This window comes from Martinezella sp. CNPSo 3964, assembly GCF_057784375.1.
The window spans coordinates 57672-172240 of the sequence record NZ_JBXSOW010000004.1 but is presented as its reverse complement, the minus strand read 5'-3'; the positions used below and the strand labels follow the sequence as shown (position 1 = coordinate 172240).

The window sequence follows — 114569 nt, the reverse complement described above, 5'->3', positions numbered from 1 at the left end:
CGACTCTGGCGCCAGCCTTGGCCAGCTGCCGGGCCGCGGACAGTCCCGTGAAACCGGCTCCTATGACACAGGCGTCGTATCGCCCTTCGACCGGGCCTTGCCGGCCTCCGGCAAAGATCGGCGCTGTATCGTGCCAATAGGAGACGAATTTCATGAGGCCGTCCTTCTCTTATAGCCCAACGACGCCGGCCAGGCCGGATATGTCCGCAATCTCGACATAGCCGTAATAGGGATTTGCCGGTTCGTGGCCACGGTTGACCCAGACCTTGTTCTTGACGCCGAGATCATGCGCCGACATCAGATCGTAACGGAAAGAAGACGAGCAATGCAGGATGTCCTCCGGCCCGCAACCCAGCATGTCGAACATATATTCGAAGGCCTTGAAGCGCGGCTTATAGGCATTGGCCTGCTCTGCCGTATAGACGGCATGAAAAGGCGCGCCGAGCTTGTCGACATTCGACATGATCTGGCTGTTCATCGCGTTGGAGAGGATCACCAGCGGGATTTCCTTGGCAACCTTCGCCAGTCCGGCCGGCACATCGGGATGCGGCCCCCAACCGGGTACGCGCTCATAGATCGCCTTGGCGTCTTCCGCGCGAAACTTGACGCCATTCGCGCGGCAGGTCCGCTCGATAGCGTTGTGAACGACATCGGCATAGGGCTTCCAGTCACCGAGAATCTCGTCCAGCCGATAGGCGGCGAAGTTCTTTGTAAACTGCTGCATCCTCGCTTCATCGAGCCCGGAGCCATAAATGTCGCGCGCCGCTTCAGCCATCTCGAAATTGATGAGCGTGCCATAGCAATCGAAGGTGATGTATTTCGGCCGGAAAGGCGCCATGTCCGTTCGTCCTCTGTCTAAAGGGCATCTGCGTTTTCTACTGAAACGATCATAGGCTGAAGTCCTGCGACGGACATGATCGAATTGGCGTCTCCGCAAAGCATATTGTTTCGTATGCGCGGCATGCTTTGGCAGAGTGTTGCAGCAGACACCTGTCGCCTTGCTGTTTTCGGACCATTGGGGAGCCGTCGAAACAGTATCAACAGCATAAGATGCGGCCAATCGTATTCGCTACGGTGAAAGATATCACGACGACCGGCGGCTTCAGATGATCTGCCGTGCGGGGATCGCGGAGACTTGAGGCAAGGAAAGGATGCCTCATGCAAACCGACGACATCAATCTGGTCAGCTTCACGCCGGAGCATGTAGACGGCGCACTCGCCCTCTCGCGCCAGGCCAAGTGGCCCCATCGTGCCGAGGACTGGCATCTGGTCTTGCGCTTGAGCCACGGCGTGGCAGCCATGGACGAGATGGGTCATGTCGTAGGGACCATCCTGATGACCCCCTACGGGCAAGATTGCGCGACAATCAACATGGTGATCGTCGACGAGAACCTGCGCGGGCGCGGCCTTGGCCGCAAGCTCATGGACAGGGCAATGGCGCTTGCCGGCGATCGGCCCTTGCGGCTCATTGCTACGGCGGATGGTCTGCCGCTGTATCGCAAGCTCGGATTTGTCGCCGAAGGCGAGATCTTTCAGCACCAGGGACATCTTGCCGACCTTATCCCCGCCGGAGATGTCGAGGCTGCGACCGCCGATGACCTTTCCGCGATCAAGGCGCTCGATCAGGCAGCCTTCGGCGCCGACCGCAGCACGTTGATCGACGCTCTTGTAGGCGTCGCGCAACTGTTCGTCATTCGGCGGCATGGCCGCGTCGAGGCTTTTGGCGCGCTGCGCGCCTTTGGGCGCGGCGATGTGATCGGGCCTGTCGTCGCATCGAATGCGGAGGATGCGAAATCGCTAATAACGGCGCTCGCCCTTCGCAAGTCGAGCGACTTCCTGCGTGTCGATACGAACGAAGGTTCGGGCTTGACCGGTTGGCTGGCAGAAATCGGCCTCAACCACGTGGGTGGCGGCATCGCGATGCGGCGGTCGGCTGGCGCTGCAGCGGCCGGCAAGGACGCAAGAATATTTGCATTGGCCAATCAGGCCCTCGGATAATCTGGAGATCATCATGCTCGCCAACTCGCTCATCGAACTCGATCGCGCGCACCTCATCCATCCGGTTTCATCCTATCGCGGTCATGAAACGCTGGGCGTACGGGTGTTACGATCCGCAAAGGGCGCAACCGTCACCGATGCATCGGGCCATCAGCTTGTCGATGGATTTGCCGGGCTCTGGTGCGTCAATGCCGGCTACGGGCATGAGAGCATCGTCGAGGCGGCTGCCCGTCAGATGCGTGAACTGCCCTACGCGACAGGCTATTTCGATATCGGTTGCGAGGCCGCCATTCGTCTTGCCGCTGAACTCGCCGATCGGGCGCCCGGCGATCTCAATCATGTCTTCTTCACGCTCGGCGGATCGGACGCTGTCGACAGCACGGTGCGTTTCGTCCGCTACTACTGGCATGCTAGGGGCAAGCCGGAGCGCGATCAGTTCATCTCGATCGAGCAAGGCTACCACGGCTCCTCGACGGTCGGAGCCGGTTTGACGGCGCTGCCAGGATTTCACGCCGGCTTCGGTGTCCCCTTCGATTGGCAGCACAAGATCCCTTCGCCCTATCCCTATCGCAATCCGGTCGGCGAAGAGGCGGACGCGATCATTGCCGCGTCGATCGCCGATCTCAAATCAAAGATCGAGGCTATCGGCGCCGACCGTGTGGCGGCATTTTATGCCGAACCGATCCAGGGCTCGGGCGGCGTCATCGTGCCGCCGAAAGGCTGGCTCAAGGCGATCCGCGATCTCTGCAGCCAATATGAGATCCTCTTCATCGCCGATGAGGTCATCACCGGCTTTGGCAGAACCGGTCCGTTGTTTGCCTGTTCGTATGACGAAGTCGTTCCCGACTTCATGACGACGGCCAAGGGCCTGACCTCCGGCTATGTGCCGATGGGCGCGGTATTCATGTCCGATCGCGTCTATGATGTCATCGCCGATGCCGCCGGTAATGCGGCGGTCGGGCATGGCTACACCTATTCGGCCCATCCCGTCAGCGCTGCAGTCGGGCTCGAGGTGCTGAAGCTCTATGAAGGCGGTCTTCTCGAAAACGGCGTCAAGGCAGGCGCGCGCCTGATGGCGGGGCTGGAAAGCCTGCGTGATCATCCGCTGGTCGGCGATGTCCGCGGTCGCGGGATGCTGGCCGCTGTCGAGCTTGTCGTCGACAAGGTCAAGAAGAAACCGTTGCCAAGCGCTGCCGCGCCGGCCCGCAGGATTTTCGACCGCGCCTGGGATAATGGCCTCGTCATTCGGGCATTCGCCCATGGCGTGCTCGGATACGCGCCGCCGCTTTGCTGCACGGACGGCGACATAGACGCGATCCTGGAACGCACGCGAAAGACACTCGATCAGACTTTGGATGATCCGGACGTTCGGAACGCCATGCGTTGAAGCGGCATGGGCCGTTCTTCATTGGTGAAATGTCGGACGGAGCCGGAAATTCGGAATTTTGTGCCGCGACACACCATCGATTCGGCGACTCCGCCGCACAGGAACTGCCAAACTGCTTCCTAGAACGGCTGAAAACCGGCTTTTCCGGGCCTTGGCAGGAGAATTTCCGCCCCTTGGGCCAGAATTTTATGCTGCAGGCGGTTTCTCCGCAGCAGATCATGAAGGAGAGCATGACTTGGCCAGAGACTTTCAGGAATTCAAATATCTTACCTTCGATGTCGTCGGCACCCTTATCGATTTCGAAGGCGGCATAAAGACCTGCCTTGCGGAGATTGCAGCGGAAACCGGCACTTCCATCGACGGCGAGGAAGCATTGAGGCTCTATCGCCAGGCGCGCTACAGCGAGGATGCGGATCTCTTTCCGGACGATCTTTCACGCGTCTACATGATCATCGCGCCTGTACTCGGCCTGCCAGCGGAAGATCGGTATGCGCGGCGGCTGCGCGATTCCGTGGCCAACTGGAATGCCTTCGACGACAGCGCGGCGGCACTTGCCGAACTCGGGAAAACACATCGCCTTGTTGCGATGACAAATGCCCGCCGCTGGGCACTCGATCATTTCGAAAAGAAGCTGGGCTCGCCGTTCTTTGCGACCTTCACCGCCGATGATACCGGCACGGAAAAGCCAGATCCCGCCTTCTTCGAACAGGTATTCGAGTTCGTCGCCGGCAAAGGGGCAAGCAAGAACGATATCCTGCATGTCGCTCAAAGCCAGTACCACGATATCGGCATTTCGCGAAAGCTTGGTCTGACCAATTGCTGGATCGAGCGCCGTCATGCGCAGAATGGCTATGGCGGCACGATAGAGCCAGAAAACTTCACTCAACCCGACTACCACTTCACGTCGATGGCGGCTTTCGCCTCGGCGGTCAAGGAAAGGCTGACCGAAAGACAGTGACCCAACCGGGAGAGCTCGCGACCAAGACGGGCATCCCATCAATCAACAGAAAAAGGGGAATGAGATGACTGACAGAATTACAAACTGGACGACTGCCGACGACGCAATGGTGGAGAACGCCATCCGGCGCGGAGCAACGCGGCGCGATCTTCTGAAACTGATGCTAGCGGGAGGCGTCGCGGTATCATCAGCAGGCATCATTCTCGGCCGCGCCACGCAGGCCGTTGCAGCCACGCCGGTCTCGGGCGGCGCGTTCAAGGGGGCCGGCTGGTCGTCGTCCACCGCCGACACGCTGGATCCCGCCAAGGCGTCCCTGTCGACAGACTATGTGCGCTGCTGCTCGCTCTACAATCGCCTGACTTTCATCGACAAGGCCGGCGTAACGCAAATGGAGCTTGCCGAGAGCATCGAAAGCAAGGACGCCAAGACCTGGACGATCAAGCTGCGCAAGGGCGTGACGTTCCATGACGGCAAGGAACTGACGGCCGACGATGTCGTCTTTTCGCTGAAGCGCCATCTCGACCCGGGCGTCGGCTCCAAGGTTGCCAAGATTGCCGCCCAGATGACCGGCTTCAAGGCGGTCGACAAGTCGACGGTCGAACTTACGCTCGCCGACCCGAATGCCGACCTGCCGACCATTCTGGCGCTGCATCACTTCATGATCGTCGCCAACGGCACGACGGACTTTTCGAAGGGCAACGGTACCGGCGCTTTCGTGCTCGAAACCTTCGATCCAGGTAATCGCTCGGTCGTCGTCAAGAACAAGAACTACTGGAAGTCGGGCCAACCCTATCTCGACTCCTTCGAGTTCTTCGCCATCAGCGACGACAATGCCCGCGTCAATGCCCTGCTCTCGGGCGACATTCATCTTGCCGCCGCGATCAACCCCCGCGCCGTGAAGCTGGTCGATGGCCAGTCGGGCTTTGCACTGTCGAAAACGACAAGCGGCAATTACACCAACCTCAACATGCGTCTCGACATGACGCCGGGCAACAAGAAGGATTTCGTCGACGGGATGAAGTCCCTCGTCAATCGCGAGCAGATCGTCAAATCGGCATTGCGCGGTTTTGGTGAAGTGGCGAATGATCAGCCCGTCTCTCCGGCCAACATCTATCACAACAATGATTTGAAGCCGAAAGCCTTCGATCCGGACAAGGCCAAGTTCCATTTCCAGAAGGCGGGCGTGCTCGGCCAATCCATTCCGGTGATCGCCTCCGATGCGGCAGGCTCGTCGATCGACATGGCGATGATCATCCAGGCCGCGGGCGCAAACATCGGCATGAAGCTCGATGTCCAGCGCGTTCCGTCCGACGGCTACTGGGATAATTACTGGCTGAAGGCGCCGATCCATTTTGGCAACATCAATCCGCGCCCGACGCCCGACATCCTGTTCTCGCTCCTCTATGCCTCGAATGCCCCATGGAACGAGAGCCAGTACAAGTCGGAGAAATTCGACAAGATGCTGATCGAAGCCCGTGGCTTGCTCGATCAGACCAAGCGCAAGCAGATCTACGACGAAATGCAGGTGATGATCGCCGACGAGGCGGGCACCATCATCCCTGCCTATATCTCGAATGTGGATGCCATTTCGAGCAAGGTACACGGATTGGAAGCCAATCCGCTCGGTGGCATGATGGGTTACGCGATGGCGGAATATCTCTGGCTCCAGGCCTGACCGCCGCTGGACATCTCTTCCCCGGGACGGTTCAGGCCGTTCCGGGGTGGCTTTCGTCCCGCAAACGCATTCGTTCCTTAGAACGCTGCAGGAGCACTTTTGTTGAGATCCGAGGTTTCCGTCCTTGTCCTGAATCGGCTTTTCATCGCGATCATCTCGTTGCTGATCGTGTCGTTTGCCGTCTTTTTCGCAACCAGCATGCTGCCGGGAGACACCGCCTCCATCCTGCTTGGTCAGGCGGCCACGCCTGAGGCGGTTGCAGGCTTGCGCAAGGCCATGCATCTCGATGAGCCGGCAATCCTGCGGTTCATAGGATGGCTTTTGGGGTTGATGAAGGGCGACCTTGGGACGTCCTATGCGAATAACATGCCCGTCGCGCAGCTGATCGGCGGCCGTCTGGTGGCGACGCTGGAACTTGCGGCCATAACCACCCTCGTCTCCGTGCCGTTGGCCCTGCTGCTCGGCATTACATCCGCCATGCTTCGCGGCTCCTATTATGATCGCCTCGTAACCGTCATCTCGATCGGCGTCATCTCGGTGCCCGAATTCATGGTCGCGACGCTCGCGGTATTGCTGTTTGCCGTCTATCTGCGCTGGCTGCCGGCATTGTCGTCGACGAGCGAGGCCCATACGCTCTTCGACCTCATGAAAATCTATGCCATGCCGGTCATTACGCTCACCTTCGTCATCTCGGCGCAAATGATCCGCATGACCCGCGCGGCTCTGATCGAGACGCTGAAGACGCCCTATGTCGAAATGGCCCTTCTCAAGGGCGCCTCACGCAGCCGCATGGTGTTCAGACACGCATTGCCCAATGCTCTCGGGCCGATCGTCAATGCCATTGCGCTTTCGCTCTCCTATCTCGTCGGCGGCGTGATCATCGTCGAGACCATCTTCAACTATCCTGGCATTGCCAAGCTGATGGTGGACGCAGTCGCAACCCGCGATCTGCCGCTCATCCAGAGTTGCGCGATGATCTTTTGCCTTGGTTACCTCTTGCTGATCACCGCCGCCGACATCATTGCCATCCTGTCGAATCCGAGGTTGCGATGACCACGAAAAGCTTGGCTTCCCGTTCTCCATCCATGTTCGGTTACAACGTCAGCCTCGTTGGCATCGTAGCCTTTGCCGTTATCTTCGGCTGGACGATCATCGCCCTGTTCGCCCCCTATATCATTCCCTATTCCGTCGGTGACATCATCGATACCGATTATTTCGGCCCGGTGAGCCCGCAATTGTGGCTCGGGTCGGACTATCTCGGCCGAGACATGCTCTCGCGCGTCCTGATGGGCGCGCGCTATACGGTCGGTATTTCATTGGCTGCAGTGGCGCTCTGCTGTTTTTGCGGCGTGACACTCGGCATGACCGCGGCGGTCATCGGCGGATGGTTCGACACGATCCTGAGCCGGTTTCTTGACGCCCTGAATTCAATCCCGAGCAAGCTTTTCGGCCTGGTCGTCGTTGCCGCTGTCGGCTCGTCCATTCCGGTGCTGATCATCACGCTCGCCGTCATCTACACGCCCGGCGCCTATCGCTTTGCGCGCGCCCTTGCCGTCAACATCAACACGATGGATTTCATCACGGTTGCGCGCACTCGCGGCGAGAAGGTCGGATATATTATCGCCTCTGAAATTCTGCCGAACATTATCCGGCCGGTTCTGGCGGACTTCGGCCTGCGCTTCGTCTTCGTCGTGCTTCTGCTATCGGGCCTTTCCTTTCTTGGCCTCGGCCTGCAGCCGCCCTATGCCGATTGGGGGGCGCTGGTCCGCGAGAATATCGGCGGGCTGCCCTTCGCCGCGCCTGCCGTGATCGTGCCTTCCTTCGCCATCGCTAGCCTCACCATCAGCGTCAACCTGCTGATCGACAACCTGCCGCGCAGGATCAGGGACAGGAGCGCATGACGATGACCAACCTCGTTGAAATCAGGAATCTCAAAGTCGAGGCGAAGACAGACTCCGGTCGGATCATCGAGATCATCAAGGATGTCAGCTTCGACATCGCCAAGGGTGAAATTATCGCCCTCATCGGCGAAAGCGGCTCGGGCAAGACGACGATCGCGCTGACGCTCATGGGACATGCGCGGGAAGGCTGTCACATCTCCGGCGGTAAGATTTACGTTGACGGGCAGGACATGGCCGCGCTCTCCGAAAGCGCGCGCGCAAAGGTTCGCGGTACGACGGTCGCCTATATCCCGCAAAGTGCTGCGGCAGCCTTCAATCCCGCCACGAAGATCATGGAACAGGTGATCGAAGTCACGCGCATTCACCGGCTGATGCCGCCTGAGCAAGCTCGACTGCGCGCGATCGAGCTCTTCCGGGCTCTTTCCCTGCCGAATCCGGAAACGATCGGCGAGCGATATCCGCATCAGGTCTCCGGCGGCCAGTTGCAGCGGCTGGCGGCAGCCATGGCTCTGATCGGCGAACCCAAGCTGGTCATTTTCGACGAACCGACCACAGCGCTCGATGTGACGACGCAGATCGATGTGCTGAAAGCATTCAAATCGGTCATCCGTGCCGGCGACATTGCCGGCGTCTATGTGTCGCATGATCTTGCGGTCGTCGCCCAGATCGCCGATCGCATCGCCGTCCTCAAGGGCGGCGAAATCCAGGAACTGGCAAAGACCGAAGCGATCCTGATGCGGCCAAGCCATCCCTACACACGCGAGCTGCTGGCGGCTTTCGAACCGAAGCAGGCCGTGCGGAGCAACGGCGCGGGCGCGTCGATTGTACCTGTGTTGAGGATCGACAGCCTGGTAGCCGGTTATGGCGATCTTCAACCCAACGGCCTGCCAGCAGTCTGTGCGGTTCAATCCGTCAGCCTCGAGGTGGAGAAAGGCAGGAACCTCGGCATCATCGGCGAATCCGGATGCGGAAAGTCGACGCTGGCGCGGGCGATTGCCGGCATATTGCCGGCCGTATCAGGCACGATCGATTTCAATGGCAGCGAGATCAATCGCGCCGCCAAATCGCGCACGCGGGATCAATTGCGGGAGATGCAGATCGTCTTTCAATATGCCGATACCGCGCTCAATCCGGCAAAGTCGATCGCCGACATTCTCGAGCGGCCCTTGGCGTTCTATCACGGGATGGATCGCAAGGCGCGAGAGGCAAGGGTCGATCAATTGCTCGACATGGTGCGATTGCCGCGAGCGCTTCGCTATCGCTATCCATCGGAATTATCGGGCGGACAGAAGCAGCGCGTGAACTTCGCCCGCGCGCTTGCGGCCGAACCACGCCTGATCATCTGCGATGAAATCACCTCCGCCCTCGATACCGTCGTTGCTGCCGCGATCATCGACCTTCTCAAGGAGCTGCAGCGTGAGCTGCATCTCTCCTACATCTTCATCAGCCACGATCTGTCGGTCGTCGAGGCGATCTGCGATGAGATCGCCGTGATGTATGGCGGCAAGAAGGTGGAGCAGATCACGCGCGAGACCGCGAATACGCCGCGCCATCCCTATTCGCAACTGCTGTTCGGATCGGTTCCGAAACTCGATCCGGCCTGGCTCGACAATCTCGTTCAGGACCCTGAGCTGAAGCGCGAATATGGCCACGGCTAGCCGCCGACCGGACCTGTCAGCCCATCAGAGGGGAAACAGGCTGGTTAGCGGCATGTGCGACTTGACGATCGGTGATTTGAGCACGACGAAGCTGAAATACTTGTCGATGCCGATATCCATGTCGGTCAGCCGCTCCATGATGGTCTGGTACTCGCCGATCCCGGCGGTGACGAACTTGATGAGATAGTCGTAGCCGCCCGATACGAGATGGCACTCGATCACCTGGTCGATTTTCTCGACCACGTTGAGGAAGCGGGCAAAATCGATCTGCCTGTGGTTCTTCAGTGTGATTTCGGTAAAGACGGTCAGCGTCTGGCCGAGCTTGGCGAGGTTGATCTGGGCCGAATAGCCCTCGATATATCCTTCCGCCTGCAGCCGCTTGACGCGCATGAGGCATGGGCTGGGCGAAAGGGCCACCAGTTCCGCCAGCTCGACATTGGTAATGCGGCCGTTTCTCTGAAGCTCATAGAGGATTTTGATATCGATCCGATCCAGTTTCATGAGAAGGCCCGCCATTGAAAGAGTGCCGGCGAAGACGGCACAAAATGCTGTTATCACGCAAAGCAGAGCGTAGCATATCCCCCGGACATGTCTATCAGGAAGACAAATCTCCCTTGAAGCACAATAGTTTATAGACGGCATCAATCGCGGCATAAAATTTGGCAGGCTGACAATCTCCGGCAACGTCTGGCGAAGCAATGGAGTAGATTTGGGTGAACCGGGAGATCGCGCATGCCTGCACCGCTTTGCCTTATCGAAAGCTCGCCGATATTGCCGAAGTCCGCCGATGCCGTCGTGATCGGCGGGGGGATTGTCGGTGTCTTCGCCGCATATTATCTCGCACGGTCGGGCCTGCGCGTCGCGCTTGTCGAAAAAGGCCTGATCGGCGCGGAGCAATCCAGCCGTAATTGGGGATGGTGCCGGCAGCAGAATCGCGACGGGCGGGAGCTGCCGATCGCAACAAAGAGCCTTGATCTGTGGGAGCGTTTTGCCACTGAAAGCGGCGAAGACACGGGTTTCCGCCGCTGCGGCCTATTCTATCTCAGCAATGACGAACAGGAGATCGCCGGTTGGGCGCGCTGGCATGACTTTGCCAAAACGGTTGGTGTCACGACACATATGCTCGACGGCGCTGCTGCGACCGAGCGCGGCCGCGCCACGGGGCGCATCTGGAAAGGCGGCGTCTTCTCGCCGACCGATGGAATTGCCGATCCGGCCAATGCGGCCCCGGCGGTGGCCCGCGCGATCATGAAGCTCGGCAGCACTGTTCATCAGAATTGCGCTGCCCGCGGCCTGGAAACGGAAGCAGGGCGCGTCAGCGGTGTGATCACCGAGAGCGGCGTGATCCGCACCAGGACGGCGATCCTTGCCGGTGGCGCCTGGGCTTCCGCCTTCTGCCGGCAGTTGGGCATCCGCTTTCCTCAGGCTTCCGTTCGCTCGTCCATTCTGGCCGTTTCGGCCGGCGCCGAAGGATTGCCCGATGCCTTGCACACCAGCGGCGTGTCGGTCACGCGTCGCGGCGACGGCGGCTACACGCTGGCCATCAGCGGTCGCGGCCGGGTGGATGTGACACCGCAACAATTGCGGTTCTCATCGCAATTTATTCCCATGTTCCTCAAGCGGCGAAAGAGCCTTTCGCCCGGCGGGCTCGAAGGTTTTCGCTCTGGCCACGAATCCTTGAAGCGCTGGGGGCTCGACCGGGCAACGCCGATGGAGCGTATGCGCATTCTCGATCCGAAGCCGGATCAAGCTACGATCGAACTGACGCATGCAAGGGCGCTGGAACTCCTGCCGGAGCTTCAAAAGACCAGGATCACCGCCGCCTGGGCAGGCTATATCGACAGCACGCCGGACGGTGTTCCCGGCATCGGAGAGATCGCTACCCTTCCCGGCTTCATCCTCGCGGCGGGATTTTCCGGCCATGGCTTCGGAATCGGACCTGGTGCGGGCCATCTGATTGCCGACATCGTGACCGGCACTGCGCCGATCGTCGATCCGCTGCCCTATCACCCAAGCCGTTTTGCCTCATCCGTTTGGGGCAAGGTCGCTGATTTCTAAAACACAAAAGGCAACGCCGCTCTCCTGATCATTGACCAAGCTTCTGCGGACGGATGTTATCATCGACAAGGGGCAGCCGCCCCGGAAAGGCGATGGACATGCTTTTACGCATCAAACGAGTTTACGAACCCGCCGATGATGGCGACGGCAAGCGTATCCTGGTCGACCGCCTATGGCCTCGCGGCATCAGCAAGAACGACGCCCATATTGACGCCTGGCTGAAGGATATCGCTCCAAGCGCCGAGCTGCGACGCTGGTTCGGTCACGATCCCAAAAAATGGGATGAGTTTCGCCGGCGCTACCAGGATGAGCTGAAGAGGAACTCCAAGGCAGTGGATGAGCTTAGAGAGCAGATCGGACAATCGACTGCCACGCTTCTCTATGGCGCGAGAGACAGCGAGCACAATAACGCCGTCGCTCTCATGGACTTCATCGCCAAGCGTTAGATCGTCCCGCATTCGCCCTAGGGCTTGGTTCGACGAATGTCGGGAAATCGTGATAATCAGCAGTCGCGTCAGGGCACGGACGGCTGCGCTCAGACGCCGACATTTCATCCCTTACGTCGAAACACCTTACCGGCTTCCAGCGACTACTCGCGCCGGGGCATTCCTGGTCGGCAGAAGCCGTGCCATGGCGCTCAAAAGATCCGTCTGCGATATCAGCCCGAGGACGCGCCAGTCAGCATCAACGACGATGACTGCATGCGTGCGTCCGTCCGTCAGAACGGGCAATAGCGACAAGGCGGGATCGGCAGCATCGGCAACAGCCGGTTTCGATATGGCGTTCGCGATGGTATCGAGACTTCCCGAGAGTTCGCGCAAGCCGATCGTGCCGATCAGGCGACCCTCCCGATCCTTCACCGGCAATGTGCGAATATTGTGCTTCAGCAGAAGATGCCGTGCGTGGTCCGGCTCGGCATCCTCGCCGATGGCAATGACATCGCGCGACATGATGTCGGCGCAGCTTATGTCTCCATGCGAACGCACCGCTGCCTGCAATTCGACCTGCCGCAAGAGGCGGCTGAGGTCTGCGCGATCGATATCGAAGGTCTCGTCAAGCACGCCCAGCGCAGCATCGACGTCCTCCTCGCGAAAGCCTACCCGCAAGGGCGGCGGCAGATCGCGTGTCTGATGGGTATTCTCGGCAGGCTTTGCGACGACATGCGGATAATTGCGTCTGGAGAGCTTGTGAAACACAAGTCCGAGGCCGACGAGTATGCAGGAGTTCAAGGCAACCGGCACGAAGGGAAACAGGAAGCCCCAGCCCGCGACGACCGGGCCGCCGAGAACGGCGGTCAAGGCGGCGGCCCCCCCTGGCGGATGCAGGCATCGCGTAAATGACATCGCTCCGATTGCAAGCGAAACGCCGACCCCGATTGCGATGATCGGATCGTGAATGAGATAGGCGGCGATGATACCCATCAGGGCTGAAATGGTGTTGCCGCCGATAATCGACCACGGCTGGGCAAGCGGGCTTGCCGGAACCGCGAAAAGCAGCACCGCAGACGCCCCCATCGGCGCTACGATGAGCGGAAGATGCGGCCCCTGCCCGAATAGATAGCCGCTGATGACTCCGGTAAGGCCAATGCCGATCAAGGCGCCAAGGCACGCGATCAGCCGCTCGCGCAAGGTGGCTCCGGCGAGGATCGGGGAAAACAGGCGAAACCGGCTGGACCCCGCCTTGTGGGACTCTGGATGCTGCATGATGAAACCAGTTTGAGAGAAGGGTATTCCTTGGAGAACGACGGGACGCCGGCTAGTTCGGCACGAGCGACAGGCTCTTGCCCTTGGCGGCGCCGAGGACTTCATGAAACGCATCGAACGAACTCGGGCGATCATTCTTGCGGGAGATAAGGATCGTGTCGACGGTAGCGAGCCGGTGTGTCGCTGATGGCGTCGGCCAGTGCATGAGATCGAGAACCGACTTTGGCATGACACCAGCCGCGTTGCCGGTCGCCACACTGGCCAGGATGGCATGATAGGAGCCAAGCTCGGTCGTCGGCAAAGCGCTCGACTTGCGCGCCCAGCCTTCTGCAATCCTGCGATAAGTGCATCCAGGCTCCAGGGCAGCAATCGATCCCACGCGCAAATCGGCGGCCGACCGGATCGAGGGATGCCCGGATGGCAGCAGGAGCAACAAATCCTCGACAAATACCGGTTCGGCCTCGAGCCGCGTGAGTTCAGCCGCAAAACTTGGATCTTCATCCAGCATCGATTTTGGCGGCCGGGCGATCAACGCGCAGTCCAAAGCGTCGCGCAGAACACCTTGAGCAAGCTCGCGGGAAGCGCCAAGTGTCAGCTGGAGCGATACATCCGGCCACATATGATTGAACTGGCTAAGTGCGGCAGGCAGTCGGCTTGCCGCCGTGCTTTCCATCGTTCCCAAGCGCAATGTGCCCGACGGGCGCTGGGGCCTGACTGCCTGACGTGCCTCCAGCGCAAGCGCGGCAAGTCGATTGGCATAGACCTGAAAGGTCTCGCCTTCCTTCGTCAGCGTCATCTTCTTGCCGTCGCGGCTGAAGAGCAGGACGCCCAGATAGTCTTCCAGCTGCTGGATACGTGTCGTCACATTCGACGGCACGCGCCCCACGGCCTTCGCAGCCTTGGTCACGCTGCGGTCGCTAGCCACGGCAAGGAAGATCTCGATTGATGAAAGGTCCAACGAAAAGATCTCGATTCAGGAATTAAGTTATCTTATCATTCCCTATATTGAAATCATTGTCGCAGCTCAAGCATGTTTCGGTATCAAGCCATGGAATGGGAGCGCGAAAGAGCGGATGGCAAAATCAGATCGACATCAAGCGGACGAAGCGATCCGCGAATACGCGTCGCCTGCCTGCATGCTGCACGAGGTCGATCCAGCCTATAGCGGCATCTCACCCGAAGAGGGCCGGATCTCGGATATTTTCGCGTGGCGAAAGGCTGAACGGCAAAGACTGATCGGCGAACGAAAGGCGCTGCCGCTCGCAAAGCGCGAGGACTATACAGGCGTGATTACTGCTCATCTCGATCAGATTGTTACCGATATCGACGGCAGACACATCAGCCTGTTCTGGCCCTTCTCGGGAGAGCCGGACCTGAGAGGATGGATGGCGGCCTTGACGGCCCGTGGCGCGGACTGCCTATTGCCCGTCGTCGTTGCCAAGGCAAGGCCCTTGATATTCCGATCATGGAAAACGGGGGAGCGGCTTGAGCGCGGGGTATGGAACATTCCAGTGCCGGCAGAGGGCAAGGAAGCTGTCCCAGATATCGTCATCGCGCCTTTGGTCGGCTTCGATTCAGCTTGTTACCGTCTTGGTTATGGAGGCGGATTTTTCGACAGAACCCTCGCTGCCCTCGAGCACAAGCCTTTGGTCATCGGCGTCGGCTTCGAAGCGCAGAGTATCGACACCATCCATCCGCTTGCTCATGACATTCCGATGGACGTGATCATCACGCAAGCAGGACTGCGCTATCGATGATCTCAACGGCCTTTTTCTTGCCGCGCCTTGAGCCCGCCGTTCCAATGGGGTGCTGAACAGAGTGGCAGATCGCTGCACAAACGAGCAGAGATTTATGGCGGCACTCCGGTTTATCGCGCCAGATCACCACCTGCTCCTATTGGCACATGAATTGCGTCTCCACCATCAATCCATCGGAAGAGACGATATTCATGCTGTCCATTCTCCCGCCGCTACTTTTGAGCATTTCCCTCGGTTTGAGCTGGAATAGATTTCTGCTCACGTTCACAAGCCGCGGCGACTGTCTTCAATACCAGATGCCGGTTACGATGGTCGCAGCGACCGTCAGCCTGACCGCCCTTGCATTGTCGTTTGCCGACAAGGGGCCGTTGCTGGGAAGCGCCATCGTCGTGCTCGGTCTGCTGCTTGCGACCATCAGCAGGAACCTCTCCCAACCCGTTGCCATTGTGGCGCTTTCCGCCGTCAGCCTTGCGGCCTATCTCCAATTTACAGCGCATGCATTGAGCCACTGATACCCACCAAATCGCCATCGGACGCTGTGACGCCCTGTGCCACCGAAAGGATCACGGCAAATCCCGCTCGGCTTCGGCTGACCTGCCTTGAGCACAGAGAATTAGCGATGGGAACACGTGCGTGATTGCCAGATGGCAAGTCCGCACCGCGGTCACATCACTGCTCGCCCTTCACACGCCTCCGGTCGGTGAAATCCGAAGAGCCGGATCAATTCCCTCTGACATCCGATCCCTCTGACATCCGAGTGGCGATTTTCGCGAAAAGCCCCGCTGCTCCGCGCATTCGGCAGCAAAAACAGAATTGTATTTTTTCACAACATCTATTGTGTACGAAGATTATACAATTTTATTGACTCAATGATCGGCCTGTGCGACCTTTCTTCCATCAGCAGGAACCGACGGGTTCAATTCCCTGCAAAATCCCAAGGAGGAGGTCGCAATGAAGGGCGGGAAGAGCAGTCTTTACGACGATCTGAAACGTCAAATTCTGACGATGGAGCTCGATCCTGACCAGGATTTGGACGAAGTCAGTCTCAGCGAGCAATACGGCCTCTCGCGCACACCCGTCCGCGAAATCTTCCGGCGCCTCGAAGGCGAAGGCTATATCGACATCCGGGCTAACCGCGGCGCACGCGTCAGCCCAATGAACCATCAGACCCTCAGGCACTTCTTCCTGGTGGCGCCGATGATTTATGCCGCGATCGGCCGGCTCGCAGTGCAGAATTTCAAGCCAAAGCAACTCGTGGATTTGAAGGAAACACAGGATCGGTTCCGGACGGCCAGCACCTCGGGCGATGCTCTCGCCATGGTGCTCGAGAACAATCGCTTCCACGAAATCATCGGCGAAATGTCGTTCAACGCCTATCTGCAGCCGAGCCTGGGCCGCCTGCTGATCGACCATGCACGGATCGGCCACACCTTCTTCCGGCCGAAGAACGACGACATGCGCGAGCGACTTCAACTCGCCGTGGAGCATCATGACGGCTTCATCGAGGCGATCGCACGGCATGATGAGGACACCGTCGTGGACCTGGTCTTCGAGCATTGGGAGCTGTCGCGCGAGAACATGGAAATGTTCATCGCGCCGCAAGGAATGAAGGCGGATGCGCTCGTCGAAGTGCCCGTCGCATCGATGGAGAAATCGTCTTGAATTTCGAAGGCATCTACACCCCGGCGATCACGCCGCATGGACCGGACGGCCAGATAGACAAGGCTGCATTCGCAGCCGTCCTGGAATCGCTCGTCGAGGCCAAGGTCCACGGCATCATCATCGGCGGCTCCACGGGCGAATATTATGCCCAATCCATGCAGGAACGGCTCGATCTCGCTGCCTATGCCAAGCAGGTCATCGCAAACCGCCTGCCGCTGATCGTTGGTACCGGGGCAACCCGTACCGAGGACTCGGTCGCCTATGCCGCAGCAGCAAAGGAGATCGGCGCGGATGCAATCCTCGTGACGTCGCCACCCTATGCCCTGCCGACGGAGAAGGAAAACGCCATTCACGCATTGACGGTCGACCGCGCCGCCAACCTGCCGATCATGCTCTACAATTACCCTGCCCGCATGGGCGTGATGATGGGCGACGAATATTTCTCGCGCGTCGGCAAATCCAAGAATGTGAGAGCGATCAAGGAAAGTTCTGGGGAGATGGCAAACGTCCATCTGCTGGCACGGAAATTTCCTCACATCGCACTATCTTGCGGCTGGGATGACCAGGCCCTCGAATTCTTCGCCTGGGGTGCAAAAAGCTGGGTTTGCGCCGGCTCCAATTTTCTGCCGCGCGAGCATGTTGCGCTCTACGAAGCCTGCGTGCTCGAGAAGAATTTTGACAAGGGCCGCGCCATCATGACGGCGATGCTGCCGCTGATGGATTTTCTCGAATGCGGCAAGTTCGTGCAATCGATCAAACATGGCTGCGAGATCATCGGCCTCAAGGCCGGTCCGGTCCGCGCGCCGCTGCGCGGAATGACCTCCGAGGAAAAGAGAACCCTCCAGACTGTCGTCGCCACCTTGAAGCGCACGGTCGCCCAGATCACGTCGGGAGCCAATCATGCATGAACCCTTGACCACAGCCGAATACAAGGCGATCGCCGCCGGCCTTCAATTCCCGACGAATGCCTTCATCGACGGCGCCTTCCGTCCCGCCAATTCCGGCAAGACGTTCAAGACCACGAACCCGGCAACCGGCGAGCTCCTGGCCAACGTTGCCGCCTGTGATGCCGGCGACGTCGACTACGCCGTACTCAAGGCAAGAGAGGCCTTCGAGGATGGGCGCTGGCGTCAGCTGGCGCCAGGCGAACGCAAGACGACGTTGATCAAGTTCGCCAGGCTGCTCGAAGAGAACCGCCACGAACTGGCGGTCATGGAAAGCCTCGACAGCGGCAAGCCGGTGCGCGAGTGCCAGACCGTCGACGTGCCCGATACCATCCACACCCTTCGTTGGCACGCCGAGGCGATCGACAAGCTCTACGACAACACCAATCCGGTCGGCCCGAATGCGCTGGCGATGGTGGTACGCGAGCCGATCGGCGTCGTCGGCTGCGTGCTGCCCTGGAACTTCCCGCTGCTGATGCTCGCCTGGAAGATCGGCCCGGCGCTGGCCGCCGGCTGCTCCGTCATCGTCAAGCCTGCGCAGGAGACGACGCTGACCACGCTGCGCGTCGCAGAGCTTGCATATGAAGCAGGCATCCCTGCCGGCGTCTTCAATGTCGTCACCGGCGGCGGCAAGGATGTCGGCGAGCCGCTGGGCCTGCACATGGATGTCGACATGGTGGCCTTTACGGGCTCGACACCAACAGGCCGTCGCTTCCTGCATTATTCCGCCGATTCCAACCTCAAGAAGGTCGTGCTCGAATGCGGCGGCAAGAACCCGGCCGTAGTACTGGAAGATGCCGAAGATCTCGATCTCGTAGCCGAGCAGGTGGTCAATGGTGCCTTCTGGAACATGGGCGAAAACTGCAGCGCGAGTTCACGCCTCATCGTCCACGCCAAGATCAAGGACGAGCTGCTAAAGCGCATCGGTGCCTATATGCGCGAGTGGAAAACCGGCGATCCCCTCGATCCGGAAAATCGCGTCGGCGCGCTGGTCAGCAAGAACCACTATGAGAAGGTCACCTCCTTCCTCGATGACGTCAAAAGCGAGAAGCTGACGATCGCGCATGGCGGCGAAACACATGGCGGCATCTTCGTCGAACCAACGGTGGTTGATGGCGTTACGGCCGCAAGCCGGCTGTTCAGGGAAGAAATCTTCGGGCCGATCCTATCGGTGACGACGTTCAACACGCTGGCGGAAGCCGTCGCTCTCGCCAACGACACCAATTACGGCCTGACGGCGTCAGTCTATACCGGCAGCCTGAAGAATGCGATCCGGCTGTCACGCGATATCCGAGCCGGCCTCGTCACGGTCAACTGCTTCGGCGAGGGCGACGCGACGACACCGTTCGGCGGCTACAAGGAGTCCGGCTTCGGCGGGCGCGACAAGTCGATCTTCGCGCACGACAATTATTGCGAACTGAAGACGATCTGGATCGATATCTCCGATCGTTCGGTGGACGAGACGATCCGATGACCACAACGTCCGTCAAGCGTATGCCGGCAGAAAACGGCGTCTCGGGCTGGGAGGCGATCAGCAAACGTTCTCTCCCGGTCCGGAGCCTGGAAGGCAACGTGACCGCGGACTGGCTGATCATCGGTGCGGGCTTTGCCGGGCTCTCAGCCGCTCGCCGGCTGCTGCAGCTCCGGCCCGACGACAAGATCGTCGTGCTTGACGCAAGCGAGGTCGGCAAGGGCACATCGGGCCGCAATTCCGGCTTCATGATCGATGTCCCGCATAACCTGTCATCGAGCGAATATTCGAGTGGCGGCCTGGACGCCACTCGCTTGGAGATGGCTCAGAACCGGACTGCGATCGCCTTTGCGAAAGAAGCCGCTGACGAATACGGCATGTCGCCCGACACTTTCGATCCTGCGGGCAAGATCAACGCTGCAGCGACTGCGCGCGGAATGAAGCTGAACATCAGCTTCGGCCAATCCTTGAGGAGCGCAGGCGAAAAGCATATGTTTTTCGACGCCGCCGAAATGCGCGAAATTACCGGCTCCGACTATTATCTTGGCGGCCTCTTCACGCCAGGCGCCGTCCTGATACAGCCGGCCGACTATGTTCGCGCGTTTGCCGCAGGGCTGTCGCACAGGCTCGACATCTTCGAGCGCTCCCCCGTCATCTCCCTGACGCGCGAGAATGGAACCTGGATCGCGGCCTCCACCCGAGGCAAGGTCACCGCCCCGAACGTCATCCTCGGCGTCAACGGTCACATCACTGATTTCGGTCACTTCGGCGGCCGTCTGATGCATATCTTTGCCTACGCTTCCATGACGGCTCCATTTCCAGCCGAAGACCTCGGCAGAAAGATATCGGGACGCGAAAAATGGGCGCTGCTTCCAGCCGATGCCATGGGTGCGACGGTGCGAAAGATCACCTCGGGCGGACAGTCGCGCATCGTCATTCGAACGAAATACACCTACGAAACGGCGATCAGCGTTTCTGATCGGCGAATGGCCAAAATGGCCGAAGAGCACAGGAGTTCGCTCGATGCGCGGTTTCCCGGGCTAAAGGACATCCCCTTCGAACACAGCTGGGCCGGGCGTCTCTGCCTCAGCCGGAACCATGTGCCGGCATTCGGCGAAATCGAGGACGGACTTTATTCGGCGTGCTGCGAAAACGGGCTCGGCACCGTCAAGAGCACACTTGCCGGCATGATGGCGGCTGAATTGGCCACGGGAACAGCGTCCCGGCATCTCGAACAATATATGGATCACGCGGCGCCATCTAGGCTGCCACCCGAGCCCTTCGCATGGCTCGGCATCAATTCGGTGATCCGTTTGCAGGAATTGCGCGCAGGCCGCGAGGGATGATCCCTTGCCGCGCAATATGAAGACTGAGCCGACCGCAGGTCTTCAAAAAAATGGGAACGAAAAACTAGGAGTTAAGAAAAATGAAGACTTTGTGGAAGGCGCTCTGCGCAGCCGCGATGGTCGGAATGACCGCATTTTCCGCCCATGCCGAAGAAAAGAGCATCACCGTGGGCACGATGTCGTGGGAAGACCTGACACCGATCACCGGCATTACCAAAAGGGTGCTGGAAGATGCCGGCTATACCGTGAAGGTCGTGCCGTTTTCCGAATGGGGTATCGCCTATGCAGCACTCAGCAAGGGTGACATCCAGATCCTCGCCTCTCAGACCGATTACGTCGCGCAGGACTATTGGGACAAGAACAAGAAGCGCCTCGAGAAGATCTCGCCCGTTTCACATGGCCTGTTCCAGGGCGTCGCCGTACCGAAATATGTACCGATCGACTCCATGGACCAGCTGAACGCCAATGCCGACAAGTTCGGCGGCAAGATCGTCGGTATCGAGCCGGGTTCGGGCCTGATGCGCGATACCGCCAACGCAGTCAAAGGCTATGATCTGAAACTGCAGCTCGTCGAAGGCAGCACCGCAGCCATGACCGCGGCCCTGAAGTCAGCCGTCGACCGGAAGGAGTGGATTGCCGTGACGATCTGGGAGCCGTCCTGGATGATGCAGAAATACGACGTGAAATTCCTGAAGGACCCCAAGGGCATCTTCCCGCCGCCGCAGAGCTACTACTGGATCGGCAAGAAGGGCTTCTCCGCCGATTATCCGCATGCTCGTGAAGTCATTGCCAGCGTCTATGTGCCGCTTGCCGACATCACCGCCATCAACAGCGCTGTGAATGACGGCAAGACGATGGACGATGCCGTCAAGGACTGGACCACCAGCCATGCCGATCTCCTGAAGCGGTGGGAGAATATCAAGGGCGAATGATCCCGACAGCGGGCCGCCCTGATGGCGGCCCGCATCCCTCAACGAATACGAACAGGCCGGCAATGGACTGGCCGCGTGGGGAATACAATGAACACTGTCATGGATAACACCGGTGAAGTCCTGGTCGATTGCCAGAACGTCTGGAAGATTTTCGGTGCGCGTGCGACCGCCGCTGTGAAGGCCGTTTCCGAACGTGGCCTCTCCAAGAAGCAGGTGCTTCAGGAATTCAACTGTGTCGTCGGTGTCTCCGATGCCCATCTCCAGGTCCATCGCGGCGAGATCTTCTGCATCATGGGCCTCTCGGGAAGCGGAAAATCCACCCTGGTCCGCCTTCTCAACCGCCTTATCGAACCGAGCCTCGGCAGGATCACGATCAAGGGCAAGGAAATTGCCAGGCTGAATGCGGCGGAACTGCGCGACATGCGCGCCCGCAATATCGGCATGGTGTTCCAGAGTGTGGCGCTGCTTCCAAATCGTACCGTTCTCGAGAATGCTGCTTTCGGATTGGAGGTCCGTGGCGTTCCGAAGGACGAACGCAACGCGACGGCCCGCGCAGCACTCGACAAGGTTGGCCTTTCCGACTGGACCTCCAGATATCCCTCGGAACTATCGGGTGGGATGCAGCAGCGCGTCGGCCTGGCCCGTGCTCTGGCGGCCGATCCCGAGATCATTCTCATGGACGAGCCGTTCAGCGCGCTTGACCCCCTTATTCGCCGCCAGTTGCAAGATGAGTTCCGGGAACTGACGAAGTCGCTCGGCAAGTCCGCTGTCTTCATCACGCATGATCTCGAAGAAGCCATTCGCATCGGCGACCGGATCGCTATCATGAAGGACGGTGTCATTGTTCAGGTGGGAACCGCAGAAGAGATCGTAACGAAGCCTGCCGACGATTATGTCGCCGACTTCGTCGCGGGCATCTCGAGAATCCATCTCGTCAAGGCTCACTCGGTCATGCAGTCGATCGCGGAATACAGGAGCCTGCAGCCGCAACATGACGTCGATGCGCTCCTGAAGACCTCTCCGGAGGCGGATATCGGCGAACTCATAGACCTCACGATGAAGTCGGATCGCGATGCTGTGGCGGTAGTCGACAATGGGTCCATTGTCGGGGTCGTCACCACGCGCGGATTGCTTCGCGGCGTCGCCGGATCTCCGGTGCAAGAGCCAATGCCGGCGTAGAAGGACATACGAAAATGGACATCTCGGTCATTGCGGATACTTTCGATGCCTGGACCGATGACGCGCTGGGCTGGATCAGCGACAACGGCGACTGGCTGTTCACTCCCTTGAGGGCGATCCTCGAGGGAACCTACAATGGCGTCCTCTGGCTGCTTCATTCGGCGCCATTCTACGTCATCGTGGTCATCGTTGCGCTTCTCGCATGGCGTCTGATCAGCGCTTTGTCCGCCATATTGGCTGGGCTGGGCCTGTTCTTCTGCGCAGTCATGGGATTGTGGAACGAAACCATGAGCACGCTTGCGCTCGTCACCACCGCCACCATACTCGCGCTTGCCATCGGAATTCCGATCGGTATTGCCGCTGGCTTCATACGGTGGTTCGACAGGGCCTTGGAGCCGGTCCTCGACCTCATTCAGACATTGCCGCCGTATATCTACCTTCTCCCGGCGATTGCCCTTCTCGGCTTCGGCCCCGCGACGGCGCTCGTTGCGACCTTCATCGTGGCGATGCCGCCCGCCATCCGCCTGACCTCGCTCGGCATCCGCATGACACCGCCAGCCTTTATAGAATTGGGACAGGCGAGCGGCCTGACGCCATGGCAGATGTTTACGAAGATCAGGCTGCCATTTGCCATCCCGAGTGTTTTGGCGGGCATTAACCAGAGCTTGATGATGGCATTCGGCATGGTTGTGATTGCAGGCATCGTCGGCTCCGGCGGCCTCGGCGAAACCATCTACAGCGCCGTGCGCACGCTTGATATGGCCACGTCCATCAACGCTGCAATCGCGATCGTCATCCTGACGATGGTACTCGACAGATTGACCCAGAGCGCGGCTGGCCGCGCCAAGGCAGGTGCAAGATGAACCTCGATCTTCTCCGGTTTTCGCCCGGTATCTATCTTGCTCCCGTCGTGGATTGGCTAAACACAAACTTTCATCCGGTCTTCGAAGGCATCACCAAGCTTATCGAAGCGGTGCTCGGCGGGATCGAATCGGCGCTTCTTTACCTGCCACCTTATGCGGTGATTGCCATAGCCGTGCTTTTCGCAGCCTTTGTCATCAACATAAGGGTTGCGATAGTGACTGCCGTCGCGCTTACCTTCTGCCTGTTCACCGGCTTCTGGGCTGCATCCATGCAGACGCTGGCTCTGGTAACGGTCGCGGTTGCCATCTCCGTCTCGATCGCCTTCCCGCTCGGCATTCTTGCTTCGCGCTACAAGACCTTCGAGAAGATTGTCAGGCCGCTGCTCGACATCATGCAGACAGTTCCGCCCTGGGTCTATCTCATCCCGGCTGTCATGATCTTCAGTCTCGGCCGCGTTCCGGCGATCATCGCGACGATCGTCTATGGCGTGCCGCCCATGCTGCGTCTGACGACGCTGGCGTTCAACCAGGTGCCGCAGGACCTTCTCGAACTCGGACAGGCCACGGGCGCGCCGCCGCGCTCGATCCTCTTCAAGATCGAGATTCCCTCAGCGATGCCTACGCTGCTTGTCGGCCTCAACCAGTGCATTCTTCTTTCGCTGGCCATGGTCGTTCTTGCCGGGCTCGTTGGAGCCGGCGGGCTTGGAGCCGAGGTGACGCGGGGCCTGACCCGGATGGAAATGGGGCTTGGGCTGCGGGCGGGTCTTGCGATCGTCGCCATAGCCATCCTGCTCGACAGGCTGTCAAAGGGTGCGTTGCAGGATCGCGCCCGGTCATCGGCAAAGCACAGCTAGAGCGGTTCAGCTTTTCACGGAATCTCTGAACCGCTCCAGCTCCTTGTTTTCACGCAATTCCGGACGGAAAGCGGCTCACGCACTTTTCATGGAATTGCTCCAAGCGGAAAGATCATCGCATGCGCCACAGTTTCTTCTGCATCGATTCCCACACCTGCGGCAATCCCGTACGGCTTGTCGCAGGTGGTGGCCCCTTGCTCCCGCATCTTCCGATCGCCGAGCGGCGTGAAATTTTCGTTCGCGACCATGACTGGATCCGCAAGGCTTTGATGTACGAACCGCGTGGACATGACATCATGTCCGGCGCCATCATCTATCCCGCCTATCGTGAAGACTGCGATTTTGCCGTGATCTTCATCGAAGTCAGCGGATGTCTGCCCATGTGCGGAGCCGGAACGATCGGTCTGGTGACGGCAGCAATCGAAGAGGGTCTCGTCACGCCACGCATTCCCGGCAAGCTCTCCATCGAGACGCCGGCGGGCCGAGTGGACATAATCTATGAGAAGCCCGGCGAATTCGTCGAGGCCGTCCGCATGTTCAATGTCGCAAGCTACCTGCATGCGGCAGACGTCGAAGTCGATGTGCCGGGGCTCGGCGCCCTGGCGGTCGACGTCGCCTATGGCGGCAATTATTATGCTGTCGTCGAACCGCAAAGGAACTGGCCTGGATTGGACGGCATGTCGAGTGATGACATCGTCGACATCAGCAGGAAGTTGCGCGATGCCCTCGAGCCGATCTGCGATCCGGTTCATCCCGAGGATGAAAGAATAAGAGGTGTCCACCACGCCCTGTGGTGCGATGCGCCGACGAGTGACAAAGCCGATGGGCGTGGCGCGGTTTTCTATGGTGACAAGGCAATAGATCGCTCCCCCGGCGGTACCGGCACATCCGCACGCCTCGCTCAACTGCATGGCAAAGGCCGGCTGAAGGTCGGCGACATCTTTCGGCAGGAGAGCTTGATCGGCACGATATTCGAAGGACGTATCGAGTCGGAGGTTGAAGTCGGAGATTTCAGGGGCATCAGGCCAAGCGTCGGAGGCTGGGCGCGGATCATCGGCCACAACACGATCTTCGTCGACGATCGAGATCCTTTGGCCTATGGTTTCCAGATCAAATAAAAGAGGTCGATCCGGCGAGGCATTGCATGAAATCCGTCAAACAAGAAGCTAAGCACGATCCCTTGAAGGTCGGATTCATCCTCGCACGGTCATTTACGCTGTCCGCCTTCGCTCTGTTCGTCGATACGCTGAGATTGGCGAGCGATGAAGCCGACAAATCGGGCAGAGTGCTGGCCGACTGGCACGTATTGGGTAGCACCCGACATCTCATCACGTCGAGCTGCGGTGTTCAGGTCGCGCCGACGTCGGATTTTATCGACCCAAAGGAATTCCACTACATTGTCGTCGTCGGTGGGCTTTTGAATGCCGACATCACCATCGACCATCAGACCTCCGACTATCTGAGGAAGGCTGCGGCCCAGAAGATCCCGCTGATCGGGGTTTGCACCGGTACGTTCATTCTGGCACGCCTTGGCTTGATGAAAGCACATCAGACCTGCGTCAGCTGGCTGCATTATCAGGCTTACAGGGAGCAATTCCCCGAAAATCCCGTGCGCTCCGACCGCCTGTTCAATCTCGATCGGAGCCGCGGATCATGCGCTGGCGGAAGCAGTGCCGCCGACATGGCTGCCTTTCTCGTCAGACGTCATATCAGCCGAGACGCCGAGCGAAACGCGCTGGAAGTGCTGCAGATCGAGCGTGCACGATCTGGGCTGGATATACAGCCGCGCAAGCCACTCGCGATCGAATGCCAGGATCCGCGCCTGAAAGCCGTGCTGATCACCATGGAAAGTCATATCGAAGACGTGGTGCCGACTGAAGATCTCGCCGCATCGGTCGGCTTATCCCGGCGACAGCTCGAACGTCTGTTCACCGAGGAAATGAAAACCTCTCCCGGAGCCGTCTATACCCGCATTCGCATGGAACGGGCCAAGCAGCTGGTTCTCCAGACGGAGGCGCCGCTCATTGAAATCGCACTCGAGGTCGGCTTCGACAGCGCCTCCCATTTTGCCAGGCTCTTTCGCCGGCTATTCGGGCAATCTCCCACGGAGTTACGGCGCGCACACACCTGAAGCCGCCGCCAACACCTGATGTGGCGATGGCTGCCGGCTCCCCCATAGGGCGCCAGATGAGGAGTGAGCCAACGTCCGACGGGCGGATTCTTGGCGACGTGAAGCGCAAGTGCTGATCAGGCGCGCAGCGGCATCATTCAACATCCAGATCAAAGAAGTGCTGGGTTGCAAGGGCAGCAGCGCCCCGTGCCCAGGAACCCGGCACCCAATCAGGAAGCAATTCCGGCGTATTCAAGAAGACATATTTTGCCATTGAACGGCGGATCGGCTCTAGAATCGCCTCGCCAAACTGCATGGCTTCGCCCCCTGCGATGAGAACCTCGGGATCGAACAGGTTCACCAGATCCGCCACGTGACGCCCAATCAACTCTCCCGCTTCCGCCATGACCTGGAGAGCCGCCGCATCGCCGCCATCGATCGCCGCTGCGAATTCGTCGCGATCGGCCTTCGCGCCTCGGCGTCGACCCCACTCCTCGATCATCGCAGCCTCGGCTGCGTGAGCCTGGAGGCAGCCCCTCCTCCCGCATTCGCAAAGCCGTCCACCGGGAACCGTGATGATGTGACCGAGCTTTCCGGCCAGGCCATGGCTTCCGTGATAGATTTCTCCACCCATGACCAGTGATGATCCGACACCGGTGCCGACTGCGATCGTCGCGAAATTGCTGTAGTTGCGGCCGGCGCCGAAGAGCCGCTGTGCAACGGTAAAGGCGCTGATGTCGTCATCGATCCAGACCGGGACATGGACCCGCTCGCGCAGCAGTTCGGGGAAGGCAAGATTGCGCCAGCCGAAGCGTGGACTCTGGACGCAGATACCCTTGACCGCATCCACCTCGCCGGGAATGGAAACGCCGACGCCCATGACGGGCGAGCCGGTGCGGCCGGCGTCGGCCAGAAGCCTTGGAATCGCAGCCGTGATGGCCTCGACCATCGTTTCCGGCAGCGTATCCGGCACGGGCATGTCGAAGGAGGCGATCGGCGTCGTGGCGAGGTCGGTCAGGACACAGTCGATACTGTCGTGGCGAAGCTTGAATCCAACAGCCAGGTGGCCATCATAGTTGATATCGACCGGTACAGGCCGGCGTCCCGTCGCGCCTGTCTGGGCTTTCCCTTCGACGACGAGCCCCTCCTCGATCAATTCGGTGACCACGAAAGTCACCGCCGCGGGGCTGAGGCCCGTCACCGTGGCGATTTCGGCGCGCGGCATTGCCCCACGATTTCGCAGCAGGTTGAGGATGAGCCGCCGGTTGAGGGCTCGAGAGGTACTAGGGTTGCCGCGCACGGTGATCCTTTAAATTTATTTTGTAAATTAACTATTGTTGCCTCCCGCAAGATACGGTATGCAATAGCACATGGCAATGGAGGAATGCCCGCTTGTATCAGCGCAAGCGGAAATGCCGGTTTATTGCGTAGTTTCTGAAGGTTAGCGGCTGCCAACATCTGTGGGCGGCCCTGGATTTGATGTGCCTCGGGAGGAAAAAGATGGCATCGAAGAACGAACTTTCACTCATCAATGCAATCAGGGCGTCTCGGCGCCAGTTTATGATTGGCACGGGTGCTGCCCTGGCTGCCACGGCCCTTTATCGCCCGGCAATTGCCAATGGCGGCGAGGTCACCATCATCTCGGATATCGGCAATGCCGACCAGCGCGCCGTCCTCGATCGCATTGCGGCCGATTTTACCAAGAAGACGGGGACGAAAGTCACCATCAACAATATGGATCACGAGGCTCACAAGACGGCTATCCGCAGCTACCTCGTCGTCGGCGCCCCTGATATCTGCTTCTGGTTCTCTGGCAATCGAATGAAGGCTTTCGTCGATCGGGGACTGTTCGACGACATTTCCGACCTGTTCGCCAAGGAGGGCTATAGCGACAAACTGGGTGCCACCATGACCGCCGTCACGGTCAACGGCAAGCAATACGGCCTGCCGCTTGGCGGCATTCTCTGGGGTCTTTTCTATCGCAAGGACGTTTTCGCCGAGAAGGGCTGGACGGCGCCGAAGAACTGGGACGACTTTCTGAAATTCGGCGAGGCGGCGAAGTCTGCCGGCATGACCCCGATCAGCATGGGCACGAAGGAACTGTGGCCGACCGGCGGCTGGTTCGACCACATGAACCTGCGCATCAACGGTCTCGACAAGCACCTTGCCCTCATGGAAGGCAAGATCGCCTATACCGACCCAATGCTGAAGCCGGTCTTCGACAAGTGGGAAGAGCTCATCAAGGCCAATTTCTTCTCCGCAAGCGGGCCGTCCTTCGGCTGGGAGCAGGCAGGCGCCGCCCTGGCGCAGAAGAAGGCGGCTATGATGGATCTCGGCGGCTTCATCAAATCCGCGTTCCCTGCGAGTGACCATGACCAGCTCGCCTACGCCCCCTTCCCGGAAATCGTCCCTGGCGTCGCGCGTTACGAGGATTTCTCGGTCAACTCGGTACATATCCCGGCCAAGGCGAAGAACCGGCAAGGTGCGCGCGATTTTCTTGCCTATTTCTATCAGCCGGACAATCTCGGCGCCTTCCTCGAAGCCGAAGGCGCCATTCCACCGCGCAATGATTGCCCGCCGAGCAAGGACCCTATGGTCAATGTTGCGGTGGAGTCGCTGAAGACAGTGAAGGGAACGTCGCAATATTATGACCGCGACACCGATCCGGACATGGCGCAGGACGGCATGAAGGGCTTCCAGGAATTCACGGTCAAGCCCGAGCGGCGCGACCAGATCCTGGCGCGGCTCGAAAAGACCCGCGCGCGCATTTTCAAATAGTCCTCCCGGACTCAAGTCGCGGCGGGCGTGGCTTTACAGCCTGTCACTCCCGCCGCATCCACCTTCAAAATTTGCGTCTCTCGAGGCGCCTTGCACTATCGAACCTAAGAAGTCTGAGCCATGTGGAAAAAACACAGGAACTGGCTGACGCCTGTCCTCTTCATTGTGCCGGGATGCATCCTGTTCGGAACGATCATCATCGCGTCCTCGGTGGAGTCGATCTGGATATCGTTCTTCGATTGGGATGGCGTCGGCCAGAAGACCTGGATGGGATTGGCAAACTATTTTGAACTCTTTGCCGATCCGCAATTCTACGTCTCGCTGAAGAACAACATCATCTGGCTCGTCATGTTCATGGCGGCTCCCCCGCTCGGGCTGGCGCTGGCGCTCCTCGTCAACCAGCAGATCGCCGGCATGCGGATCTTGAAGTCGCTCTTCTTCATCCCGCTGGTGCTTGCGACCGTCACGGTCGGCGTCGTTTTCGGCTGGGTCTATGATCCGAATTACGGACTTCTTGCCCTCATCTTCAGCCTCTTCGGTGCTGCAGCGCCCGCCCTGCTCGCCGACGAGCATTTCGTCACCTTCGCCGTGGTTATAGCAGCGCTCTGGCCGCAGATCGCATTTTGCATGGTGCTCTTTCTCGCCGGCCTCAACAATCTGAGCTCCGATATCATCGGGGCAGGACGTGTCGACGGCGCGCGTGGCTGGAATATGCTCTGGCATGTCGTATTGCCGCAGTTGCGCCAGGTAGGTTTCATCGCCCTTGCCGTTACGGTCGTCGGCGCATTGCGATCATTCGACATGATCGCGGTGATGACATCGGGCGGTCCCTTCGGCTCGTCCGAGGTGCTCGCCTACCAGATGTACGAGCAGTCGATCTTTTCCTATCGCTTCGGCTACGGCGCGGCCATTGCCACCATCCTCTTTGTAATCATGATCATTTTCATCACCTGGTATCTGCGCGTCATGGTGCGCATGGAACGGGAGACACGCTGATGTATCCTCGCCCCATCCCCGAGGAGAAGCCCGCACTTCGCGGCCTTTATGCCGGCTTTGTCGGCCTCATCCTCATATTGTGGCTGTTGCCGCTCTTTGCCGTCATGCTGACGGCATCCAAGACGGCGGATGAAATCATGGCCGGCAAATACTGGTCCTGGCCCGAGCACTTCAATCTCATCGAGAATTTCCAGTCCGTCTTCCAGCAGACGAACATGTGGGGCTATTTCATCAACAGCCTCATCATCACCCTGCCTTCGGTGCTGCTGGTTCTCGTGTTCTCGACGCTGACTGGCTATGTGCTCGCCCGCTATAATTTTCGCGGCAATGCCCTGCTCTTCTCGCTCTTCGTCGGCGGCAACTTCCTGCCTGCGCAGATCATGATGATCCCGGTGCGCGATCTTATGGTCTCAGTCGGCCTCTACGACACCTATTTCGCGCTAATCATCTTCCATGTTGCCTTCCAGACGGGTTTTGCGACCCTGTTCATGCGCAATTTCATCGCGGCACTGCCCGATGAATTGTTCCAGGCGGCGCGTGCGGAAGGCGCGTCCCCCTGGCAGACAATGCGCCATGTCGTCATACCGCTGATGCGGCCGGCGCTTGCCGCCCTTGCGATCCTCATCTTCACCTTCGTCTGGAACGATTACTTCTGGGCGATCGTACTCACCCAGAGCGACGTCGTGAAGCCGGTGACGGCGGGCCTGAACAACCTCAGAGGCGAATGGACGTCGGCCTGGAATATCGTGGCGGCGGCAACATTGTTCGTCGCCGTTCCGCCGGTCCTGATGTTCTTCCTGATGCAGAAGCATTTCATCGCGGGTCTGACCATGGGTGCCGTCAAGGGCTGACACGTCCCGCACCGCGCGAACCGATTTGGAGTACTATTCATGAGCCATGTACAGCTGGTCGATATCGACAAACATTATGGCGGCTACCACGCCCTGCGTTCGGTGAATCTATCCGTCGACAAGGGCGAATTCATCGTCATGGTCGGCCCATCGGGCTGCGGTAAATCTACCACGCTGAAGACGATTGCCGGGCTTGAGACCATCAGCTCGGGCGAGATCTGGATCAACGGCCGCAACGTGACACGCGAAGAGCCGGGCGATCGCGGCATTGCCATGGTCTTCCAGTCCTATGCGCTTTATCCGCACATGACGGTTGCCGAGAACATGGGTTTCGGCCTGAAGATGGCCAAGCGTCCGCAAGCCGAGATCGAAGCTGCCGTCAAGCGTGCGGCGGACATCCTTAGAATATCCGACCAACTCGACAAGCGCCCGAAGCAGCTCTCGGGCGGCCAGCGCCAGCGCGTTGCCATCGGCCGTGCCATCACCCGTGCACCGGAGGTTTTCCTCTTCGACGAGCCGCTCTCCAATCTCGATGCGGCGCTGCGCACGCAAATGCGCGTCGAGCTTTCGACGCTGCACCAGCAGCTTGGCTCGACGATGATCTATGTGACGCACGATCAGGTCGAGGCGATGACCATGGCGAGCCGCATCGTCGTGTTCAACAAGGGTATCATCGAACAGGAAGGTGCGCCGCTTAGTCTCTATCACAACCCGGCAAACCAGTTCGTTGCCGGCTTCCTAGGCGCGCCGCGGATCAATTTCGTCAATGCAAAGCTCGTTTCCCTTCGCGACGGCCTGGCTGAAGTCGCGCTTGAAGGTAGCGGCACGACAGTCCGGGTTCCCGTGGCCGATGTCGGCGATCTTAAAGCAGAAGCGAGCCTCACCCTGGGCATCCGGCCGGAATCGCTGAAGATCGGCGCTTCCAGTGAGGACGCCGCCATTTCTCTCGACGGCAGGGTCCGCCTCGTCGAGCAACTCGGTCGCGAAACCATTCTCTACGTCGATGCAGGCCCGCTTGCCACGATCGGCTCGGAAAGCGGTACGCGCAATTTCACCGTTCAGCTCGGCAATGCGACCGGGTTTTCGGCCGGCGAGCAGGTCAAGCTGTCCGCCTCCACCTCCTCCCTCTACCTCTTCGGCCCCGATGGCAGAACCCTCAGCCGGCCGAAGCCCATCATTGCCTCTCTGTAAAGAAAGCTTGTGAGCTCATGAAAGTTTTGGAAAGAAAGCCGCTCTCGGTCTGGCGGACGCTCAACCTCGACGGCTTTATGGTCGGCGTACCGCATTATCCCGAACATGTCGACGAGAGCTATTGGGACCGAGATGCCGAACGCATGGTGGCCGCCGGTTTCAACACCGTCCGCATGGCGGAATTCGCCTGGCATATCATGGAGCCGCATGAAGACCATTTCGACTTCTCGCTCTTCGACAAGGCGATTGCCGGCCTGGCCAGGCATGGCATCAAGACCATCCTTTGCACCCCGACGGCAACGCCGCCGCGCTGGCTGACGGCAAAATATCCGGAAGTCCTGCGTGTCGATGCGAATGGCAGGCAGGCAAGCCACGGGTCGCGCCAGCATTCCGACACGACAAGCCCGGTGCTGCGCCGGCACAGCCAGCGCATAACCCGCATCATGGCAGAGCATTACCGCGACAATCCCGACGTCATCGGCTGGCAGACGGATAACGAGTTGAACACAACAACCTCCGAAAGCTACTCGCCATCGGCGCTCATCGAATTCCAGAAGTTCTGCCGTGCAAAATACGGCACGATCGAAGCCTTGAACTTTGCCTGGGGCGGCGATTTCTGGGCAACGGCCTACCAGACCTTCGACCAGATCGTCTTCCCGAAACCGATGAATCCGTCCTTCTCCAGCCCCGGCCACGTGCAGGACTATCACCGCTTCCTCGCCTTCGCGACGGCCCTCTTCCAGCACGATCAGGTGGAAATCCTGAGGGCCACCAATCCCGCATGGTTCATCTTCCACAATCTCGGCAACCTTGCCGACATCGATTTCCGCGGCCAGTTCGGCCAGGATCTCGATTTCATCGGCTTCGACATCTATCCGTTCCTTTATGACGAGATGCGCCGCGGCGGCGGCCATGCGATCACGCAGGCTTTCCACCTCGACCAATGCCGCGCTTATTCGGGCAATTTCATCGTTCCCGAGCAGGCCTCCGGCCTCGGCAGCCAGCCGGGCTTTTCCTCCTCCGTGCCGGAGCCCGGCGAGATGCGCCGCATGGCGATGACCTCGGTCTCGCGTGGTGCAGACGGGTTGATGTTCTTCCGCTGGCGGCCGGCGCATTTTGGCGCCGAGATCTACTGGAACGGCATTATCGATCACGATGACGTGCCGCGCCGCCGTTACGAGGAAGCCAAGCAATTCGCGTCGGATATCCGCAAGATCGAGAACAAGCTTCTCGGCACCGCTGTCCGCATTGATATTGCCATCGCCGGCGCGGATTTCGACAATCAGGAAGCCTACAAGACCTATGCGATCGGCCTGCCGAGCCCGATGCAGGATGCTGCCCATCTGCACCGCGCATGCTATGAGGCCGGTGTTGCCTGCGGCCTCATCCATCCGGAAGATGATCTCTCACGTGTCAAGGCCCTCTATGTTCCCCACTGGGTTATGTGGAAAGAGGAATGGTCGCCAGCGGTTGAGAAGTTCGTCGCCGATGGCGGCACGCTCATCCTGTCGGCAATGACGGGAACTCGCGACGACAACAATCATATCATCCGCACCCAGGCGCCGGGTCGGGCGCTCTCGGAGCTTTCGGGCGTGCGTGTCTACGAATTCGGCCCGGTCTCCGCTCCGGGCGCGGATGGGTTGTTCACCGGTTTCCGCGAGGGCGGCATCGGCAGCCACCAGCCCTCGCCGCGTCCGGCAGCAACGTCGGCCGCGCGCAAATATGGCTACACGATCGGAAACCGCCGGCTGGAAGCGGGGCACCTTTACGAGAAGCTGGAAACGACCACTGACACGGAGATCGTTGGCCGCTGGTCCGATCGCTTCCTGGAAGGCACGCCAATGTTGACGCGCCGTCGGCATGGCAATGGTCAGGTCTACTATCTCGGCACTTATCTGACGGCACCGCTTGCAGAAGTCATTTGCGAGCTTCTCGTCAGCGACGACATTGCCGCGCCGCTGGTGCAGGATCTGCCGGCAGGCGTCGAAGTGTCGCTGCGCGAGGGTGACGGCAGGAGGCTGCTGTTCGTGCTCAATACGGAGCACGAAACGAAGATCGTCAATCTGCCTGCAGGTACCGATCTGCTGACCGGCAAAGCCATATCGGGTACGACCGAACTCGCCGGCTACGGCGTATTGGTAATCGAGCAATCGGCCTGACCCCACCCATGACGTATCCGGTGCCGAGGATGAAACTTCGGCGCCGAAGCTTGGGCGATCGGGCTCTTCAATAGCCGACTGGCGCCTAGAGCATTTTTCTACGCATTTCGAACGGAAAACCGTAGTGCGCTTTTCCTGGAAATTCTCTAGGAGCGCAGCGAATTGAAGTGCTGCATCATGCGCTCGGCCGCCGGACGAATGCCGGTGAACAGTTCGAAAGCCTTCACCGCCTGGAATACCGCCATGCCACCGCCGTCGAGAACGCGGCAGCTTGTCTGCCGGGCGAGTTTCACCAATTCGGTCTCGATCGGGAAGTACACGATTTCCGCGACCCAGAGGCGGTCGGACAGGAGCCGCGCATCGAGCGGCAGTCCTGGATGCGCGGCCATGCCGGTCGGCGTTGCATGGACCAGACCGTCCGCCACATCCAATGTTGCGGCAAGATCACGACCAATCGAAAAACGGCAAGTGTCGTGTGCCGGCTGAAGCTGATCCACGAGGGCCTGCGCGCGCAAGGGGTCGAGATCGAATATCTCAATCGAATGCGCACCCATTTCAGCCACCGCATGGGCAACGGCAACGCCGGCGCCGCCCGCACCCAACTGCACAATGTGATCGAGTGAAACCCCGGCCAGCCCACGCCGGAAACTTTCGGCAAATCCCCACCAATCGGTATTGTGGCCGATCCTGCGCCGTCCATCAAAGACGATCGTATTGATGGATCGCAGCGTCTGGGCGTCGGGCGACAGTTCGTCCACCAGTGCCACGGCCGCCTGCTTGCAGGGATGGGTTATGTTGAGGCCGGCAAAGCCCTGCGCCTCGGCCTCATCGATGAGAGCCGGCAGATCCGACGCGGAGAGACCGCGCGTGTCCAGGTCGATGAGATCGTAGCGATAGGATAGGCCACAATGCTCGCCTTCGCGCATATGCATGGCCGGCGTCAGCGAACGCCCTATCCCGGCACCGATCAATCCGACACGCAGTTGACGAGGAACAATGGCGGCTTGAGTGTTCAATCTTTCCTCCCGAGCAGCAAAACAAAGCCATGCTACAGGCTTGCTTGCAAAATGTACGAACTAGTACGTAAAGTCAATATGAGGCATGGTTGAGTGCGGCTGGAAAACGCCAGTGCCAATCAAATAACTCCGCGCCTCGTCAGGCCAATTCGGAGGAGGGATGTCTCAGAAAAGCAAGGATCGCATCGACGATCAGAGATTTGTGCCGCGTCTTTAACATTTCGGATGACAAATCACGCTCGAAGATCGCCCCGAACGTGTGCCGATTGGAAACGCGAAAAAAGCACTGTGCGCTGATCATCATGTGCAGATCGACCGGGTCTACCCGGCGCGTGAAACTGCCATCGGCGTAGCCCCGCTCGAGGATTCCAGTGATGATATCGATGATTGCGATGTTCATCTGCGACAGGACGACCGAACGCTTCATATGTTCGGCGCGATGGATGTTCTCGATGCTGACCAGGCGGACGAAATCCGGATTTTGGTCGTCGTGATCGAAGGTGCTGGCGATCAACTGCGCCATGGCTTGAACGGGCGGCATGTTCTCGAGATCGAGCTCACTCTCGAGTGTGCGGATCTTCGTATAGGCCTGCTCGAGAACAGCAAGATAGAGCCCCTCCTTGCTGCCGAAATAGTAATAGATCATGCGCTTGGACGTCTTGGTGCGCTCGGCGATTTCATCGACGCGCGCACCGGAAAAACCTGCTGCGACGAATTCCTCGGTGGCGATCTTGAGGATATTTTCCTTGGTCGCGTCTGGATCGTTCTTTCGCGTAAGACGCTCGATCTTGGCCGCTTGCGCTTTGGTCATGCCTTGCTCGTCTTCCTGGGTCTGTCCCTGCCCAACATTGAAGATCAAAGCTTTAACACAGGCTTCACGCCAATGGGGAGGGTCTAAAGTTTCGGCAGACCAATCGGTCGCAGATGCCGCCTCAGCGCTGCTATGCGAAAGATGGCATTCGCCGCGCCATAGCCGCGATAGCCGCTGCGCTGGACGATTTCGAAGAAGAAGCCTTCGCCGTAGGTGGGGCTGTAGAGCTGGAAATATTCGCCGTGATCGTCGCGATCATAGAGAATGTTATGTGCCTTCAGGCGATCTGTGAAAGCCGGCTCGAGGCCGAACCTCGCCTCCAGGTCGTCGTAATAGTTGGGCGAGATCACCAAGGTGGCAAAGCCGTTATCCGATAAGGCAGCCGCAGCCGCAAAGATATTATCGGTCGCAAAGGCCAGATGCTGGATGCCGGAGCCGAAGGTCTCGGCGATGAAGTGGCCGGCCAAGGTATTGCGGTTTTCCGCACCGTTCAGCGTGATGCGCAAGGTGCCTGGCTCGTTTTCGACCACCTGGCTGCGAACGACGCCGGCAGGATCGATAATGTCGACCATCGGCGTCTTATGCGCATTCAATATCGCGGTATAAAAGAGCAGCCAGGTCAACAGCTCCTCATATTTCATCGTTTGCGCGACGTGATCTATGCCCGTCAGTCCGACCGGCCGCAGATTGGTATCGTCGTCGACTGGGTCGAACTCGATCTCCCATATGCGGGCGAGCGCGCTCTTGCGATCGAGAAGATAAAGAACGCCGCCGCCAACGCCCCTGACCGCCGGCATTTCGATCTCGCCGGGATCCAAAGGCTGTCCGAAGCGTTCCGCGCCGAGGGCGACGGCCCGCGCGACCGCAGCTTCGGCATCGTCCACCCATAATCCCATCGCATAAGCCGACTGCCCATGCAAAGCATAGGAGGCACCGGCAAACCCATCCGGATCGGTATTGACGACAAGGTTGATGTCGCCTTGCCGGAAGACATCGACGCGCTTGCTCTTGTGGTGTCCGACATGGCGAAAGCCCAATGTACGTAGCCGATCGGAGAGGACGGATGTTTCTGCCTCGTCGACTGTAAACTCGATAAAGGCAATGCCGTCCACTTCGGCGCGAGCCGGCATGGGCGGCAAGGTGAGGCTGCTGTTCTCCGCACGGCGAACCTGATCGCCGAGATAGACAAGTGAACGCCTGCCATCGACGGCGATGGCGGTCGGCGAACCGCCGCGGAACTGATCGTTGAAAATCTCCAGCGACAGATAGCCGTCGTAGCCCGTTGCCGCGACCGCCTTCATGAATTCGAGCACCGGAAGGTCGCCCTCCCCCGGCATATTACGGAAATGGCGGCTCCAATAGAGGAGATCCATGTCGATCAACGGCGCATCGGCAAGCTGGATGATGAAGATCTTTTCCTTCGGGATCGAACGGATCGAATTGACGTCGATCTTGCGCGAAAGCGTATGGAAGCTGTCGAGGATGAGACCAATATTCGGATGATCGGCCCGGCGGACGATCTCCCAGGCATCGCGGTGATCGTGAATGTGCCGGCCCCAGGCAAGTGCCTCATAGCCAACACGCAGACCGCGCTTGGCCGCCCTCTCGCCGAGCTCGAAGAAGTCGGCTGCGGCGCGATCGATCCCTCCCAATGCCACGGACGAGACATTCGAACAAACAAGAACAAGATCGGTTCCCATCTCCTGCATCAGGTCGAACTTGCGTTCGGCGCGATCGAAGGTTCGGCTGCGCAAGGGTTCGGGCATGCCTTCAAAGTCCCGGAAGGGCTGAAAGAGCGTGATCTCCAGCCCATGATCTCTCACCATCTGACCGACCTGGCGTGGCGATTCATCGAAGGCGAGAAAATCGTTCTCGAAGATCTCCACGCCATCGAAACCGGCCTTGGCGATGGCCTGAAGCTTTTCCTTGAGGTCACCGCTGATCGAAACGGTCGCAATCGAGGTTTTCATTGTTTCATCCCGTTACTTGACGATTTTCAACAAACTCATCCGCGATCGCTGGACGTTATCGCCGGCAAGATCAGTGCCGGCGGCTAGACCGTCCGATCGGCATGGCGAACGGAGGCCGCCAGGCGTCGTTCATCCCTGCCAAGCTGATCGATCGGTGTCCGGTAGGTCTCCGTTGCCGTTGCCGCGGAAACAGCCGCGATCAAAGCTGTAATCGAGGTAAAGACGGCAACCGGCACCCATCCCATCGGTCCTGTGCCCATCACGGCCGCGCTGATGGTCGGCGCGAAGCCGCCGAGCGCGAAGCCGATCTGAGTTCCGACGGCCATGCCGGACAGACGCACGCGAGTGTCGAACATTTCTGCATAAAGCGCCGGCCAGATGCCGTTGGAAGCGCTGTAAACCACGCCGGAAAGCAGAATGCCAAGGACGAAGACCAGCATGAGGTTGTTCTGGCTGATGGCCCAGATGTAAGGCCAGATCAGCACCGCGCAGCCGATGGCGCCGAAGATGAAGATAGGCTTGCGGCCGATGCGATCCGCAAGGATCGCCCATGCGGGGATCGCGCCCAGCGCCACGATATTGGCAAGCACCAGAACGGTCAGCATCGTCGAGCGATCGATATGCATGGTGTTGACGGCATAGGACAGCGTGAAGACGCTGAAAATCGTGCTTACGACGGAAATCAGCGCCGCAAAGATGATGCGCAGCACATCAGCCCAATAATTGGTGAGAAGCGAGACGAGCGGCACTTTTGCGACTTCGCCCTTCTTTGTTTCCTCTAGAAAGGCGGGGGTCTCAGCAAGCGTGCGGCGCACCCAGAATCCGACGATAACAACCACGAAGCTCAGGAAAAACGGGATACGCCAGCCCCATGACATCAATGCGGCTTCATCGAGCTTTCCAAGCGGGATGAAGACCAATGTTGCAAGGATCAGTCCGGCCTGCGTTCCGCTCAGCGTGAAACTGGTGAAGAAGGCGCGCCGATTTTCAGGTGCGTGCTCAAGTGTCATCGAACTGGCGCCAGCCTGTTCGCCGGCCGCTGAAATGCCCTGCAGCAAACGCGCCAGAACCAGAAGAATGGGCGCCAGGATGCCAGCCTGATTGTAGGTCGGCAGGCAGCCTATGATGAAGGTCGAAAACCCCATAAGGAGCAGCGTGAAGGTCAGCACCTTCTTGCGGCCGAACTTGTCACCGACGTGGCCGAGAACCACTGCGCCCAGCGGCCGCATGATATAGGCAACGCCAAAGGTCGCGAATGAGGCGATAGCGGCCGTTTGCGGATCTTCCGCCGAAAAGAAGATCTTCGGGAAAATGAGCGCTGCTGCCGTACCGTAGACGAAGAAATCGTAGTATTCGACGGCGCTTCCCAACCAGCTCGCAAGAGCCGCGCGCTTGGGTGTCTTGTGTTCGATTTGTGTTTTCATGGTCGTTCCTCCCCAGAGCATTCGGATGTCGAGGACATATCGCAACCAGGCGCATCCGGCCTCCGCCTGCACCCGCCTACAAGGACATCCGAGATCATCCTGACAGTCATCGATGCTGCACGATGCAGCATCCGTCACTCCTCGCCAATGATAATGTACGAACTAGTTCGTTTTGTAAAGCGCCACCGAATTGCGATCACGCGGCACGTTGTTGCGGCATCAGAAATAATGCGCTGAACCAGCTTGTTGCGCCGCAGACAGATGTGGTGGCGATCTTGCAACTCAGGCCGAACGCAGGCCGTCGCGCAACCAAACGGAGCTTTATGACAGAGTCATTCCGGCCGTTGTCCGGAGCCTGCAGCTCAAAACGATTGCATGTCGAAAACCTAGCGAGCATAAGATGCCACGCAAACACTACGCCTTCCTGATGGCGGACAATCCGCAGGATTTAACAAAAGTCGGAGCTGCAAATGAATGCGAATGACCGCCAGGAGCTTTGGTCGAAAATCGATGATTCCAAACAACGACTCATCGAATTGAGTGATCGCGTTTGGGGAATGCCCGAGGTTTGCTATACCGAGGTGCGCTCCGCCGCAGAACACAAGGCCGAACTCCTGCATCAAGGCTTTCGCGTGAAGGAAGGCTTAGCCGGAATTCCAACGTCCCTCGTTGGAGAGCTCGGCGAAAGCGGCCCTGTCATTGCATTCCTCGGAGAATACGATGCGCTGCCAGGTCTCAGCCAGGAGGCGGGTATTGCCGAACACAAGCCTGTCGAGGCGGGTGGTCACGGTCATGGTTGCGGCCATAACCTGCTCGGCTCCGGCGCCATGCTGGCGGCTGTCGGGTTGGCGAACTTCCTGAAAGAAAAGGGTATTCCGGCGCGTGTTCGCTACTATGGATGCCCGGCGGAAGAAGGCGGCGCCGCCAAGGCCTTCATGGTACGCGACGGCGCTTTCGACGATGTCGATATCGCCATTTCCTGGCATCCCAACAGCTTCTGGGAGGTGGTGCCACCTTTATCATTGGCCAATACGCGCGCCGATTTCGTCTTCAAGGGGCGGGCTTCACATGCCGCAGCCACCCCGCATCTGGGGCGCAGCGCATTGGACGCCGTCGAGCTGATGAGTGTTGGCGTAAACTATATGCGCGAACATATGCCGTCCGATGCCCGCGTCCATTCAGCCATACTGGACACCGGCGGCATCGCCCCCAATGTGGTTCAGGCCCATGCGCGTGTCCGATACTCGATACGCGCCATGGAATTGCAGGACATGGTCGATCTGGTGCAACGCGTCTACAAGATTGCGCAGGGAGCGGCCCTGATGACCGAAACCAGCGTGGAAATGAAGATCGTCAGCGCGGTCTCCAACACGTTGGGCAACAAGCCGCTCGAACAGGCTCTTTACAATGCGATGGACGAACTGGGCGTACCGTCTTTCGATGATGGGGATCGCGCATTTGCGAGGAGAATTCAGGGCACTTTGTCTGATGCCGATATCGCGGCCGAATACAAGGCCATCGGAATGCCGGTCACTGACGAGCCGCTCGCGACCTTTCTCACTCCACAAAACACAAACCGCAAGCCACTGATCGGGTCAACGGATGTTGGCGACGTCAGCTGGGTCGTCCCGACCGTTCAGGTTCACGCGCCGACGGTTGCGATCGGCACGCCGTTTCATACGTGGCAGGTAGTGGCTCAGGGCAAGATGCCGGCAGCGCACAAGGCGATGGTGCACGCCGCAAAGGCCATGGCCGCGACGGGGCTCGCTGCAATCACTGATCCAGTATTGATGGAAAGTGCAAAAGCCGCCTTGGCCGAGCAAACAGCCCGCAGCCCCTATGTCAGCCCGTTGAATGCGGATGTGATGCCACCCCTGGATATGTCCAGGGGATAGTTGCCTTTCGCTCTGGCACAGAAAGGCTTACCGGAGATCGAAAAGCGGCTGTATTGACATAAGCGCTATCCGCAATCCGCAAGTTACCGACCGGCATCGTCGCCGTCTGCCAGCGGCACGAGCAACCCAAGCTTGACGTCGCGCAATACAACATTGGTGTGCATGCGCCGGATTTGAGGATTCTCCGCCATGATTACGGCGGCGATGTCGTCATAGTGCTCGACATCCCTGGCCGTGACGATCGCAATGAGGTCGACGGCACCCGTGACATAATAGACCTGCTGGATGTGATCCTGCTTTTCCGCCCAAAGGCGGAACTTGGCAAGCGCATCGTAATTGTCGCGCTCGATCTCCATGCCGACGATGAACACCATTGGCGTCCCGGTCGCCTTGCGGTCGACGACCGCGATTTCCGCCTTGATGATACCATCCTCGCGCAACCTTTTCAGGCGCCGCTGCACGGCGGAGGTCGAAAGGCCGACCTCTTCGGCGATCGCTTCGGCAGTGAGTTGGCAATTGCGTTGGACGATGTCGAGAATATCGCGATCAAACCGATCCAGATTTTCCATTCCCACTCCTCTGGCTGCCGATGAAATCAAATGACGACATCTCTATTCTATCATAAAAGATGCACAAGAAATACATTTTTGCATTTTTTGTGCAAAATGATCTGAAATTGCGCGCAAATTCCGCCCTTCTTCGCGATATTCTCCGCAAATTGTTTTTCATCGGAATTCTATATGACAGCGCTGTCCTCCCAGGCGCTTTGCGTGGAAGATCTTCACAAGAGCTTTGGGTCACATCAGGTCCTCAAGGGCGTTTCAACCACTGCCAATCAGGGGGACGTGATTTCCATCATCGGCTCCTCCGGCTCCGGAAAAAGCACGTTTCTGCGATGCATAAACCTGCTTGAGATGCCCGATCGCGGCCGCATCGTCGTCAACGGCGAGGAAGTCGCCCTGAGACGAGGACGCCACGGACAGATGCAGCCGAAAAGCTGGCGGCAGATCGAACGGATGCGCAGTGGTCTGGGCATGGTTTTCCAGAGCTTCAATCTCTGGGCGCACATGACCGTTCTCGAAAACATCATCGAGGCCCCGGTGCATGTCCTGGGTGTGCCCCGTCGCGAGGCGATCGAGAAGGCTGAGGCTCTTCTCAATAAAGTCGGGCTTTACGACAAGCGCGATGCCTATCCGGCCTTCCTCTCCGGAGGGCAGCAGCAAAGGGCAGCGATTGCTCGCGCGCTTTGCATCGATCCGGCCGTGATGCTCTTCGACGAGCCGACATCGGCTCTCGATCCCGAACTGGTCGGCGAAGTCCTCAAAGTCATCCGCGACCTCGCCGAGGAGGGCCGAACCATGCTGCTGGTCACGCACGAGATGCGCTTTGCCCGCGACGTCTCGAACCACGTTCTCTTCCTGCATCAGGGGCGGATCGAGGAGGAAGGGCCGCCCAGGCAGATCTTCGATGCTCCGATCAGCTCTCGCTGTCGGGAGTTTACCGGCATGCTGACGTCCTGATCCCCATCCCATTCGCAGATAAAACCATTAGGAGAATCCCTTACATGAGACTGATTTCCACCTTACTTGCCGGACTTGCCCTTACGCTCTCTTCCATGACCGCTCATGCGGAAGTTCGCTTTGGCATCATGAACGAATCCTACCCGCCCTTCTTCGCCAAGGATGCCTCGGGCAAATGGCAGGGCTGGGAAATCGACATGATGGATGCCGTCTGCGAGCAGATGAAAGAGAAATGCTCGATCGTCGAGCTTTCCTGGGATGGCCTCATTCCGGCGCTTCAGAGCAAGAAGTTCGATGTGATCTGGTCATCGATGTCGAATACGGCCGAGCGCTCGAAGGTCATCGATTTCACCGACAAATATTACAATACGCCCAGCACGCTGATCGGCCCGAAGGACCAGAAGCCAGGCGCAACCGCAGACGACGTCAAGGGCAAGACCATCGGCATTCAGGTGTCGACCATCCAGTCGGAGTATTACAAGAAATACTTTGCCAAGGTCGCGGACGAGAAGACCTACCAGACGCTCGACGAGGCGTTTCAGGATCTTGCCGCCGGCCGCATCGACTATGTCTTTGGCGATTCCCTTGCGCTTGATGCCTTCCTGAAGAGCGATGGCGGCAAGGATTGCTGCGCCAAGATGGGCGACGTGGCCGACGACAAGGAAATCCTCGGAGCCGGCGTTTCCGGCGGCCTGCGCAAGGAAGACACCGAACTCAAGGCAAAGCTCAACGCCGCGATCGCTGCAGTACGCGCCAGCGGCAAATACGACGAGATCACCAAGAAGTATTTCACTTTCGATATTTACGGCGCGAAGTAAACGATCGCGGCGATGGCGACCTCCCAGCAAGGCATACTCGATCTGCTCTCCCCCTATCCGCCCGGATGGGGTGGCGTGCTCCTGACCGGGGCCGTCTCAACGGTCGCCATCTCCGCCGGCGCTTTTCTGATCGGCCTTCTGCTTGGTACTGGCGGCGCGTTGGGCAAGCTTTCCAGTATCAGGCCACTCCGCCTTCTGCTTGAGCTCTATACGACCACCGTTCGCGCAGTCCCCGAGCTGATCCTGATCGTCGGGCTCTATTATGCCGGAATGGACGGCCTCAATCGGCTCCTCGCGGCGCTCAACCTGCCTGCCTTCGAATTGAACGGCTTTGCTGTCGCGGTCGCCGTGCTCGGTTTCGTGCAGGGTGCCTATATGACGGAGGTGTTGCGCGGCGCGATCTTGGCGATCCCCGTCGGCCAGATCGAGGCGGCCAAGGCTTTCGGCATGGGGCCGCGGCTGCGTTTCCGTCGCATCATCCTGCCCGCCCTACTGCCGAACGCTCTACCCGGTCTTGCCAATCTGTGGATGTCAGTGACGAAGGACAGCGCTCTCGTCGCAGTCGTCGGCTACCAGGAACTGGCTCTCGCCACACGTCTCGCCGGCGCAAGCACCAAGCATTATTTCATCTTTTTCCTCGCCTCCGCCCTCATCTATCTCGCTCTGACACTCGTCTCGAACGCCATATTCAATCTGGTCGAGCGACGGGTGCGGCGCGGCCAGCCGAAGCTTGCGTAAGGGATGTTGGCATGACTTTCTCATGGATATCATCCTATTGGCCGCTCCTGTTGACGGGAGCCGTGCAGACGCTGTCGCTGCTTGCGATTTCCGTCGTCTTCGGCTTCATCATCGCGATCGGCCTGGCCTTCGCCCAGGTCAGCGGCGGCCCGATCCTGCGAAGCCTTGCCCGCGGCTACTGCACCTTCTTCCGGGGCACGCCGCTGCTGATACAGCTCTGGCTGCTCTATTATGGCGTTGGCTCTCTTCTGCCGATGATCCCGGGTATCCGCCAGAGCCTGTTCTGGCCTATCCTGCGCGAAGGCTTCTTCTTCGCCGCAGTGAGCTTCACGCTGAATTATGCGGCCTACGAAGCGGAGGTGTTGCGCGGCGCCTTGCTCGCCGTCCCGAAAGGCGAGCTGGAAGCCGGCCGCGCATTCGGCATGCGTCCCTTCACGCTGACGCGGCGCATCTGGCTGCCGCGCGCCATTCGTATCGCATTGCCGACGATCGGCGGCGAAATCGTCATGCAGCTGAAGGCGACACCGCTCGCCTTCACGGTGACGGTAATGGATCTCTATGCCGTTGCCACCAAGGTTCGCCAGGACACGCTGCTCGTCTACGAACCGCTGATCGTCGTTACCGTTTTCTATCTCATCCTTACAGCCATCATCGCGCGAAGCTTCCGCTTTCTGGAAGCGCAGGTGCCGGTGCGGCGCTAACCCACGGCGCGAGGGAGAGATGAAACCTCTCCGCAGATCCGAGCCATTCTGGAGATCCTATTCATGAGCAAACTGTTGATCCTCGATGGCGGCATGAGCCGCGAACTGCTGCGTCTCGGCGCGGAATTGAAGCAGCCGGAGTGGTCGGCGCTGGCGCTCGTCAATTCGCCGGAGATCGTCCGGCAGGTCCATGGCGAATTCATCGCTGCCGGCTCGGACGTCATCACGACGAACAGCTACGCGCTCGTGCCCTTTCACATTGGCGAGGAGCGATTCCGGAAGGAAGGAGCCGACCTCATCGCCCTTTCTGGTCGGCTGGCGCGCGACGCCGCCGATGCCTGCAAGGATCGAAAGGTCCTGGTCGCCGGTTCGTTGCCGCCCATCTTCGGCTCCTACGAGCCGCAGAATTTCGACGCGTCTCGGGTACAAGACTATCTCAAGGTTCTGGTCGAAAACCTTGATCCCTATGTCGATGTCTGGCTTGGCGAAACCCTTAGCCTGATCGCGGAGGGAGAGGCGGTTCGGACTGCGGTTGCTGGCACCGGCAAGCCGTTCTGGATCTCCTTCACACTCGCGGATGACGCCGCGCAGAGGAATGGCGCCTCTCCCAAGCTTCGATCCGGCGAAGCCGTCGAGGATGCGGCTCAGTGGGCGGCGTCATCTGGCGCCGACGCACTTCTGTTCAACTGCAGCAAACCGGAAGTCATGCGAAAGGCCGTCGATACGGCAGCGGAGATTTTCAAGCGGGACGGCAACAATCTGCAAATCGGCGTCTATGCCAATGCCTTCGAGGGAGAGCAAGGCGAGTCCGCTGCCAACGAGGGCCTTCACGCGACCCGAGAGGATCTGAACGATGACGCCTATTCACGCTTCGCCTGCTCGTGGGTCGATGCTGGCGCGACGATGGTCGGCGGCTGCTGCGGAATTGGCGCCGGACATATTCATCGGCTGAAAAAGGCTCTCCTTGCCCCTCAAGGAGCATAGGAGAGCCTCGGGCAAATATCGATCCGGGCGGGATCATCAGGATGGGCTGTATCGGAACGATCAGGCAGCCTTGAAAGGAGCGATCGCAGCCCTGTAGGCGATGAGATCCTCGATCGTGACAAGGTGGAGGCCATGCCGCTCGGCGAAAACTTCAAGCTCGGGGAGGCGCGCCATCGTGCCGTCGTCATTCGCCACTTCGCAGATGACACCGGCTGGTGATAGGCCGGCAAGCCTGGCAAGATCCACCGCTGCTTCCGTATGGCCGGGACGCGACAGGACACCGTTTGGATGCGCGCGAAGCGGAAAGATATGACCGGGCCGGGCAAACTCCTCCGGGCGCGATCCGTCCCTGACGAGGGCACGAACGGTTGCCGCTCTGTCGGCGGCGGATATTCCGGTCGTGGTTTCCGGGATGTAGTCGACCGAAACGGTAAACGCGGTCTTGAGGACTTCGGTGTTGCGCGGCACCATCAGCGGAATATCGAGCTCGTCGAGCCTTTCGCCCTCCATCGGAACGCAGATGAGACCGCGGGCATGGTTCATCATGAAAGCGATTGCCTGCGGCGTGACCGCTTCCGCAGCAATCACCAGATCGCCTTCGTTTTCGCGGTCGCGATCATCGACAACCACAATGATCTCTCCCCGCGCAATCGCAGCGATCGCATCTTCAATTTTCGAAATTGTCATTTTCCTGCCTTTCAAGGGTTGCCGCTTGGAACGGCGTGCATGGCCGGTTAAAGCCACCATTTTCCCTTGGGCGAACAAGCATGTGAACGCCACCATGAAGCAGCGTCTCCTGCGTTGCTCCCTTCCATCCGGACTATGACCGTCGGCTCCGGCATCTCACCGGATCTGCTGACCCTTCCGATAACCGGAAGGCGCTCGCGGGCTCGAGGAAGCTCCCCATACCGCCGGTGGGGAATTACACCCCGCCCTGAGAACACGTAAAAGATAAGGGATCAATGCCTGGTTCCGCAAGAGGCATTGATCGCCGAATTGTCGAGAATCCGATCCGCCCATTGAACGCACCGTTCCTCATTGTCGAACTAAGACATGATCAGGCCGCCGTCGACATTGATCGTCTGGCCGGTGATATAGGCGGCATCGTCGCTGGCAAGGAAAGTGACGAGACCTGCAACGTCTTCGCCCGATCCGGCCCGTTTCATCGGAATGCCCTCGACCCATTCCTTCATGAGCTCGCCGGGACCGTAATTGCCCAACAGCTTGCCCCATGCCTGATCGTTATAGGCCCACATATCGGTTTCGATGATCCCGGGGCAGAAGGCGTTCACGGTAATTCCCTCGGTCGCGACTTCCTTTGCCAAGCTCTGGGTAATGCCGACGACGCCCATCTTCGATGCCGCATAATGCGGTGTGTAGATGAAGCCGTCGCGCGCCTGGCCGGAGGCAGTATTGATGATCCGGCCGCCGCGCCCATGCTTGCGCATGCGGGCAATCGCCTCCTGGGCGCAAAGGAAGACGCCTTTGGTGTTGACCGCCATGACCTTGTCCCATTCGCCCTCGGTCATGTCCTCGACGCGGGCAATGGTGATGACGCCGGCATTCTGGATCGATACGTCAACGGCGCCGAAAGCCGCTTCGGCAGCCTCGTAAAGACCCTTCACGCTGACCTTGTCCGTCACGTCTCCAACGAAGGAAATCGCCTTTCCGCCGTCAGCCTTGATCCCATCAGCAACCGCGTGGACGGAATCCTCATTGGCCGAGACCACGAGATTGGCACCCTCGCGCGCGAACCGCCTGGCGATCGCAGCACCGATGCCGCGGCTCGCGCCGGTAATGACGACGGTCTTGTTTTCGAAGCGTTGCATTTCCTATTCCTTTCGCGGTGACAGCCATGCCAGGCGTCGACTCCAGGGCTGATCGCCCCGCCTGTTGCTGGCGACTTCAAACGGTAGCCGAAATAATCCCGGCGAACTCCGATGCCTTCAGCGACGCCCCTCCGACGAGAGCACCATCGACGTTGGAAACGCCAAAGATCGCCTTTGCATTTGATGCCTTGACCGAGCCGCCGTAGAGAATCCTGACACCCTGCCCGTCTTCTCCCAGCCGTCTTTCGAGCGTCTGCCGGATGGACGAATGCACCTCTTCGATCTGCTCAAGGGTCGGAACCAATCCGGTTCCGATCGCCCATACCGGTTCATAGGCGATCGCCATGTTCGCATTGGTCGCTGTGTCGGGAATCGATCCCTCAAGCTGGGCACGAACGACTTCGATCGCTCGTCCCTCATCCCGTTCTTCGCGCGTTTCGCCGACGCAAATAATGCTCGTCAGTCCCGCCTTGTGGACTGCAATAGCCTTCCTCGCGACTGCGGCATCTGCCTCGCCGTAGGCCGAACGCCGTTCGGAATGTCCCAGAATGACAAAGCGAGCGCCGATTTCGGCGAGCATTTCGGCGGAGACGTCTCCGGTGAAGGCGCCCGCGGCCTGCGCGTGGCAATCCTGCGCGCCGACGGCAATCGCCGAACCTGCGGCACATTCGGCCGCCTTTTCCACCAGCGTGAAGGGCGGGCAGACGACGATGTCGCACGCCGCCTCGCCCGTTATTCCCTTCAGCGCCTCGATCTCAGCCAGGGAGGAAGCGAGACCGTTCATTTTCCAGTTGCCTGCAATCAGTTTCTTCATCGCATCACCAGCAGCAGAAGCCGCCGTCGACGAGCAGGTCGACGCCCGTCACGAAGCTCGCGGCATTCGACAGCAGAAAGACGGCGGGACCGACCATCTCATCGACCGTTGCCATGCGCTGCATCGGCGTCTGCTCCTCGAAGAGCTTGGTCTGGTGAACCATCTCCGGACGCGTGTTCATCGGCGTTGCGGTATATCCCGGCGAGATGGTGTTGACGCGAATGCCGCGGCCGACCCACTCCATCGCGAGCGACTTCGACATATGGATCACGCCGGCCTTGGAAGCGTTATAATGCGCCTGGCTCAGGCCGCGATTGACGATGACGCCGGACATGGAGGCGATGTTGACGATCGATCCACGTCCATTCTTCAGCATGGCGCGCGCTTCTGCCTGGCACGACAGGAAGACACCCTTCAGATTGATGTCCATCAATGTCTGGTACTGGTCTTCCTCCATCTCCTCGGCAGGATTGGCGTTGGCGATACCGGCGGCATTGACGGCAAGCGTCAGTGCGCCGAGTTCCGCTTCGGTACGGGCAACCGCCTCCTCAAGAGAAGATTTGCTGGTGACATCGGCCGCAATCTGGATGGAGCGGCGACCGGCAGCCTTGATGTGCGAAGCCGTGTTCGCCAAACCGTCGTCGGAGCGACGGTCAAGAAGTGCGACATCGGCGCCGCATTGGGCAAGGCCGATTGCGATGCGCTGCCCGATCCCGCTTCCTGCGCCGGTCACGAGCGCGACCTGTCCCTTGAGATCGAAAAGTTTCGGGGCGTTCAGAGTGATGTCGGACACCGCTCTTCCTTTCTGTTTGCCTGGAGCGTTTCCGCTTTTCTTCGAATCGCGAAAATGCCCTATGTTATTGTTTCTTTACGCATTCCGGGCGGAAAACTGCTGCGTACTTTTCCTGGAAATGCTCTAGATTGTCGCAAGTTCCATGACCGAGACATCATTGGCCTCGTCACGGTTCAAAATGCCCGCCTGCTTGCCCTGGGCGAGCACGAGAATACGGTTGGAGACGCCAAGAACCTCCTCGAGGTCGGAGCTGACGACGATGACCGCCACCCCCTGCTTGGCCAGGTTCACGATGATGTCGTAGATGCTTGCTCTGGCGCCGACATCGATACCTCGGGTCGGCTCATCGAGGACGACGACCTTGGGATCGCGCATCAGCCATTTTGCGATGACGACCTTTTGCTGGTTGCCGCCCGACAGGTCCGAGGCATATTGCTCGGCGCGGCCCTTGACGCCGAACTTCGCCACGGCCTTTTCGGCAAAGGCACGCTTGACGCGCGACGTGATCCAACGCCCGCCGAGCTTGTCGAGATTGGCGTAGATGATGTTCTCGCCGATGCGATGACCGACGACGAGGCCCTGTTCCTTGCGATCCTCGGGCACCATGACGATACCCCTTGCGATCGCATCCGCCGGATCACGAAGCTTGAGCTCCTTGCCCTCCAGCCTGATCGAACCGGCGCTAATCGGATCTGCCCCGGAAATGGCACGCACGAGTTCCGTGCGGCCGGCACCAACCAACCCGGCAATGCCGAGGATCTCGCCGGCCCGAACGTCGAACGTCACGTCCCGAAATGAATTGTCGGGAGAAGTCAGCCCACTAACCTGCAGCACCGCCCGGTCAGTCGGCTCGGGAAGAGCCGGGAACATCCGGTCCAGAGAACGACCGACCATGCTTTCGACGATCGTGCGAACCGGTGTGGCACTGTCGGCAAACTCCTGGACGCGCTCGCCATCGCGCAGGACGACGATGCGATCGGTGATCTGCTTGATCTCCTCCATGCGGTGCGAAATGTAGACGATCCCCACGCCTTCTGACCGAAGCTTTCTTACCTGCTCGAACAGGGCTTCGGTCTCCGCTCCACCGAGCGCGGCGGTCGGTTCGTCGAGGATTAGCAGCTTGGCATTGAGCGCCAGCGCCTTGGCGATTTCGATGAGCTGCTGATTGGCCGTCGACAGACCGGCAACCTTTCGCGTCGCCGGTATATGCAGGTTGAGGCGTGCAAGCTGTTCCTGCGCACGCCTGATCATCTGGGGGCGATCGACAGCCCCGTTCCTCATCGGCCATCGCCCGATGAAGACATTTTCGGCGATCGAAAGATGCGGCAGGAGCTGCAATTCCTGATGGATCAGGACGACACCCTTGTCGATCGCCTCGCGTGGAGTGGCTGGGGCATAGGGCTGCCCCAGCCATGTCATTGTTCCCTCGGAGGGCGTGCGTGATCCGGCGATGATGCCCGACAATGTCGACTTGCCGGCGCCGTTTTCACCGAGAAGCGCGACCACCTCACCCGGATAGACATCAAGGCTGACATTCTTCAGCACCTGAAGCGGTCCGTAGCGCTTGGATATGCTCCTCAGGGAAAGAACGGGCTCAGTCACGGCATACCTCCTCAAGACTTCGGCACGATTACGGATGGTTGGCGATGAAGCCGGCCACGTTTTCCTTGGTCGTCAGCGTCGCGTCCATCAGCTGTACTGCAGGCACCTTTTCACCGGCGACGAGCTTGACGGCATTGGCGACCGCATCGCGGCCCATCTTCTGCGTCTGCTGTGTCGCGGTGACGTCGAAGACGCCCTTGCTGAGTGCTTCGAGAGCCGCCGTATCGCCGTCAAAGCCGCCGACGACGATCTTCTGGGACGGGTTTGCCACCTTGATCGCCTGCGCGGCGCCGAGTGCGAGCGCATCGGCCTGGGCAAACACGATCGATACATCCGGATTTGCCTGCAGCATGTTCTGCATGATCTGGAAGCCCTCGTCCTGGGCCCACATGTTGGAATATTGCTCGGCAACCACCTTCACGCCGGGATTTGCCTTCAGCGATTCCGCGCAACCCTTGCTGCGGTCGACTTCCGGCGTCGTGCCCTTCTGACCATGGATGATGACCATCTTGCCCTTGCCGCCGGCCTGCTTGAGGATGTAGTCGCAAACGGCCTTGGCCGACGCGACGGAATCCGTGGCGAGGAAGGTGTCGCCGGGGGCGCCATCGGCGTTGCGGTCGACGTTGACGACCGGAATGCCGGCATTCTTGGCAAGCTTGACGGGAACGCTTGCCGCAGCAGCACCGGCCGGAATATAGATCAGGGCATCGATGTTCTGGGTCAGGAGATCCTGGATCTGGTTGATCTGGGTCGGGCCATCGCCCTTGGCATCCACGGTCACGACCTGAATGCCCCGCTTCTTGGCCTCATCCTCGACGGACTGCTTGATCTGGTTGAAGAAGTTCGCCTGCAGGTTTGCGACGGCTAGGCCGATCTTCTTGGTGTCTTTCGCCTGAACGGAACCCAATGACATCGCCAATACGGCGGCCGAAGCCAGAAGAATGCGCGCAAATTTCATTTCATTTCCTCCTTTTTTCAGTGAACCCTTGGGTATGTCCTCCCCCTCGGGCAAATGATCCGCTCCAAACCTCTCGGAGAGGAAATCGTTGAGGTCCGCCGGGCGCGGACCCGAATATCAGGCCCGCCGCCTGCGGATCGTTTCCGCACCGACTGCAAGTACGATGACGATGCCGATGATGACCTGCTGCAGGAATGGCGAGACGTTGAGCAGATTGAGGCCGTTGCGCAGGACGCCGATGATCAGCACGCCGATGAGCGTGCCGCCGATGCCGCCTGATCCGCCGGAAAGAGAGGTGCCACCAATGACGACGGCCGCAATCGTATCGAGTTCATATCCAAAGCCGCTGGACGGCTGAACGGAGTCGAGGCGGGCTGCAAGCACGATACCGGCCAGACCGGCCAGCACCGCACTTGCGACATAGACGGCGATCGTCACGAGCTGAACATTGATGCCGGCGAGACGAGCGACTTCCGGATTGCCGCCCACGGCATAGAGCATGCGCCCCTCCGAGCGGAAGTGAAGGAACACCCAGGCCACGGCGACAACCGCCAGCATCAGGAAAACCGTCGCGGTCAGCACGCCGAAATGGCGATCGATCGCGAGCATCATGAACCAGTCGGGAAACCCCACGATCTGCTGACCGTCGGTGATCATGTTCGCGACGCCGCGTGCGGCTGACATCATTGCCAGCGTCGCAATAAAGGCCGGAACCCTGAACAGGGTCACGAGAAGTCCGACGATCAGCCCGCTGACCGCGGAAGCGACGAGCGCGACTGCAATCCCCGCGACAAGCGGCAGGCCGGCAATATTTGCCGTCCAGCCCATGACCATCATGGCCAGCGCCAGGACCGAACCGACTGAAAGGTCAATGCCGCCGATCAGAATGACGAAGGTCATGCCGACGGCCATGATCCCAAGCACGGTGATCTGATCGAGAATGTTGAGGCCGTTGCGGAGCGAAAGAAATGCGTCGGTGCTGAGGCTCAGGAAAACGCAAAGAGCAAGCAATCCGACAAGCGGTCCGGTGGCGCCGGTGAGCTTGCTCAGCCAAGTCGCGGACGGATGCTTTTCTTCGCTGACGTTGATCGCCACCATCATTCCTCCCTGGAGATTAGGGCCAGCAGCCAATATTTCCTCAAGCACGAATATTTATTCACGCTTGCTGGAAAATTCATTATCAATTCGCTTTAGCCCTGTCAACCGAGTTTCCGGCTGCCGGTTTTGCAATATGTCACTCTACGGGGCTTGACTAACCGCCTTCCTGTGCAAAAATATAAATACATGAATATTTATGCACACGAGGAAACGATGGAGCCTTCCGAACTTGAGCGGGTTGCCCGCCAGATACGCCTGCGAGACCTCCAAGCGGTCTATGAAGCAGGTGCGGGACATATTGGCGGCGAGATGTCGGTGATCGATCTCCTGACCGCGCTGTATTTCCGCGTGCTGCGCATCTGGCCGGACCAGCCGAAACATCCTGACCGGGACAGGTTCGTGCTTTCGAAGGGACATACGGCATGTGCGCTCTATGTCACGCTTGCGAAGCGCGGGTTCATTCCGGAGGAGGAAATCTCGACCTTCCTGAAACCGCATTCGAGGCTCAATGGCCACCCCAATTGCAACAAGGTGCCGGGCGTCGAAACCAACACTGGTCCTCTCGGCCACGGCCTGCCGGTTGCGGTCGGAATGGCCAAGGCGGCGAAACTATCGGGCGCCGGCTACCATACCTATGTGATCACCGGCGACGGCGAGATGCAGGAGGGCTCCAACTGGGAGGCGATCATGGCCGCGGCCCAGTTCCGGCTGGATAACCTCACCCTGATTGTCGACCACAATCGTTTCCAGCAGGGCGCGGCACTTTCGGATACGAACGACATCGCGCCGCTTCGCCCGAAGCTCGAAGCCTTTGGCTGGGACGTCAGCGAAATCGACGGCAACAATATGCATGAGGTCGTGCCGGCGCTCGAACATCGAAGCGATCGCCCGCATTGCATCGTGGCCCACACCAACAAGGGACACGGCATCTCTTTCATGCAGGACCGTGTCGACTGGCATCACAAAGTTCCAAGCAAGGAACAGTACGAAGTCGCATTGGCAGAATTGTCGGAGGCACTTTGATGAACGCGCCTGTGAATACACCCAAGCTCCACGACTGCCGAGACGCTTTCGCATCGACGCTCGAACGCCTTGCCACTGAGAACGAAACGATCGTCGCCGTCTGCAACGATTCGGTCGGATCTTCGAAGCTCGGCGGCTTCAAGTCCAAGTTTCCCGATCGCCTGGTCAATGTCGGCATCGCCGAGCAGAATATGGTCGGCGTCGGTGCGGGCCTCGCCAATGGCGGGCGCCTCCCCTATGTCTGCGGCGCTTCACCGTTCCTGACGGGCAGATCGCTCGAGCAGATCAAGGCCGACATTTCCTACTCGAATGCCAACGTCAAGCTCGTCGGCATTTCATCCGGAATGGCCTATGGCGAGCTCGGTCCGACCCATCATTCGATCGAGGATTTCGCCTGGACGCGTGTTCTGCCCAATCTTCCGGTGATCGCACCCTGCGACCGCATCGAGACGGCAGCAGCGGTGGAATGGGCGGCAAGCTATAATGGCCCCTGCTTCCTGCGCCTGTCGCGCGTCGGCGTACCCGATCTGCTGCCGGAGGGCCACAAGTTCGAGCTTGGAAAAGCCAATCTCCTGCGCGAAGGTTCCGATGTCACGCTTATCGCAAACGGAACGCTGACCCACCGCATGATGAAGGCCGCCGACATCCTTGCGCAACGCGGCATCAAGGCCCGAGTGCTCAATCTCGCCACGGTTCGCCCGATCGACGAGGATGCCATCATTGCGGCCGCCAAGGAAACCGGCGCGATCGTAACGGCGGAAGAGCATTCGATCTTTGGTGGGCTGGGATCGGCCGTGGCCGAAGTTGTGGTCGACAATGCCCCGGTTCCGATGACCCGCCTCGGCGTTCCCGGCATCTACGCGCCGACTGGGTCGGCCGAATTCCTGCTCGACGAATTCGGCATGGCCCCGTCGGCTATTGCGGACGCCGCGCAAGCGCTTATCAAGCGCAAGTAGACCAACAGCCGCATTCGAGCCGGGGCGGATTTCCACCCCGGCATTGTTGTCAGTGGAGGATATAATGCGGGCCATTCTGGCAATCGACCAGGGAACCACCAATTCCAAGGCAGTGCTGGTCTCTGAGAGCGGTGGCATTGTTGCCAGAGGCTCGGCTCCAGTGGGCATCTCCTATCCACAGCCGGGCTGGGTCGAACAAGATCCGGATCGGATCTATGCATCCGTCCGCGAGGCGATCGGACTCTGCCTGCAAAGCGCGCCAGGCGCGACAATCGAAGCGATAGCAATCTCCAATCAGCGGGAATCCGTCACCATTTGGGATGCCGAAACGGGCAAGGCTCTTGGCCCGGTGCTGAGTTGGCAATGCCGGCGCACGGCGCCGGATTGCGAGCGTCTCATCGCCGATGGGCATCTGGAGCGCGTCGAAGCGCTGACCGGCCTTCCTCTCGATCCGATGTTTCCAGGTCCGAAGTTCCGGTGGCTTCTTGACCGGGTCCCGCATGGGCGAAAGGTCCGCATCGGAACGATCGACAGCTGGCTCATTCATTGCCTCACTGGCGGCCGCAAGCATGTCTGCGACGCCTCGAATGCCGCGCGAAGCCAGCTGTTCGACCTCGAGGCCCAAGCCTGGAGCGAGGAGTTGGGCGCGATTTTCGGGGTCGATGTCCGGCTGCTTCCGGACGTGCTCGACAGTTCCGCAGATTTTGGAACCACGAATGGCCTTCCCGGCGTTCCGGATGGCACGCCGATCAGAGCGGCCATCGGTGACAGCCACGCGGCATTGTTCGGCCATGGCGCCTTCAAGCCGGGCGATGGCAAGGCGACCTTCGGGACGGGATCTTCCGTCATGACCACGCTGCCGCGCTTCATCGCGCCGCGCAATGGCATTACCACAACGGTCGCCTGGCGCATTGCCAGACAACCAACTTTCGCGTTCGAAGGCAACATCCTTGTGTGCGCCGCAAGCCTGCCCTGGATGGCCGGTATTCTGGGCCTTCCGGATGTTGCCTCCCTTGTCGACCTTGCGGCGACCGCTGAGCCGGGCGGCCCCGGCTTCGTGCCCGCCTTCGTCGGGCTGGGTGCGCCCTACTGGAATTCCGACGCCCGCGCTCTGTTCTCCCAGATCAATTTCAGCACCACCCGCGCGCAGATGGCCCGCTCGGTCACCGATTCGATCGCACTGCAGGTGCACGACGTGATCACGGCGATGCGGGCACAGAGTGGCGGTAAACTCGGCACGCTTTACGTCGACGGTGGACCGAGCCAGAACCGCTTCCTCATGCAGTGCGTGTCGAACCTGGTGAAACACGCAGTCATTCAGTGCGAGGCACCGGAGGCATCGGCGCTTGGAGCAGCCTATCTTGCAGGTCTTTCGATCGGTCTGTGGCCGAATCTCGATGCTATCACAGCGCTTCCGAGAAACACCGAAGTCATCGAGCCGGAAACCATCGACGGTACGGGCCTCCTGAACAGGTGGAATGATGCGCTGGCCCGCTCGACGTTGCGTACAACTCCGGTTAAAGGTGAATAAAAATTCACCCCGGGATCAACGATGGCTCGCCTTAACGAACTCCGTCTCATCTCAAGAGTTGCCCAGATGTACCATATAGAGGGCAAACGGCAGGCAGATATCGCGCAGCACCTTCGCCTGTCGCAGGCAACCGTATCGCGAATGCTGAAACGGGCTGAAGCGGAAGACATCGTGCGCACAAGCGTCATTCCGCCCGTGGGCACCTATAGCGAACTCGAAGGAGCACTGCGCGAGAAATACGGTCTCCCCGAGGCGATTGTCGTCGAGTGCACCGAGGACCGGGACGGCGCCATCATGGCCCGGATCGGCGAAGCTGCCGCGCATCTTCTCGAAGTCACACTTGCACCCGGCGAGATCATCGGCGTGTCGAGCTGGAGCCAGACGATCTTCAGGATGGTGGAAAATATTCACCCCCAGAAGAGCGCACAGGCCAAATACGTCGTCCAGACGCTTGGTGGCATGGGTGACCCATCGGTCCAGACGCATGCCACCCAGCTGACCACCCGCCTTGCACGACTGACCGGCGCCGAGCCGAAGCTGCTTCCGGTGCAGGGTGTGACGACCTCGCGCGAGGCCAAACTCCTGATGCAGGCGGATCCGTTCGTGCGGGAGACGATGGATCTCTTCGGCAGCATTACGCTCGCCATCGTCGGGATCGGCGCCGTCGAGCCATCGGAACTGTTGGCGAGGTCCGGCAATATCTTCTCGTCACGGGAGCTTGCCGATCTTGCCGAGGCAGGCGCTGTCGGCGATATATCGTTGCGTTTTTTCAACAAGGACGGCAAGCCCGTTAAGACGCCGCTCGATGAGCGCGTCATCGGCTTCCCGCTTGAAGATCTCGAACGCGTCGATCGGGTCATCGCGCTTGCCGGCGGGGCGAAGAAAACCGCCGCGATTGCCGGCGCCTTGAGGATCGGAGTTATCGATACGCTGATAACGGACAAGTTCAGCGCCGAGCGCCTTATTGAGTCATAGGCGGCCACAACAGCAACAATCTGTCGCTAATTGGAACGCCGCCTACGGGATGGGCTGTAAAAACATCAGCCGTCGTCAGCTCAGATATCAACGATGAGGCCTTTGGCCTTCAATACAGCTTCAAGCTTGCTGACTTCGATGACCGATTTCCCCTGCTTGTAGGCTTCGATGTATCCAGCCTCGGCCTCGTCGCGAGCCTGCGAGAGCTGGGCGACATCCTGTGCTTCCCCCTGGCGGACGATGACCAGCCCATCAGCGTCACCGATGACGATGTCGCCGGGATTGATGATCTCTCCGCCGACGATGACCGGATCGTTGACCGCCGCGATCGTTTCCTTGACCGTGCCCTTGATGCAGACGCTGAGCGAGAAGACCGGAAATCCGAGCTCTCTCAGCTGCAGCGTGTCGCGCACGCCGGTATCGGTCACGAGACCGCCGATGCCCTTGGCAAGGCAGGCATTGGCGAGCACATCACCGAAGGAGCCGGCTTCCTCATATTCGCCTGCGGAGACGACGATGATATCGCCAGGTTTGGCGTAGTTGATCGCAAGCTGCAGCATGATGTTGTCGCGCGGCGCGCATTTCACCGTGAATGCCGGGCCGCAAAGCTTCATGCGATAATCCACGGGCTTCAGCCGCGAGGACAGCGCACCACGGCGTCCCTGGGCCTCGTGGATCGTTGCGGGCGAGAATTTGGCGAGCGCGTCGATGTCGGCCTTGCTCGGGCGCTTGGCAATATCTTTGATGTGGGTCACGGAAACCTCCCATGGTTAAGCCGGCGGCGGGCACGCCCACCGCCTGTGATCGATGACAATTTTCGGATGGATGATTGGCCGGACTAAGCGGCCGATGGTCAGGGAATCGGGTCGAACTTCAATTCGGTAATCGGCACGACCTTTTCGGTACGCGTCATTTTGTACTCGGTATTCGGACCAAGCCATTTCTCCCAGATCTTGTTGATCTCGCCCGCGCCGTCGAGCTTGTGGAGGATTTCGTTGATCTTTGCGGTCAGCGCCGGTTGATCCTTTTGCATGCCGATACCGACTGGCTCCAGCAGCATGGGGTCGTCGATCATGCGCATCTGCTTGCCCTTCGTCTTGGATTCGTTGACAAGCAGCGTCGTCGTCATGGTGTTGGCGACGAGACCGCGCGCCTTGCCCTGCTGAACGGCGAGATAGGCAGACCCGGTATCCTGAAAGGTCAACGGGTCGGACTTGTTGAGTTTGATCGCCAGTTCCGAAGTGGAGCCCTTGGTCGAGGCGAGACGCTTGCCTTCGAAATCGGCCTTCGTCTTGCCGGCGTCATCCGCAGGGACAATCAGCATTTCCTTGGCGATATAATAGGGGTCGCTGAACTGGATCTGCTCTGCGCGGCTCAGCGTATAGGCAAGGTTGGCAACCGTGATGTCGACGCGGCCAAGCTTCACTTCGGGAACACGCGCCTCGACCGAGATCGGCTTGATCTCCGCCTTCACGCCCAGTTCGTTTGCAATCGCCCGGCACAGATCGACATCGAAGCCGACCATTTCTCTGGTTTTCGGATCCGGCGAGGAAAACGGCGGCACGTCGGCATAGGTTGCGCAGCGAAGCGTTTTTGCCGACATGATGGTGTCGAGCTGATCCGCCTTGGCCGGTAGGGCAATGGTGACGCCGGAAAGCGCCAATGTCACGGTAAGATATTTCCAGTTCATTGCTGTTCTCCTTGTTATTGATTTCAGGTGCTTAGTGGCGCAGATCCGAAAGAAAGCGCTGAGCCCTGGGATGACGTGGATTCTTGAAAAACTCTTCTGGAGGCGCAGTCTCCAGGATCTCGCCGGCATCGATGAACCAGATCCGGTCGGCCACGTCGCGGGCAAAGCCCATTTCATGAGTGACGCAGAGCATGGTCATTCCTTCGGCCGCCAGGCTTTTCATGACACTAAGGACTTCGCCGACCATCTCGGGATCAAGCGCGCTCGTCGGCTCGTCGAAGAGCATGACGGGCGGCTCCATTGCGAGGGCACGGGCGATGGCCACGCGTTGCTGCTGACCGCCTGAAAGTTGGCCTGGATAGGCATTCGCCTTGTCGGCAAGACCGACGCGATCAAGCAATGCGAGCGCCTTGTCGCGCGCCACTTTCGCCGGCACGCCCTTGACCCGGATCGGCGACATCGAAACGTTGTCGACGACGGACAAATGGGGAAACAGGTTGAAATTCTGAAAGACGAAACCGATCCGGCTGCGCAGCCGATTGAGCTCGGCAGCGCCCATCGCGGCATGAATATTCCTGCCCTCAAAATCTATCGAACCGCTATTGATCTCTTCCAGCCGGTTGATCGTGCGGATCAGCGTCGACTTGCCGGAACCGGATGGTCCGCAAATGACAACGACTTCGCCGCGGCTGACATCGGCATTGATGTTGTTCAACACCTGGTAATGACCGTAGCTCTTGCAGACCTCGCGAAGACGGATCTCCCGAGCGCCGTCCTGCGGTGCGGAAACTGGGATGCTCATAGCTGCTCCGTGAATGTTTTTAAGGGAACGACGTCGCTGCGCAGGCGCATCTTCCTTGGCCCGGCCCGCCGGCGGGCAATTCGCTGTTCGACGCTGTTTGCGACGTGGGTCAGGCTCCAGCAAAGCCCATAGTAGACAACGGCGAGGATGAAGAAGACCTGGAAGGGCTGCGACAGAAGCTGGTTGTTCACCTGGCTTGCCGCAAAGGTCAGGTCCGGCACGTTGATGATGTAGCCAAGCGTCGTGTCCTTGATCGTCGAAACGAAGGTCGAGATCATGCTCGGAATCATGTTGTAGAGCGCCTGCGGCAGGATCACGAAGCGCATCGCGCCGATGTAACTATGGCCAAGCGCCCTGGCGGCATCCATCTGCCCTTGGCCGAGCGAGACGATGCCGGCCCGAACGACCTCGCTTAAGAACGCGCCCTCATAGATCACAAGCGTTACCAGCATGATCAGGAAGCTCGGGACATCCGCCCCCGTCCAAAGCGGAACGATGAAATAGCACCACAGGATCAGCATCAAAAGCGGGACGCCGCGCGTGATGTAGACGAGGCCGGTCGCGGGCCATCTGAGGACTGCCCATTTGGAAAGGCGGGCCATGGCAAGCAATATGCTGACGGGGAACGCCAGCGCGATGGCGAGTGCCGAAAGGATGAGGGTGTTGGCAAGGCCGCCCAGCGGGCCGTTGGGATACTGGCCGATCAGCAGCAGCAGCCAATAGTCATGGATGATCTTGATGACGTCCTGGATCACGCGCGCGCCCTCCGCATCGGATCGCTGCGCAGCGAGATGTATGCGCCGAAGGCCATGATGATGAGAGAGAAGAACAAATAGATGACTGTACCGATCAGGTAGATCTCGAAGGTGCGGAAACTGACATTGTCGATTTCCTTGACGGCATGCGTAAGCTCCGACGCACCGACGACGATTGCGAGACTACTGTTCTTGAACAGCGACACACTATGATTGATGAGCGGCGGCAGGGCATTGCGTATGCCCTGAGGCATGATGACGAAGCGCATGGCCGAGATGTAGCCATGCCCGAGCGCCTTGGCCGCTTCCATCTGCCCCGGGCTGACCGAGCGCAGGCCGGAGCGCAAATCCTCGCTGAAATAAGCGGCCTGGCACAGTCCCAGCCCTATAATGGCAAAGATTGCCTCGGCGTTGTGGTCGGCGAGCCAGTCGGTGACGCCTTGCGGCATCAGCGTATAGATCCCGAAGTACCAGAACATCAGCTGCACCAGCGTCGGCACGTTGCGATGGTAGGAGACGTAGGCCTTCACGATCGGATCGCCGATGCGAAGCGGCGAGACCCGGAAGGCAAAGAGCAGGACGGCCAGCGTCATCGCAAGGAGCCAGGAGCCGACATAGATGACGAAGGTCATCTCGATGCCCTGCAAGAGCATCGCGACGTAATCCGGGTTCCTAAGGATGGCCGACAGATCGAACCCGCTCACCGCTTCGCACCTTCCGCATCATAGGTGGCGGCGGAGGTCTCGGGCTTTGCCGTCTGCAGACCGCCCATGACCTGCAATGTCGGCGTGATCTCCATGTGGCCGATATTGACCGCGACCGGCGCCGAAATCGCAAAGGCGATCGCATCCGCGATATCGGCCGCCTGCGGCAACTCGAACCCGTCGATGAAGCGTTCGCGCACGCTCGGATCATCACCATGGACGTGGTTGAAGATATCGGTCGCGACGCGGCCGGGGCAGATTTCGGTGACGCGAACCCGCTTGCCGAATGCGTCGATGCGCAGCTGGTTCGACAGCATCGCAACGCCGGCCTTGACGGCATGATAGGTGGAATTGCCACCGAAATTGTAGTTTCCCGCAATTGAGGAGATGTTGATGACGTGTCCGCGGTCGCGAGCGACCATTCCGGGCACGATGAGGCGGCAGATGTGCAGAACGGCGCGGAGATTGACATCGATGAGGAGATCGATGTCCTCTTCGTCAGCCTGAAGGAATTTCTTCGGCCGGTCGACGCCCGCATTGTTGACCAGAATGTCGAACTGAACCCGGTTCGCAAGATCCGCGATTGCGGCGCGATCCGTCACGTCGATGACGTGGGCGATGCATCCCGTGCGCTCGGCCAGTTCCTTCAGGGCGCCGGCGCTGCGGGCGATCGCATGCACCTTGATACCCTCGCGGCAAAGCCGCTCCACCACCGCGGCGCCGATACCGGAGGAGGCGCCGGTGACCAGCGCGGTCTTGTAGTCGGAGAATGGCATTCTGATCCCCTTTTTGTTGGTTTGGACATTAGCGAAGCTTCAACTCCTTGCCTAAGACCGATTATTTTTGGAGTAATAAGCAAGTTTTATGGAGGTCTGCCGGCCGCAGGCGAGCCGGCCTTGGCCGAGGGGCGTCGCGCCACTTTTGCAGCGATCCGCATGGCGTTCCGACATCGGCGCGCGTTGCAAAACAGATGCGCGTCTGCAAACATGCCCCGTAAAGACAGAACAGTACCCAAAGCCATGGATATCAGACGCTTCAAATCCTTCATCGCTATCGTCGATAGCGGCAGCATCACGCGGGCCGCCGATATCCTGCATCTCGCCCAGCCGGCACTCAGCCAGCAATTGGCGGCGCTCGAGGAACATTTCGGCCAGAAACTCCTGATCCGAAGCCAGCAGGGCGTCAGCATGACCGATGCCGGGCATGCGGTTTATCGGCACGCGCAGATCATTCTGCGCCAGATGGAGCAGGCGCAGGCCGATGCTGCCGCAGCCGGCAATTCGCTTGCCGGGCGCGTCTCGGTCGGCCTCGTGCCTTTCAGCAGCGCCGCCACGCTTTCGGTCGATCTCCTGGCGGAAACACGCAAGAGGCACCCCGGAATTCTGCTTCATCTGACGGAGAGCGTCGGTCAGACCTATAGCCAGATGATCATGACCGGCCGGCTGGAAATGGCGTTGATCCACGGCACGGGGCCGATCAAGGGCGTGCGGTTCGAGCCGATCCTGAGGGAGGAATTCTATCTCGTTGCCCATCGCAATTTCGCGATCGACCCGGACCAGAAACCCGTGCCGGTCAGCGCGCTGGACGGGATGCCGATGCTGCTGCCGCCGGCCTACAATTTCGTGCGCCGGGCCGTCGATGCCGCCTTCACGCGCAGCCGCATCAATCTGAAGGTCGTGGCCGAAGTCGAAATCGTGCGAACACTGGCGCGCGCCGTCGGCGGCGGGCTTGGCGCGACAATCATGCCGAAGGCGATTGCCGACCGTATCGTCTCCGAATCGAGCGAACCGCTGGTCTGCCGGCTGATTTCGCCGCGGATCGAGGAAACGCTGTCGCTTTGCACGTCCGATCAGAACTCGCTGTCGGAGCCGGCATTCGCCGTCAAGGACATTCTCGTCGAGCTGACCGAGCAGTTGAAATTATAGAGTTTTCCGGCCCGTAGACCGTGCCGGAAACACGAGGGATCACCGGTCAGCGCATATCGCGGCAGAACTCGGCGATGCGGGCGCAGCCCTCGCCAAGCTTTTCCATGCTTGTCGCATAGGAGATGCGGAAATAAGGGCTCATACCATAAGCGGAGCCCTGCACCGTCGCGACATGGTGCTCATCGACCAGCGCCATGACGAAATCGACATCGCTCTCGATCTTGCGCCCGCCCTTGGTGGTCCTGCCGATCAGGGTGGACATATTGGGATAGATGTAGAAGGCGCCTTCCGGCTTGTGGCAGCGCAGTCCATCGACCTTCGACAGTTGATCGAGCACGAAGTCGCGTCTGTCCCTGTAGATCGCCGCCCGCTCCTTCAGGAGATCCTGCGGTCCGTCCAGTGCTGCGATCGCCGCTGCCTGCGTGACGGTTGCGATGCCGCCGCTGTTCTGACCGTTGACGTTGCTGATCGCGGCAATCAATTCCTTCGATCCGCTGGCGCAGTATCCCAGGCGCCAGCCGGTCATGGCATAGGCCTTGGAGACGCCGTTCATCGTCAGGACCCGGTCGTAAAGCCTCGGTTCGGCATCGGCTATCGTGCAGAATTCGAACCCGTCATAGACCAGATGCTCATAGATATCGTCGGTCAGGATCCAGACGTTCGGATGGCGCAGCATGACTTCGGCGATCGCGGCCATTTCCGCGCGCGAGCAGGCGGCACCCGTCGGATTGTTCGGAAAATTCAGGAGAAGCCATTTGGTGCGCGGCGTGATCGCAGCCTCGAGGTCTTCCGGACGCAGCTTGAACCCGGCCTGCTCGAAGCAGGGGACGGCGACCGGGACGCCGCCGGCAAACTTGACGATGTCGGCGTAGCTGACCCAGGACGGCGTGGGAATGACGACCTCGTCGCCTGGATTACAGGTGGCCAGCATCGCATTGAAGATCACCTGCTTGCCGCCGCCGGAAACGACGATCTGGCTTGCATCATAATCGAGATTGTTGTCGCGCTTGAATTTTCTGCTGATTGCAGCCTTCAGCGCTGGTGTGCCATCCATCGGCGGATATTTGGTGTCGCCGCCAAGTGCGGCCGCATGCGCTGCCTCGATCGCATGGGCGGGTGTCGAAAAATCCGGCTCCCCCGAGGAGAGGCTGACAACCTTGATGCCCTTGGCGGCCAGTTCGCGGGCGCGTTGGGTCATGGCGGCGGAGGCGGAGATGGAAACGTTCTTCAGACGATCGGCTGTGGAAGGCATTGGCGTGCTCTTTCAATGGAAAAGAAAAACTTGCTGGCCAGCAACATCAAGATGCGAGTTCGGCCGCAGGCGCCAAGGTGGCGCCGGAAGCCTCGATTTCACTTCGGATGACGCGGGCAAGGTCGAGCGAGCCGGGCGTATCGCTGTGGACGAGGATCGATCGGGCTCGCATTTCAAGCGTGCTGCCGTCGATCGCCTCGACGGTCCCATCCGTCAGAAAGCGACGCACCCGTGTGCGGACCGCGGCCTCGTCCTTGACCAGCGCGCCCGGCAGACCGCGGGCAACGAGCCTGCCGTCGGCATCATAGGCGCGGTCAGCCAGAAACAGCGCCATCGTCTTGAGTTTCGCGCGCCTTGCCGCCTTTTCGATTTCACTGCCTGATGTCACGAAGACGACCAGACGCGGATCGACCGCGGCAATGGCATTCATCATCAGATCGGCGAGCGCTGGATCGCGATTGACCATATTGCCCATCGCCGCATGAAAGCTGAAATGTCCGACACTCATGCCCTCGCTCCTGGCGATCGCGATCAATGCGCCGAGCTGATAGAGCATCTGCTGGCGAAGCTCGTCCGGCTGGAACGGCATCTCGCGCCGGCCGAAACCGGGCCGATCCGGCAGACCCGGATGCGCGCCGATACCCACGCCGTTTTCCTTCGCGAGGCGAACCATGCGCGCCATCGTGTCCGGATCGCCGCCATGAAAGCCACAAGCGATATTGGCGGACGACACGATCTTCATCATCGCTTCGTCGTCGCATAGCCGATAGGGGCCGAAACCTTCGCCCATGTCGGAATTCAGATCGATTTTCACCGCTTCCTCCCCTTGGTCCCTGCTACTCTCATCAGGCCATCGCCTTCAAGGCGCGCTTGACCATTTGCGACGTCCGCCTGACGTCCTCGACGTAGCGGGTCACGGCCTGTTCAATGGCGCGCGCCTCCGTATGCGTCGAGCGGACGAAACGGAGCCGGATGCCGATCCGAGCCTGGCCAAGCCGCCACAGATCGCATTCGATGACGCCGGCAATCTTCGGATAGCCACCGGCGGTATTGGCATCGCTCATCTGAATGATCGGCTCGCCGGCCGGCGGGACCTGGATCACGCCAGGCACAACGCCATGCGAGCGCATCTCGACTGTCGCCGTCGGTTTGATCGGTTCGCCGGACAGGCGATAGCCGGTGCGGTCGCTGCTCGACGATATCCTCCAGCTCTGGTTCCAGAAGGCCTCGCCATCGGCGGCAAATAGCTCATGTTCGCCGGCGACGACCGCACGGACGGATAGAACACCGTCGACCGGAGCCGGAAAAACATCCTTTAACGCCACCGCAGGCTCGACGACGGCAAGACCACCTGCCGGCAGGGGGAGCGCATCGGCGGATGTGCCAAAATCAATCCGGTCGCCGTTGACGAGCGCTCGACCGGCATTGCCGCCGAAGCCGCCACGCAGCGACGTGCTGCGCGAACCCATGAGAACCGGCACATCCAGCCCTCCACGAAAGACGATGTAAGCGCGCGCTAACCTAGGCGGCTGCCTTAGCTCGAGGATCTGGCCAGGCTCGGCGACGTGGGTGCACCAGGCAATCAGCTCCCGACCGTCCAGCACCGGGCTGCCATCCGCGCCCGTGACGGCAAAGACGGCACCCGTTCCGAACCGCAGTTTGAACGGAAAGGTCTGAACCTCTATGGCCGCCGCATCGTCGTCGTTGCCAACAAGGATATTGCCGATCTTCACCGCAAGAGGGTCCATCGCGCCGCTGGCTGTGACGCCGATGTCGCGGTAGCCGGGGCGACCAAGATCCTGGATCGTGTTGAATGGGCCGGTTTCGATGATCTCGATCATAGCTCGATCCTCGCCGGCAGAAAGTGGATGATATCGCCGGGCACCATCAAAGCCGGCGTCGCGGCAGTCGGATCGAACATCTGCAGTTCCGCGTGGCCGAGCGAATTCCATCCATTCGGACCCGTCAGCATCGCAACCCCCGTCTGCATTCCGCCGATCGTCACGCTGCCCTTCTCCATCCTTAGCGAAGGAACGGTCTTGCGGGGCATGTATATGCGCGGATCGAGCCCGTGCAGGTAACCGAAACCGGGGGCACTTCCCAAGGCAAATACGCGGTAACTCGCCTCATAGTGTATGCGCACGACCTCGCGATCGCTCAAGCCGCAAAAATCGCAGATGGCCGGAAGATCGATTGCATAAGCGCCGCCATAGTGAACCGGGATTTCGATGACTTTTCCCGCGAGGTCCAGGCTCTGGGCATTGTTCCATGCCTCAAGAAACCGGCCTGTCACCAGCTCGGGATCCTCTGGCGTCTCCCTGAGGATCGCCAGAAGATTGGTCATTCCGGGAATCACTTCTGCTACATCAGTCCAGCCCTTGACCGTTTGCGCCAGAGCCCAGATCCTCCGCTGCGCAGGCAAATCGAATTCGCCAGGTGCTTCGAGCAGGAAAGACCGCGTGCCGATGCAGGAAATCCTTGCCCGGCCCTTGGAAGCAGGAACGATTTCGCGCGGCGATGTGACGGTGTTCGAAGTGGTAATCATGACAGCGGCTCGATTTCGAACAGGGGATCACCGAATCCGACCAGGGTTTCGGGATCTACCGATCGCCTGGCCAGCAAACCGGACCTGCCGGCCGGAATGGGAAGCAGGACGGAACCGACGCGAATAAAACCGATCACATCCTGGCTTGAGACGGTGCGAGGCAGACGCTCGGTTCCGTTGGAATCCGAAGGATGCAAAGGATAGAAGTGGCCCGCCATTGGCGCTTTGACCACCGCCACCGATGTCGCAGGAGCAAGCTGCGCGTTTCCTGTCAGGCTGATTTGGGCACCCCCGGCCTTCGAGACCACGATGCGCAGATTGCCATCTGGTCGCGAAATTTCCAGGCCATCGACGCCTGCTGCCGTCAGTGCGTCGGCCAGAGCAGCGATGGTTGACGGATCGCTAAAGTCGATCGCGCTCATGCCGCCCTCCTCTGCCGAAGCCATTGTTCCAGATAGTGGATATCCGTCTCACCGCGGGCAAACCCTTCATCCTCGAACAATGTGCGCAGCAGCGGCAGGTTGGTGGAAATCCCCTCTATCCGAGTGGCGCCAAGCGCCTCGCGCATTTTGGCCATCGCTTCTGCTCGTGTAGGCGCATGAACGATCAATTTGGCGATCAGCGAGTCATAATAGGGCGAGACCCGATAGCCGGCATGAATATGGGTATCGACCCGGATTCCCGGCCCTTCCGGCAGGATTAATTCAGAGATCGTACCCGCCGAAGGCAGGAAACTTTCGGGATCCTCGGCGTTGATGCGGCATTCGAAGGAATGGCCGGTACACGCCACATCATCCTGGCGTATTTCCAAGGGGAAACCCTGGGCGACCATTATCTGCGCCTGGACGATATCGATCCCGCTGGTCATCTCGGTGACGGGATGTTCGACCTGCAGGCGCGTGTTCATCTCGATGAAATAGAAGGCACCGTTTTCGTAGAGGAACTCGAAGGTTCCGACGCCACGGTAGCCGATCTGCCGGCAGGCTTGCACGCAGGCCATGCCGACCGGCTTTATCGTTTCCGAAGAAATCCCGGGTGCCGGTGCCTCTTCCACCACCTTCTGATGCCGGCGCTGCATGGAGCAATCGCGATGCCCGAGCCAGACGGCATTGCCATAGGCATCGCAGAGCACCTGAATTTCGATGTGACGCGGATGCTGGAGGAACTTCTCCATGTAGAGCGCCGGGGAACCGAAAGCCTGACGAGCCTCTTCCGATGTCAGGGCGACGGCCTCGTGCAGCTCGCCTGCCTCGAGCACCACCCGCATCCCCCTGCCACCTCCGCCGCCTGCGGCTTTGATGATCACGGGATAGCCGATCTCCTCAGCGATCCGCTCGACCGAAGCCGGATCATCCGGAAGGGAAGTGTCAGGACCGGGCACGCAAGGCACACCAGCAAGGATCATTGCCCGTTTTGCCGATATCTTGTCGCCCATGGTCGCGATCGAGGAGGCTTCGGGGCCGATGAATGCGATGCCGGCTCTCTCGACGGCTTCGGAAAAGGCGGCGTTCTCGGACAGAAACCCGTAGCCGGGATGGATCGCACCTGCCCCGGTCAGCTGCGCGGCAAGGAGGATCGCATTTTGATTGAGATAACTGCCGGCTGCATTCGAAGGACCGATGCACAGAAAGGTGTCGGCAGTCTTGCCATAAGGCGCCCGCCTATCGGCTTCGGAGCAGATCGCGACCGTCTTCAACCCGAGTTCGCGGCAAGCGCGCTGAATTCGCGCAGCAATTTCGCCCCGATTGGCAATGAGAACCGTATCGAAACGTCGCCCCGCCTTGTCGAAAGCTTCCGCCATCACGCGATCTCCGCGAGTATGTCGCCCGTCTCAACTTCACCGCCATCTATTTCGGTGAGGTGCCCGATGCGACCGGCCTCGGGGGCTGCGATCTTGTTGAAGACCTTCATCGCTTCGATGATGAAAAGCGTCTGCCCCTCCTCCACCATGTCGCCGATCTTAACGAAAGGCTCCTGTCCAGGTGCTGGCGCCCGGTGCAAGACACCGAAGATCGGCGCTCTCACAACAATGGAGTCCTGCGATTTGCACGAAACATCGCCGCCTTGTTCAGCGCGGCCGGTTGCTACGCTGGCAGGCATCTGCGCTGCAGGGAACGGATCCGTCGGACTGGACGTTCGGAAGATCCGAACCGTGACATCCTTTTCCGTTACCGTGAGTTCGGTAACGTTGGATCGCCCAACAAAATCGATCAGTGTTTTTATCTTCGACAGATCCATGCGAGAACTCGGTATTTCGGAGCACCTCACGCGATCCAACGATGACAGCGTTTGGCTGGCTTCTTCCCTACACGATGGCTCTCACGATGGGGTCAAACGAACTTTTGATGACGCGGCTCTGCAGTCGATGCAGGCAGCTGCAGTTAATCCATTTATCAAGGACTTACGGTAACTTTGTTCATCGGGAACAAAGGTCGTTCGCAACGCTCGGAGTCAAGCCACAGCACCTGGCATGATGTGATCGCCTATGGCAATTCAAAGCTCGAGGCGCTCGACGACCCACAGCTCTATATCATCATCCGGACGCTCGGCGATGAGCGTGCCGTCATGCTCGCCAATCTCTCCTCAGAAACGGCAGCCGTCGACGGCGGTGCCTATGCGTCGCCTGGTCTCAAGCTCGTATCGAGCAATTACCATGGCTGCGCCGAGCAGATGGAGGCCATCAAAACCCTACGGCCGTGAGAAGCTTTGACTTTCCTGTCATCTGCGTGATGACGAGCTGAGTGAAACGCCGTCGGCAAGCCTCTGATTTCGCCGCCATTCTCCCTTGCTTTGAATATCAGGTCCGATCGTTGCCAAAACCATCGGCAGTTGCATTACAGGCTTGCCCGAGCCAGTCGGAAAAGGCGCGTACCTTCTGGCGGGCTTCGGCCCTTGCCGGCCAAAGCGCATAGTAGCCGTAGCCACTGTCGATGATTCGCTCGAAGGGAGCGACCAGCTCGCCGCTTTCCAGATCCTGCCTGGAAAAGACGAGATCGCCCATCGTTACGCCATAGCCGCTCGCCGCCGCGGTCATGGCGAAATCCTGCGTGTCGAAGACCTGATGACGGGAGGCCTGGAAGGAATAGGCGCCTTCGGCCTGCAGCCACAATGTCCAGTCGCTATGGCGTGGATTGGAGTGCAGGAGAACGCAGTTCTGCAAGTTCTTAACCTCAGGCGGATCGCCGAGCCTGGATAGAAATTGCGGCGAGCACATCGGCGTCAGCTGTTCCCGCAACAGCGGCAGCACATCCATGCCGGGCCAATGGCCATTGCCATAGGTAATCAGCATGTCGATGTCGCCGACCGAAAAGGTCGGCCGCAGGAACCAGGCGGTGTCGATGTTGATGTTCAGATCTTCGTGATGGCTATGAAGATCTGGCAGGCGCGGCAGGAACCATTTGCGTGCGAAGGTTGGCGGCATGCGGATCGTTAGGGATCGCACCGTCGTTCGCGTCGCCTCGAACGAGGTCTTCAACGACGCCAGCAGTCCGTCGACGATTGGAATCAGTGCCATGCCGCGTTCCGTCAGCGCCACTTTACGAGTGTGGCGCTCGAACAGGCTGCAACCGAAATAATGCTCGAGTTGCTGCACCTGCCGGCTGATCGCACTCTGGCTGAGATTGAGCTCTACCGCCGCCGCCGTGAAGCTGCCCGTTTCCGCGACGACGGAAAATGTCTGCAGCGTCTGCAGCGGCGGCAACCTGTTGTGATCGAACCTCGGCTCCATTCCCTACCCGGCTTCTCCGCTGCTATCTCGAAAAGCAAGCATTAAAGCATGTGCATGGAATGGCAACCGACGGCGCTCAGGCGATTGCGCGGCGCACCGTCTCTATGGCTTCCCGGACCCGGCGCGGCGCCGTGCCGCCCTTGTGATCGCGGCTGGCGACAGAGCCCTCGACGGTCAACACCCCGAAGACATCCTCGCGAATGATCGGCGCAAAGGCCTGCATGTCAGCGAGGGAAAGCTCTGCGAGCGTCGGGAGCGCCTTGTCGCGGGCAGCACCGACGATCGCCGCGACCGCATGGTGCGCATCGCGAAACGGCAGGCCGGCGCGAACGAGATAATCGGCAAGATCGGTTGCCGTCGAATAGCCCTGATTGGCGGCCGCAAGCATCCTTGCGTGCTTCACCGTGATCGTCGGGATCATCTGCGCCGTGACGCTGACGGCCGCGCGGACGGTCTCAAGGGTATCGGTGAGCGGCGGCTTCGATTCCTGCTGGTCCTTGTTGAAGGCAAGCGGCTGACTTTTCATCAGCGCCGCCGAAAAAGCGAGATTCCCCATGACGCGGGCGGCCTTGCCGCGCACCAGTTCCGCAAGATCCGGATTGCGCTTCTGTGGCATGATCGACGAGCCGGTGCAGAACTGGTCGCCCACTTCGATGAAATCGAACATCGGCGTGCACCAGAGGATCACTTCCTCGCTGAAGCGCGACAGGTGCCCCATGATGATCGAACCGGCGCTGCAGACGTCGACGACATAGTCGCGGTCGGAAACGGCATCGAGCGAATTGGCAAAGGATGCGGCAAAGCCAAGCTCGGAGGCGCTGTATTCGGGATCGATCGGATAGCCGCTTCCAGCAAGGGCCGCAGCACCAAGGGGGGAAACGTTGAGCCGTTCCCGCGCCGCGCCGACGCGATCGAGATCACGCAGGAACATTTCGACATAGGCCATGAGATGATGACCGAAGGTGACCGGCTGCGCCACCTGCAGATGGGTGAATCCCGGCATGATCGCATCGGCATGTTTTTCAGCCAGTTCAACAAAGGCACCGATCAGCGTTTTCAAATCATCGGCCAACAAATCCAGCTGCTCGCGGGCATAGAGGCGAATGTCGGTCGCGACCTGATCGTTGCGCGATCTGGCGGTATGCAGCTTCTTGCCGGCATCGCCGATCAGCGCGATCAGCCGATCCTCGACATTGGTGTGAACGTCTTCGAGCTCCGCCTTCCATTCGAAGGTGCCAGAGCGCATTTCTTCCGCCACCTGGTCGAGGCCGGTCTGGATTTTACCGTTTTCGTCAGCGGTCAGAATGCCGGCGCGGGCAAGCATCTCGGCGTGGACCTTCGATCCGGCGACATCGTGCAGGGCGATGCGCTTGTCCTGGTCAAGGCACTCGTGAAAGCTCTCGAAATCCCTGGAGACCGCTTCCTTGAACAGCGGCGACCAAGTGGCTTCTTTCTGATTTCTCATCGCGGTCTTCCCTTTTGAACGAATGCCGCCCTCCTCCGGGTGCATCCTTTATTGAAGCAGCGCAAGCAGGCTGCAGGCGTCGGTCTGATTTTCGAGGTCGAGAACAAAGTCGCTGATGGCATCGACCTTCGCTGCCGGCAGCACCATGCCGGCGAGCGCGGCATATTTGCCGAGCAGCCGCTCGTCGCTCAGCGGGTTCTGCGGGCCTCCGAGGGGAAATTCGACGACAAACCGATGTCGCTCGCCGGGGGCAGTCACAATCGTGATTGCCGGCTCGTCCTCGTCCTTCATGGCGGGATCGATACGCACCGTGATGCGCTCCATCAAAGGGCCGATCTCGGCTGCCGACCAGGCGGCTTCCTCTAGTTCGGCCAAAAAAACCTTGCCGTAACGCAGCCGAGCCGCCAGGGCATAGGGCAGGCTCATCTGGGCCTGTGCACGCGACTGGATGACCTTGCCGCCGCACATGCCATACTGGAAGCCGCTGATGTCGACCTCGATGGCGGCGATATCGGCAGGCTCAAGACCATGGTTCTGCATCATCAGGTCAAGCGCATCGATTCCGGCATGCGTGCCGCGGCAGGTGGCATGCGGCTTGATGGAGCAGCGATTGAGCCGCCAATAGTCTCCGAAGTCGCGGAGGAGAGCCCGTGGATCGCCCTTGCCGCCGCCGAAGGTCGCAAAAAAGCTGCCCCAGCGCTCCGGCTCGAAGACGCTGTCGGGCCCTTCGAACCCTTGGCCTGCCAGATAGGCAGCCATCAGGCCGCCTTCGGCGGCACGGCCGGCATGGAGCTTCTTGGTCGAGCTGCCATTATGGATGAAGGCCCAGGTGCCACCGGCAAAGGAGCAGGCCGAGCCGAGAGCGGAGGCCATCGCATTCGCATCGAGCTTCACCATGCTGCCGACGGCAGCGGCAGCGCCGAACGCGCCGCAGGTTCCGGTCGAATGCCAGCCGAGGCCATTGTGATTCTCATAGCCGCCGACTGCTTCCAGCACGCGCCGGCCGACCTCGTAGCCGAGCAGGACGCTGCGCAACAGGTCGCGGCCGCTCATCGGCTCGTTGCGATCGCCAAGCGCGGCAAGAACGGCCGGAAGGACGACTGCGCCGGAATGATCGCAGCCGCCGCTGTCATCAAGCTCGTAGGCATGGGCAGAAACACCGTTGACGAAGGCTGACGTCCTCGCGTCCGATGCGATCGGTCGGCCCCAGATCGGGGAAGATCCGCTTCCGGCCTGGAGACCGAGCATCGCGACGACGGCATCGGTTTCGCGCGATGCCGAGCCGGCAATTGCAGCACCCAGCGTATCGAGAATATGAAGCTTCGCCTTGTGGATGGTCTCGGGCGGAAAGGCTTCGAATTTCGTCGAGCAGACAAGCTCGGCCAGTGCCTGAGTCAGATTACCGCTCACCGGCCCGCTCCTCATCGACATAGGCCTCATAGACATTGATCGGGTGGTCGCCGGGCGCGGTCGTGCCCTTGCCGGCGTGCCAGCGGGCTACGTCTGCTGCCGTTGCCAACCACACGTCATCGAAGCTTGTGATGTGGGCAAGCAAGGCTTCGACGAGCGCGATCCGGCCCGGCGTGCCGGTCCATTCCGGGCGAAGCTGGATGACGTAGCAGAGGCCGTATTTGCGGTAGGCATCGAACTCGGCAATCCAGTTGCCGAGCACCGCCTCGTAGGACGGGATGCGGCTTTGCCCCTTCGGGAAGGCCGGCGTGAAGTTGAACTGGAAATAGGGCCGGTCCTCGAGTTCGTTGTGAACCGGGATCTCCACCAGCGACGAGGCGTGGCTGTAGGGCAGATCGTCGCCGTTCAACGATGCCGACCACGCATAGCCGGCCTCGACGAGCAGGCGATCAAAGCGGCGCGGCCAGTTGCCGGCCGGAAGGCGGAAGCCGGAAACCTCATTCGAGGCGATGGCGTTCAGCCTCTCGCGGCTGCGCTTCAGGAGATCGACACCTTCGGTTGCCGGCATGGCGTCGTAACGCTCGAAATTCCAGCCATGACTTTCGATCTCGTGACTTGGGGACACGACATCGCGCAACAGCTCTTCGTGGTTCTCCGCAACGATCCCCGGCACAAACCAGCTCGTGGAGATGCCGGCATCGGCAAAGGCATTGCAAAGGCGCTCGACGCCGCGCGTGGCGCCATATTGCCAGACGGAAAAGCTCTTGCTGCGCCCCCTCAGGTCAGGCGCCTGCGCGACGGCATCGAGCCCGTCGTCGAAGATCACGGAGACGATTGCGGCGCATTTTTTGCCCTGCGGCCAGAAGCCTTTGGAAACCGTGCTGGTCATGCGGCATTCTCCGGATGTTGCACGATCCACCACTTTGCGATTTCGGCGCAGTGCGTGGCCCAGACGCTGTCGCCATGGGCGGTGATCGCTTTGAAAAGCCCTTCGAGGATCGCCAACCGGCCGGGCTTGGCGCAGACCTTCGGATGCAGGATCGTCGTCCAGCAGAGCCCTTCGCGATGGTAGCCCTCGAACTCGGCGATCCAGTTGCGCTGGACATCGGCATAACCCGAGATGCGATCGAGGCCGATGGGGAAATCCGGGTCCTCGCTGTAGGCGAGCGCGGTGTAATCATCGATATCCCAGCGCCCTGGGATCTCGACCAGGCCGCGACCGCGGGAGGTCGTGTGAAAATAAGGCCGGTCGTCGCCACGCATCGAGCTTGAATAGATCACGCCGAACTCATGCAGCATTTCAGCCGTCTCGTCGCTCCAGTCACCCGAGGGTGTGCGAAAGCCGACCGGTGTCACACCCATCCGGCTTTGAAAGAGATCGCGGGAGCGTCCCATGATATCGAGTTGCTGCTGGCGGCTGCAGTCGATGAAGACCTCGTGATAATGGCCGTGATAGGCGATCTCATGAGCATCTAGCAGGATGCGTTCGCATTGCGAGGGCCAGTGCTCGACGACCCAGGTTGGCACGAAGAATGTCGCCTTCAGCCCGTATTCGCGGAGAAGATCGAGAAGCCGTGGCAGCGCGCGCCACGGGCCATAGGCACCTTGCGTAAAATAACGCGGATTGGAGAGCAGCGAGCCGTCGAGCATTGCATCGCCCGTTGGGCCATCGACATCGAAGGCAAGCGCCACAGCCGATTGCCGGCCTTTCGGCCACAGGCTTGGTTTCGCGGATTTGGTTGCACTCTTCGCAGTCATGGGACTCTGCATGCGTTTCGAGGTGTTTTAGGACGCAACCACCCCTCCGCGGGCGCTGACACGCCCCGGCCGATGGCTGCTTGCGATGGGAAAGAGGAGCGCCGCTGTTATCGCGGCGCTTCCTCAGGCGTTACTTGACGCCGTTGATCACGGCCTTCGGAACGGCATTGTGGACGAGGCCCCACTTCTTGAGGATCTCATCATAGGTGCCGTCCTTGATCAGCCCGTCGAGAGCGCCGGCAACCGCATCGCGAAGCGCGGTGTGATCCTTCTTGAAGCCAATGCCGAAGGTGTCGTTGCTGAGCAGCGGCTCGCCGACGAGCGTATAGGTGTTGGGCTCGATGCGCATCTGGTAGGCGATCGTTTCGATGCCTTGCACGACCGCATCGTAGCGGCCCTGCTTCATGCCGAGACGGGCAGCGTTCGAATCCGCGGTTCCCTCGAACTTGATGGCCGGCTTGCCCTTGCCTTCGCAATTTTCAGCGCTCCAGGCCTTGACGTTGTCACCGAAGGAGGTGCTGCGGCTTCCGGCAACCGTCTTGCCGCAAAGGTCGCTCGCCTGCTTGTAGGTTCCGGCATTGGCGTTGACGGTGAAGAGGATCGGGCCGCTGGTGATGTAATCGACGAAGTCCATGCTGGCCTGGCGCTTCACGTTGTCGCTCATGCCGGAGATGATCATGTCGGCGCGGCCGGTCTGCAGGCCGCTCTGCAGCTCCTGGAAGGCGGACGTCACGAAAACGGTCGTGAGGTTAAGCTTCTTCGCAATCGCGTTTGCCAGATCGACGTCGAAGCCATCGATCGTGCCGGTATCCGGATTGACGAATTCCATCGGCGGATAGATCGGGTTGGTCATGATGCGGAGTTCGCCATCCTTGAGCAGGTTCAGGCTCGAATCCGCGGAAGCGGCAGTAGCCGCTAGCGAAAGAAGGGCCGCAGAAACGGCGAGACGAATGAGTTTCATGCAATTCTCCTCTGATGATCTTTCTTCAGGGTTTTTCTTGTTAAAGCACCGCAGAGATGAAGTTCTTCACTCTGGGATTCCGGGGGTTTTCCAATATGTCGCTCGGCGTCCCGGTCTCGACGATCTTGCCAGCATCCATGAAGACGACACGGTCGGCGACCTCGCGGCAGAAGCCAATCTCGTGGGTGACAACGATCATCGTCGTGCCGGAAGCGGCAAGCTCCTTCATGACGCCAAGGACTTCGCCGACAAGCTCGGGATCGAGCGCAGAAGTCGGTTCGTCAAAGAGCATGGCCTTCGGCTTCATGGCGAGCGCGCGGGCAATGGCGATGCGCTGCTGCTGGCCGCCGGACAATTCGCCCGGATAGGCGCCGGCCTTGTCGGCGAGACCAACGCGTTGCAGGAGAATGCGCGCCTCGGCGATGCACTCCTGCTTGGGTCGCCTCTGCACGCCGACCGGGCCTTCGATGATGTTCTGCAGGACGGTGCGATGCGGGAAGAGATGGAATTTCTGGAAGACCATGCCGACGGACTGCCGCTGGCGGGCAATCTCGCGATCCGGCAGTGGAAACAGCCGGTTGCCCTCGCGGCGGTAGCCGGCGATCTCATCCTCGACCGTGACATAGCCGCCGTCGATCTGTTCGAGCTGGTTGATGCAGCGCAGGAAGGTGCTCTTGCCCGAGCCGGAAGGCCCGATGATGCAGACCACTTCACCCTTCCTGATCTCGAAATCGATGTCCTTCAGGACGTGAAACGTGCCGAAATACTTCTGCAGGCTGTGTGCCTTGATGATCGCGTCCATCAGCCAGCCTCCCCGACGAGAGCCTGATTGGCGGCCTGCTGGGTGCTCGCATCGCGCCGCCCCCACCCCTTGGAGAAATGCCGCTCGATATAGATCTGCGCAATGCTGAGCACGGTGACCACGACCATGTACCAGATGGCGGCAACGATCAGCAGTTCAATGACGCGCGAGTTGACATAATAGATGTCCTCGACGTTTTTCAGCACCTCTGAATACTGGATGACACTGGCGAGCGAGGTGAGCTTCACCATGCCGATGGTCTCGTTGCCAATCGGCGGGACGATGACGCGCATGGCCTGCGGTAGCACGATCTTCAGCGTTGCCCGCAGCTTCGTCATACCGATCGATTGCGCCGCTTCCATCTGGCCCTTGTCGATCGAAAGAAGGCCGGCGCGTACGACTTCGGCCGTGTAAGCGCCCTGCTGGATCCCAAGGCCGAGAAGAGCAGCCACGAAGGGCGTCATGACATCGACGGTGCGGATCGACCACAATCCCGGAATGCCGATCGTCGGAAAGATCAGGGCGAGATTGAACCACAGCAGAAGCTGCAGCAGCGCCGGCGTGCCGCGAAACAGCCAGACATAACCGACGGAAATGCTGCGCAGAACCGGATTGTCCGACATGCGCATGATCGCGGCGATGACGCCAAGGACGATGCCGACGATCATGGCGCAGAAGGTCATGATGATCGTGTTGCCAACCCCTGCCAGGACGGCCCTGGTGAACAGATTCTGTCCGACATATTCCCAGGCGATGTCGCCCTTCCAGAAGGCCTTTGCCAATAGAAGCAGAAGGATAATGCAGATTGCCGCCATGATTTTCGTGCCGATCTTTCGCTGCGGCACGATCACGAGCGCATTCACGTCCAGTGGCGCTGAGTTGGTCAAATTTCGATCCCCTGAGCTCGTTGGTGAGCTTTCATTTTCTAACGGGGAAAACTTACGTTGCTTTTGAATTCGGCCACAAACGAGATTTGAACATGCGATTTATGCGCTCCAAGCATAAATCGCATGTGCGCATGACGATATTTCACCGTCTGGCCATAGTGAATTGAGATGCGAGGGAAGCTCGGGCGACTTGGCTTCCTGTTCACCCATCCGGCGCGAGGGCGGTCTCGACCCTGCGCAGCAGGCTCTTCAACTCTGGCTCGCGGACATGAGCGGCAGCCTCATTGGGCGAGAACCACTGCAGCTGGCGCTGACCGCGCTCGGGAAAGCGCTCGACCAATTCGGCGACTTCAAGCAGATGAACCTGAACGACGGAGGGGACGGTATCGCCGGTATCGAGAGATTTCAGATAGGTGTAATAGCCAAAACTCTTCTTCCTGGCCTTTCCCTTGACGCCGGCCTCTTCCCAGGCCTCGCGTTCGGCGACCTGATGCGGCAGCTTGCCAACGATCGGCCATCCCTTCGGAATGACCCACCGACGGCTGTCGCGCGAGGTGATCAGCAGGATTTCAACATCCTTCAGCACGGGCGAGCGCCTGTAGCAGATCGCGGCATATTGCTCGATCGACCGGCCGGCGAAGAGCTTTTCTGCCGCGTCCGCCAGACGGCCGAGATAGGTCTTTTTAGTCATGTGCTGTCACTGCAACCTGTGGAACCGGGCTTGGCGTCCGGCTCTGCAAGAGTTCGCCACGCTCCTCCAGAACGGGATAGGCGGCGGCGGCAACGAGATGGGAGTTGATCTGCTTGAGGTCGCGCAACAGATCGAGGTGAAGCGAGCTTGTCTCCATGGTCTCGATCCCGCCCTGGCGCAAGCGCTGGAAATGGGCTTCCGTTCCCTCGCGCTCCGCCTTGCGGAAGATCACCTTTTCCTCTGCCAGCATCCGGGCGGCACTTTCGTTCTGCGTCATGAACAGGGCGGCCGCCGTCTGGAGGTTCGACTGCAACCGGTCGAACAACGTTGCCAGTTCGAGCTGCCCTTCCTTCGAGAAGCTCAAGCCCCGGCGCAGGCGCTTGGCCAGATGCGGCAGGAGGTTCTGGTCGAGAACGTCGCCGGCATGCTCCATGTTCATCGAGAACAGCAGGATCTCGTTCAGACGCCGCCGGTCGGCTTCGCCGAGTTCATCGGGATCGATCGAAGTCAGATAGGTCTTCACCGCCGTATTCAGGCTGTCGAGGATATTGTCCAGCGACCGCAATCGCGTCAGTGCCTTTCGATCCGTATCCGATAAGGCCGACCTGGCGCCTGCCAGCATCTCCGACAGCACGTCGACGAGCCTCAGCGCCTCGCGCGCTGCCGCGCCGAGCGCGACCACGGGCGTTTCCTTGGCGGCCGGATCCAGATATCTCGGGCGTGTCGGATCGGCCTCGTCGATCTTCTGCGGCAGCAATTTGGTCAAGAGATCGGCATAGGGCCGCAACAGCGGCATGAAGGCCACGGCCAGGACGATATTGAAGGCGCTGTGGAAGTTCGCGACAGCGCGGGCGCTATCGCTGTCGATCATCGCCGACAGGCGTGCGGCGGGCTCCAGCAGGCCGATCATTGCGACGACGCCGACAATGCGCGTCAGCATATTGCCGATGGGCAGCCGCTTGACGGAAAGATCGGCGCCTGACTGTCCTTCGATCAAGGGATTGATCGCGGTACCCAGATTGGCGCCGAGAACGAGCGCGAAAGCTTGATCGACATCGACGAGGCCTTTGCTTGCAAGCGACATGATGAGCAGCACGACGGCCACGCTGGAATGGGCAGCCCACGTCAGAATGGCCGCGAGAAGCATACTCAGCACCGGCGTCGCGGCGATCGCATCAAGGACATAGGCGAGCGCCTTCGACCCCTCATATTGCGTCATCAGGTCGAGGAGCTGATGCAGCGCCAGAAGCATGAAACCAAGCCCGATCATGACGCGGCCGAGATCGTGCACACGCGAATTCGCGGTTCGGCGAAACATCAGCACGCCGATAAGGACGAGTGCCGGCGAGGCGGCGGCGACATTGAAGGATAGCACCTGGACAATCAGCGTCGTGCCGACATTGGCCCCCAGCATGACGGCAAGCGCCGGCACGAGGTCCACCAGCCCGCCGGCGGCAAAGCCTGATGCCATCAGGCCGGTAGCCGTGCTGCTCTGCAGGATGGCGGTGACACCGATCCCGGCAAAGAAGGCCTTCGTGCGATTGCTGAGCGCACGTCCGAGAAAGGAGCGCAGGTCCGGGCCGAAGGCACGCTGGATACCGGTCTGGACCATGCGCGTGCCCCAGAGCAACAGGGCGATGTGACCGGCCAGAGCAACGAGGCCGAAAATAAGCGCCATAGTGGTCCTCCATATGCCTGCGATCCCTGGACAAACGCCGGGCATCAATATCGCGGTCAGCTAAACTTTAATTAGCCGACTATGTTTCTCCCTCTTTATATCTTTTGCAAGGCCAGATTGTCACAAAACTAGAGGGAGAATCACTTTATCATTTAAAATCATAATGATAGACTCATATTTGTCCTGTCATTATTCACAATAAATATTCATCTCTCCAGAAAACGGCGGTCTGAAAGCGACGATTTTCTGTCTGCGAGGATATTGTCCGGTGAGCGTTGCTTCGCCTTTTCGCTTTGATGCATCCAATGTCTGGCCAATATAGCATAAAAGCCTCCATTTGCCGCGCGGCGGATCCGTCGCCATAGAGTGAAACGACAGGCTGGCGAGGAGTTTGAGATGACGCATTTTATCTGCATCACATGCGGCATACAGTTCGGAGATGGCGACGGACCGCCGCCGGCCTGCCCGATCTGCGAGGACGAGCGTCAGTTCGTACCCCAATCGGGGCAGGAATGGACCGACATGGCGAGCCTCGGCCAGAGGCATGCGGTGATCTGGAATGAGGAAGCCGAGGGCGTTCACAGCCTGCAGATCTCGCCCCATTTCGGCATTGGCCAGCGCGCCTTTCTGATCGAAGGACCTGATGGCAATATCCTGTGGGACTGCCTCAGCCTCATCGACGAGGCCAGCAAAGCGCGGATTGCCGCTATGGGCGGCTTGAACGCGATCGCGATCTCCCACCCTCATTTCTATTCGTCGATGATCGAATGGAGTATTGCCTGCGGCGACGCGCCGATTCATATCCACGCAGACGATGGCGAATGGGTGCAAAGGCGCGGCGCAGCCTTACGCCCGTGGACAAGCGAGATGCTGCCGATTGGCCAAGCGACCATGATCCGTTGCGGCGGCCATTTCGACGGCAGCTCCGTGCTCCATTGTCCCTGGCTCGAAGGCGGCCGCGGCGCCCTCTTCGTCGGCGACACGATGCAGGTGACGATGGACCGCAAATTCGTCAGCTTCATGCGCAGCTACCCCAACCTCCTCCCTCTCAACGCCAAGACGGTGACGACGATATCGAAAACCGTTCGAGCCTATCGATTCGAGGCGATCTATGGCGCATTTCCCGGTCGAACGGTCGAAAACGACGGCAATCTGGTGGTGGGACGTTCCGCGGAAAGACACCTGAAGGCGATCGCAAGTTGAGAATATAGCAACTGATGTTCCGCTTCTGACATAGGCCTACTCACACATGAAGCAGAAAATACCAATGCGGCGAACGCCGGATGCTGAGCTTGCCGCAGCGATCGCCGCAGGGGCCGTTGGTTGCTCTCCGGTTACTGTCGGACGCTTCCCAACCGGTGCACGGCACTATGTCTTCGATCTTCAGTTCGCCGACCGGTCTCCAGCCGTCGTGCGCGTTGGCGACCCATCCGCTCGGGCAGAGATGGCCGGAGCGGTCTATCTTTCGGGATTATTACGACCTGAAGGCGTGCCGCTTCCAACCATTCTGGCCGAAGGTATAGACGCGGAGTTTCCCTGGCTTCTGCTGGAACGCCTTCCCGGCACGGATCTGGGTTCGGTCATCTTGAACCTTTCGGGAGTCAAGCTGGGTCGGATTGCTTCACGCGTGGCGCATGCCCAGGCCATCACAGCAAGAACCATATCAGCAGGACGCTACGGATATGCCGCGCGAGCGGAGCAAGCACAGCACGGCGCGTGGTCGCAGGTGGTGCTTGCCAATCTTGCCCGTTCGCGAGGGCGAATCGGGTCTGCCGGGTTGTTTGATGTCGGGCTGGTCGACGCAGTCGAACGCGAGGTAACGGCCAGACGCAAAGAACTCGACAGGATCGAAGCAATACCCTTCCTGCATGACACCACGACAAAGAACGTGATTGTGACACCAGACGGCGCGTTCAGCGGCATTGTCGACGTCGATGATCTTTGCTTTGGCGATCCACGTTATCCGGCCGCCTTAACATTGGCTGCGCTGATGGCCTATGGCGGCCCCGTGAGCTACGTCGATGCGTGGCTCCGGCACGCCAAGCAAGCCGATGACCGGCTTTTTCGTCTTTACACGAGTGTCTTCCTGCTGGACCTGATGGCCGAGCATGGGCACATTTTCAACGGCAACGAGACTCCGTTAGCACCGGCAGTTCAGGCAACCATGCAGCACACACTTGAGTTCAATCTCAACTTAGTGCGGTCATGAACGCTACGTGATTCAAGTCTTCATTGCGCTCCGGCGACCACCGGCGATATCCGTCCTTTTTCCAGTCCAATCCCGACTGCGTCGAACTAATTTTCCAGCGCCGTCTGCTTGTCCTTCACCAGTCGTGCCGGCAGATTGACGGTAACGGACAGGCCCCCGAGGCTGGAGCGGGCAAGCGTCAGCTTGCCGTCATAGGCTTCGACCAGATCCTTGGCGATCGCCAGGCCGAAGCCGGTTCCGGCAATGCTTTCGTCCAGCCGCCTGCCGCGGCGGATGAAAGCCATTTCCGCATCCTCCGGCAGGCCCGGACCATCGTCCTCAATGCACAGTTCTACACCCTCAAGCTCGGGCACTTGCGACAGGCGAACCTTGACCTTGCCGGCCGTCCATTTCCTGGCATTGTCGATCAGATTGCCGGTGATGTCGGCGAAATCCGCCTCATCGATCGCCAGCCACATCTCCGGCGGCGCCGCAAGTTCGAAATCGATCTTCCGCTCGGTGGACAGACGCCGCATGACCGATATGATCTTCTGGAGATCGGCGCTGGCATCCATGACGCCGACGGTATGGGCGGCTGCCAGGCTGGCGCGGGTTTGCGCGAGCGTTCGCTTGATCTGCGCCTCCATCCGGCTGACCTCCGTCTGGATGGCCGCCGCTCGCTCCGACATGCCCTCTTCCGATAGAAGGCGCGCCGTCGCCTCCAGTGCCGCGAGCGGCGTCTTCAGCCCATGCGCCAGATCGCCGGCGCGCGCACGCGCCTGCGTCAGCTGCGTCTCACGGGATGCCAGCAGGCCGTTGAGATCGTCCACAAGAGGCTGGACCTCGCGCGGAAACTGGCCGGTGATCTTGCGCGCGGAACGCTCCTGCACCGCCATCAAGGCCGCACGCAGATCGTTGAGCGGCCGCAATCCATATCTCAGAAAGGCGATGACGGCCACGATGAGGGCAGCCGAAAGCACACCAAGGGATGGCGCCATGGCGTAGAAGAAGCGCCAGCGCGCTGGCGCAAGCTCGCGATTGTCGAGCGCCATCACGATATCGACCATCTGATCGCCGGTGGCCGAAGGGATGGAGATGGACCGCTCGACAGCAAGAAGGTGGCTGCCGTTCGGTCCTTTCATATCTGTTGCCCGGCCGGCATCGCGAGGGCGGGAACGAAGCCAGGGCAGGTTCTGTTCCCAAAGCGATTGCGAGCGCAACTCCACGTTGCCGTTGCGGCCGACCTGCCAATAGAAACCGCCATTCGGAATGCCGAAACGGGAATCCGTCGGCGTATCGTCGAGAAAGAGCTGATTGGACGAATTGATATCGACCGCGGCCAAAAGAACGCGCAATTCCTCGTCAATCTCGGAGAGGGCAAGCGCCCGGACGGCCAGCCCGGAAATCGCATTGATGCCCACGCCTGCCAGAAAGGTTGCGACGATGATCGCCACCGCAGAACCCAGCAGCAACCGCCCTCGCAGCGAAAACGGCGTCATGACGGCGGCGCCTCGCGCGGAATGATATAGCCCTGGCCGCGCCGGGTCTCGATGACTGTGCCATCGAACTTGCGGCGCAGGCGCGCGACGACCACCTCGAGCGCGTTCGACAGAAGCTCCGTCTCTTCGTCATAGATGCTGTCGGCGATCTGCGTTCGGGAAAGCACGGTGCCGGCATTGTGCATCAGATAGGCAAGAAGCCGGTATTCGAGCGCCGTCACCTGAACCGGCTGCCCACGAAACGAAACCGTACGCTGGCGCGTGTCGAGTTCCAGCACGCCGTTGGAAAGGATTGGAGAGGATTGCCCGGCGGCGCGGCGCATCAGGGCGCGCACGCGGGCCAGAAGTTCTTCCATGCGGAAGGGCTTCGTCAGATAATCGTCGGCGCCCGCATCCATGCCATCGACCTTGTCGCGCCAGCCGTCGCGCGCCGTCAATATGATGACAGGCATGCCACGGCGTTCTGCACGCCAGCGTCGCAGCACGGTGAGGCCATCAAGCTTGGGAAGTCCGAGATCGAGAATGACAAGATCGAAATGCTCGATATCGCCGCGATACCAAGCCTCCTCGCCGTTGCTCACGGTCGAGACGACATAATGCTGGTCCTCCAGGCAGCGGCGCATATCCGCCACAATACTGGGCTCATCCTCAGCAATCAGAATGCGCATTTTCAGCGTCTCTCGATTACGGCGAGTGTTGCACCGTCGAGCACTATGTCACCACGTTTGCCATCCGGCTTCAATACACGCACGGCGTAAGCCTGGCGTCCGGCCCGGCGAACACGTTTGATTCGCAGCACCTTTCCCGGCATTTCGCGCGCAACGACCGCATAAATCTCGCGCAGCGGCCGCAAGGCGCCGGCATCTTCGACCAGAACACTGCTATGCGAGCGAGCTAATGCCTCCATGCCCGGCGAGCTCAGCAAAGCCGTTACCAAAAGAACGGACAGCCAGCGGTGCCAGCCGGCTCTTCGCCCGAATATGCGCAACGATATTAATCCTTCTTCCGAGATAGCACGCAGGGCTCGCCCCACGCCGATCCAAACATAGCTTTCCCAACATTACAATTCCCTGACAGCGCCCGTAAGAGAGCTGCAAATTGAAGGGTGTATAAGCATTGATAGATGGCACGCTGATTGTGTCGAGTTTCGTTTCGCAGAAGTTACCATGACTATCCAGATCTCGTCGATTACCCCAAATGCCAGCCTCTCGGTTTCCTCAGGCGGCATTCGGCCTGAGTTCGTCCGCAATGAAACCCTGGTGGACATATTCAAGGCAACGGTCGCTCGCAGCCCCGACAAGATGGCCCTGACCCTGATCGGAACCGACCAGGCGATGACCTATGCCGAGCTTGACCGGCTCTCCGATGAGGCGGCGCGTGCGCTCGGCCGTCGTGGTATCGGCCCTGGCGATTTCGTCGGCCTGTGGTTCCAACGTTCCCTTGAGTTACATGTCGCGCTTCTGGCGATTCTCAAGGCCGGAGCTGCCTATATCCCGTTCGATGCGTCCGCTCCTGCCGATCGCGTAGCTGTCAGCCTGGCCGATTGCGGCGCGAAATGGCTGCTGACGCATGACGAAAAGGCGGCTCTCACACCCGAATTCGATGGTCAGACACTGCTCCTCAAGACGCTGCTCGCCGAAGATGACGATGGCGTTGCGCCACGTGTCGCCGCTCACGACGATCCGGCCTACGCCATCTATACATCCGGCTCCACGGGCAAGCCAAAGGGCATCGTCATCACGCACCGGAATATCTGCCATTATCTGCGCGCCGGTAATGACGTTCTCGGCATGGTCGAATCGGATGTCGTTCTTCAGCAGGCTTCGGTCGCCTTCGACCTTTCGCTCGAAGAAATCTTCGTCCCCTATCTGGTCGGCGCGACGCTGAAGGTTGCGACATCGGCTGTCATGGCCGAGCTCGACAGGCTTTCCGACGTGCTGGAAGCGGAGAAGATCACGGTCATCGATACCGTGCCGACCCTGCTCACCATGCTGGAGCGCGATGTCGAATGCCTGCGCATCATCATCGTTGGCGGCGAAGCCTGCCCTCCGGCAATCGTCAGCCGCTTCTCCAAGACCGGCCGGCGCCTGATCAACACCTACGGCCCGACCGAGACGACGGTGGTAGCGACCTACGCCGAACTCGACCCCTCCCGGCCGATCACGATCGGCTGCCCGATCGCCAACGCGACCGCCTATGTCGTTGATGAAAACATGCAGCTTGTCGCGCGCGGCGACACCGGCGAATTGCTGATCGGCGGACCGGGCGTCGCGGCCGGCTACCGGAACCTGCCGCAGCTGACCTCCGCCAAGTTCATCGCCAATCCTTTCGCGCCCCATGGCGACCCTGTGCTTTACCGCAGCGGCGATGCCGTGTTGATGGACGAGGAAGGGCAGCTTCATTTCCTCGGCCGCATCGACGACCAGGTGAAAATACGTGGCTATCGCATCGAGCTCGGCGAGATCGAGACCGTTGTCGGAGAGCTCGCGGACGTGAAAGCTGCTTCCGTGGTCGTGCATCGGCCGCCGGATGGTGAGGAAATGCTGGTCGCCCACGTCGTGACGTCGGGCAATAATTTCGATCGCGACAAAGCGCGCGCCGTACTCGCCGCCAAGCTGCCGCCCTATATGGTGCCTGCCGCCTGGCACAGCCATGTCTCGTTGCCGCGGCTTCCCTCCGGCAAGATCGACCGCAAGACACTCGCTGCGATCCCGCTGGCGGTCGATCAATCAACCCAGGCACAAGAGCAGCCGCGCACATGGACCGAAGCACAGCTGCTGAAGGCGGCAACCGAGGCGCTTCGCCTGCGCGCCATCAGCTTCGAGGCGGATTTTTTCACCGAGCTCGGCGGACATTCCATGCTGGCGGCACGGTTCGTTTCCGAAGTCCGCAAGATCCCGCTGCTGGCGGGCATAGCCCTGCGCGACGTCTATGCCGGCCGGACCCTGCGCGGCATTGCGGCGATCCTGGAGCAGCGCACCGAGCGGGCCTCCAGTCAGGAACGCAAGAGCTTCGAGCCAGTCCCGTGGCGCCGGCGCTTCCTTTGCGGCCTGGCCCAGGCCGTGGTCCTGCCCTTCATTGTCGCGATCGCTACGCTGCAATGGATCGGCCTGCTGCTCGCCTCGATTCTGCTGATCGATGACGGCGCGTCGGTCTGGAATGAAATTCTCATTCTGGGCGGCGTCTATCTCGCTCTCAATCTCGGTGAGAAGTTGCTCGTCGTCGCCCTCAAGTGGCTTGTCATCGGCCGCACACGGCCGGGCGTCTATCCGCTGTGGGGCACCTATTATTTCCGCATCTGGCTGATGCAGCGCATCGTTCAGCTGACCGCACCGAAATTCCTCAAGGGCTCGCCGCTCATCCGCGCCTATATGCGCGCACTCGGCGCGAAGGTCGGCAAGGATGCGATGATCGACGAGTTCGAAGAAGGCGCGATCGACCTCGTGCGGGTTGGCGCCAGATCCAGCCTCGGCGTCAAGATCAAGCTCGCCAATGTCGAAGTCATCGGCAATGAGATCCATGTCGGCACGATCGATATCGGCGAAGGCGTGCAGATCGGCAATGGTTCCGTCATCGGCCACAATGTCAAGATCGATGACGGAGCCGTCATCGGCGATCTGACGGCGATCGCCGCCGGCACGCATGTCGAGGCCCATACCCGCTGGGATGGTTCGCCCGCTCGCCAGACCGGCCATGCGGAACATGAGGAAATGCCGGCGCATCCGGAGCTTGGAACCGTCGGACGGGTCTTCCAGTTCGCCGCCTATTTCGTCGCCTATAATCTCAGCCTCGTCGTCGGCCTGCTGCCGATCTTCCCGGCTTTCTATCTGTTCTCCGCCGTGCAGGAGATGTATGCTCCCGGCTCCGAAGAGGCCTTGTCCTGGGGAATGATCGCGGCACTCTCCTGGCCGGCCGCCTTCCTGCTGATCGTCGTGTCCATGGCCGTCGTCGTGGCGCTCAGATGGGTTCTGCTGCCCCGCGTCGTGCCAGGCCGCTATTCCATCTTCGGCAATCTCTATTTCCGCAAATGGGTTGTCGGCCTCACCACCGAGGCCATGCTGGAAACGCTGAATTCGCTCTACGCCACCGTCTTCATGCGCAATTGGTACCGCCTGATGGGAGCCAAGATCGGCAAGGGCACGGAGATCTCTGCAAACTTCGCCGGTCGCTACGACCTCATCGAAATGGGCCGCGACAACTTCATCGGTGACGAGACCATCTTCGGCGACGAGGAAATTCAGAACGGCTGGATGGTGCTCAAGCGTCTGAAGACCGGCGATCGCTGCTTCTTCGGCAACTCCTCCGTCATCTCGCAGGGTGCCGTGATCGAGAGCGATTCACTCGTCGGCATCAAGACGCGCCTGCCCGACTCCCTGCACGTCAAGGCAGGTGAAACCTGGTGCGGCAGCCCTGCCTTCCAGTTCCCGACGCGCGAGAGGCTGCAGGCGGCTGCGACCGCCACCTATGCACCGCCACTGCGCATGCGCCTTGTGCGCATCGTGTTCGAGGCCATGCATACGTCGCTGCCAACCGCTATCCTGATCGTCATGGCACTCGCCATGTCCGACATGCTGGCCAACGAAATCGACAACGGCGCCTGGGGCAGCCTGTTCTGGACGCTGATGGCGGCCGGCCTGGCGACCTCGGGTATCCTGTATCTCGTCGCAGTCGCCTTCAAATGGACACTGATCGGCACCTACAAGCCTATGAATCGGCCGATGTGGTCCTGGTGGGCTATGCGGACCGAAGCCGTCGCGGTCTTCTACGGCGGGCTCGCCAGCAAGATGCTGCTCGACTATCTGCGTGGCACGCCTTTCCTGCCCTGGCTGCTCCGTCCCTTCGGTGCCAAGATCGGACAGGGGGCATGGATCAACAGCACCGACATTTGCGAGTTCGATTGCACCCATATCGGCGACCATGCCGTACTCAACATGGGGTCCTGCCCGCAGACCCATCTCTATGAAGACCGCATCATGAAGGTCGGCCGCATCACGATCGGCAAGGGCGTCTCCATCGGCTCGGGCAGCACCGTCTTGTACGAGGCCAATGTCGGCGATTTCGCTGAGATCGGACTGCTGACCCTGGTCATGAAGGGTGAGGCCATCCCGCAAGGAACGTCGTGGGTCGGCGCCCCCGCCCAGGCGGTTCAAGCCGAGCAGCAGCCGATCCCGGTCGCGCAGAAAGAGGCTCTGCCCTCCGCCGCTGCGTGAGCGTGGGATGACGGCCCCTCGATTTGAGGTCGTCCTGACGGTTGCGGATGCGATCGCCATCCTTGTCCGCCCGATATCGGGCGGACGCGAAGAGCGTGACGAAGCCGCACAAGACGCGTTGAGGCGAGCCGCGAAACGGGACGATATTTCCATCTATCGCCGGCCAAGCGATCGGCCGGCGCTAAGGCCTCCATATCACGAACTGGGCGTTTCGCTTTCCCATCGTGCGGAGCTGCTGCTGGCGGGTTTTGCGCCGGATAACCCAGTCGGTGTCGATATCGAGATCGAGGATCTCAACGGCTTCGATCCGATCGCCTTTGCGGCCGACCATTTCTCAAGGATGGAAGCCGCCGCAGTTGCCTCACTCGATGGCTCAACGGCGCTCGATGTTTGCTACCGTCTCTGGGTCGCCAAGGAGGCTGCATTGAAGACAAGCGGCCGCGGCATCTTCGACGGGCTGGACGAACCGGATCTGGCGGCGCATCTGAGTCTCTTACGCACCGATGGCGCAACCATCCATCTTGGTGCCGGATTGCGACTGCCACCGATCGCGCTCACCGTGACCCGGCTTGCCGGGACCGTGGAGCAATCCATTTATTGTGCCCTTGCCAGGGACATGAGCTGAGCGATCATCGCTCGATGGTGAGCATTTCCGTCGGGACGGCACGGCTTGGAGCCGCGCCTCCCCGTGCCGTAGTTTTCAGGCCCGCATCAGGGGCGCGGCGGCGCATCTGGGTCTTGGCGCGAGGCGAACCAGTTTGCCAGGGTCGCGCCGGAAATATTGTGCCAGACAGAGAAGATCGCGCTAGGAACGGCGGCGATCGGCGAGAAATAGGCCGTCGCCAGTGCGGCACCCAGGCCTGAATTCTGCATGCCGACCTCAATCGCCAGCGCCTTGCGCTTGTAGAAGTTGAGCCGAAGCACCTTCGAGGCATAATAGCCGAAGAGGTAGCCGAGACCGTTGTGCAGCACGACGATGACGAAAATCAGCAGGCCAGACTGCACAATGGCCGCCTTCGACGCGCCGACGACAGCCGCAACGATCAGCACGATACCGATGACGCTGACGAGCGGCAGAACGGGAATCGCAGCGCGTACGAGGCCGGGCACGGCCTTCTGCGCGATGACGCCAAGCAGCAGCGGCACGATGATGACTTGTACGATGCTGATGAACATCGACCAGGCGTTGACGGGCAGATATTGACTTGCGAACATCCAGACGAGGAACGGCGTGACGATGGGCGCGGCGAGTGTCGTCACGCTCGTGCAGGCGACCGACAGCGCCACGTCGCCACGTGCAAGATAGGTCATGACATTGCTCGAGGTGCCGCCTGGGCAGCAGCCGACCAGAATGACACCGGCGGCGACTTCCGGCGGCATCGGAATGATCCGCGTCAAAAGCAGTGCCAGCGCCGGCATGATGCCAAAATGTGCGATGACGCCGATCGCGACTTCATGGGGACGACGCGCCAGCTCGCGAAAATCCTCGACCGAAATCGTAAGCCCCATGCCGAACATGATAATGCCGAGAAGCACGACGATCCAGGGTGCAAGCTGTTTGAAGACATCGGGCAGGAAAAAGCCGAGAACCGCAAACAGGATGACCCATATGGAAAAGGTCTTGCCGACGAAGGCGGAAAAGGATGCCAGGAATTTCATGGGATCTCCGGGGGGAAGGAGCATAATGGTGGTCAGGCCGGTCTAAACCCGGCGCCCGATGTGTCAAGGCGTCGAATTGCCTGATCCGTCTGCTTCCATCATCTATGCAGCATAAATCCATCGAAGGGCGCAGCAGGTTTGCCTTGCAAGGAGCAAATACATGACTGTCACCGAACCCGAACCCATGTCCCGCGCGAAGATCATATCCTATGCCATCGGCTTGCCGCTGGCGCTGCTCGTATTTGTCTTTCTGCCTGCCGGTCGCCTCGACTGGGCGCCCGGATGGATCTTCATTGCGTTCCTCGTGGTAAGCTATGGGATAGCGACGCTGATTATGCGTCGCGTGAACCCCGTGATCTTCAGGGCACGCAGCCGCTTCCAGGCCGGGACAAAACGCTGGGACCTCATCCTGGTCTCGCTCATGTGCCTTGGCATGATCGCCGAAATACCGCTTGGAACTCTGGATGCCGGCAGGATGGCGTGGTCGGCAATGCCAATCTCCGTCGTGATCCTGGGCTATATCCTCCTTGCGGCCGGTATAGCGCTCGGCACATGGGCACAGGCCGTCAATCGCTTTTTCGAACCCGGTGTCCGCCTCCAGCGCGAACGCGGCCAGCATGTCATCAGCAATGGCCCCTACACATTCGTGCGTCATCCCGGCTATGTCAGCGCGATTATGATCTTTGCCGGGCTGGCGCTGGCGCTCGGTTCCTGGTGGGCCTTGATCCCAGCCGCGTGGGCAAGCGGCCTGCTGATCCTGCGCACCAGCTGGGAGGACGCCCTGCTGCAGGCCGAGCTGGAAGGCTATGCCGACTATGCCCGGCGCGTACGGTTCCGATTGCTGCCGGGTATCTGGTGATGCCTTTCCGCCGCGCTCATCACATAACGAACTGAGCGGCCGATCACATATTGACTGGCACGATCTGCTTTGATCTGTTGAACCGATATGGCAATGCCTGATGTCCGCCCGAGGTTGACGGATGTCCGGGAGGAAAGCAGGGCATGACGATGGAGGCTGTGAGGGCGGTCAGCCTGAAACAGGTGGCCATTTCCTTTGAAATGGCCGGCAAGACACGGTTCGACGCCGTAGCCGCGACCAATCTGGATGTAGAAGCGCATGAGTTCGTGGCCATTGTCGGCCCCACGGGCTGCGGAAAATCCACACTTCTCAATGCGACGGCGGGGCTTTTGAAGCCGGCGTCCGGCACGGTCGAAGTCTTCGGCCAACCGCTGAAGGCAATCAATCGGCAGGCAGGCTATCTCTTCCAGCAGGATTCGCTGATGCCGTGGAAAACGGTTCTCGAGAATGTTGCGATCGGGCTGGAAATTGCGGGAACGGATACGGCCGAGGCAAGGCGGATCGCCCGGGACTGGCTGGCGCGCGTCGGCCTTGCCACTTTTGCCGATCGTTTCCCACGCATGCTCTCTGGCGGCCAGCGCAAGCGCGTCGGTCTTGCCCAGGTGCTCATCCGCAATCCCAAACTGCTGCTGATGGACGAGCCCTTCGGGCCGCTCGATGCGCAGACCCGCCTGATCATGGGCGACCTCCTGCTCAAGCTCTGGTCCGAGGACCGCAAGGCCGTGATGTTCGTTACCCACGATCTCGACGAGGCTATCGGCCTTGCCGACCGCGTGGTCATCATGTCGGCCGGTCCGAAATCCCGCATCATCGGCGATTTCGAGGTGCCCCTGGAGCGGCCGCGCGATATCGGCGAGATCCGCCACGATCCAGTCTTCAACCGGCTCCATCGTGATATCTGGCAGGCACTGCGCGATGAAGTCATGACGGCCTATCGCCAGAGCAGCGGAGAGATCGCATGAACCGCTCCCTCCTTCTCCTGCTGCAAATCCTGGTGGCACTGGTCATTTTGGTCCTCTGGCATCTCGCGACCAACACCAGCCTCTTCGGCAATCCGAAAACCATATCCTTCTTCTTTGCCGATCCGCTCAAGGTCGCGCAGCGTGTCATCCAGTGGTTCGCGTCCGGATCGATCTGGTATCATCTCTGGATCACGCTGTCGGAATCGATCCTCGCCTTCCTGCTCGGCGCCTTCGGCGGCATCGTCTTCGGTTTCTGGTTCGCGCGCCGGCCCTTGATCGCGGCCGTCTTCGACCCCTATGTGAAGGCAGCGAATGCCCTGCCCCGCGTCGTGCTTGCCCCAATTTTCGCGCTCTGGTTCGGCCTCGGTATCTGGTCGAAGGTCGCGCTCGGCATCACGCTGGTTTTCTTCATCGTCTTCTTCAACGTCTATCAGGGCGTCAAGGAGGTCAGTCAGCCGGTGCTGTCCAATGCCCGCATGCTCGGCATGAACGAGCGCCAGCTGCTGCGCCACGTTTATCTGCCCTCCGCACTTTCCTGGGTGTTTTCCAGCCTGCATACATCGGTGGGCTTTGCTGTGGTCGGTGCAGTCGTCGGCGAGTATCTGGGCTCGGCTGCAGGCCTTGGATATCTCATCCAGCAAGCCGAGGGTGTGTTTGACGTGACGGGTGTCTTTGCAGGCATGGTGGTTCTGACCGCCTTCGTCCTGCTCGTGGACTGGGTGATGACGATGGTCGAACGGCGCCTGCTGGCCTGGCGCGGCCAGTAGCACATGGAAAATAGCGAAGTGGAGGAAAAAGGAACATGGAACGCAGGACATTTCTGATCGGGACGGCGAGCTTCGGTATCGGTGCGTCGCTTGCAGGCATCCTGCCCGCCGCGGCACAGGATGCGAAACCGGAAAAGCCGGATCTGTTGATCGGCGTCGGTGGCAAGCCGTTGCTCTATTACCTGCCGCTGACGATCGCCGAGCGGAAAGGCTTCTTCAGGGAAGAAGGTCTCAACGTCACCATCAATGATTTCGCCGGCGGTTCGAAGTCGCTCGAAGGCCTGATCGGCGGCTCGCTCGATGTCGTCGCCGGCGCTTATGAACACACCATCCGCATGCAGAACAAGGGGCAGGATATAGTCGCGATCTGCAATCTCGGCCGCTTTCCGGGCATCGTGATCGCTATGCGCAAGGATCTCGCCGGTGAGATCAAGTCGATGGCGGACATGAAGGGCCGCAAGATTGGCGTGACAGCGCCCGGCTCCTCGACGGCACTGATGTTCCAATATGCCATGCTGAAGAACGGGCTGAAGACCGACGATGCTTCGCTGATCGGCGTCGGCGGCGGGGCCGGCGCGGTTGCCGCTGTCAAGAGCGACCAGATCGATGGTCTTTCCCATCTCGATCCGGTCATCGCGCAGCTGCAGTATGACGGCGACATCACCGTGCTTCTGGATACCCGCACGGAAGCCGGGACCCGTGCGCTTTTCGGTGGCCCGAACCCGGCGGCAACGGTCTACATCAAACGCGAATTTGCCAAGGAAAATCCGATCACGACACAGAAGACGGTCAATGCCTTCATGAAGGCACTGAAGTGGATCTCGACGGCAAGCCCGGACGATGTCGCCGGCGTCGTGCCGGAAGAATATCTGCTTGGCAACCGCGATCTTTACATGCAGGCCTTCAAGAATTCCAAGGAGATGTATTCGCCGGACGGCATGGTTACCATGGAAGGCTACAATTCCATGATGGGTGTCCTGAAGACGCTCGATCCAGAACTCGCCAATGCCGACGTGCCATTCGACAAGACTTTCGATCCGACCTTCGCCAAGGCCGCAAAGACCTGATCGATGCAACTGGTGTGCCCGGCGGTTGGCCGGGCATGCTTTGCCCCGCCAACTCGGGACAATCAAACCAAAATCCCCATCGGATTGAGCAAATGCCGGCGGGCCGGCGTGATGCTGACGGAGATGGCCATCCGCCCTATCGATCTAGCCTCTTGCCGCCTTTGCAGATCGAGCGATCAGGGCGGCAACTAGAGCCGGATGTCATCCGAAAACCGCCTACACTTTTCGGCATCACGCTTAAAAGCTCCCATCCCTCTCGAAAAAATCAACCGGAGGCCTAGATCACGCGTGGTGGTGCGATCTGACGTGTTGCGAGGCTATGTTGCCCGTGCCTTTTGACGGTTTCATTCGTCGTCAAACGCCGGAGTTCGAGCGGAAACTTATGGAGTACCAACGGCATGGCTTCACTTGCCAAAGTCTTTCGAGCGCCCTTCCTAATTGCCTTGTTTATCCTTTCCTGCGCGCTTTCCCCTGCATCGGCCGAAGATGCCGGCCAGTCATCGAGCGGAACTCAGCTCCCGCGGCCGACGAGCAGCTATATGGCGACCTCGGCGGATGGCGTACCGGTGAAATTGAACTATTTCTCTCCGCAAGACGGTATTTCCGTCGTCTTCGTGATTGGTGAGAGAGGCCAGCCTCTGAAGAGGCTTCCATCCATCGAAGAACAGGGCAAGCTCCTGGATGGCTTGCTACGCCAATTAGTGAGCGAACATAAGGACTTGCCATCGACCTTTCCCCTCTTCCTGACGGGAACCAAGGATAGCTTGACGACGGAGCTGGTGGCGAAGCTGCACGAAAAGGACGCCAATTGGAACCCGGAGACCGGCCAACCGAAGCGCGGCCATTTCAATGAGGTTGTAACGGCCGAGCTCAACACGATCCTTAAGTCGTCACCCATCGCCCAGGCTTTCCAGACCCATGGCTACAAGCTGGAGCTGACGGATATTGAAAAGATCGAAATGCAAGTCCCCGCCAAGAAAGGCGATGGAAAATATCCGCAATACATCAACTCAATGGATATTGACGCGACCAAAATATCAACCGGAGGATGACGTAAGATGAACCAACAGGTACGTTCTCATTTGAGACCCTCTTTCGATGATCTGGTAAAGAACTATCCCGATCCGCGAAGGGTCAAGCTGAAGCCCCTGAAGGAGATTATCGGCGGCGGTCTTACGACGGACTGGGCGATGAACAGCATCGGCGACAGCTGCACCCTTCGCATGAGCCGCGCATTTAATTATGGTTCCAGCTATCAGATTCCAGCACATTTTCCAGGCTTGAGAACTTTGGCAGGCAAAGATGGATTGCGCTATGCCTATGCGGTTCAGGAATTTCACAAATGGCTGAAGCAGCGTCTCGGCGCGCCCGATCTTGTCGTCAAGGGCAAGCCCGTCAGCCGCGACGGTTTTACCGGCAAGAAGGGGATTATCATTTTCGACATCGTCTTTGGCCCTAATCCGGATGGCACGCGCGCGCTTGGCCATGCCGATCTATGGGACGGAAAAACCTTCTATGACGAACTCGACGGCACCAGCAGACCGGACCGCGACTTCTTCACTATAGCCGATAGCGTCTCGCTCTGGATTTGCCCGGGAACGACGAATTTGGCCAGCCGCTGACAAGGCTATTTGCCCGAGGAATAATGCTGTCAGCCCTTAGCCAGAATAGCTTCGGGTGTGATGGTTTATATTGCCGTGGTCGTCGCGGGGAATTCAGTCGCTAATCCAGGAAAACCGCCGCCGGGAGAAGCGAGATCCCCGGGGGCCGTCATTGGGCGGCCTCACAAGAAGAGCTTTTTCGTCGCTCATGGAAGCTGCCAGGCGGCTAAATTCGCCCAAAAGCTGGCGTGACTAACCATCTTTCCGGGTCCGGCTAAAGGCAACCCTCACCGGTCTGGAAACGAACGCCTGCCCTTCAGAAATTTTTCCGACACTCGCCGGCAGCTGTGACGAGCCGCTGCCTTGCCACCGCGAACTGCGAGCAGTTCGCAGCTCCGGTCGCTGTTTCCGGATACGAACCATAGATCATTGCAGATGCTTCACGCGACGCTCTCCAGGCATGATGGAAGAGAACTTCCGCCTGGGCGGGGTCCCGCCTTTTCATCGCTCCTGGCAGTGAAGATTTTTTCAAATTGACCGACGGGTTTCGAACGCTCGCGCGTTCAAGCAGCGCAAGATCTGACGAGAGCCTGAATGACAAGGCTTTTTATTAAGGTTGAGGCAGGCGGCGGTCCGACACTGGAGAATGAGGATGGTTGCATCATTCAAAACGCCAGTGGGCCGCAAACGGACATATCCGGCAATGCTCCTCGGCATGTTGATCGTCTTCACCTTTCCCTTCGCGGTACGCGCGGAAGCCTGCACGGCCCCACCGCCAATTTCTGCCATCGATCCTCCCGGTTTCTACGATGATCCGGACGGTTATGGCAGGGTGATAAAGCCGCTGCATGCGTTTATCGAAAAGGTGAACAAGGCAGCCGACAGCGGCGACAAGGCGTGCCTGATCGAGCTTCTCGACACTTGGGCACATTCGAATGCCTTGATGTCGCCGATCAAGGGCTATCAGGGATATTATGAGCGCTCATGGGCAGGAACTGATTTCGCTTTGGCCCTCCTCAGATTCTTTCCCCAATCAAAGAACGACGCACCTGCCGTTCCGCCCGCAATCTCGAAATGGCTCATCGAGATTGCCACCTCTACGCGGGATGCGAATGCCATCAACCGCCTCCACAACAATCTGGTTTACTGGGCAGGCCTAAATCTCACGGCAATAGGAACGCTGATGAAACGGCCCGATCTCATCGACGCCGGCATTGCCCGTGCGCGCGAAGGTATCAAGGATATCCAACCGAACGGCACATTGGAACGCGAGCTGAAACGTGGCGATAGAGCGCTTCACTATCATAATTTTGCGCTCATCCCCCTGGTCTTCACCGCGGAGTTGGCGCAAGCGCGGCATGTCGATCTCTATTCGGAAAACAATGGGGCCATTCGACGCCTGGCAAATGTGGTGATCGCTGCGGTGCTCAATCAAAGCAGCTTTTCAGCCTATACTTCGACACCACAACATCTTTTCCCTTGGACTTTTGCCGGCGATCTCGCCTGGATGGAGCCGTACCAGGCTCGCTTCCACGATCCACGCTTGGCGACCCTGATCGCACGGCGCCGACCTTTTCTCAACCCGCGGCTCGGTGGCAACGTAACGGCCGCCTGGAGCGGACGCCCGACAATGGAGCGTCCCTAATGGCGATATCCGGAACGAACCCGATCGACCTGCGCTTCAGATCCATCTGAGATGGTCAATGGAGGACCAGTATGCATCTAACACGTCGGCAGTTTGCCATTCTGGCTTGCGCTTTGACGGTTCCGGCAAGCCAAGGCGCTGCGGCAAGTGAAGATAACGCAGTATTCTGGCAAGCGAACCTGGCAGATCGATCAATCGCCATTTTCGGTTATGAACGTATCAGTGCCACACTGGTATCCGACATCGTTCGCGATGGAGAGCGGATATCCGATCAGGCAAGTTCGGTCTATACCGACATCGGCCCGAATGCTCCGCCCTTGAGATACACAACGAATATGAAACAGGTGCCACCGGTTCTTCCCGATTTGGCACCGACCGATGCAGACGATCTGCGCCGCATCATGCCGGCTGCCGCAGGCTCTCCGGTTGAACGCCTTCCGGGATACGTAGTAGCTTTGTTGCTGATGGGCGAAGGACAACACTCATGGGCGCCAAGTGTCGAAGGGGTGATCATGGATCATGTTCGCTCCAACGGAAAGCAAATCTCCCCGCTGATAAGCGATGCGGATCTGATGTCGATATGGTCGCCACCCGACACTTTCACACTGCAAGCGATTGGCGCACATCAAATCAGCTATCTTCTCGAGAAACGCCGCCAGCTGGGACCTATCGGTGGCTATATGGAAACACTTTACAGGCAGCGGCGCGTATCCGAGATCACGCGATTGCGAGAGGAAATAGCCAAAGAAGGAGTAGTCAATCCGCTTGGCTCCCTGGCAGGTCCCCAATTCAAGGCGCTGCTCCTGAAACAGGTCTTGAAAATTGAGGCGACGAAGAATTTTCTCATTGTCCCCTTGGCTGTCTTGTTGGGTAATGACGGCATCCTGGAACTCATGAAATCAAACGGCTTTCAAATAACGGCATTGGCGTAGCGTTACCGGCGCCTGTGAAAGCCGCATGCTCTATCGAGGTATTTATCCTATTCGAGGACCATCTGATATGTCAGCAACCATGAACCGCCGCGATCTCTGCCTGTATCTATCTGCATTAGCTACGGGTATGCTTGAACCCAAATTCGCCTCTGCCGAAGACAAGGTAAATGCAAATAGTGCCTCAACGGCTTACTTGTATTTCTCACAACCGATCGACGACAAATCGACGCTCAGTCTGACCAATGGATTGATCGACTTAAGAGCCAAGGGCTACAAAATAATATACCTTATGCTGAATTCCAACGGTGGGAACATATCGTCAGGGATTGCCCTATATCACATGCTATGTGCCATGGATATAACGATCAATACCTATGCTATTTCCAATGTAGATTCGGCAGCAATTCTATTGTTTTTAGCAGGAAAGGAAAGAGTTGCAAATAAAGAGTCTTTGTTTGCATTTCACTCCGCCAGAGAGGATTTCAGCAACGAAAAGCTTAATCCGGACGAGATCACCGAGAGATCAAATGTACTTGAAATCGACAATGATCGAATGAAGGAAATATTCAAGGATCGGCTTACTATCAGCGACAAGCAATACGGCGAGTTTTTTGGCCCGCAGCTCCGGTTTGTAAGGCCACAAGAGGCACTGAGCATCGGCCTGGCGACGCGGATCAGCGAGATAAGCATGCAACCACATGATGGCCTCTATTATGTTCAGTCCTCTGCCGCCAAGTAGCTTTGGTGAAACATGGTTTCGCTCTCCGCGATAAAAGGCACTGCCAGCTCTGTCTCAGAACGGCAATCCGAACGCGGCGTCCACCAACTCGCGCAATTTAGAGAGGCTGACCGATGATGAACGGAAAGACGCATTCAATCCTGTCTATTTTCCACCTCTGCTGGCAAACCGCCATCGTACTCGTCATCATCTTTGCGGGCGCGGCTCACGCTGAAGATCATACCTTCGTCGGCTTTCAGGAGATAGCCGTTCCGAACGGCGGCGAGCCTCCGTTACACGTAGGCATCTGGTATCCGACACTCGCCCGACCCCAGGAAACACGTTTGGAGACCTTCACCCAATTGGTGGCGCCGGATGGTGCGATCGCCGGGCGCGCCTTGCCGCTGGTCGTCATTTCCCATGGCGGGGCGGGATCGTTCGCCGGCCATTACGACACGGCCCTCGCGCTTGCCCATGCAGGCTTCATCGTTGCCGCGGTCGACCATGCGGGGGACACTTTCGACGATCAGCGACAGGTGCTGAAACTTTGGCGGCGGCCGCAGCAGCTGAATCGCCTGATCACCTTCGTCCTCGACGATTGGCCGGACCATGCTCACGTTGACTCCCGGCGGATCGGCGCCTTCGGCTTCTCGAATGGCGGCTTCACCGTGCTCGTGGCTGCCGGAGGAAAACCGGATCTCAACCTGATCGACCCCTATTGCCGCGATCATCCCACTCACGATCTATGCGCCGCGCTTACGAAAGCCGGCGTCAGCTCAGTAGCCGCTTTACCTGTTCCTCCCGATGCCTGGTTGCGAGACCAGCGCATCAAGGCGATAGCCGTCGCCGCTCCGGCATTTGGGTTCACTTTCTCGAACGGCGGTTTGAACGATGTAACGGTCCCGGTTCAGCTGTGGCGCGCCGCCGATGACCACCATCAACCCAATCCCTGGTACGACGAGGCGGTGCGCGTCGCGTTGCCTCATCCGCCCGAAATGCATGTCGTGGCAGGCGCAGGACATTATGACTTTCTGCCGCCGTGCGGTGCGGTGCTTGCCAAGCACGCGCCGGTCATATGCGCCGATCCGAATGGCTTCGATCGAGCAGCGTTTCACAACCTTATGAATGCTCAGCTGATCAATTTCTTCCGGACAAAGCTTCGATAAGCAGCCACCATGCCAGGGTCGTGAACCCATAGCCGCTCCGGCTTGTTAGTCTCAAGGCGCTAAGCGGAGTGCATTTCACCGGCTCAGGCCGACGCGTGGCCCGCCCCATTGATGAACCAGCTCCAGATCCTATGAAAGTCCGCCTCGACATCCCGCTTGGCCATCGGCGGCGCGATCGTTTACATGCATCTAACGGTGGAATATCTCTACGCTAGGTATGATTAGTAATCTTATTGTCATATGACGATAGCGAAAACCTGATACGCGTTGGCAGGCGCTCCAGCCAACTATCCTATTCCGTTAAGCAACACACGGGGGAAATTGATGATCGGCACACGATATCAGGTCAAGGCGGGCGATACGCTCTGGTCTATTGCCCACGAACATCTCGGCCACGGCGCACAATGGCCGCGTATCTGGCGCTATAACAACCGCCGCGATGTCATTCGCGCCACTGGTCATGGAATTCCCGATCCGGATTTGATCCATGCCGGCAGCACAATTCTGATCCCGGTTCTACCGGGTCAACGCGAGCGTAGCAGCAACGGCCACCACCATGCGCATCATACTTCGCAGCATCATAGTCCCTCGACGGCCGCCACCACGCAGGCGCCGCATTCTCCCTCCCCGCAGCCACTTCGCACCGGCAACCCGACTACGGAACTGAAGAAGGAATTGCCGCACATCTATTCGCCGATCTCGATCAAGTACCGCTTGAACGATCTGACGATGCCCGTCATCGAAACCCCGACGGCGACGATCGAATTCCGCATGACCGGCGATGTCGTCCTGATGACGGACAAGAGCTATCCCGCAACCTACGTGAGCAACGGCGGACGGCTGGAAACGCAGATCTCGCAGCAGGCCAATGTTGCCTTCGGCCAGCTCATCGGTGACACGCGCTTCATCTATGATTCGAAGAAAAAAGAGGTGACAGTGCGCTCCATGCTGGTCAGCCAGAGCACAACGCCGAACGCCGCGGCCACCGCCGTTGGCGTCGAGTTCAGCTCCAGCAGCCCTATCCCGAAGCTGCGCGCCGAAGTCCGCTTCCCCAAGCTGCAGGGCAGGATCGGCCCGTTCCACTATGTCGCCATGAGCGTGGCCTTCGTGATCCTGATCACGCCGAAGGCACAAATTCCCCCATCTGCACCCTCGCCGCAGGCCGTGCGTGATGCTGTGCGTATCCGCGAGCCCGAGGAAGGGACAAACTGGAGCCGTGTCATCGGCACCGGCCTGGTCATCGGCGCCGGCGTCATCGTCGTCGGGACCCTGGTCGAGGATTTCTTCACCGCCGGCGCCGGCGTTGCCGATGATCCGGCCTCCTTTGCAGCCGCTGGCGCCTCGCTGACGCGCGGCCTGGCCATGCTTCGCGGCGCGGCCACCACCGCCCTGCCACGCGCAATGGTTCCGGCCGCCGTGCAAGTCGGTGCTCGGGTCGGGCTGGCGCATTGATCGTCTCACGGCGTCTTCTACTTGGCGCAGCCGTGGTTCTGGCCGGGAGTGGTTCCTACCTTCTCGGCCGGTCGACACAGAAAGAAGATACCATTGCCGATCCTGATGCCTATGCGGCCAAGCTTGGCCACCAACAGGGCCTGACGATCGGCTTTGGCGATCCGTCGACCTTCTACGCTCCACCCTATCTGCCTGTTGATGCGCCTGTAGAGGGTGTTGTGCTGAGCCCGGCCGACCGCACCGCCGTGAAGGACTCGCTGCACGGCATCTCGAAAGCTTTCGAAGCCTATCCGGAACAATGTCTCGGCCGGATCATCAAGGCGATCTTCATCGCCGGCAAGATCTTGATCGACCGCGCCGAAGCGGGCGGCACCTATGGGCTCGACTGGATTTTCCTCGCCGCTCCCTCCAACGTATCGGCCGAGACGCGTCGGCTGACCGCAGAGCTTGGCGTGCACCACGAAACAAGCTCCTTCATCTGGCTGCGCAACGATGCCCTGCAACACGCTTTCACAGCGCTCGAGCCGGCCGGCTGGCAATTTCAAAACAGTGCGACCGATCAGATCGCTCGCAATGGCCAGACAGCACCGCCGGTGGAAACCGGCTTTCTCTCCGCCTATGGCGCAACGACTTCAGAGAATGATTTCAACACCTATGCGGAAATCGTGTTTTCCGATCCGGGACGCCTGATAAAGCTGGCCGAAAGTGTACCGCTCATTGCGAAAAAACTCGCACTGACACTCGATTCCTACATCGTCGTCGACGAACGATTGCACGAAACTTTCGCTCGAAACGGCCTGCTGAAAGCAGCCGGGCGGTAAGCCAGCCAACCGCCTCACTGCTATCGCGATGAAGAGCCGGTCGATGCCACGCCAGGATTGCAGCACTTGGTACGGCATCGACCTATTATCACTCCACCCGGAGATTGGACCGTCATTTACTGTTGTGCAGGCGCGGCTTTCTGAATCTTGTCCTGGACTTTCTTAACGAGTGCGGGGTCCTTCTTTGCAGCCGTCAGAATTGCGTTGTATTCGTCGACAGACATCCCCGGAGAGGTCTGAACAGCTTGTACCATCTGCTTGCTTGCCTCGGTCTGCAGCTGTTGCTTCGCTGTCGGATCCTGTGTTGCGCCGATCTTGGTTGAATATTCCTGCCTGATCTTGTCCACTTGGAGATAAGCGACCGCAAAAGCTTCTATTTTTTGATCGCTGACTGTAGCAGCAGTAGCAGTGCTGTCGGGCTGCTGCGCTTGGGCAGGTTGCTGTTCTTGTGTTGCTTGCTGCGCGAATGCTTGATTGCTGAGAACCATCAAGCTCAAGACTGCAGCGGTCAACGATGCAACGGGGATATGACGAATAATCATCTCAATTCCTCTTTAGTCGTGCGGGGGGAAACACCTCTTTGATGGCGTAGAGCGAAGGATGGCATATCGTATGATTTAGCCGCCGGTTAGGGTTGAGGAACGATCCGGCGGCAATGTGGCCCTCAAACGTTTTCTGTGAGGCAATAGCGCGGCGATCCCCTGACCATAGAGCGGCAGCTTTATGGCGATCACTGTCGGGGTTCAATCTTACGCCGAAATTAGGAAAGAACTCTGGATTGACCTCATGCTCGAACCGCTATTCCGCTGGTTTCCCACAGGCCATGACCCGGAATAAGTGGAATCTGCTCCGGCGGTTTAAACAATGTGCAGATTTATAAAATAGTATTGATACAACCTATACGATGATGCTATTGCCGCACGCACCTTCCCTATAGCAAACGATAACTTGTCAAGCACCAATAAAACGGCGATGAAGAACTACGCATCTCTCCTTCACTTCAAAAGCTACTTCATCGAGATTGTCTTACCGACCTGGATCTCATCCGCTTTTGACGATGTCACCGGCCAATTCATGGAAGGCTTACAGATCGATGGCTCCGCAGATCCAAGCGGCATCGTTCGCACGAGAACGGCGGCACGCGTCGTCTATGTCTTCGCACACGCCAGTGCGCTCGGTGTTGCCCCGCAAGGATCGCTGCAGAAAGCCGAGCGCGCCTTTGCCAATCTCTCGGCAACTTCGCGCATTGGCACGCAAACACAAGGTTTCCAAGGAGCATTAGTTACAGGACCGGCGCCGTTGTTGATTCCGAACGCGACCTCTATGATCATGCATGCGTCCTTCTAGCGCTAACCTGGCTCGCTCAGGCGACCGGCAAGGCAACTTACCGCAATCAGATCGACGATACGATCACGGCGATGGACGACATGTTGACGGCCCCGCACGGCGGCTGGGCGGAAGACAGCCTCGGCACCATCCCCCGTCGACAGAACCCCCATATGCACTGTTTCGAATCATTTCTCGCCTTGGCGGAAGCTTACGCCGCTCCCGCTCATATCGCCCGCGCCAGCGAACTTTATGGGCTATTCCGATCCCGCTTTTTCGACGAGGCCACCAACACACTTCGCGAGTATTTCGGGCCAGCGTGGGAGATCGGCGATATATACGGATCGGGACGAATAGAGCCGGGCCATATGGCCGAATGGGTTTGGCTGATTGGCCGCTATGTGAAGTGGTCAGGAAGGGACCTCAGCTCATTGACAGCCAAGATACTGGACAACACCCTCTCGGTTGGCAGGCAGGCAGGTACACCCTTTCTGATCGACGAAACCAGTGTTGACGGTATTCCAACAAAGCAAAGTCGTCGTCTGTGGCCACAAGCTGAGCTGATAAAGGCATATATAACGCAAGCACGGCTGACCGGGAATTCGGACTATCTTGAACATGCGGAGCAACTGACCGCAGCACTACTGGAAACGTATCTTGCACACACCCCCAGGGGAACTTGGCGCGACTGCTTTGACCTTAACGGACGCTCGATCGCAACCTCTATACCTGCGAGCTCTCTTTATCACTTGTGGACAGTCGTCTGCGAACTGATCCAATTGGACCGAAGATAACCATCGAGATCCGTTTCAGCGCGAACCTCTTCCGAAGTTGGCAACGGCCGCCGATGCGTTAGAGTAGCGATGGATCCTGACAGCCATCCCGCCACACAAAGGCGCGATGGCTGTGATCCCCGTTTCTTTTCAGGGAAGATTGACGATTTCCACCCAGTTCGCGCCGGCGTCGACGGGATAGCGGTCGATCGACGTGAGCGCGCCGTTCGCTTGGTCGATGGCATAGACGGTGATTTTGTCGGATTTCTCCCCGGTCGCGATCAGGAAGCGGCCCGACGGATCGATGCGGATGCCGCGCGGCTGTTTCTCGGTCGGATAATTGGTGACATAAGTGAGGTTTCCGCTCCCGTCCCCGACATGGAAGAGCGCGATCTTGCTGGTGGTTCGCTCGGTCGTATAGAGGAATTTGCCGTTCGGGGTGATGCCGATATCGGCTGCCCAGACCTTCGGCTTGCCGTCATCAACGGACGCAGCCGCCGGCGTCGTGACGCTGAACGGCGGCGGAGGCGGCGGGGCAATGCCCGGAGACAGGCCGGCATCATCCGGAACGGACGCGACGCTTTCGATTTCGGTAAGCGTCCCCTTTGCCGGATCGAGGCTGTAGTGGATGACGTGACCGGTCAGTTCGGTGACGACATAGACCGACTTGCCGCCCGGAGAGAAAATGATGTGACGAGGTCCGAAACCCGGCTTGGTCGCGATCTCAGGCGGATTGTTCGGCTCCAGCATGCCGGTCTCGGGATTGAGCACGAACTGCAGCACGACATCGGAGCCGAGATTGGTCGCAAAGACATATTTGCCTGTGGGGTCGCTGACGATCGAATGAGCATTGCGGCCGGTCAGGATCATCTGGCGAGTGCCGTTCGTCACGCGGCCATCCGGATCGATCGGCAGGACCGCGATCTTGTTTCCGCCGTAGGAGGAGGCAAAGAGCAGCCGCCCGGAGGGATCGGCCGATACATAGGGCATGCTGTCGGGCAGAGCCGCGACCGCCGCCTGCGTCAGATTGCCGGTTGTGGGATCGATCGCCAGCGTCAGCACCCGGTAAGGCTGCGAACGCACGACAGCGTAGAGATGTTTCTTGTCAGGCCCGACAGTCATCGGCATGACCATCTTGCCGGCATCGAAGGTCGCCACCGGTGTCAGGGTGCCGGCCTTTTCGTCCATGCTGTAGCTGTCGATCTTTCCGTCCGTCGCCGCGGAGACGTAGACGAATGTCTTGGCAAGCACGCCCTGTGTCGCCGCAAGCATTGCCGAGGCGCCTATGACCGCGGCAAAAATTCCAGATGATAGCCTAATCACGAATGTCCTCCTCCTGCAAAAGGTGATCGTCGGCACTGCCGACGATCACTTGCTCCCTTTGGCTACGCTTCACGCGGCCTTGGCTGTCTCGATGATCTTGGCGAGCGCCGCCAGCTCATCCGGCGTCAGATCGGTTAGCGGTGGGCGCACCGGACCGGGATCCTTACCGAGAACATACAAGCCGGCCTTGATGATAGAGACCGCATAGCCCTTCTTGCGATTGCGTAGGGCGACGAACGGGAAGAAGAAGCCCGTGAGGATTTCATCAACTGTTGCCTGATCTCCGCTCCGCAACGCGCTATAGAAACGCTGGGCAAGCGCGGGAATGAAATTGAAGACGGCGGAGGAATAGGTCGTCACGCCGGCGGCGAAATAGGCCTGGGCATAGACTTCGTGTGTCGGCATGCCGCCAACATAGACCAGGCGATCCTGGAGCTTAGTGGTGATCTCAATTACCTTGTCGACTTCACCGACGCCGTCCTTGTAGCCGATCAGATTCGGGCATTCGTCGGCGAGCCGCGCGATGCTGTCCGCGCTGAGCACCGCATTGTCGCGGTTGTAGACGATAACGCCGATGCCGACGGATTGGCAGACCGCCTTGACGTGCGCGATCAGGCCGGCCTGTTCCGCAAACATCAGGTAAGGCGGCAGAAGCAACAGACCATCGGCTCCCGCCTTCTCGGCGGCCTTGGCGATCTCGATGGCAAGCGACGTGCCGTAGCCCGTTCCCGAGATGATCGGCGTATTGCCTGCGGATGCCTTTGCGGCGCGAACGACCTGCGGGATTTCGGCGGGATTGAGGGAGAAGAACTCGCCGGTTCCGCCGGCGGCAAAAAGGGCGGCGGCATCATAGCCTGCCAGCCATTCGACATGGCGGCTGTATTTCGCCTCGTCGAATTTGAGGTCGCTGTCGAAATGGGTGACGGGAAAGGACAGCAGACCGCTGCCAACCGCCTTTTTCAGTTCAATCGGGTTCATCTTGGAATCCTATTATCGATTGGTATAGGCAATGGGTCTCAGACGCCTTCGAGCGCCTGAACGAGGGCGGCGATGTAGCCGTAGCAGAAGGCGAAGGCGACGCCGGTCGGATCCCTGCCGCTGATGGTCGGCACATGATCGGGCATCAGCATGTATTGATAGCCGACTTCCTTGTAGACCTTGGCGGAACGAACCATGTCCATGTCGCCCTCGTCAGGGAAGGTCTCCATGAAGGAGAGCTTGCCGCCGCGAATGTTGCGGAAATGGACGTTGAAAAGCTTGCCGCGCGTACCGAACCAGCGGATGATGTCGTCGATCTCCTCGCGCGGATTGTCGAGCATCTCGCCGACCGATCCCTGGCAGAAGTTCAGCCCGTGATAGGGGCTTTCACGCATCAGCACGAATTTCTTCAGGCCTTCGACTGAGCCGAGCACGCGCGTGACGCCACGATAGCCCGGCGGCGTATAGGGATCGTGCGGATGGCAGGCGAGACGGACGCGATTGCTCTCCGCCACGGGCACAACACGCTCCAGGAAATAGTCGATCCGCTCCCAGTTTTCGTCTTCCGACAAGACGCCGGCAAGACCAGGGGCTGCCTGGTGGTCCGCTCTATCCCAGCGGAAGCTCGCATTCATCGAACCGCCGCGTCCCGGTTCTTCCGGCGTACGCGGGATACCGATGAGATTGAGATTGTATTTTGCCGCGGGAATGCCGGCCGCCGCCACATCTTCGATGAGCTTGCAGACCGCATCGATCTGGCGATCGCGATCCGGTCCGGCAAGCAGAATGTCAGGATAGGATGCCTTTTCGATCGGCTGAGACGGCAAGGGAAGCTGGATCATATCCAGAATCAGCCCGAAGCTTTCGACCTTGTCGCGAAGGCGCTCAATATCGGACAGCGTCCAGCTCTCCGGCTTTCCCGGCGGGTCCGCACATATATGCTTCAGCCCCAATTGCGCGAAAACGCGATAATCGTCGTCATCGCGCGCCTCGACCTGTGTTCCTACATACACCGAGCGTCTCTCCCATGAGGTTGGTCTATATCATATGACATAATATGAATTTTTCGAGGTGTCGAGAGCTATTGCCGCTTGGCGAGCATACGATGGCGCCACGGGCCTGTCGCCGCATGCACCCACATTGTCTGTCACGCATGTTCAGAGCCTTGACCTCCGATCACCAACGGGATTTTTAGCCGTTGCCCGGCATGGATTTTGCCGAGGCCGGCGCAATCGCTGACATCGAAGGCCGCCTCATCTCCAGCCTTGTCCAAAAGCCAGCCGCCCGTCTGATACCCTTTACCGCCAAGCCATATGGCAACTGATCGATTGCCCGTTACGCCAGTTTCAGGCGACTCGGGTCGCATGTCGCCATTTTTGACCCTCGTTCATTCGCATCAAGCCATCCGCATGGCCTTGCAAACATCTTCGATCTTCGATAAATCATAATATGACATGCGCATAACATCATACGTATTATATACTATTCGAGGGAGGAAGCATAATGAAGCACTTTTCGAAGGCCATGTTTGTAGGCGCTGCAATCGGCATGCTGACACTGGCCGCGCCGCAGCTTCAGGCGGCTACGCCCAAAGATCAATTGGTGATCGGCACGTCGCTCGCGCAGGTGCTGTCCCTCGATCCACAGCAGGCCACCGAACCCAAAGCACTCGAAATCCTTGCCAATCTCTACGATCGACTTGTCGCAACGACCGCGGATGGCAAGATCGTGCCACAGCTGGCGGAAAGCTGGACGGATGACGGCAAGTCGCTGACGCTGAAATTGCGGGATGCCGCTTTCGCTTCCGGCAATCCGGTCACCGCCAACGACGTCGTCTTCTCGCTGACCCGGCTGGTGAAGCTCAACCAGTCCGGTTCCTCCTATTTCAAGCGCATTGGTTATTCCATCGAAACGATCGCCAATCAGATCCATGCGGTCGACGCCAGGACGGTGCGTATCGACCTGACGGACAAGGTGACGGCCGAAGGGTTGCTTTATCGGCTAGCACTCGGCGTTTCGAGCGTCGTCGATAGCGTCGAGGTACAGAAGCATATTGCGAACGACGATTCCGGAAACGCTTGGCTGCGTACCCATTCGGCAGGTTCCGGGCCGTTCACGCTGAACAAATGGACCCCGAACGAGATCGTCATTCTGGATGCCAACAAGACCTATGTCAGCGGCGCGCCGAAAATGCGGCGCGTCATCATCCGCCATGTGCCGGAAAGCCAGGTCGAGCGGTTGATGCTGGACCGTGGCGATATCGATATCGGCAATGCGCTCTCCAAATCCGATCTCGAGACCTTCGAAACCAAGAGCAATTTCGTCATCCAGCGCGTACCGACGGGTGGCTTCTATGTGCTGGCGATGAATGCGGGCAACCAATATCTCGCCAACCCCAAGGTTCGCGAAGCCATTGCCTATGGCATCGACTACAAGGGCATCGAGAAGACCATCATGGGTCCTTACGGCCGGGCACGAAACATCCCCGTTCCGGAAAATTTCGAATATGCACTGCCGAATCCGGACTGGCACCTCGATGTCGCCAAGGCAAAGCAATTGCTTGCGGAAGCAGGCTTCAAGGACGGCTTTTCGCTGACGCTCAAGACGATCTCGCAGACGCCACGCATCGATCTGGCAACCGCCATCCAGGCCTCCCTCGGCCAGATCGGTATCAAGGTCGAGATACAGCAGGGCAATGGCTCCGAAATTATTGCCGCTCACCGCGCCCGCAACTTCGACCTGCTGCTGCCGCAGACGAGCGCGCTGATGCCGAACGTTCTCGGCTCCATGGATGATTTCGCCAACAATCCCGACAACCGGCTGGAGGCCAATAATGCCGGCAATTTTGCCTGGCGTTCAGCCTGGGATATCCCCGGACTGACGGCGCTTGCGGAAAAGACCTCGGTAGAGCCCAATGCCAAGAAGCGGGCCGAACTCTATACCCAGATGCAGCAAATGTTCGTCGATCTGAAACCGGCGCTCCTGCCGCTTTTCGAACGGTTCGAACCCCTTGTTCTCTCTGCCAGGGTCAAAGGCTATCTCGGACATCCCAACCAGATGACCCGCCTTGAAAACGTGACCAAGGCTGACGCCGAATAAGCAATCGAAGGCAGCCGATCATGAAGGAACTATCCGTAGCCGAATTCGGCCGACGCATCGCGCATCTGATCGTCAGCCTGTTCATCCTCCTGTTGGTCACCTTCGTGATCGGCCGCGTCCTGCCGGCCGACCCGGTGGGGGCGATCGTTGGCGAGCTGGCCGATCCCGCCGCCTATGCCGCGATGCGCCAGCGGCTCGGACTGGATCTCCCCGTCTACGAGCAATTCTTCATCTACCTGAAGGGTCTTGCCCATGGTGATTTCGGCACGGCGATCCTGACGGGAAATCCCGTCTCCGCCGATCTTGCCCAGGCCTTTCCCGCGACATTCGAGCTTGCGACGCTTGCAGTCATCATCTCGACCTTCGTCGGCGTGCCGCTCGGTCTGGTGGCGGCGCTGTTCCGCGACCGGCTGATCGACAAGATCGCGCGTGTCGTCTCTCTCGTCGGCCATTCCATTCCGGTCTTCTGGTTCGGGATTGTTGGGCTTGTCGTCTTCTATGCAGGCCTGAACTGGGTCGGCGGCCCTGGCCGGGTCGATGTCTATTACGAGGGCATCGTCACGCCGCAAACCGGCTTGCTGCTGGTGGACAGCCTCCTGCAGGGCGAGACGGATATTTTCTGGAATGCACTCAGCCACATCATCCTGCCTGCCTTCATTCTCGCCTATGCGGCAGTCGCCTATATCACCCGCATGACCCGCAGCTTCACTTTGGAGCAGCTCAGCCAGGATTATGTGATTGCCGCCCGCGCCAAGGGCGTCGGTCCGGCGCGAACGATCATCGGCCATGTTCTCCCGAACATCGCCGTGCAGCTCATCACTATTCTCGCCATCTCCTATGGCGGGCTGCTCGAGGGCGCGGTGGTGACGGAAATCGTCTTCTCCTGGCCGGGGATCGGCCAATACATGACGAACGCCCTGATGATCGGCGACATGAATGCCATCCTTGCGGCGACGATCATTGTCGGACTTTTCTTCATGCTTTTGAATTTCCTAGCGGATATCACCTATGCGGTCTTCGATCCGCGCACCAGGGAGGCCGTCCGATGAGCGACGCGATCCATGCGGACGTGACCGTCCGTCCACCGAATGTCATGAGCCGCATGATGGGCTCGCTGAAAAGCGCCGGCGGCAAGCTTGCCCACGAACCACTTGGCCTTGCCGGCTTCATCATCCTCGCCCTGCTATGCCTGATCGCGATTTTCGCGCCGCTGCTGGCGCCCTATGATCCGAATGTGCAGGTGCTTTCGGATGCGTTGAAGCCGCCAAGCCTTGCACATCTGGCCGGAACGGACGAGTTCGGCCGCGATATCCTCAGCCGCCTGATCTTCGGCACGCGCATCACCATCCAGACCGTGCTGTCGATTTCGGTGATCGTCGGTCCGATCGGTCTTCTGATCGGCGTGGTTGCCGGCTTCTTCGGCGGCCGTATCGATGCGCTCCTGATGCGCGCCACCGATATCGTGCTCTCCTTTCCGTCGCTGATCCTGGCGCTGGCCTTTGCCGCGGCACTCGGTGCCGGCCTGACGACTGCCATCATCGCCATCTCGCTGACGGCGTGGCCGCCGATTGCAAGACTGGCACGCGCCGAGGCGCTCGTCGTCAGGAACACCGATTATGTCGCGGCGGCGAGGCTCTATGGCGCCTCCAGGCTGCGTATCCTGTTCTTCTACATCGCGCCGATGTGCGTCCCCTCGGTCATCGTGCGCCTGACGCTCAACATGGCAGGCATCATCCTGACAGCGGCGTCCCTCGGCTTCCTCGGGCTAGGCGCCCAGCCGCCCGCCCCGGAATGGGGTGCGATGATTTCCAACGGACGCAAATACATGCTCGATTTCTGGTGGGTCGCCGTCATGCCCGGCATTGCGATCCTTCTGGCAAGTCTGGCCTTCAACATCGTCGGCGACACACTGCGCGATATTCTGGATCCCCGCCATGCAAGATCGTGATCCCCATCCCATCCTCTCTGTCCAGGGCCTGAACGTCCGGTTTGGTCGCAACTCCCTGGCGGCGGTCTCCGATGTCAGCTTCGATGTCGGGCGCGAGCGCGTTGGGATCGTCGGCGAATCCGGCTCCGGCAAATCGACGACCGGGCGTGCGGTCATGCGCCTGCTGCCACCAAGCGCGAGCATCACGGCCAAAGGCATGACGCTCGACGGCATCTCCCTGCTCGACAGGTCGGAGCGCCAGATGGGCGCCCTGCGCGGCAAGGATATCGCTTTGATCATGCAGGACCCGCGCTATTCCCTCAATCCGGTGCTGACGGTCGGCAAGCAGATCGCCGAGGCGGCGCAGCTGCATCTGGGCTTGCGCAGAAGCAAAGCGCGTGATGCGGCGCGGGCCATGCTTGAGCGCGTCCGCATCAGCGATCCGGACCGCGTGATGGCGCTTTACCCGCATCAGATCTCGGGCGGCATGGGGCAGCGCGTCATGATCGCGATGATGCTCCTGGCAAAACCAAAGCTTGTCATAGCCGACGAGCCGACGTCCGCACTCGATGTCAGCGTGCGCAAGGACGTGCTCACCCTGCTCGATGAGCTGGTGCGTGAGAATAATTCCGGGCTGCTGCTCATCAGCCACGATATCCGCATGGTCGCGGCCTTCTGCGAGCGCATCATCGTCATGTATTCCGGCCGCATCGTGGAGACGCTGACCCGTCTCGAAGATGCGCAGCATCCCTATACGCGCGGGCTGATGTCCGCATTGCCGGACCCGCACAGGCCGGTGCGGCGGCTAGCGGTGCTCGACAGGGCAAAGCTTGATCTGGAGAGCAACCGATGATTAGCGTTCGCGATCTTGATGTCGTCTTTACATCCGGCAAGACGAAGAACCATGTCGTCAAAGGGGTAAGCTTCGATGTCGGCAAAGGAGAGACGCTCGGCATTGTCGGCGAGTCCGGATGCGGCAAGTCGACCGTGCTGCGCTGCCTCGCCGGCATGGAAAAGGGATGGTCCGGCGACATCGGCCTCGCCGGCAAGGCTGTCGGCAAGACCCGCACGCGGGATGAACTGCGGCATGCGCAGATGGTGTTTCAGGACCCCTATGGCTCGCTGCATCCCCGCCATCGTATCGGCACGGCGCTTGCCGAGCCACTGCGTGCCATGGGGCATGACGATGTCTGGGTTAAGGTCGAAAAAGCATTGCGCCAGGTCGGGCTGCCGACAGCCTTCGCCAACCGCTATCCACACGAGCTTTCCGGTGGACAGCGCCAGCGTGTCGCCATCGCCCGCGCGCTGATCCTCTCGCCGCCCATCCTGTTACTCGACGAGCCGACCTCGGCGCTCGACGTGTCGATCCAGGCGGAAATCCTCAATCTTCTCGCCGACCAACGCGAGGAGCGTTCCCTGACCTATGTCCTCGTCAGCCATGACCTGGCCGTCATCGCCCATATGTGCGATCGGGTGCTGATCATGAAGGGTGGCACCTTCGTCGATGAACTGACCAAGGCGGACTTGCAGGCCGGCACGACGCACGACGCCTATACACGCGAATTGTTCGAAGCGAGTTTCCTTTGAGGCGGACATGGCCGATATATGATCGCTCCAGTCATTGCGCAAAATCGACACCGGGAGCCGGTCGCAGTGCG

The 114569-nt window shown here is 59.6% G+C and carries 110 protein-coding genes and 1 riboswitch (1 of these 111 only partly in view); of the genes, 61 read left to right on the top strand and 49 right to left on the bottom strand.

The window, feature by feature from the left end; all coding sequences use genetic code 11:
* Both AC13Q5_RS14740 and AC13Q5_RS14735 read right to left on the bottom strand, forming a co-directional pair.
* Positions 1-154 carry the 5' portion of an NAD(P)/FAD-dependent oxidoreductase gene (locus tag AC13Q5_RS14740; RefSeq protein ID WP_488502134.1) on the bottom strand. 1121 nt of this gene lie to the left of the window's left edge, so the window shows 154 of its 1275 coding nt (coding positions 1-154); its start codon is at positions 152-154; its stop codon lies off the left edge, out of view.
* Between the two features lie 15 nt (positions 155-169).
* Positions 170-838 carry a haloacid dehalogenase type II gene (locus AC13Q5_RS14735; protein WP_488502133.1) on the bottom strand — a complete coding sequence of 223 codons (669 nt, stop codon included), beginning with the start codon at positions 836-838 and terminating at the stop codon, positions 170-172.
* 320 nt (positions 839-1158) lie between these two features.
* Here AC13Q5_RS14735 and AC13Q5_RS14730 point away from each other — a divergent pair, with 320 nt between their 5' ends.
* The 7 genes from AC13Q5_RS14730 (at position 1159) to AC13Q5_RS14700 (ending at position 9577) form a co-directional block, all read left to right on the top strand.
* Positions 1159-1998 (top strand): GNAT family N-acetyltransferase, encoded by an 840-nt coding sequence (locus AC13Q5_RS14730; protein WP_075856026.1) that lies wholly within the window; start codon positions 1159-1161, stop codon positions 1996-1998.
* A gap of 13 nt (positions 1999-2011) precedes the next feature.
* Positions 2012-3385, top strand: a complete 1374-nt coding sequence (locus tag AC13Q5_RS14725) for an aminotransferase class III-fold pyridoxal phosphate-dependent enzyme (RefSeq protein ID WP_488502132.1) — start codon at positions 2012-2014, stop codon at positions 3383-3385.
* Between the two features lie 235 nt (positions 3386-3620).
* Entirely contained in the window at positions 3621-4343 is a 723-nt protein-coding gene (locus AC13Q5_RS14720) for an HAD-IA family hydrolase (RefSeq protein WP_488502131.1), read from the top strand.
* 64 nt (positions 4344-4407) lie between these two features.
* On the top strand, positions 4408-6018 hold the full coding sequence (locus AC13Q5_RS14715; protein ID WP_075856023.1) for an ABC transporter substrate-binding protein: 1611 nt from the start codon (positions 4408-4410) through the stop codon (positions 6016-6018).
* 102 nt (positions 6019-6120) lie between these two features.
* Positions 6121-7071 carry an ABC transporter permease gene (locus AC13Q5_RS14710; RefSeq protein ID WP_075856022.1) on the top strand — a complete coding sequence of 317 codons (951 nt, stop codon included), beginning with the start codon at positions 6121-6123 and terminating at the stop codon, positions 7069-7071.
* Positions 7068-7919: an ABC transporter permease gene (locus tag AC13Q5_RS14705; RefSeq protein ID WP_488502130.1), complete on the top strand. Its 852-nt coding sequence runs from the start codon at positions 7068-7070 to the stop codon at positions 7917-7919. Before AC13Q5_RS14710 ends, AC13Q5_RS14705 begins: the two co-directional genes overlap by 4 nt.
* 2 nt (positions 7920-7921) lie before the next feature.
* A complete protein-coding gene (locus AC13Q5_RS14700; RefSeq protein WP_488502129.1) occupies positions 7922-9577 on the top strand; it encodes an ABC transporter ATP-binding protein in 1656 nt (551 codons plus the stop codon).
* A 24-nt stretch (positions 9578-9601) separates the two neighbouring features.
* On the opposite strand, the gene AC13Q5_RS14695 is transcribed toward AC13Q5_RS14700, so the two are convergent.
* On the bottom strand, positions 9602-10078 hold the full coding sequence (locus AC13Q5_RS14695) for an Lrp/AsnC family transcriptional regulator (RefSeq protein ID WP_075856088.1): 477 nt from the start codon (positions 10076-10078) through the stop codon (positions 9602-9604).
* A 231-nt stretch (positions 10079-10309) separates the two neighbouring features.
* Here AC13Q5_RS14695 and AC13Q5_RS14690 point away from each other — a divergent pair, with 231 nt between their 5' ends.
* Together AC13Q5_RS14690 and AC13Q5_RS14685 are read left to right on the top strand one after the other, a co-directional pair.
* Positions 10310-11635: an NAD(P)/FAD-dependent oxidoreductase gene (locus AC13Q5_RS14690; RefSeq protein WP_488502128.1), complete on the top strand. Its 1326-nt coding sequence runs from the start codon at positions 10310-10312 to the stop codon at positions 11633-11635.
* Positions 11636-11733: 98 nt separating this feature from the next.
* A complete protein-coding gene (locus AC13Q5_RS14685; RefSeq protein ID WP_488502127.1) occupies positions 11734-12081 on the top strand; it encodes a DUF488 domain-containing protein in 348 nt (115 codons plus the stop codon).
* 126 nt (positions 12082-12207) lie between these two features.
* Here AC13Q5_RS14685 and AC13Q5_RS14680 read toward each other — a convergent pair whose 3' ends face one another.
* Together AC13Q5_RS14680 and AC13Q5_RS14675 are read right to left on the bottom strand one after the other, a co-directional pair.
* Entirely contained in the window at positions 12208-13338 is a 1131-nt protein-coding gene (locus tag AC13Q5_RS14680) for an HPP family protein (RefSeq protein ID WP_488502126.1), read from the bottom strand.
* 52 nt (positions 13339-13390) lie between these two features.
* Positions 13391-14296 (bottom strand): LysR family transcriptional regulator, encoded by a 906-nt coding sequence (locus AC13Q5_RS14675; protein WP_488502125.1) that lies wholly within the window; start codon positions 14294-14296, stop codon positions 13391-13393.
* Between AC13Q5_RS14675 and AC13Q5_RS14670 the strand changes: the two genes are divergently transcribed.
* From AC13Q5_RS14670 to AC13Q5_RS14615, 12 genes are all read left to right on the top strand, one after another.
* Positions 14238-15095, top strand: coding sequence for a 5-formyltetrahydrofolate cyclo-ligase (locus tag AC13Q5_RS14670; protein WP_488502124.1), 858 nt, complete (start codon positions 14238-14240; stop codon positions 15093-15095). The two genes, AC13Q5_RS14675 and AC13Q5_RS14670, sit on opposite strands and share 59 nt — an antisense overlap.
* A gap of 191 nt (positions 15096-15286) precedes the next feature.
* A complete protein-coding gene (locus tag AC13Q5_RS14665; RefSeq protein WP_488502123.1) occupies positions 15287-15607 on the top strand; it encodes a hypothetical protein in 321 nt (106 codons plus the stop codon).
* Between the two features lie 439 nt (positions 15608-16046).
* Positions 16047-16757: a GntR family transcriptional regulator gene (locus AC13Q5_RS14660; protein ID WP_075856015.1), complete on the top strand. Its 711-nt coding sequence runs from the start codon at positions 16047-16049 to the stop codon at positions 16755-16757.
* The gene (locus AC13Q5_RS14655; RefSeq protein ID WP_488502122.1) at positions 16754-17665 is read left to right on the top strand and encodes a dihydrodipicolinate synthase family protein; all 912 of its coding nucleotides are present in this window, start codon (positions 16754-16756) and stop codon (positions 17663-17665) included. The genes AC13Q5_RS14660 and AC13Q5_RS14655 overlap by 4 nt, the downstream gene beginning before the upstream one ends.
* Entirely contained in the window at positions 17658-19175 is a 1518-nt protein-coding gene (locus AC13Q5_RS14650) for an aldehyde dehydrogenase (RefSeq protein ID WP_488502121.1), read from the top strand. Before AC13Q5_RS14655 ends, AC13Q5_RS14650 begins: the two co-directional genes overlap by 8 nt.
* Positions 19172-20518 (top strand): NAD(P)/FAD-dependent oxidoreductase, encoded by a 1347-nt coding sequence (locus AC13Q5_RS14645; protein WP_488502120.1) that lies wholly within the window; start codon positions 19172-19174, stop codon positions 20516-20518. The genes AC13Q5_RS14650 and AC13Q5_RS14645 overlap by 4 nt, the downstream gene beginning before the upstream one ends.
* Before the next feature lie 80 nt (positions 20519-20598).
* Positions 20599-21450, top strand: a complete 852-nt coding sequence (locus AC13Q5_RS14640; protein WP_488502119.1) for a glycine betaine ABC transporter substrate-binding protein — start codon at positions 20599-20601, stop codon at positions 21448-21450.
* 87 nt (positions 21451-21537) lie between these two features.
* Positions 21538-22629, top strand: coding sequence for a quaternary amine ABC transporter ATP-binding protein (locus AC13Q5_RS14635; RefSeq protein WP_488502118.1), 1092 nt, complete (start codon positions 21538-21540; stop codon positions 22627-22629).
* Positions 22630-22643: 14 nt separating this feature from the next.
* On the top strand, positions 22644-23492 hold the full coding sequence (locus AC13Q5_RS14630; RefSeq protein WP_075856009.1) for an ABC transporter permease: 849 nt from the start codon (positions 22644-22646) through the stop codon (positions 23490-23492).
* A complete protein-coding gene (locus AC13Q5_RS14625; RefSeq protein WP_488502117.1) occupies positions 23489-24346 on the top strand; it encodes an ABC transporter permease in 858 nt (285 codons plus the stop codon). Before AC13Q5_RS14630 ends, AC13Q5_RS14625 begins: the two co-directional genes overlap by 4 nt.
* Before the next feature lie 119 nt (positions 24347-24465).
* Positions 24466-25464: a 4-hydroxyproline epimerase gene (locus AC13Q5_RS14620; RefSeq protein ID WP_488502116.1), complete on the top strand. Its 999-nt coding sequence runs from the start codon at positions 24466-24468 to the stop codon at positions 25462-25464.
* 26 nt (positions 25465-25490) lie between these two features.
* On the top strand, positions 25491-26477 hold the full coding sequence (locus tag AC13Q5_RS14615; protein WP_488502115.1) for a GlxA family transcriptional regulator: 987 nt from the start codon (positions 25491-25493) through the stop codon (positions 26475-26477).
* Positions 26478-26610: 133 nt separating this feature from the next.
* Here the strand turns inward: AC13Q5_RS14615 and AC13Q5_RS14610 are convergent, their stop codons facing one another.
* The gene (locus AC13Q5_RS14610; protein ID WP_488502114.1) at positions 26611-27756 is read right to left on the bottom strand and encodes an ROK family transcriptional regulator; all 1146 of its coding nucleotides are present in this window, start codon (positions 27754-27756) and stop codon (positions 26611-26613) included.
* A 200-nt stretch (positions 27757-27956) separates the two neighbouring features.
* Between AC13Q5_RS14610 and AC13Q5_RS14605 the strand changes: the two genes are divergently transcribed.
* The 5 genes from AC13Q5_RS14605 to AC13Q5_RS14585 all read left to right on the top strand — a co-directional run bounded on the left by AC13Q5_RS14605 (position 27957) and on the right by AC13Q5_RS14585 (position 34431).
* Positions 27957-29234 carry an ABC transporter substrate-binding protein gene (locus AC13Q5_RS14605; protein ID WP_457880321.1) on the top strand — a complete coding sequence of 426 codons (1278 nt, stop codon included), beginning with the start codon at positions 27957-27959 and terminating at the stop codon, positions 29232-29234.
* A gap of 120 nt (positions 29235-29354) precedes the next feature.
* Positions 29355-30230: a carbohydrate ABC transporter permease gene (locus AC13Q5_RS14600; RefSeq protein ID WP_488502113.1), complete on the top strand. Its 876-nt coding sequence runs from the start codon at positions 29355-29357 to the stop codon at positions 30228-30230.
* Complete coding sequence (locus AC13Q5_RS14595; protein ID WP_457880323.1) at positions 30230-31081, top strand: carbohydrate ABC transporter permease; 852 nt, start codon at positions 30230-30232, stop codon at positions 31079-31081. The genes AC13Q5_RS14600 and AC13Q5_RS14595 overlap by 1 nt, the downstream gene beginning before the upstream one ends.
* 39 nt (positions 31082-31120) lie before the next feature.
* Positions 31121-32272: an ABC transporter ATP-binding protein gene (locus AC13Q5_RS14590; RefSeq protein ID WP_457880324.1), complete on the top strand. Its 1152-nt coding sequence runs from the start codon at positions 31121-31123 to the stop codon at positions 32270-32272.
* A gap of 17 nt (positions 32273-32289) precedes the next feature.
* Positions 32290-34431 carry a beta-galactosidase gene (locus AC13Q5_RS14585; RefSeq protein ID WP_488502112.1) on the top strand — a complete coding sequence of 714 codons (2142 nt, stop codon included), beginning with the start codon at positions 32290-32292 and terminating at the stop codon, positions 34429-34431.
* Between the two features lie 146 nt (positions 34432-34577).
* Here the strand turns inward: AC13Q5_RS14585 and AC13Q5_RS14580 are convergent, their stop codons facing one another.
* From AC13Q5_RS14580 to AC13Q5_RS14565, 4 genes are all read right to left on the bottom strand, one after another.
* Positions 34578-35447 carry a shikimate dehydrogenase gene (locus AC13Q5_RS14580; protein ID WP_488502111.1) on the bottom strand — a complete coding sequence of 290 codons (870 nt, stop codon included), beginning with the start codon at positions 35445-35447 and terminating at the stop codon, positions 34578-34580.
* Positions 35448-35586: 139 nt separating this feature from the next.
* Positions 35587-36258 carry a TetR/AcrR family transcriptional regulator gene (locus AC13Q5_RS14575; protein WP_488502110.1) on the bottom strand — a complete coding sequence of 224 codons (672 nt, stop codon included), beginning with the start codon at positions 36256-36258 and terminating at the stop codon, positions 35587-35589.
* Between the two features lie 83 nt (positions 36259-36341).
* Positions 36342-38228 (bottom strand): bifunctional sugar phosphate isomerase/epimerase/4-hydroxyphenylpyruvate dioxygenase family protein, encoded by a 1887-nt coding sequence (locus tag AC13Q5_RS14570; RefSeq protein WP_457879143.1) that lies wholly within the window; start codon positions 38226-38228, stop codon positions 36342-36344.
* An 83-nt stretch (positions 38229-38311) separates the two neighbouring features.
* Positions 38312-39652: an MFS transporter gene (locus AC13Q5_RS14565; RefSeq protein WP_488502109.1), complete on the bottom strand. Its 1341-nt coding sequence runs from the start codon at positions 39650-39652 to the stop codon at positions 38312-38314.
* 470 nt (positions 39653-40122) lie between these two features.
* Here AC13Q5_RS14565 and AC13Q5_RS14560 point away from each other — a divergent pair, with 470 nt between their 5' ends.
* Positions 40123-41547 (top strand): M20 family metallopeptidase, encoded by a 1425-nt coding sequence (locus AC13Q5_RS14560; protein ID WP_488502108.1) that lies wholly within the window; start codon positions 40123-40125, stop codon positions 41545-41547.
* An 83-nt stretch (positions 41548-41630) separates the two neighbouring features.
* On the opposite strand, the gene AC13Q5_RS14555 is transcribed toward AC13Q5_RS14560, so the two are convergent.
* The gene (locus AC13Q5_RS14555) at positions 41631-42116 is read right to left on the bottom strand and encodes an Lrp/AsnC family transcriptional regulator (protein WP_075855995.1); all 486 of its coding nucleotides are present in this window, start codon (positions 42114-42116) and stop codon (positions 41631-41633) included.
* Between the two features lie 171 nt (positions 42117-42287).
* Here AC13Q5_RS14555 and AC13Q5_RS14550 point away from each other — a divergent pair, with 171 nt between their 5' ends.
* The 5 genes from AC13Q5_RS14550 (at position 42288) to AC13Q5_RS14530 (ending at position 46308) form a co-directional block, all read left to right on the top strand.
* On the top strand, positions 42288-43067 hold the full coding sequence (locus AC13Q5_RS14550) for an ABC transporter ATP-binding protein (RefSeq protein ID WP_075855994.1): 780 nt from the start codon (positions 42288-42290) through the stop codon (positions 43065-43067).
* 44 nt (positions 43068-43111) lie between these two features.
* A complete protein-coding gene (locus tag AC13Q5_RS14545) occupies positions 43112-43885 on the top strand; it encodes a transporter substrate-binding domain-containing protein (protein WP_457889339.1) in 774 nt (257 codons plus the stop codon).
* 12 nt (positions 43886-43897) lie between these two features.
* Positions 43898-44623 (top strand): ABC transporter permease, encoded by a 726-nt coding sequence (locus AC13Q5_RS14540; RefSeq protein WP_457879138.1) that lies wholly within the window; start codon positions 43898-43900, stop codon positions 44621-44623.
* 11 nt (positions 44624-44634) lie between these two features.
* Positions 44635-45324 (top strand): ABC transporter permease, encoded by a 690-nt coding sequence (locus tag AC13Q5_RS14535; RefSeq protein ID WP_488502107.1) that lies wholly within the window; start codon positions 44635-44637, stop codon positions 45322-45324.
* A gap of 63 nt (positions 45325-45387) precedes the next feature.
* The gene (locus AC13Q5_RS14530) at positions 45388-46308 is read left to right on the top strand and encodes a homocysteine S-methyltransferase family protein (protein WP_075855990.1); all 921 of its coding nucleotides are present in this window, start codon (positions 45388-45390) and stop codon (positions 46306-46308) included.
* A gap of 60 nt (positions 46309-46368) precedes the next feature.
* Here the strand turns inward: AC13Q5_RS14530 and ribB are convergent, their stop codons facing one another.
* The 7 genes from ribB to AC13Q5_RS14495 all read right to left on the bottom strand — a co-directional run bounded on the left by ribB (position 46369) and on the right by AC13Q5_RS14495 (position 53402).
* A complete protein-coding gene (gene ribB / locus AC13Q5_RS14525; protein WP_075855989.1) occupies positions 46369-46995 on the bottom strand; it encodes a 3,4-dihydroxy-2-butanone-4-phosphate synthase in 627 nt (208 codons plus the stop codon).
* A 112-nt stretch (positions 46996-47107) separates the two neighbouring features.
* Positions 47108-47254, bottom strand: a riboswitch (FMN riboswitch).
* Between the two features lie 100 nt (positions 47255-47354).
* Positions 47355-48137 (bottom strand): SDR family oxidoreductase, encoded by a 783-nt coding sequence (locus tag AC13Q5_RS14520; protein ID WP_488502106.1) that lies wholly within the window; start codon positions 48135-48137, stop codon positions 47355-47357.
* A gap of 76 nt (positions 48138-48213) precedes the next feature.
* A complete protein-coding gene (tpiA, locus tag AC13Q5_RS14515; RefSeq protein WP_488502105.1) occupies positions 48214-48951 on the bottom strand; it encodes a triose-phosphate isomerase in 738 nt (245 codons plus the stop codon).
* Between the two features lie 4 nt (positions 48952-48955).
* Positions 48956-49744 (bottom strand): SDR family oxidoreductase, encoded by a 789-nt coding sequence (locus tag AC13Q5_RS14510; RefSeq protein ID WP_075855986.1) that lies wholly within the window; start codon positions 49742-49744, stop codon positions 48956-48958.
* Positions 49745-49867: 123 nt separating this feature from the next.
* On the bottom strand, positions 49868-51346 hold the full coding sequence (locus AC13Q5_RS14505) for a sugar ABC transporter ATP-binding protein (protein ID WP_488502104.1): 1479 nt from the start codon (positions 51344-51346) through the stop codon (positions 49868-49870).
* Between the two features lie 28 nt (positions 51347-51374).
* Positions 51375-52304 (bottom strand): sugar ABC transporter substrate-binding protein, encoded by a 930-nt coding sequence (locus tag AC13Q5_RS14500; protein WP_075855984.1) that lies wholly within the window; start codon positions 52302-52304, stop codon positions 51375-51377.
* A gap of 117 nt (positions 52305-52421) precedes the next feature.
* A complete protein-coding gene (locus AC13Q5_RS14495; protein WP_075856084.1) occupies positions 52422-53402 on the bottom strand; it encodes an ABC transporter permease in 981 nt (326 codons plus the stop codon).
* 213 nt (positions 53403-53615) lie between these two features.
* Between AC13Q5_RS14495 and AC13Q5_RS14490 the strand changes: the two genes are divergently transcribed.
* The 4 genes from AC13Q5_RS14490 to AC13Q5_RS14475 all read left to right on the top strand — a co-directional run bounded on the left by AC13Q5_RS14490 (position 53616) and on the right by AC13Q5_RS14475 (position 57887).
* Positions 53616-54425 carry a transketolase gene (locus tag AC13Q5_RS14490; protein WP_488502103.1) on the top strand — a complete coding sequence of 270 codons (810 nt, stop codon included), beginning with the start codon at positions 53616-53618 and terminating at the stop codon, positions 54423-54425.
* Positions 54425-55381 carry a transketolase family protein gene (locus AC13Q5_RS14485; protein ID WP_488502102.1) on the top strand — a complete coding sequence of 319 codons (957 nt, stop codon included), beginning with the start codon at positions 54425-54427 and terminating at the stop codon, positions 55379-55381. Before AC13Q5_RS14490 ends, AC13Q5_RS14485 begins: the two co-directional genes overlap by 1 nt.
* Positions 55382-55445: 64 nt before the next feature.
* A complete protein-coding gene (locus tag AC13Q5_RS14480; RefSeq protein WP_075855982.1) occupies positions 55446-56912 on the top strand; it encodes an FGGY family carbohydrate kinase in 1467 nt (488 codons plus the stop codon).
* A 21-nt stretch (positions 56913-56933) separates the two neighbouring features.
* A complete protein-coding gene (locus AC13Q5_RS14475; RefSeq protein WP_075855981.1) occupies positions 56934-57887 on the top strand; it encodes a sugar-binding transcriptional regulator in 954 nt (317 codons plus the stop codon).
* A gap of 80 nt (positions 57888-57967) precedes the next feature.
* Here AC13Q5_RS14475 and AC13Q5_RS14470 read toward each other — a convergent pair whose 3' ends face one another.
* From AC13Q5_RS14470 to AC13Q5_RS14445, 6 genes are all read right to left on the bottom strand, one after another.
* Positions 57968-58642, bottom strand: coding sequence for a 4-carboxy-4-hydroxy-2-oxoadipate aldolase/oxaloacetate decarboxylase (locus AC13Q5_RS14470; RefSeq protein WP_488502101.1), 675 nt, complete (start codon positions 58640-58642; stop codon positions 57968-57970).
* 98 nt (positions 58643-58740) lie between these two features.
* Entirely contained in the window at positions 58741-59577 is an 837-nt protein-coding gene (locus AC13Q5_RS14465) for an ABC transporter substrate-binding protein (RefSeq protein ID WP_488502100.1), read from the bottom strand.
* A 31-nt stretch (positions 59578-59608) separates the two neighbouring features.
* Positions 59609-60379, bottom strand: a complete 771-nt coding sequence (locus AC13Q5_RS14460) for an amino acid ABC transporter ATP-binding protein (RefSeq protein ID WP_457879127.1) — start codon at positions 60377-60379, stop codon at positions 59609-59611.
* The gene (locus tag AC13Q5_RS14455) at positions 60376-61134 is read right to left on the bottom strand and encodes an amino acid ABC transporter permease (protein WP_488502099.1); all 759 of its coding nucleotides are present in this window, start codon (positions 61132-61134) and stop codon (positions 60376-60378) included. Before AC13Q5_RS14455 ends, AC13Q5_RS14460 begins: the two co-directional genes overlap by 4 nt.
* On the bottom strand, positions 61131-61838 hold the full coding sequence (locus AC13Q5_RS14450; RefSeq protein WP_488502098.1) for an amino acid ABC transporter permease: 708 nt from the start codon (positions 61836-61838) through the stop codon (positions 61131-61133). The genes AC13Q5_RS14455 and AC13Q5_RS14450 overlap by 4 nt, the downstream gene beginning before the upstream one ends.
* Complete coding sequence (locus AC13Q5_RS14445; RefSeq protein ID WP_075855975.1) at positions 61835-62614, bottom strand: SDR family oxidoreductase; 780 nt, start codon at positions 62612-62614, stop codon at positions 61835-61837. Before AC13Q5_RS14445 ends, AC13Q5_RS14450 begins: the two co-directional genes overlap by 4 nt.
* A gap of 243 nt (positions 62615-62857) precedes the next feature.
* Between AC13Q5_RS14445 and nac the strand changes: the two genes are divergently transcribed.
* A complete protein-coding gene (gene nac, locus AC13Q5_RS14440; RefSeq protein WP_075855974.1) occupies positions 62858-63763 on the top strand; it encodes a nitrogen assimilation transcriptional regulator NAC in 906 nt (301 codons plus the stop codon).
* 46 nt (positions 63764-63809) lie between these two features.
* Here the strand turns inward: nac and AC13Q5_RS14435 are convergent, their stop codons facing one another.
* From AC13Q5_RS14435 to AC13Q5_RS14405, 7 genes are read right to left on the bottom strand one after another with little or no spacing between them, the layout of a single operon-like run.
* Positions 63810-65015 (bottom strand): pyridoxal phosphate-dependent aminotransferase, encoded by a 1206-nt coding sequence (locus AC13Q5_RS14435; RefSeq protein WP_488502097.1) that lies wholly within the window; start codon positions 65013-65015, stop codon positions 63810-63812.
* A 46-nt stretch (positions 65016-65061) separates the two neighbouring features.
* A complete protein-coding gene (locus tag AC13Q5_RS14430) occupies positions 65062-65829 on the bottom strand; it encodes a LamB/YcsF family protein (protein WP_075855972.1) in 768 nt (255 codons plus the stop codon).
* Positions 65830-65860: 31 nt separating this feature from the next.
* Entirely contained in the window at positions 65861-66856 is a 996-nt protein-coding gene (locus AC13Q5_RS14425) for a 5-oxoprolinase subunit C family protein (protein ID WP_488502096.1), read from the bottom strand.
* Entirely contained in the window at positions 66853-67560 is a 708-nt protein-coding gene (pxpB, locus tag AC13Q5_RS14420) for a 5-oxoprolinase subunit PxpB (protein WP_488502095.1), read from the bottom strand. The genes AC13Q5_RS14425 and pxpB overlap by 4 nt, the downstream gene beginning before the upstream one ends.
* On the bottom strand, positions 67557-67982 hold the full coding sequence (locus tag AC13Q5_RS14415) for an acetyl-CoA carboxylase (RefSeq protein WP_488502094.1): 426 nt from the start codon (positions 67980-67982) through the stop codon (positions 67557-67559). Before AC13Q5_RS14415 ends, pxpB begins: the two co-directional genes overlap by 4 nt.
* Positions 67979-69361: an acetyl-CoA carboxylase biotin carboxylase subunit gene (accC, locus tag AC13Q5_RS14410; RefSeq protein WP_488502093.1), complete on the bottom strand. Its 1383-nt coding sequence runs from the start codon at positions 69359-69361 to the stop codon at positions 67979-67981. The genes AC13Q5_RS14415 and accC overlap by 4 nt, the downstream gene beginning before the upstream one ends.
* Positions 69361-69798, bottom strand: a complete 438-nt coding sequence (locus tag AC13Q5_RS14405) for an acetyl-CoA carboxylase biotin carboxyl carrier protein (protein ID WP_488502092.1) — start codon at positions 69796-69798, stop codon at positions 69361-69363. The genes accC and AC13Q5_RS14405 overlap by 1 nt, the downstream gene beginning before the upstream one ends.
* A gap of 174 nt (positions 69799-69972) precedes the next feature.
* Between AC13Q5_RS14405 and AC13Q5_RS14400 the strand changes: the two genes are divergently transcribed.
* Entirely contained in the window at positions 69973-70260 is a 288-nt protein-coding gene (locus AC13Q5_RS14400) for a hypothetical protein (protein WP_488502091.1), read from the top strand.
* A gap of 97 nt (positions 70261-70357) precedes the next feature.
* Here the strand turns inward: AC13Q5_RS14400 and AC13Q5_RS14395 are convergent, their stop codons facing one another.
* The 10 genes from AC13Q5_RS14395 to AC13Q5_RS14350 form a co-directional block, all read right to left on the bottom strand.
* Entirely contained in the window at positions 70358-71287 is a 930-nt protein-coding gene (locus tag AC13Q5_RS14395) for a LysR substrate-binding domain-containing protein (protein ID WP_488502090.1), read from the bottom strand.
* A 76-nt stretch (positions 71288-71363) separates the two neighbouring features.
* Complete coding sequence (gene argH / locus AC13Q5_RS14390) at positions 71364-72752, bottom strand: argininosuccinate lyase (RefSeq protein WP_488502089.1); 1389 nt, start codon at positions 72750-72752, stop codon at positions 71364-71366.
* 48 nt (positions 72753-72800) lie between these two features.
* Positions 72801-74162: an MmgE/PrpD family protein gene (locus AC13Q5_RS14385; RefSeq protein ID WP_488502088.1), complete on the bottom strand. Its 1362-nt coding sequence runs from the start codon at positions 74160-74162 to the stop codon at positions 72801-72803.
* Positions 74152-75051 (bottom strand): polysaccharide deacetylase family protein, encoded by a 900-nt coding sequence (locus tag AC13Q5_RS14380; protein ID WP_488502087.1) that lies wholly within the window; start codon positions 75049-75051, stop codon positions 74152-74154. Before AC13Q5_RS14380 ends, AC13Q5_RS14385 begins: the two co-directional genes overlap by 11 nt.
* The gene (locus AC13Q5_RS14375; RefSeq protein ID WP_488502086.1) at positions 75048-75920 is read right to left on the bottom strand and encodes a polysaccharide deacetylase family protein; all 873 of its coding nucleotides are present in this window, start codon (positions 75918-75920) and stop codon (positions 75048-75050) included. The genes AC13Q5_RS14380 and AC13Q5_RS14375 overlap by 4 nt, the downstream gene beginning before the upstream one ends.
* 130 nt (positions 75921-76050) lie before the next feature.
* Positions 76051-76881 (bottom strand): ABC transporter substrate-binding protein, encoded by an 831-nt coding sequence (locus tag AC13Q5_RS14370; protein WP_488502085.1) that lies wholly within the window; start codon positions 76879-76881, stop codon positions 76051-76053.
* A gap of 40 nt (positions 76882-76921) precedes the next feature.
* On the bottom strand, positions 76922-77683 hold the full coding sequence (locus tag AC13Q5_RS14365; RefSeq protein WP_488502084.1) for an amino acid ABC transporter ATP-binding protein: 762 nt from the start codon (positions 77681-77683) through the stop codon (positions 76922-76924).
* Positions 77683-78570: an amino acid ABC transporter permease gene (locus AC13Q5_RS14360; protein WP_488502083.1), complete on the bottom strand. Its 888-nt coding sequence runs from the start codon at positions 78568-78570 to the stop codon at positions 77683-77685. The genes AC13Q5_RS14365 and AC13Q5_RS14360 overlap by 1 nt, the downstream gene beginning before the upstream one ends.
* 202 nt (positions 78571-78772) lie before the next feature.
* Positions 78773-79261 (bottom strand): NUDIX hydrolase, encoded by a 489-nt coding sequence (locus tag AC13Q5_RS14355; protein WP_488502082.1) that lies wholly within the window; start codon positions 79259-79261, stop codon positions 78773-78775.
* Positions 79254-80939 (bottom strand): Na/Pi cotransporter family protein, encoded by a 1686-nt coding sequence (locus tag AC13Q5_RS14350; protein ID WP_488502081.1) that lies wholly within the window; start codon positions 80937-80939, stop codon positions 79254-79256. Before AC13Q5_RS14350 ends, AC13Q5_RS14355 begins: the two co-directional genes overlap by 8 nt.
* 396 nt (positions 80940-81335) lie before the next feature.
* Here AC13Q5_RS14350 and AC13Q5_RS14345 point away from each other — a divergent pair, with 396 nt between their 5' ends.
* Together AC13Q5_RS14345 and AC13Q5_RS14340 are read left to right on the top strand one after the other, a co-directional pair.
* Complete coding sequence (locus AC13Q5_RS14345) at positions 81336-82142, top strand: MBL fold metallo-hydrolase (protein ID WP_488502080.1); 807 nt, start codon at positions 81336-81338, stop codon at positions 82140-82142.
* A gap of 46 nt (positions 82143-82188) precedes the next feature.
* Positions 82189-83148, top strand: coding sequence for an aminoglycoside phosphotransferase family protein (locus AC13Q5_RS14340; protein WP_488502079.1), 960 nt, complete (start codon positions 82189-82191; stop codon positions 83146-83148).
* Positions 83149-83234: 86 nt separating this feature from the next.
* Here AC13Q5_RS14340 and AC13Q5_RS14335 read toward each other — a convergent pair whose 3' ends face one another.
* From AC13Q5_RS14335 to AC13Q5_RS14325, 3 genes are read right to left on the bottom strand one after another with little or no spacing between them, the layout of a single operon-like run.
* A complete protein-coding gene (locus tag AC13Q5_RS14335; RefSeq protein ID WP_488502078.1) occupies positions 83235-84626 on the bottom strand; it encodes an ATP-binding protein in 1392 nt (463 codons plus the stop codon).
* Positions 84623-85294 (bottom strand): response regulator transcription factor, encoded by a 672-nt coding sequence (locus tag AC13Q5_RS14330; RefSeq protein WP_015342375.1) that lies wholly within the window; start codon positions 85292-85294, stop codon positions 84623-84625. The genes AC13Q5_RS14335 and AC13Q5_RS14330 overlap by 4 nt, the downstream gene beginning before the upstream one ends.
* A gap of 2 nt (positions 85295-85296) precedes the next feature.
* Complete coding sequence (locus AC13Q5_RS14325) at positions 85297-85533, bottom strand: PepSY domain-containing protein (RefSeq protein WP_083961455.1); 237 nt, start codon at positions 85531-85533, stop codon at positions 85297-85299.
* 259 nt (positions 85534-85792) lie between these two features.
* On the opposite strand from AC13Q5_RS14325, the gene AC13Q5_RS14320 reads away from it, so the two are divergent.
* On the top strand, positions 85793-89836 hold the full coding sequence (locus AC13Q5_RS14320; RefSeq protein ID WP_488502077.1) for a Pls/PosA family non-ribosomal peptide synthetase: 4044 nt from the start codon (positions 85793-85795) through the stop codon (positions 89834-89836).
* A gap of 7 nt (positions 89837-89843) precedes the next feature.
* Positions 89844-90461 carry a 4'-phosphopantetheinyl transferase family protein gene (locus AC13Q5_RS14315; RefSeq protein WP_457880328.1) on the top strand — a complete coding sequence of 206 codons (618 nt, stop codon included), beginning with the start codon at positions 89844-89846 and terminating at the stop codon, positions 90459-90461.
* An 86-nt stretch (positions 90462-90547) separates the two neighbouring features.
* On the opposite strand, the gene AC13Q5_RS14310 is transcribed toward AC13Q5_RS14315, so the two are convergent.
* Positions 90548-91495: a bile acid:sodium symporter family protein gene (locus AC13Q5_RS14310; RefSeq protein ID WP_488502076.1), complete on the bottom strand. Its 948-nt coding sequence runs from the start codon at positions 91493-91495 to the stop codon at positions 90548-90550.
* Positions 91496-91655: 160 nt separating this feature from the next.
* Here AC13Q5_RS14310 and AC13Q5_RS14305 point away from each other — a divergent pair, with 160 nt between their 5' ends.
* The 12 genes from AC13Q5_RS14305 (at position 91656) to AC13Q5_RS14250 (ending at position 103485) form a co-directional block, all read left to right on the top strand.
* Positions 91656-92354, top strand: coding sequence for a methyltransferase family protein (locus tag AC13Q5_RS14305; RefSeq protein WP_488502075.1), 699 nt, complete (start codon positions 91656-91658; stop codon positions 92352-92354).
* Between the two features lie 143 nt (positions 92355-92497).
* A complete protein-coding gene (locus AC13Q5_RS14300; protein WP_075855949.1) occupies positions 92498-93316 on the top strand; it encodes an ABC transporter ATP-binding protein in 819 nt (272 codons plus the stop codon).
* Positions 93313-94083 (top strand): ABC transporter permease, encoded by a 771-nt coding sequence (locus tag AC13Q5_RS14295; RefSeq protein ID WP_075855948.1) that lies wholly within the window; start codon positions 93313-93315, stop codon positions 94081-94083. Before AC13Q5_RS14300 ends, AC13Q5_RS14295 begins: the two co-directional genes overlap by 4 nt.
* 35 nt (positions 94084-94118) lie before the next feature.
* On the top strand, positions 94119-95150 hold the full coding sequence (locus AC13Q5_RS14290; protein ID WP_488502074.1) for an ABC transporter substrate-binding protein: 1032 nt from the start codon (positions 94119-94121) through the stop codon (positions 95148-95150).
* A 398-nt stretch (positions 95151-95548) separates the two neighbouring features.
* Positions 95549-96202 (top strand): hypothetical protein, encoded by a 654-nt coding sequence (locus AC13Q5_RS14285; protein ID WP_488502073.1) that lies wholly within the window; start codon positions 95549-95551, stop codon positions 96200-96202.
* A 6-nt stretch (positions 96203-96208) separates the two neighbouring features.
* Positions 96209-96772 carry a T6SS effector amidase Tae4 family protein gene (locus AC13Q5_RS14280; RefSeq protein WP_488502072.1) on the top strand — a complete coding sequence of 188 codons (564 nt, stop codon included), beginning with the start codon at positions 96209-96211 and terminating at the stop codon, positions 96770-96772.
* A gap of 631 nt (positions 96773-97403) precedes the next feature.
* Positions 97404-98396 carry an alginate lyase family protein gene (locus tag AC13Q5_RS14275; RefSeq protein ID WP_488502071.1) on the top strand — a complete coding sequence of 331 codons (993 nt, stop codon included), beginning with the start codon at positions 97404-97406 and terminating at the stop codon, positions 98394-98396.
* A 71-nt stretch (positions 98397-98467) separates the two neighbouring features.
* The gene (locus AC13Q5_RS14270) at positions 98468-99328 is read left to right on the top strand and encodes a hypothetical protein (RefSeq protein WP_488502070.1); all 861 of its coding nucleotides are present in this window, start codon (positions 98468-98470) and stop codon (positions 99326-99328) included.
* 67 nt (positions 99329-99395) lie between these two features.
* On the top strand, positions 99396-100067 hold the full coding sequence (locus AC13Q5_RS14265; protein WP_244557965.1) for an ATP-dependent Clp protease proteolytic subunit: 672 nt from the start codon (positions 99396-99398) through the stop codon (positions 100065-100067).
* A 113-nt stretch (positions 100068-100180) separates the two neighbouring features.
* Entirely contained in the window at positions 100181-101212 is a 1032-nt protein-coding gene (locus tag AC13Q5_RS14260) for an alpha/beta hydrolase family protein (protein WP_488502069.1), read from the top strand.
* A gap of 324 nt (positions 101213-101536) precedes the next feature.
* Positions 101537-102664, top strand: a complete 1128-nt coding sequence (locus AC13Q5_RS14255; protein ID WP_488502068.1) for a LysM peptidoglycan-binding domain-containing protein — start codon at positions 101537-101539, stop codon at positions 102662-102664.
* A complete protein-coding gene (locus AC13Q5_RS14250; protein ID WP_488502067.1) occupies positions 102661-103485 on the top strand; it encodes a hypothetical protein in 825 nt (274 codons plus the stop codon). The genes AC13Q5_RS14255 and AC13Q5_RS14250 overlap by 4 nt, the downstream gene beginning before the upstream one ends.
* Positions 103486-103601: 116 nt before the next feature.
* Here the strand turns inward: AC13Q5_RS14250 and AC13Q5_RS14245 are convergent, their stop codons facing one another.
* On the bottom strand, positions 103602-104027 hold the full coding sequence (locus AC13Q5_RS14245; RefSeq protein WP_488502066.1) for a DUF4168 domain-containing protein: 426 nt from the start codon (positions 104025-104027) through the stop codon (positions 103602-103604).
* A gap of 406 nt (positions 104028-104433) precedes the next feature.
* Between AC13Q5_RS14245 and AC13Q5_RS14240 the strand changes: the two genes are divergently transcribed.
* Both AC13Q5_RS14240 and AC13Q5_RS14235 read left to right on the top strand, forming a co-directional pair.
* Entirely contained in the window at positions 104434-104832 is a 399-nt protein-coding gene (locus tag AC13Q5_RS14240; protein WP_488502065.1) for a hypothetical protein, read from the top strand.
* Positions 104763-105605, top strand: a complete 843-nt coding sequence (locus tag AC13Q5_RS14235; RefSeq protein ID WP_488502433.1) for an AGE family epimerase/isomerase — start codon at positions 104763-104765, stop codon at positions 105603-105605. The genes AC13Q5_RS14240 and AC13Q5_RS14235 overlap by 70 nt, the downstream gene beginning before the upstream one ends.
* 129 nt (positions 105606-105734) lie before the next feature.
* Here AC13Q5_RS14235 and AC13Q5_RS14230 read toward each other — a convergent pair whose 3' ends face one another.
* The 3 genes from AC13Q5_RS14230 to AC13Q5_RS14220 all read right to left on the bottom strand — a co-directional run bounded on the left by AC13Q5_RS14230 (position 105735) and on the right by AC13Q5_RS14220 (position 108898).
* Positions 105735-106907 carry a lactonase family protein gene (locus AC13Q5_RS14230; RefSeq protein ID WP_488502064.1) on the bottom strand — a complete coding sequence of 391 codons (1173 nt, stop codon included), beginning with the start codon at positions 106905-106907 and terminating at the stop codon, positions 105735-105737.
* A 69-nt stretch (positions 106908-106976) separates the two neighbouring features.
* On the bottom strand, positions 106977-107885 hold the full coding sequence (kdgD, locus tag AC13Q5_RS14225; RefSeq protein WP_488502063.1) for a 5-dehydro-4-deoxyglucarate dehydratase: 909 nt from the start codon (positions 107883-107885) through the stop codon (positions 106977-106979).
* 38 nt (positions 107886-107923) lie between these two features.
* Positions 107924-108898: a mannonate dehydratase gene (locus AC13Q5_RS14220; protein WP_488502062.1), complete on the bottom strand. Its 975-nt coding sequence runs from the start codon at positions 108896-108898 to the stop codon at positions 107924-107926.
* A 490-nt stretch (positions 108899-109388) separates the two neighbouring features.
* Between AC13Q5_RS14220 and AC13Q5_RS14215 the strand changes: the two genes are divergently transcribed.
* From AC13Q5_RS14215 to AC13Q5_RS14195, 5 genes are read left to right on the top strand one after another with little or no spacing between them, the layout of a single operon-like run.
* Positions 109389-110984 (top strand): ABC transporter substrate-binding protein, encoded by a 1596-nt coding sequence (locus tag AC13Q5_RS14215; protein WP_488502061.1) that lies wholly within the window; start codon positions 109389-109391, stop codon positions 110982-110984.
* 20 nt (positions 110985-111004) lie between these two features.
* Complete coding sequence (locus AC13Q5_RS14210) at positions 111005-112033, top strand: ABC transporter permease (RefSeq protein WP_488502060.1); 1029 nt, start codon at positions 111005-111007, stop codon at positions 112031-112033.
* Complete coding sequence (locus AC13Q5_RS14205; protein WP_457880356.1) at positions 112030-112932, top strand: ABC transporter permease; 903 nt, start codon at positions 112030-112032, stop codon at positions 112930-112932. Before AC13Q5_RS14210 ends, AC13Q5_RS14205 begins: the two co-directional genes overlap by 4 nt.
* Positions 112919-113764, top strand: coding sequence for an ABC transporter ATP-binding protein (locus tag AC13Q5_RS14200; protein ID WP_488502059.1), 846 nt, complete (start codon positions 112919-112921; stop codon positions 113762-113764). The genes AC13Q5_RS14205 and AC13Q5_RS14200 overlap by 14 nt, the downstream gene beginning before the upstream one ends.
* Positions 113761-114498, top strand: a complete 738-nt coding sequence (locus AC13Q5_RS14195) for an ABC transporter ATP-binding protein (RefSeq protein ID WP_488502058.1) — start codon at positions 113761-113763, stop codon at positions 114496-114498. The genes AC13Q5_RS14200 and AC13Q5_RS14195 overlap by 4 nt, the downstream gene beginning before the upstream one ends.
* Positions 114499-114569: the final 71 nt, after the last annotated feature.

Excerpts from the sequence above, each read along its gene's own strand:
- AC13Q5_RS14735 (WP_488502133.1), bottom strand. The coding sequence starts at position 838 with ATGGCGCCTTTCCGGCCGAAATACATCACCTTCGATTGCTATGGCACG.
- AC13Q5_RS14730 (WP_075856026.1), top strand. The coding sequence starts at position 1,159 with ATGCAAACCGACGACATCAATCTGGTCAGCTTCACGCCGGAGCATGTA.
- AC13Q5_RS14725 (WP_488502132.1), top strand. The coding sequence starts at position 2,012 with ATGCTCGCCAACTCGCTCATCGAACTCGATCGCGCGCACCTCATCCAT.
- AC13Q5_RS14715 (WP_075856023.1), top strand. The coding sequence starts at position 4,408 with ATGACTGACAGAATTACAAACTGGACGACTGCCGACGACGCAATGGTG.
- AC13Q5_RS14705 (WP_488502130.1), top strand. The coding sequence starts at position 7,068 with ATGACCACGAAAAGCTTGGCTTCCCGTTCTCCATCCATGTTCGGTTAC.
- AC13Q5_RS14700 (WP_488502129.1), top strand. The coding sequence starts at position 7,922 with ATGACCAACCTCGTTGAAATCAGGAATCTCAAAGTCGAGGCGAAGACA.
- AC13Q5_RS14695 (WP_075856088.1), bottom strand. The coding sequence starts at position 10,078 with ATGAAACTGGATCGGATCGATATCAAAATCCTCTATGAGCTTCAGAGA.
- AC13Q5_RS14690 (WP_488502128.1), top strand. The coding sequence starts at position 10,310 with ATGCCTGCACCGCTTTGCCTTATCGAAAGCTCGCCGATATTGCCGAAG.
- AC13Q5_RS14685 (WP_488502127.1), top strand. The coding sequence starts at position 11,734 with ATGCTTTTACGCATCAAACGAGTTTACGAACCCGCCGATGATGGCGAC.
- AC13Q5_RS14680 (WP_488502126.1), bottom strand. The coding sequence starts at position 13,338 with ATGCAGCATCCAGAGTCCCACAAGGCGGGGTCCAGCCGGTTTCGCCTG.
- AC13Q5_RS14665 (WP_488502123.1), top strand. The coding sequence starts at position 15,287 with ATGCTGTCCATTCTCCCGCCGCTACTTTTGAGCATTTCCCTCGGTTTG.
- AC13Q5_RS14660 (WP_075856015.1), top strand. The coding sequence starts at position 16,047 with ATGAAGGGCGGGAAGAGCAGTCTTTACGACGATCTGAAACGTCAAATT.
- AC13Q5_RS14650 (WP_488502121.1), top strand. The coding sequence starts at position 17,658 with ATGCATGAACCCTTGACCACAGCCGAATACAAGGCGATCGCCGCCGGC.
- AC13Q5_RS14645 (WP_488502120.1), top strand. The coding sequence starts at position 19,172 with ATGACCACAACGTCCGTCAAGCGTATGCCGGCAGAAAACGGCGTCTCG.
- AC13Q5_RS14640 (WP_488502119.1), top strand. The coding sequence starts at position 20,599 with ATGAAGACTTTGTGGAAGGCGCTCTGCGCAGCCGCGATGGTCGGAATG.
- AC13Q5_RS14635 (WP_488502118.1), top strand. The coding sequence starts at position 21,538 with ATGAACACTGTCATGGATAACACCGGTGAAGTCCTGGTCGATTGCCAG.
- AC13Q5_RS14630 (WP_075856009.1), top strand. The coding sequence starts at position 22,644 with ATGGACATCTCGGTCATTGCGGATACTTTCGATGCCTGGACCGATGAC.
- AC13Q5_RS14625 (WP_488502117.1), top strand. The coding sequence starts at position 23,489 with ATGAACCTCGATCTTCTCCGGTTTTCGCCCGGTATCTATCTTGCTCCC.
- AC13Q5_RS14620 (WP_488502116.1), top strand. The coding sequence starts at position 24,466 with ATGCGCCACAGTTTCTTCTGCATCGATTCCCACACCTGCGGCAATCCC.
- AC13Q5_RS14615 (WP_488502115.1), top strand. The coding sequence starts at position 25,491 with ATGAAATCCGTCAAACAAGAAGCTAAGCACGATCCCTTGAAGGTCGGA.
- AC13Q5_RS14605 (WP_457880321.1), top strand. The coding sequence starts at position 27,957 with ATGGCATCGAAGAACGAACTTTCACTCATCAATGCAATCAGGGCGTCT.
- AC13Q5_RS14600 (WP_488502113.1), top strand. The coding sequence starts at position 29,355 with ATGTGGAAAAAACACAGGAACTGGCTGACGCCTGTCCTCTTCATTGTG.
- AC13Q5_RS14595 (WP_457880323.1), top strand. The coding sequence starts at position 30,230 with ATGTATCCTCGCCCCATCCCCGAGGAGAAGCCCGCACTTCGCGGCCTT.
- AC13Q5_RS14590 (WP_457880324.1), top strand. The coding sequence starts at position 31,121 with ATGAGCCATGTACAGCTGGTCGATATCGACAAACATTATGGCGGCTAC.
- AC13Q5_RS14585 (WP_488502112.1), top strand. The coding sequence starts at position 32,290 with ATGAAAGTTTTGGAAAGAAAGCCGCTCTCGGTCTGGCGGACGCTCAAC.
- AC13Q5_RS14575 (WP_488502110.1), bottom strand. The coding sequence starts at position 36,258 with ATGACCAAAGCGCAAGCGGCCAAGATCGAGCGTCTTACGCGAAAGAAC.
- AC13Q5_RS14570 (WP_457879143.1), bottom strand. The coding sequence starts at position 38,228 with ATGAAAACCTCGATTGCGACCGTTTCGATCAGCGGTGACCTCAAGGAA.
- AC13Q5_RS14565 (WP_488502109.1), bottom strand. The coding sequence starts at position 39,652 with ATGAAAACACAAATCGAACACAAGACACCCAAGCGCGCGGCTCTTGCG.
- AC13Q5_RS14560 (WP_488502108.1), top strand. The coding sequence starts at position 40,123 with ATGAATGCGAATGACCGCCAGGAGCTTTGGTCGAAAATCGATGATTCC.
- AC13Q5_RS14555 (WP_075855995.1), bottom strand. The coding sequence starts at position 42,116 with ATGGAAAATCTGGATCGGTTTGATCGCGATATTCTCGACATCGTCCAA.
- AC13Q5_RS14550 (WP_075855994.1), top strand. The coding sequence starts at position 42,288 with ATGACAGCGCTGTCCTCCCAGGCGCTTTGCGTGGAAGATCTTCACAAG.
- AC13Q5_RS14545 (WP_457889339.1), top strand. The coding sequence starts at position 43,112 with ATGAGACTGATTTCCACCTTACTTGCCGGACTTGCCCTTACGCTCTCT.
- AC13Q5_RS14540 (WP_457879138.1), top strand. The coding sequence starts at position 43,898 with ATGGCGACCTCCCAGCAAGGCATACTCGATCTGCTCTCCCCCTATCCG.
- AC13Q5_RS14535 (WP_488502107.1), top strand. The coding sequence starts at position 44,635 with ATGACTTTCTCATGGATATCATCCTATTGGCCGCTCCTGTTGACGGGA.
- AC13Q5_RS14530 (WP_075855990.1), top strand. The coding sequence starts at position 45,388 with ATGAGCAAACTGTTGATCCTCGATGGCGGCATGAGCCGCGAACTGCTG.
- ribB (WP_075855989.1), bottom strand. The coding sequence starts at position 46,995 with ATGACAATTTCGAAAATTGAAGATGCGATCGCTGCGATTGCGCGGGGA.
- AC13Q5_RS14520 (WP_488502106.1), bottom strand. The coding sequence starts at position 48,137 with ATGCAACGCTTCGAAAACAAGACCGTCGTCATTACCGGCGCGAGCCGC.
- tpiA (WP_488502105.1), bottom strand. The coding sequence starts at position 48,951 with ATGAAGAAACTGATTGCAGGCAACTGGAAAATGAACGGTCTCGCTTCC.
- AC13Q5_RS14500 (WP_075855984.1), bottom strand. The coding sequence starts at position 52,304 with ATGAAATTTGCGCGCATTCTTCTGGCTTCGGCCGCCGTATTGGCGATG.
- AC13Q5_RS14495 (WP_075856084.1), bottom strand. The coding sequence starts at position 53,402 with ATGGTGGCGATCAACGTCAGCGAAGAAAAGCATCCGTCCGCGACTTGG.
- AC13Q5_RS14490 (WP_488502103.1), top strand. The coding sequence starts at position 53,616 with ATGGAGCCTTCCGAACTTGAGCGGGTTGCCCGCCAGATACGCCTGCGA.
- AC13Q5_RS14485 (WP_488502102.1), top strand. The coding sequence starts at position 54,425 with ATGAACGCGCCTGTGAATACACCCAAGCTCCACGACTGCCGAGACGCT.
- AC13Q5_RS14480 (WP_075855982.1), top strand. The coding sequence starts at position 55,446 with ATGCGGGCCATTCTGGCAATCGACCAGGGAACCACCAATTCCAAGGCA.
- AC13Q5_RS14475 (WP_075855981.1), top strand. The coding sequence starts at position 56,934 with ATGGCTCGCCTTAACGAACTCCGTCTCATCTCAAGAGTTGCCCAGATG.
- AC13Q5_RS14465 (WP_488502100.1), bottom strand. The coding sequence starts at position 59,577 with ATGAACTGGAAATATCTTACCGTGACATTGGCGCTTTCCGGCGTCACC.
- AC13Q5_RS14460 (WP_457879127.1), bottom strand. The coding sequence starts at position 60,379 with ATGAGCATCCCAGTTTCCGCACCGCAGGACGGCGCTCGGGAGATCCGT.
- AC13Q5_RS14445 (WP_075855975.1), bottom strand. The coding sequence starts at position 62,614 with ATGCCATTCTCCGACTACAAGACCGCGCTGGTCACCGGCGCCTCCTCC.
- nac (WP_075855974.1), top strand. The coding sequence starts at position 62,858 with ATGGATATCAGACGCTTCAAATCCTTCATCGCTATCGTCGATAGCGGC.
- AC13Q5_RS14435 (WP_488502097.1), bottom strand. The coding sequence starts at position 65,015 with ATGCCTTCCACAGCCGATCGTCTGAAGAACGTTTCCATCTCCGCCTCC.
- AC13Q5_RS14425 (WP_488502096.1), bottom strand. The coding sequence starts at position 66,856 with ATGATCGAGATCATCGAAACCGGCCCATTCAACACGATCCAGGATCTT.
- pxpB (WP_488502095.1), bottom strand. The coding sequence starts at position 67,560 with ATGATTACCACTTCGAACACCGTCACATCGCCGCGCGAAATCGTTCCT.
- AC13Q5_RS14415 (WP_488502094.1), bottom strand. The coding sequence starts at position 67,982 with ATGAGCGCGATCGACTTTAGCGATCCGTCAACCATCGCTGCTCTGGCC.
- accC (WP_488502093.1), bottom strand. The coding sequence starts at position 69,361 with ATGGCGGAAGCTTTCGACAAGGCGGGGCGACGTTTCGATACGGTTCTC.
- AC13Q5_RS14405 (WP_488502092.1), bottom strand. The coding sequence starts at position 69,798 with ATGGATCTGTCGAAGATAAAAACACTGATCGATTTTGTTGGGCGATCC.
- AC13Q5_RS14395 (WP_488502090.1), bottom strand. The coding sequence starts at position 71,287 with ATGGAGCCGAGGTTCGATCACAACAGGTTGCCGCCGCTGCAGACGCTG.
- argH (WP_488502089.1), bottom strand. The coding sequence starts at position 72,752 with ATGAGAAATCAGAAAGAAGCCACTTGGTCGCCGCTGTTCAAGGAAGCG.
- AC13Q5_RS14380 (WP_488502087.1), bottom strand. The coding sequence starts at position 75,051 with ATGACCAGCACGGTTTCCAAAGGCTTCTGGCCGCAGGGCAAAAAATGC.
- AC13Q5_RS14375 (WP_488502086.1), bottom strand. The coding sequence starts at position 75,920 with ATGACTGCGAAGAGTGCAACCAAATCCGCGAAACCAAGCCTGTGGCCG.
- AC13Q5_RS14370 (WP_488502085.1), bottom strand. The coding sequence starts at position 76,881 with ATGAAACTCATTCGTCTCGCCGTTTCTGCGGCCCTTCTTTCGCTAGCG.
- AC13Q5_RS14365 (WP_488502084.1), bottom strand. The coding sequence starts at position 77,683 with ATGGACGCGATCATCAAGGCACACAGCCTGCAGAAGTATTTCGGCACG.
- AC13Q5_RS14355 (WP_488502082.1), bottom strand. The coding sequence starts at position 79,261 with ATGACTAAAAAGACCTATCTCGGCCGTCTGGCGGACGCGGCAGAAAAG.
- AC13Q5_RS14350 (WP_488502081.1), bottom strand. The coding sequence starts at position 80,939 with ATGGCGCTTATTTTCGGCCTCGTTGCTCTGGCCGGTCACATCGCCCTG.
- AC13Q5_RS14345 (WP_488502080.1), top strand. The coding sequence starts at position 81,336 with ATGACGCATTTTATCTGCATCACATGCGGCATACAGTTCGGAGATGGC.
- AC13Q5_RS14340 (WP_488502079.1), top strand. The coding sequence starts at position 82,189 with ATGAAGCAGAAAATACCAATGCGGCGAACGCCGGATGCTGAGCTTGCC.
- AC13Q5_RS14335 (WP_488502078.1), bottom strand. The coding sequence starts at position 84,626 with ATGACGCCGTTTTCGCTGCGAGGGCGGTTGCTGCTGGGTTCTGCGGTG.
- AC13Q5_RS14330 (WP_015342375.1), bottom strand. The coding sequence starts at position 85,294 with ATGCGCATTCTGATTGCTGAGGATGAGCCCAGTATTGTGGCGGATATG.
- AC13Q5_RS14325 (WP_083961455.1), bottom strand. The coding sequence starts at position 85,533 with ATGGAGGCATTAGCTCGCTCGCATAGCAGTGTTCTGGTCGAAGATGCC.
- AC13Q5_RS14320 (WP_488502077.1), top strand. The coding sequence starts at position 85,793 with ATGACTATCCAGATCTCGTCGATTACCCCAAATGCCAGCCTCTCGGTT.
- AC13Q5_RS14315 (WP_457880328.1), top strand. The coding sequence starts at position 89,844 with ATGACGGCCCCTCGATTTGAGGTCGTCCTGACGGTTGCGGATGCGATC.
- AC13Q5_RS14310 (WP_488502076.1), bottom strand. The coding sequence starts at position 91,495 with ATGAAATTCCTGGCATCCTTTTCCGCCTTCGTCGGCAAGACCTTTTCC.
- AC13Q5_RS14305 (WP_488502075.1), top strand. The coding sequence starts at position 91,656 with ATGACTGTCACCGAACCCGAACCCATGTCCCGCGCGAAGATCATATCC.
- AC13Q5_RS14300 (WP_075855949.1), top strand. The coding sequence starts at position 92,498 with ATGACGATGGAGGCTGTGAGGGCGGTCAGCCTGAAACAGGTGGCCATT.
- AC13Q5_RS14295 (WP_075855948.1), top strand. The coding sequence starts at position 93,313 with ATGAACCGCTCCCTCCTTCTCCTGCTGCAAATCCTGGTGGCACTGGTC.
- AC13Q5_RS14290 (WP_488502074.1), top strand. The coding sequence starts at position 94,119 with ATGGAACGCAGGACATTTCTGATCGGGACGGCGAGCTTCGGTATCGGT.
- AC13Q5_RS14285 (WP_488502073.1), top strand. The coding sequence starts at position 95,549 with ATGGCTTCACTTGCCAAAGTCTTTCGAGCGCCCTTCCTAATTGCCTTG.
- AC13Q5_RS14280 (WP_488502072.1), top strand. The coding sequence starts at position 96,209 with ATGAACCAACAGGTACGTTCTCATTTGAGACCCTCTTTCGATGATCTG.
- AC13Q5_RS14275 (WP_488502071.1), top strand. The coding sequence starts at position 97,404 with ATGGTTGCATCATTCAAAACGCCAGTGGGCCGCAAACGGACATATCCG.
- AC13Q5_RS14270 (WP_488502070.1), top strand. The coding sequence starts at position 98,468 with ATGCATCTAACACGTCGGCAGTTTGCCATTCTGGCTTGCGCTTTGACG.
- AC13Q5_RS14265 (WP_244557965.1), top strand. The coding sequence starts at position 99,396 with ATGTCAGCAACCATGAACCGCCGCGATCTCTGCCTGTATCTATCTGCA.
- AC13Q5_RS14260 (WP_488502069.1), top strand. The coding sequence starts at position 100,181 with ATGATGAACGGAAAGACGCATTCAATCCTGTCTATTTTCCACCTCTGC.
- AC13Q5_RS14255 (WP_488502068.1), top strand. The coding sequence starts at position 101,537 with ATGATCGGCACACGATATCAGGTCAAGGCGGGCGATACGCTCTGGTCT.
- AC13Q5_RS14245 (WP_488502066.1), bottom strand. The coding sequence starts at position 104,027 with ATGATTATTCGTCATATCCCCGTTGCATCGTTGACCGCTGCAGTCTTG.
- kdgD (WP_488502063.1), bottom strand. The coding sequence starts at position 107,885 with ATGAACCCGATTGAACTGAAAAAGGCGGTTGGCAGCGGTCTGCTGTCC.
- AC13Q5_RS14215 (WP_488502061.1), top strand. The coding sequence starts at position 109,389 with ATGAAGCACTTTTCGAAGGCCATGTTTGTAGGCGCTGCAATCGGCATG.
- AC13Q5_RS14210 (WP_488502060.1), top strand. The coding sequence starts at position 111,005 with ATGAAGGAACTATCCGTAGCCGAATTCGGCCGACGCATCGCGCATCTG.
- AC13Q5_RS14205 (WP_457880356.1), top strand. The coding sequence starts at position 112,030 with ATGAGCGACGCGATCCATGCGGACGTGACCGTCCGTCCACCGAATGTC.
- AC13Q5_RS14200 (WP_488502059.1), top strand. The coding sequence starts at position 112,919 with ATGCAAGATCGTGATCCCCATCCCATCCTCTCTGTCCAGGGCCTGAAC.
- AC13Q5_RS14195 (WP_488502058.1), top strand. The coding sequence starts at position 113,761 with ATGATTAGCGTTCGCGATCTTGATGTCGTCTTTACATCCGGCAAGACG.